This is a genomic window from Flavobacterium sp. LK-23 (assembly GCF_058135255.1).
Window position 1 is genome coordinate 1 of the sequence record NZ_JBYUVT010000003.1, and the last position, 115,343, is coordinate 115,343.

Consider the following 115,343-nt stretch of genomic DNA (forward strand, 5'->3'; position numbering starts at 1 on the left):
AATGAGCCCGATACAATATCGAGCTCATTATTATAAAACTTAATTATTAATTTGTCTAAACTTTTGGGTGCAGTCTATAATTGAACAGCCTTTTCTATTTTTAATTTAAGCATACGTCTTATCAATCTGGCTCAAAATAGTTGGATCCTGAATTTCATTGTCTTTCGCAAACAATAAAACTTTAGACATAACCTCAGCCGATTTCGGATCGTCGTCTGCAAATGGAAGGAATAAACGTCCTCTATGTTGCGAATGAATTGGCAATATCGATAAATATTTACCCGGAACCTGATGTACAATCGCGCTTCCTAAATGTACGCTGTATTCGGCCAATTGTCCTTTTATGATGGCATGATTTCCAGTAATTTCAACATTTTTAATTTTAAATAAACGCAATGTTTCTCTTAACAATACTGCTCTCATTTCGATAGAAGAATGACTCGCTTCTGGATCAACTCCGCCAACATGGGCAACGCTTACCACTAAATCAATGTCGCGCATGACTTCTGAGAAAATCCTCGGATTAATATCCTCAAAAGCAATGTTTTTATAATCTTTTAAAGAATGGAATTCGATAGTTTCTAAAGTCGGACTTTCTACATCTGCTGGCGAAAACCAATCTGCCATTGCATACATTTTTACCTGATAGCCTTCTTTATGGAAAACTTTCTGCAATCCTTCCTCATAATCCACTTTCCAGCCTCTTGTTTTCAATAAAGCCAAAGTTTGATTCGGCTGTACTTGATGCCCAGCATAACGTCTTGAAACCGATTTTTCTTTCAGTTCATCTGGCGTTGGAATATATAATTCTCTGAAAATCTGTTTAAATGGCTGTTGCAATTTATTGTCGAAACAATATTTCTGATAATCTACCCAAACATTATTTTTATGCAAATCGAAACAGTGTGCTATTCTGAAAGTCTGTTTTTCATTCAACGAAATCATTTCTCCTAAACCGGTCACTAAACTTCCATCAACATAAAAACCAATTTGATTGTCATTAGAAATAAAAACCAATTTCTCGAGATGTTTCGAAATAATTGGGTGCTCAAAAAGGTTTTGCATTTCTGTGAATAAAAACTCGTCTCCGCGAATCATACTTTCTTCCAAACCTTTTCTCGAACGTGTCCATTGCTCGCGCATGGTTTTTCTATAATTCGTTAGTTCTAGAATACCTTTGTCTTTTTTATATTTCGGCGGAATCGATTTTAATTCTTTTCCTGCTTTATATGTAACCAAATCGGCTTTTCCTTCATTATTGATTACCAAACTTATCGTTACATCATCTAAAACCACTTCGGTTTCTTTTGATAATATATTCTGAACTTGCTTGGTTTCCATTGCCCAAGTCAAACGAACTGGATCTGGGTAACCCGCATTTCTAGCTAAGTTTTCCAATGCCACACGAATCGCCAAAGCTTCGCTCGCCTGTTTCATCGAACCAAATTCTTTACTTTCTTTTTTAAACTGCTGCAAATATTCGTAACGCGCCAAAATATCTTTTTCTGGACTTGCTTTACTTAGAGGCACCAATCCGTAAACACGCAAATAATCTTGATCACGTTTGTCTTTTACTTTGGCTGTAGCTTCCCTGATTTTCAAATCGCCTGTAATCGTGTCTGCATATAAACGCGCACGACGGTGGCCGTTTCCGTCTGTTACATATTTAGCCGATTCGTACAGCATTTCCCATTTTGCTTTTCCAAGTTTTTTGTAAGCCGATGTAAACCAATCTTTATCTACTGCTCCATCTTTAAAATCTTGCAAATCTAAAGTCGAAAATCTCGCCGCTTCACTTTCTAATTCCGAATTTGTAGCACTGTAAGATGCTGTTTTGGTATGCGCATGAAACCACCAGATTCCTTCGTCTAGACCATTCCAATCTAAATAACTGCTGATAAACTTTTGCCATTGTGGCGCATAAATTGCAGTCTGAATCAATCTTTCTTCAGAGATTTTAGCTTTTTTAATTAAAGCATTAAAACTTTCTTGCGTATCTGTTTCTAACGGATAACATCTTTTCAACAAGAAGCTAAATAATTTCTGTTTCGTTAAATCGGTGTAACTCCATGAGTAAATATACCCCTTATATAAACTTGCTTTGCCAAGCGCTGTAATCAATTCGACCAAACGGTTGGCCCCAAAAATCTTCTGGAAACTCTGTACCAAATGCGTTACCGAAGTATTAGAATCTCCTCTTTTAACCTCAATATCCAAAAATGTTTCTCGAATTTTATCTACCATCGAAACTAGGAACGGAAATCTAACCAATAAGTCTTCGCTTCCTTGATTTCTGTAATTTCTATTTCCGCCTGTTAAAAATGAAATTCTTTCTGGTTCCAAAATACCTTCGTACAATTCACCTTCGGTAATTAACTTTTGTTCAAATGCAGCACTATATAACTGAACAAAAGGTTTGCAGTGCGAAATATTTTTTTCCAGTCCGTTTAACTGTCTCCATCTGTACAGATTCCATATCTTAATTTCTTGTTCTGTAGTTACATTTCTTAAGTCGATTCTGTTTAGATAAACATCAAAAAAGTTCTGGCTTTGCCAACCGTTTCCGTTGTTGTTATTGTAATAATATTCATTTTTACCTGGCACGTATTCAAACTCTTTTACAGATTCTGGAAGATCTGCATACAAAGCGCTACTAACGTCAATTAAGAAATCTACTTTTTCTTCAAAAGCATATTTTATTTGCAACGCATTCAAAATATTCAGAATCGCATTGTCCCAATCGTAACCTCTTTTGTTTGGGTGTGGCAGTAATTCTTTATAATAAAAAACATGCTTTTCTAGAAAATCTCTCCAGATTTTTCGATCGCAATTGCTTACAAACGTTAGCAAAAACAAATCTCGTTCTATTAAACCTGAATTTTTAAACCATTCTTCCCAAACTTCATACAACGGATAATTGGTTGCTGCCAATTCTGAATTCTTATCTTCATTTATATTTTTTAATGGTCTAAAAGAATTCCCCAATAAAACAGTCGATTTGCTGTTATCGTAGTTTTCAATTTCGTATTCGTAATTTCTGTTTTCTTCAAACAATTTATAAAGCTTCGCAATTTCGTCTTTAATATGCGACATCGATTTGGAGAAACCGTACTGATGTTCTTTTACCGCTTTTGCATACACCGAATCTGCTTTTGGTTTTGGCAATTCGTAAACTGAAATTTCATTTGGCGTAAAAAATCCGTAACCGTTTTCTGCGCTTAAAAGATCTTGCTTTTTTGAAGGTTCTAACTGCTCAATAAATTTGGTTTCCTTCTCGGTAATTTTTGGTCTTTGCAGATAATCTTTTACCCAATCATTAACCTTATCCGTTAGTTTATTATTTTTCTGAAGCTGAAGCATTACGTCCAACATAGACATACGCTGTTCTAAATCGCCTTTTTCTACGGTCTGATCAACAAAATTGACTACTTTCTGATCTTCTTGTTTGATAAGAATTGCTGTTAGATTCTTTTTTAAATTAGAATTTTTACGTTTAAATAATTCCTGAAAAACAGCCAATTCGTCTTCAGTTAAACTCAAATCTTTTAAAACATTAACCGCCGAAGCCACAAGAGATTCTCCTCTGTCTTTTAAAATTCGCAAAGCAAAATTTCTTTGAAAATCAGTTGGTTCAGTTTTGGTTGGATTGTTTTGATTGCTGTAATACGAATAGCTGTAAAAACTTCCCAATAAATTTCTAGTCAGTTTCTCTCTTAAATTGATCGAGAAGCCTTCAAAATGTTGCAAAACCGCTTCTAATCTTTCGGTATTATCGCCCACCAAATTAATCGCTGCGGCATAAAGCGTATCTCTTTCGAATTTTACATTTAACCACGAAAATACTTTTCCTTCAAAAGTTTTTTCTTTTTCGGTAATGCTTTGTGCAAGATTGTAAACTTTATCAAAGAAGTTCGGATAATCTGTATTTTCGATATAAAACTTCGATTTTGTATTGGCTTCCAACAAAGCATTCATTCTCGAAACTGCAAAGGCTAAAACCTGCAGATTTTCATCTTCTAATGCTTTAAAATAAAGAGGCATTTCGATATAAGGATCGTTGGTTTCTCCCGCAAATTTTAATGCCAGCGATTTCTTTTCGACCGAACCTTTTTCTAATAATTCGTGCAGATACGGAACTGTTTTCTCGACATCTAAAACACCTTGAACCCAAAGCGCCATATAGACTTCGTTATTATTTTTGCTTTTTATGCCAGTCGCAATCGTTTCTGGTTTTGAAAAATAACCCGAAGCCAACTCAATAATATTTCGAACTGTAGTTTCTTTTTCAGAATCCCAACCCAAACCTGTCCAGGTATCAATCGCTCTTACAACCGATGAAAAACGAGTCAGTTTATTATCAATTAACACTTTAATCATGTATTGCAAAGCGCCAATACTTGTTTCGTCCAAAGCTTCCAGAATCGTCTGGCGCAAACCTTCCTGACGCTGCGCTGCAAGAAGCAGTTTTTCTACCAACTCCCAGTTTTCCTGCTTTTCGCTATTTAAAAGGGCTTTGATGATATTTCTAGACACTTTTCCGTGCGAATCTTTATTGAAAATAATGTCTTCAAATAATTGAAAAAGTCCTTCTTTACCAGAATCCAATGCAGCAGACCAAACCATGAATTTAGTAATGGTATTTGAAATCTCGGTATCGTAACGAATTTCATCTTCAATATTCAAATCATAATAAAAAGTAGTGCTGTCCTGATAATTGTATTTGTAAGGTCCGTTTAGCAAAGAACGCAGAAAATTAATCTGACTTACCAGCAAATAACTTTTATGATTTGGTGCTCTAAATGCTCTTCGCGTATAACCCGTCTGATACATTTTTTGAGGCAATCTGCTCCAAGCATCTTTGACGTATGCGGCATTTTCTTCGCCAAAAAAGTAAAGCAAAAGATCGTAGTAATTTTGATCTTCCCAAATATCCTCTTTTACCAAAGTCGCAAACTTTTCGGCTTCTGTAGAACCCAGCGAAATATAATTGCTGTAATAATTGTCCTGAAGTTTTACGAGTTCTAGGCCAAACTCCGCCACTTCTTTTTTTAGTTTTGTTTTAGAAAATAATTTAGTAACCAGATTACTGTTTACAATTTCTTCCAATTCTTTTTTAAATCTCTTAATTGGATTTTCGATTACTTTACTTTTTAATAAATCTTCAATTGTCATATTGTTTATTTTAGATTTCTGATTTTAGATTACTTCACTTTGTCTTCCTGAGCGAAGTCGAAGGATTTCTCCAAACAATTTTGGAATTTTGGGTTTATTTTTTTTTGAATTTGGAATTCGCTTTTGGAATTTGGGATTTACTTTTTGGAATTTAACTACCAATAGCTTCCCGCCAAGAACGTAAGCCTGATAAAAGTGATGGATTTGTTTTGAGATAAATCGATTTCCTCGGTTAACGTTTCTAGCTGATCGTCTCCGTAGAAAATAGCATACAAACCGTCTTCGAAAGCTACAATGGCATTTTCCTGCGCTTTGGCCAAATCTACTTGATTGTGATTGTACAGCGCGCCAAAACCTACTTTTCCAGTATCGGTAAGAATGGGTAAATAATTTTCTTTAGGAAGATGGATTTTGTCTTCGTCTTCAAACTCAAATGAAGCAGAACGGAACAATTGTACCTGATGATCAACAATCGATTCTATGAGTTTTTGTGTACTAATGATAGGATTTTCAATATCCAGAGCGATACTTTTTTCCTGAAGTAGCGGATGTTTTTTTCCTAATTGTTTAACTGAGATGCTTATATTCATCTTTATCGGCTTTTATTTTGAAAGGGTAATGTAAGAATTTTAGAGTGATTTGGCCTTAAAATAATGTCTTTTAAATGTTAAAAAATCTAGGTATTAAAAGTACTATTTGATTGCAAAAAAATACCCTCCCAATTGGTATTGGCAGGGTTTGAGTTTTTATTCGGATAATTTACGATTGCTTACACAAGCCTTCTGAATCTGCTTCTCTGAAAATGGCGATAACGTTTCTGCCAGATTTCGGCTGGTTCTTAAACAGCTTAGTATTTTTTGCCTTAAATTGATATCGTCGCCAAACTCTGTATGCATTAAAAGCTCGAAGATTTCCTGCAAATACATGGGCTGTTCTTTGTAATCTCCCTCAAACAATTCGTCTGAAAGGAAATTAATTACGGATGGCACTACATCACGATGTGTTGGTTTTTGATTTTCTTTTGACATTTTCGAAAATATTTAAACGCACGAAGCCCTCATCTTCGGTTGTGTCAAAACACTACAAGGAGTGGAATTAGGGCTATCACTAGCTCCAGCAACGTGAATGAGGGCTCGTTATGTTAACTTAAAATTTAAGTTTCGGATTTCTCCCTGTATAGTATTTTGACTTTACAAAGATATATTTTTATTTTAAAAAGAAAGAAAAAACTTACTTAAAATACTTTAAATTATAATACTAAACATATATTGGAAAAACAAAGATAGATATATGAGGATAATTGTTCACTTTTAATGAATTTAAATATTAAAAACCATATTTCTTCTCTCTCTTTTTGAATGCCTCTTTTCCACCTTCAACAATTTCTGCAATATGTTCACGAATCCCCATTGATTTTAATAAATCTGTATCGCCATTTTTAGGAAATGTGTCCTCTAACGCTCCATTAATATAATCAAAATGATAATCACTTGTACTTTCGTTTCCTGTATCGTTTTGTCCTTTTTGATTTGCAACAATTATGTTTTCAGCATCTGCATTAACAACAATATTGGGATTATGAGTAACTAAAATAATTTGCCTTTCTCTCTTTTTCTCTTTTAAAAATTCAACCAATTCATGAGAAACTGAACGGTTATCAAGATTATCTTCAGGTTGATCAATTAAAATCGGACCATCATCTTTACTTAGTTTTATAATCAATTTAAGCAGGACAAAGCTCGCTTTTCCCGTGGACATTTTATGAATATCATCTCCTTGCGATTTTACATCCCAATGATCGAAAAAGAAGTCTGTAAATATTTTTTCGCAAGCATCTTTTTGTGAATTTCCCCCTTTTGTTACTAGTAGATTATTTTCAATTTTTTCAAACATCACCCTCAGTGCTTTTTCAATTTCTGTAAAATCTACTTCAGCAAGTGCAGATTTTGGATTGTCATTCGCATACTGATATAAATAACTAAAACCTTGATTATTAAAACTCCTACCATTAAAAATTTCATCTGCTAACTCTCTAAACTTAGGAAAATTATACTTTATAACTGGTAAGATTTCAATTTTATCCGTTTTATTCTGAATATTTGAAATACGAGGTTTTAGATCTTCAATTATAGCTTCATATAGTTTCAAATTGGCAGCAAAATCATTAAATATTTTTTCTCTTTGAGAAACAATAGCAATTTTCGTAGTTTCTATTTCTTTTAAAAATTGCTCAATAGCTGCAAGTTTAGATTCATCCTCTGCAATACTTTTTTGAAGCGCTGCTACTTGCTTCTGATCTTCCAATTTATTATTAAAAGATTGCAAACTAATATCAACACTCTTTTTAGCTACATTCACTAATATTGTTTCCTCAGCAAACGTTGAGCCTAAAACAAACTTATTATCCTCATCTTTAATAAATTCCTTTGAAATTTGATTTATATTTATCAATGCATCATCGATAAATTGTAATTTACTTGAATATTCATTCTTAATAGTTTCATTTTGCAAAGAATCTAAAAGTAATTTCTTTTTACTTACAAATTCATTGAAGAAACGTGCTATATCAGATCGAAAAATATCTAATTTTTCAAAATCTGTATTAATTTCATTCTCTTTTATATTTAATAAGCTCAACTTTTCATTAAGATCTTTATATTGAATTTGCTCTTCAGCTGTAAAGTCTTTATTTAGTTGTGCGATCTTTTGCTTATTAAATTCTATTCCTTCTTTTAATGCCTTTGTATCTCCTTTAGTTTGTAAATCATCTTCTTTTTTCTTTAAGTCATTTTTTAAATTGAAATAATAATCTATATCCTGACTTCTTTTTTCGTCATTTCTCTGAGCATGGGCTACAAAATCATCATATTTAGCTTTATAATCAGGATCTTCTAGTATTAAATCTCGAATTAATTTTTTTAAAGTAGCACCATTTTTTCTACTCTTGTCTACAAGGTTTGCAAGATGATTTTGAGGAATATATTTTATACTTGGTAAAATACTAGAATTTACTGCACGATCTTTTAATGTCTGACTGCTTCTTGAAAATAAATCTATATTAAAATTATAATCAGTATCAATATAATCTTTTGAAACAAAACTTAAATCATATAAATCTTTTTCCTTATAATCTTCTATGTCTGTATATTTCAAAACTTTATCAGATACATTAGAATATAGAGTTCTTGCAATTTCATACAATAAAATAGATTTACCAGAAGATTTACCCCCAATTATGACATTAAGATTTTTGTTAAAATAAATTGGCTCTTCAGTAAATCTTTTATTCGAAGATTTAAAAGTTATCTTTTCAATCATCAAATTATCTAATTTTTCAGATTCGGGTTGTTCTTTTTGAATTCTAACTCTTTCTTCTGGTTCATAGGTTATTTGTTTTAAACCTTCAAAAGTTGGATTAGCTTTTATCCAAAGGTTTTGTTTTACGATATAATCTGTAATCTTATGATTGTCAGAGCAAATTATCATTGGTAATCTAAATCCTAAATTGGGAAATACCTTGTCATTATAACTTATTTGATCAGTTTCTTTCCCTAATTCAAAAATATCAATGAATCCCTTCACCAAACCAACTTTTTGAGCTATCTTATCTGGTAATGAATTTGTTATATTCTCAAAAGTATTAGCTTTACTTCCTGCATGCACTGTAACTAAACCACCTTGTTCATGAATTAGCTTAGAAGTCTCCTTAAAGTCACATTGAATATTGGCATCACCTCCAATAGCTAGTATATCAGTTTGAGTTATATTACATGCTGACTGCAACTTTATCCATATGTCTGTTAACTCTTGTTTACTCAATTTTTCTGAAAAAATTCCTATATAATGAATTGACTCACTTCCTCCTAATTCAGCTCTAAATTCTATTCCTGGTAAAACGGTTATATTTTTTGCCTTTCCAATTTTTTGCAACTCACATATTCTTTCTACATCTATTAAATGATGATCTGTTATTGCAACAACAGAAATATTGTTACTTTCTAGAATATTAATAATCTGGTCATTTGTTATCGACTTATCCTTATAGTCATATGAAGATGGAGTATGAAAATGTAAATCCCATTTTCTCCATTCTGAACCTCTGTTAATCATAATTATCTTAGTTTATGTTGGTTAGTTAGCTTTATCTTCTGTTTTTAAAATCTAGCATCAAAAATGCATAAAATTTCATAAGATATTTTACGGTTTTCCATAAATATAAAAATTGAATATTTCTCAAATATATATAAACAAAAAGCCCTCAAACCAAGTACAAACACCTGATTTAAAAGGGAACAAATAATCTTTAGAATTAATATCTAAATCCCAAAAAAGCTTTTAGAATTTCGAGTCGTTTCCTCCGCTACTTTAGCTAAATTAATTCCTTTAAACTGAGCAATTGTTCCGGCAACATACGGCAGAAAAGCAGGTTCGCAACGACGTTCATGGTATTTCTTAAGGAGGCTGTTCGGGACATTTTTAGGAAGCATAAACGGCGCATCGGTTTCAATCATCATTCGGTCGAGCGGTACGTACTGAATGACTTCTTTTAAATGGCTGAAACGCTTGGCATCTGAAATCGCTCCCGTAAAACCCAGATAAAATCCGTTATCGAGATAGGTTTTGGCTTCTTGCAACGTTCCCGTAAAACAATGCACAACGGCTTTTGGCAATTGCGGTAAATAGTCTTTGGTAATATTCATAAAAGAACTAAAAGCGCTTCTTTCGTGCAAAAACAAAGGTTTCTGTACTTCAATCGCCAATTCTAATTGGGCTTTGTAACATTCTTCCTGTTTGTTTCGGGGCGAAAAGTCACGATCAAAATCGAGTCCGCATTCACCAACCGAAACTACGTGTTTCAGTTCTAATAATTTCATGAGTTTCGAAATACTCTGCGCATCAAAACTCTTCGCATCATGCGGGTGTATTCCTGCCGTTGCATACAGCACGCCCGGATATTGCCTCGCAATCTTCGCAGATTCTTCACTATTTCGTACACTGGTGCCTGTGAGTATCATTTGCAATACATCGGCGTCGAGCGCGTCTTGTACGACATCGTCTATGTCGTTTTGGAATTGTTTGTTGGTCAAATTAATTCCGATATCTATGTAATTCATTTTTTTTAAAGTTGCTAAGGTTCTGAGAGGCTAAGATTCTAAGTTTTTTTCTCTCTGTTGCCTTAAATTATTTTTTATTTTTTGCCACTAAGGCACTAGGACGCTAAGTTTTTTGTTTTTAATCTCGCAAAGTCGCGGAGTCGCAAAGTTTTTATTTTAGCCACAGATTATTAAGATTAAAAGGATTATTTTAAAATCTGCTGAATCTGCGTGAAAAAATCTTTGCGAACTTTGCGGTTAAAATCACCACAAAGCGTTAGACGCACTGCCGTGCGCCTATACACTGAAAACTGCGACCGCGACTGAATACTAAAAATCAATCCTCACGACTTCCATCATCTGCCATTCTAACCAATTTTGGTGTAAACTTCGCTACAACATCCACTAAATCCTGTTGCGCTTCCATTACCTGATTGATATCTTTATACGCCATTGGAGCTTCGTCAAGACCTGCACCGATAAGCGTAACACCATGATCTCTCAGGATCGATTTCATTTCGGTTTGTGTGATGTTTTTTATGGCTTGGGTTCTGCTCATTTGTCTTCCTGCTCCATGCGAAGCCGAATTAATGGCGTTCTCCTCGCCTTTTCCTCTCACCAAAAATCCCGGTGCGGTCATACTTCCCGGAATTATTCCCATAACGCCTTTTCCGGCTGGAGTTGCTCCTTTTCTATGTACAATCACTTCTTCGCCGTTCCAGATTTCTTTCCAGGCAAAATTATGGTGGTTTTCGACTTTGGCTAAAATCGTCGCACCTAGAGCGCGTTCCATTTTGTTATGGATAATCTCATGACAAGCCGAAGCGTAATCTCCCGCCAAATTCATCGCCAGCCAATATTCCTGACCTAACTGTGAGTTCATATCTAAATACGCCAAGTTTTTTGCCACTTCTGGAAGTTTACATTCGTCTTTGGCGATTTTAGTATAATGTCCCGCAATGGTTGCTCCCATTCCGCGTGAACCAGAATGCGTTAACAAAGCGACATATTTTCCTTTTGGGATATTCAAAACCGCATCGTCTTGCGCAAATTCCATGATTCCGAATTCCACAAAGTGATTTCCACCACCTGAAGATCCTAATTGCGACCAGGCTTTATCTTTCAAGTTCTTCACAAACGGATTCATATTAAATGTATCATTCTCCAAAACCGCATGATCTGATTTGTACTGACCGTGAAATCCGTGACCTGCTCCAAAAATCGAATTTGCAATTAATTCTTTTTTGAATTTGGCTTCGTTTTCAAAGTAAAAATCTTCGGGAATATCATAAACCGACAACGCCATTCTACATCCAATATCAACCCCAACACCATACGGAATAATGGCATTTTTTGTGGCTAAAACTCCGCCAATCGGTAATCCGTAACCTTGGTGCGCGTCTGGCATTAAAGCTCCGGCAACCGTAACAGGCAGTTTCATGGCAACTTCCATTTGTTTTCTGGCTCCATCTTCGATATGATCTAATCCGTAAGCCGAATACGCATTCGGATTTTCGTTTAACGCAATGAAATCTTCTGGTTTTTCATTCGATTTTTCGATTAAAGCAACAGCCAGTTTGCTGAAGATTTTATCGTCGATATAATTCTCCGGAGTTTCTAAGACGTTTTTGAAATTTGTAATCATTTCGTCTCTTGTAAATCCGTTTCTTTTGCTGTTTATTTTTAAGGCAATTCCAATTATTTTTCCTTCTGGGAATCCTAATTCTAATATATCTGTACCGTTTATTTGTGTTTTCATTTTTCTTTCTATTTTGATAGTACAAAGGTTAAATACTACTGCGCAGTTATTTTGCGTAGTTTTATTATTTCTCGCAAAGGCGCAGAGGCGCTAAGATTTTTCTTTTTTAAGCCACAGATTATGAGGATAAAAAGGATTTTTTTTCATTTCAACTTAAGGAGAAATCACACTAGAAACTCCGCACAGTACGTCGCCAATCTTTGTCAAATCCCGCGTGTGATTTCTCCCTTCGGTCGAAATGACAAACTGTGTGGTTACAGTAACCTCAAAGATTTTTGTCCGCTCCCGATAGCTATCGGGATTGCAGATTCTGCAGATTTTTTAGTAATCCTTTTAATCCTCATAATCTGTGGCTTAAAAAAACTTTGCGCCTTCGCGCCTTTGCAAGATTAAATTTTCCAATCTTTGCGGAGACGCACAGCAGTGCGCCTCTACAAACCTTTATTACTTTGTCACTTTGCAACTTTGCAACTTAATCCACCAATAATTGTGTAACAACCGCAGGATTCATCGCCCATTTTGCTGTATAAACCTCATCGGCAATTTCGTTTTCGGTGATTGTTAAGCCTTGGGCTTCCGCTTTAAGCTGTAACAAACTACCAATATTCAATTTGCTGTTTAGTTTTGACAACAATGCCTGAACGCCTTTGAAATCCAATCCGCCAACAACCTGACCTCCGAATGTCATCTCTAACCAAACGATTTCTCTTTTGGCTACATCCAACACTCCAAAAACCAAACCTTTGACAACATTTTGCGTCACACGAACCTGATGATCTACACACGACGGATCGTATGCTACACCAGTTTTCTCCGAAATTTTCATCGGGTGTTTGCTGTTCATCCAACCTACGATTAAATTTGGCGAAATACTTCCATTGCTGTACGCGTTGCAAGTAAAAGTTACAAATTTTGCTTTGGCTTTCGCCAATTCGTCGATATTGATGTTGATATATTCGGCAGTTCCAATTTTATTTGGAATGCTTCGGATATCACCACTATGCTGACAACCTGTAGTAGTCAATCGGCTGAAAGAACAAATATCGGCTTTATCTTCATAAGCGATATGACAGCTTAAATCCATATCTAAATGCTGTGCAGGCAAATCTTTACCCCATTGCATAAACAATCGCACTTCGTTTCCTTCAATTGGGAAACGTGTTCCCATTAAAGCAACTGGCAAATCTTGAACTGTTTCGCTTCGATCTCCTATAGAAACCGGAATATTAAACAATTGCGGATCGATATACATTGTTTTATTAGTATTCGCCACTTTTGCAAATCGTTTTTTCATGGCCAAAAGACACAATTCTTCGATCTGATTTTTCATCGCTTCCAACTGAAAATCTTCGTACAATTTCAATAAACCGTTTGGTTCAATTCGTTTGTTGGTTCCACCCAAAGGTTTCACACTTCTCTGCATGTTTTTATCAAAATAATTTTGAGCATACATGTTTAATGTAAACACCAATCGAGCTGGAACTTTATCGATGATTTCTTCAAAATGAGCAATCGTTTCTTCTGCTCCAAACCATAGCATGTTCGAGAATAACGAACGTGCAAACAATCCTGGACGCTGTTTTAATAAGGCAAAAGTCTTATCGGCATCAAATTTCAATCTTGACGAATCTACTTTGCTCTGCCAAACATCGTACACTTGGTTGTAGAATACATCCATTAAAAAGTTCAATTTCTCAAACCCTTTTCTTTTGCTGTATTCTGCCAAACGCAACGCTCGGATAAAACGAACCCACATTCCTCTTTTTGGATGCATGGTTTCGCACATAGCTTCAACATCCATGTTCATATTGTTCAACCAATTTGCCACCATTAAACACTCTTTTCGGGAATATTTTAGTTTCAAATCTTTTTGAGATGCAATTCTTGCCTGAACGCTTGTATCTAAAGCATTATGGAAATGATGTGCATTTTTTGATGTTCTTTTGATAATCGTTTTTGGTTCGATAATTTGAAGCATTCCTGTGTTTTTATACCACAAGTATCGCAAGATATCGGTTGGCGTTTTCAAAAACTGAGACGCTTCGTCTTCTTTACCATTTTCGATCAAAAGATCAATCACCAGCATTAAAGTTTCCTTCATTGCTACTTCTGTTTTTGGTAAAGGCAAATACTGCATCGCCATTTTTAAACTATCTACCTGAGTAGCGTCTAAAGCGGTTTTAGATTGCAATAACGATATATAGAAATCATTTAAATCTTTTTCTGACCACAATTCCAACATTTTCAATTTGCTTCCTTGTCCGATATTTTCCAGTTTTCCAAATTCAAACGGAGTTCCGCAGAATGGACAACCGTTGTATCTTTCTAATGGAAAAGTATTATCTGGGATAATATGACCGCATTGTAAAGTTGTTCCGTTTTTAGTTTTAAAAACGTTTCCGAAATACGTGATAATATGATCTACAACAGATTCGCCTGTTGGAATATTCCATTCTTTTACTAATGGTGTCCAGTTTTTATCTGTTCCTAAAACTTCTCTCAAAACTTCTAAAACCTCGATTTTATAGTTCGGACTCACATTGTTTAAAGCGTGAAGCAAAGTTTCAGAAAATGTAAATCCAAGTTTAGAAACATTGGCTAACAAAACTGAAGTTGTTCCTGATAAATTTTTAACATCATTCGTAATCATTTCTGATGGAATGAAAATGGCATTTTGACGTAAACTGATTTTTAATAATTCTTTTGTTTTCATTTTTTTTAATTTTTAAAATTTAGATAATGGTGTTTCTGAGTTCTACCTAAAAGATTTTTGAAGTAAGAAACACTTGACCTGAAATTTGACGATAATTGATTAACTGAGTTTATCTGGTGGGTTTCCCCGAGAAGTAAGTTAATCTTGACCCTCATTTTTTATTAATGATGATTTTAAAACTTTGTTCGGATTCGAACCGAAAGTAGCCGTGTTCTGAAGTAAGTTTCAATTGACCATTAATTGTGGAGCAGGTGGGATTCGAACCCACGACCCGGACATTAAAAGTGTACGAAGTAAGTTTTGATTGACCTTTAATTGATAATTTCAAAACTACCTGCTCTAACCGCTGAGCTACTGCCCCAATTATGATTATAAAATAAAAAGGTAATGGTGTAAGTGGTACATTGGAAAGTGTTTTCGAAGTAACTTAAACTTGACCTATTTTATTCTTTTTTTATTTCTATGAACGTTTGTTTTTTATTTCCTGAACAAAGATTTCAAAACTAGTGCGCAGTTATTTTGCGCAGTGAAATTTTTGTTTTCATTTTTTAGAAATACTATTTGTTTTATTTCTTGAGCAAAGATTTCAAAACTACTACGCAATTATTTTGCGCAGTAAAAAAAGAATTTTAAATTTGAGTAAATATTAATTTGAAAAAAGCGCCTAAGTCCCAGAGGGACGAAATATTTATAGCTCTTTGATGATGCCTAAAAAGAGCCCCAGCGGGGCGACATATTTTTTAATAAAGCCCAACTTAAGTGTGGCTCCGCTGGAGCTTTATGATTGGGTCTTATACATTAGCTATAAATATTTAGCTCCTCTGGAGCTAAATAAATCCACTTACGATTATGAATTTAGAAAAAATTTATTCTGATTTACTCTCTAATATTGGCTTTTCAGCAAATGAAATTCAGCAAAAATGGTTGGATTTAGAAAAGGCATATTCCAAAAAATCAAGGCATTATCATAATCTCACGCATTTAAAAGAAATGATTGCCAGTTTTGAAACCTATCGTGATCAACTTCAAAATCCAGATGAAATATTATTTTCAATCTTTTATCATGATTTTGTGTATTCGGCTTCCAAAAAAGACAACGAACTCAAAAGTGCCGAATATACTTTGGCAATTTTACCTGAAAATGTCAGTCTGAATAAAGAATTGGTTTTTGATGCGATTTGTGCAACACAACAACATCAGCAAAATGAAATACAAGACATTAACTGGTTAATCGATTTTGATTTAAAAATCCTCGCTAAAGATTGGTATGATTATAAAATCTATTTCGAACAAATTAGAAAAGAATACCGCATCTATCCTGATTTTATATACAAACCCGGACGTGCCAAAGCGTTGAAGCATTTTCTGGAGAATAAGTTTATTTTTCAGACCGAGGATTTTAGGAGTTTGTATGAGGAGAAAGCGAGAGCTAATATTGAAAAAGAGATTTCAATATTAACATAAAGTATATCTGTAGAGACGCACTGCAGTGCGTCTACGCAACGAATATCCACAATACGTTAGACGCACTGCGGTGCGTCTCTACAATACAAACCGAAAAAACAAGCATTCTTATGTCACAAAACAAAAACGCCCTAATCCGATACAAAACAATTGATAAATGCCTACAGAATAAATACAGACAATGGACACTCGAAGATTTAATCGAAGAATGTTCTGAAGCTTTATTTGAATATGAAGGACGACAAAACCCAATCAGCAAGCGAACCATTCAGATGGATATTCAATTGATGCGAAGTGAGAAATTGGGTTACAATGCGCCAATCGTGGTTTACGATAAAAAGTATTATAAATATGAAGACGAAGATTTTTCGATAACCGATATTCCGCTGACGGAAACCGATATGAATGTTTTGACCGAAACGGTTTCGATGCTAAAACAGTTTAAAGATTTCTCTTTATTTAATGATGTTTCGGATATTCTACAGCGATTGGAAGATAAAATCTATTCCGAAAAATCACATACCAAACCTGTAATTTACCTGGATAAAAATGAGAAGTTAAAAGGACTGCATTATCTAGACGAAATATATCAGGCGATTATCAAGAAAATGGTGCTGATTATTACGTATAAATCTTTTAAATCTGCAGAAGAAACAAAATTCCATTTTCATCCTTTTATATTAAAAGAGTTTAACAATCGCTGGTTTTTAATCGGAAAGAAAAAAGCCTCACAGCCGATTACCAATTTGGCTTTGGACAGAATCATTTCTATTGATTACGATTTTAATCTTACTTATTTAGAGGAAGATTTTGACGCTGACATTTATTACAAAGATGTCATTGGTGTAACAGTAAATTCGGGATTGAATGCAAGACGAATTGAATTATGGGTCGATGCTTCGAATGCGCCTTATGTACTCACAAAACCTTTGCATACGTCTCAGCGATTAATTAAGGAAAATGAAGACGGGAGTGTTATTATACATATATATGTAATACCCAACTATGAAATGGAAAGGCTTCTTTTGGGTTTTGGAAGCTGTCTGGAAATTTTAAGACCTGAAAGTCTGAGAAATCGTATGAAAAAGACCCTTCAGGAGGCAATTTCGCGTTACGATTCTGAAAAACCAACTGAAATAAATGCATGATTTTTTACAGAATACAGAAATAAATGCTTTTTAAAAATTAAAAAAAGATTTTTACCGCATTAAAAATGTTAAAATCTAAAAAAAGAATAGTATATTTCACTTAAAATAAACCACCAAAACCCTCTAAATCAGGGATATTTTATAACTAACCAAAAAATTATTAAAAAATTATATGCATGCATAGTATTTTTTAATTATATTTGAAATCGATATAGTTACCTATGAAAGACAAAACGATAGATTATATTTTAAGAGCGACATGGCAAGCTGTTTCAAGAATGTATAATGAAGAAGCGGCTAAATATGATGCAACAATGGCGACAGGATTTGCTCTTTTAAGTATGGACAAGGAAGAAGGAACTCCATCAACGGCTCTGGGCCCTAGAATGGGTATGGAAGCCACCAGCTTAACAAGAACTTTAAAATCTATGGAAGAAAAAGGTTTGATTGTTCGCAAGAAAAACCCAAGCGACGGAAGAGGTGTTTTAATCTATCTGACCGATTTTGGGAAAGAAAAGAGAGATTTATCTAAAAATACAGTTCTGAAGTTTAATGAAATGGTAAGAAAACATGTTTCAGAAGAAAAGCTGAATCATTTTATCGAGGTTTCTGAAATTATAAATGAACTGATTCACGATAAAAACATATTTAATCAAATAGAAAACACAGAAAAAGAATAATATTCTTTTCCTCCTACAAACAAATAATAACAATATGAAACGCACAATTAAAAAAGTTGCTGTAATTGGATCCGGAATTATGGGTTCAGGTATAGCTTGTCATTTTGCTAACATTGGTGTCGAAGTTTTACTTCTGGACATTGTACCGCGTGAACTGACCGAAGCTGAAGCTAAAAAAGGATTAACACTTGAAAGTAAAGCCGTTCGCAACCGTGTGGTAAACGAACATTTGGCGAATTCATTAAAATCAAAACCATCTCCTATTTACAGTCAGAAATTCGCAAACCGAATCACGACTGGAAACACGACAGATGATATGGCAAAAATTGCCAATGTTGACTGGATTATTGAGGTTGTTGTAGAGCGTTTAGACATTAAGAAATTAGTTTTTGAACAAATCGAGAAATTCCGTAAACCGGGAACTTTAGTTACTTCTAACACTTCTGGTATTCCAATTCATTTTATGAGTGAAGGAAGAAGCGAAGATTTCCAACAGCACTTCTGCGGAACTCACTTTTTTAACCCTGCGCGTTACTTAAAATTATTTGAAATTATTCCTGGTCCAAAAACTTCTACTGAAGTATTGGATTTCTTAAACGAATACGGATCTAAATTCTTAGGAAAAACATCTGTTGTTGCTAAAGATACTCCGGCGTTTATTGGAAACAGAATTGGTATTTACGGAATCCAGAGCTTATTCCATTTAGTTAAAGAAATGGGATTAACAATTGAAGAAGTTGATAAATTGACTGGCCCTGTAATTGGTCGTCCAAAATCGGCTACTTTCCGTACGGTTGACGTTGTTGGTTTGGATACTTTGGTACACGTTGCCAATGGTATTTACGAAAACTGCCCTAACGACGAGCAACACGAATTGTTCAAACTTCCTGATTTCATCAACAAAATGATGGAAAATAATTGGTTAGGAAGTAAAACTGGACAAGGTTTTTATAAAAAAGTAGATAAAGATATCCTTTCTTTAGATTTAGATACATTAGAATACCGCGCTGCAAAAAAAGCAAATTTTGCTACGCTTGAACTAACAAAAACTATCGATAAACCTATTAATCGTTTTAAAGTTTTAGTAAAAGGAACAGACAAAGCTGGAGAATTCTACCGTAAGAGTTTCGCTGGAATGTTTGCGTATGTATCAAACAGAGTTCCTGAAATCTCAGACGAATTATATAAAATTGACGATGCCATGAAAGCTGGTTTTGGATGGGAAAATGGTCCATTCGAAATCTGGGATGCTATTGGTGTTGCGAAAGGAATTGAAATTATGAAAGCGGAAGGTTTAGAGCCTGCTGCATGGGTTAATGAAATGTTAGCTTCTGGAAGCGAAAGTTTCTACTCTGTAAAAGAAGGAGCGACTTATTTCTATAACATTCCAACAAAATCACAAGTAAAAGTTCCTGGACAAGATTCATTCATTATTCTAAACAACATCCGCGAAAGCAAAAAAGTTTGGAGCAATAGCGGTGCAATCATTCAGGATTTAGGAGACGGAATCTTAAACTTAGAATTCCAATCTAAAATGAATACAATTGGTGGCGATGTTCTACAAGCTATCAATAAAGCAATCGACTTATCTGAAAAAGAATATCAAGGTTTAGTTATTGGAAACCAAGCAGCGAATTTCTCTGTTGGAGCTAATATCGGAATGATTTTCATGATGGCAGTTGAGCAGGAATACGACGAATTGAACATGGCAATTAAATTGTTCCAAGACACCATGATGCGTGTTCGTTACTCTTCTATTCCAGTTGTAGTAGCGCCTCATGGAATGACTTTTGGTGGCGGATGCGAAATGAGTTTACACGCTGATAAAGTGGTTGCTGCTGCAGAAACCTACATGGGATTAGTTGAATTTGGTGTTGGAGTTATCCCTGGTGGTGGTGGTTCTAAAGAAATGACTTTAAGAGCTTCTGATTTATTCCGCAAAAACGATGTGGAATTGAATGTTCTTCAAGAGTATTTCTTAACTATCGCAATGGCTAAAGTTTCGACTTCTGGATACGAAGCTTTTGACACTGGACTTTTACAACAAGGAAAAGATATCATTGTAGTAAATAAAGATCGTCAGATTGCCGAAGCTAAAAAACATGCACTGTTAATGGCTGAAGCCGGTTATACACAACCTATAAGAAGAACTGATGTGAAAGTATTAGGAAAACAAGCTCTTGGAATGTTCTTAGTTGGAACAGATCAAATGGAAGCTGGAAAATACATTTCTGAGCACGACAAGAAAATCGCTAACAAATTGGCTTACGTAATGGCTGGTGGTGATTTATCTGAAGCAACTTTAGTATCTGAACAATATTTATTAGATATCGAACGTGAAGCTTTCTTATCTCTTTGTACTGAACGTAAGACTTTAGAGAGAATCCAGTACATGTTGACTAAAGGAAAACCACTTCGTAATTAGTATTTGAGTATTAAGATTTGAGTATTAAGTATTAAGATTAAAAAGAATTATGCATCAATTTGAAAAGTTGAAAATCTGGCAAAAAGCTATGGATATAGTAGAAAACGTATACAAAGTTTGTGCAGAATTACCGTCAGATGAAAAATTTAACTTAATAAGTCAAATAAAAAGATGTGCAGTATCTATTCCTTCAAATATAGCGGAAGGCTCTGGAAGAAATTCTAACAATGAGTTTGCGCATTTTTTAGGAATTGCAAATGGTTCAACTTATGAATTAATTACTCAATTAATGATTTCAAAACGTTTGAAATTAATAGCTGAAGAAAAAATATCAACTATAATAAATGAATTAGTAGAAGTCAGCAACATGAATTTTGCGCTTCAAAGATCTCTAAAAAAATAATAACTATATCGATTGGCAGTCTTAATACTTAATACACCAATCTTAATACATTTTATAAATGAAAACAGCATATATAGTAAAAGCATATAGAACAGCAGTTGGAAAAGCTCCAAAAGGTGTTTTTAGATTTAAAAGACCTGATGAATTAGCTGCAGAAACCATTCAGTTTATGATGGACGAACTGCCTAATTTTGATAAAAAACGTATCGACGACGTTATGGTAGGAAATGCCATGCCGGAAGCAGAACAAGGTCTTAACGTTGGACGTTTGATTTCTTTAATGGGATTAAAAGTGGAAGACGTTCCTGGTGTAACTGTAAATCGTTACTGCGCTTCTGGATTAGAAACTATCGGAATGGCAACTGCTAAAATCCAATCAGGAATGGCAGATTGTATCATTGCGGGTGGTGCTGAAAGTATGAGTTATATTCCGATGGGAGGTTATAAACCAACTCCGGATTATAAAGTTGCTGCTGCAGGTCACGAAGATTACTACTGGGGAATGGGTTTAACTGCTGAAGCGGTTGCCAACCAATATAAAATTTCAAGAGAAGATCAGGATGAGTTTGCTTACAACTCTCACATGAAAGCATTAAAAGCACAAGCAGAAGGAAAATTCGACAAACAAATCGTTCCTATTACTGTTGAGCAGACTTTCATCAATGAAAATGGTAAAAAAGAAACAAAATCATACGTTGTAAACAAAGACGAAGGTCCAAGAGCAGGAACTTCTAAAGAAGCTTTAGCAGGTTTAAAACCGGTTTTTGCTGCTGACGGAAGTGTAACCGCCGGTAACTCTTCTCAAATGAGCGACGGCGCTGCATTCGTTTTAATCATGAGCGAAGAAATGGTAAAAGAATTAAACCTTGAGCCAATTGCACGTTTGGTAAACTTTGCTTCTTCTGGTGTTGAACCAAGAATTATGGGTATCGGTCCTGTAAAAGCAATTCCAAAAGCGTTGAAACAAGCAGGATTAACATTAAACGATATTGAGTTAATTGAATTAAACGAGGCTTTTGCTTCACAAGCTTTAGCGGTAACTCGCGAGTTAAACATTAACCCAGAAATCGTAAACGTAAATGGTGGAGCAATCGCTTTAGGTCACCCGCTGGGATGTACTGGTGCTAAACTTTCTGTTCAGTTATTTGATGAGATGAAACGCAGAGGTAATAAGTACGGAATCGTGAGTATGTGTGTGGGAACTGGGCAAGGAAGTGCTGGGGTTTACGAGGTATTATAAGAAAGTATCATTAAGAGTAAGGTATACGTTCAGTTTGTCATTTCGAGGAACGAGAAATCGCAATAGTAATTCGACAAAGTAACCATCTAGTTTGTAATTCCGAGGAACGAGGACACGAGCGATAGCGAACTGGCGAAGCAATCTCCGCGACAATTTTCTGCAAAGTTTGTCAATCGTTGTAGAGCTACTTGCGGAGATTTCTCCTTCGTCGAAATGACAAGATTGAGCAAAAACAAAATATAAAAAAACATAATCATGGCAGATACAATCGAAAAAAACGTGACTCGTGGTGGTCAATTCCTAGTTAAAGAAACAAAATGCGAGGACATCTTCACACCAGAAGATTTCTCGGAAGAGCAGTTAATGATGCGTGACTCTGTAAAAGAGTTTGTAGACAAAGAATTATGGGCGCATAAAGATCGTTTTGAGAAAAAAGATTACGCTTATACAGAATCTTCTATGCGTAAAGCGGGCGAACTAGGACTTCTTGGAGTTGCAGTTCCTGAAGAATACGGCGGATTAGGAATGGGATTTGTTTCTACAATGTTAGTTTGTGACTACATTTCTGGCGCTACAGGTTCTTTCTCAACTGCTTTTGGTGCGCACACCGGAATTGGAACTATGCCAATTACACTTTATGGATCTGAAGAACAAAAGAAAAAATACGTTCCGAAATTGGCTACTGGAGAATGGTTTGGAGCTTATTGCTTAACTGAACCAGGAGCAGGATCTGATGCTAACTCAGGAAAAACAAAAGCTGTTTTATCTGAAGACGGAACTCATTATTTAATCACAGGACAAAAAATGTGGATTTCGAATGCAGGTTTCTGCAGCGTTTTCATCGTTTTTGCTCGTATTGGAGACGATAAAAATATTACAGGTTTCATCGTAGAAAACGATCCTTCAAACGGAATTTCTATGAATGAAGAAGAGCATAAATTAGGAATCCGTGCTTCATCTACTCGTCAGGTTTTCTTCAACGAAACAAAAGTTCCAGTTGAAAACATGTTATCTGAAAGAGGAAACGGTTTCAAAATTGCAATGAACGCGTTAAACGTTGGTCGTATTAAACTAGCTGCAGCTTGTTTAGATGCGCAAAGAAGAGTTACTTCTGGAGCTGTAAAATATGCTAACGAAAGAATTCAGTTCAATACTTCTATTTCATCATTTGGAGCTATCCGTTCTAAATTAGCTGAAATGGCAACGAATGCTTACGCTGGAGAAAGTGCTTCTTACCGTGCTGCAAAAGATATTGAAGACAGAATTGCTGCTCGTGAAGCGGAAGGAACTTCTCACCAAGAAGCAGAATTAAAAGGTGTTGAAGAATATGCTATCGAGTGTTCAATCTTGAAAGTAGCAGTTTCTGAAGACGTTCAATCTTGTTCTGATGAAGGTATCCAAATTTTTGGTGGAATGGGATTCTCTGAAGACACTCCAATGGAAAGTGCTTGGAGAGATGCTCGTATCGCTCGTATCTATGAAGGAACAAACGAAATCAACAGAATGCTTTCTGTAGGTATGTTGATCAAAAAAGCAATGAAAGGACACGTTGATTTACTTGGACCAGCAATGAAAGTTCAGGAAGAATTAATGGGAATCCCATCTTTTGATACGCCTGATTTCTCTGAATTATTTGCAGAAGAAAAAGTAATCGTAGCTAACTTGAAAAAAGTTTTCTTAATGGTTGCTGGTAGCGCTGTTCAAAAATATGGCCCTGAATTAGATGCTCACCAACAATTATTAATGGCAGCTTCTGATATCTTAATCGAAATCTACATGGCTGAAAGTACAATTTTGAGAACTGAAAAATTAGCAAAAGCTCAAGGCGAAGATAAAGTTCAGGAGCAAATCGCTATGGCAAAATTATACTTATACAAAGCTGTAGATATCGTAAACTTAAGAGGAAAAGAAGGAATTGCTTCTTTCGCTGAAGGTGATGAGCAACGTATGATGTTAATGGGACTTAAACGTTTCACTAAATACACTAACCTGCCAAACGTTGTGGCATTGAGAGAAAAAATTGCAGCAAAATTAGTAGCAGAAGATACTTACTGCTTCTAATATCAAGATAGTTTTTAGCTTTTAATTTGTTTAAGCCCGCGCAAGTCCGAAACTGCGCGGGCTTATTTTTTTGCTATTTATAGTGAAAGACATCACTTACAAGACGCAATATTTTTGCAGAAATTTGCAAAATATTCGTTAAAATTAACTTTCTAGAGCATTTACGATGTTAAATATTAAATGTATTGCAGTATATTTAACATTCTAAAAACTATAAAAAAACAAAATAATGAAACAAATTACTCTAATTGCATCCTTTTTGCTGTGTTTTGGTATTACAACCACTTTTGCACAGAAAAACAAAAAAATGGATATCATTGCCTACTATACTGGCGATTCTAAACTCATTGACCAATATGAGGTCAGCAAATTAAACCAGATTATCTTTAGTTTTTGCCATCTAAAAGATGGGAAATTGAGCGTTGATTCAGCTAAAGACTCTATCACTATCAAACATTTGGTTTCGCTTAAAGCAAAAAATCCGCAACTTAAAATTATCTTATCTCTTGGCGGCTGGGGAGGCTGTGAGCCATGCTCGGAAGCATTTTCAACTGCTGAAGGACGCTTAAAATTTGCAAAATCTGTAAAAGAAGTAAGCGATTATTTTAAAGTTGACGGTTTAGATTTAGATTGGGAATATCCATCAATTGAAGGACTTCCTGGACATTTATACCAAGCAGCCGATAAACCTAATTTTACTGAATTGATTAAAATATTACGTTCTACTTTGGGTAAAAAATATGAATTGAGTTTTGCTGCTGGAGGTTTCCAAAAATGTTTAGATGAGTCTATCGACTGGAAAGCTGTTGCTCCTTATGTAAACCGCATTAATATTATGAGTTACGATTTAGTAAACGGATATTCAAAAGTTACAGGTCATCACACACCATTATACAGCACAAATCCAAAAGAAGAATCTACAGATAGAGCTGTTGAGTTTTTACTAAAAGCAGGCGTTCCTGCTGAAAAATTAGTTATTGGAGGTGCATTTTATACCAGACAATGGAAAAATGTAGAAAATATCAACAACGGATTATACCAAGCTGGAGAGCACTTTCAAGGTGTTGATTTTAAAAACTACGCTACAACTTACACAGAGGCTAATGGCTGGAAATATTTTTATGATGAAAAAGCTCAAGCACCATATTGGTACAATGCTTCAACTAAAACTTTTGCAACATCAGATGATTTAAAATCTATAAAAGCAAAAGCGGAATACGCAAAAGCAAAAAAATTAGGCGGAATTATGTTTTGGGAACTTACTTTGGATAGTTTCCGCGACGGAATGGTAAATGAGATTTACAAAGTTAAAACTGAAAAATAAAAAAAAACGGGAATCAAATTGATTCCCGTTTTTTTTATAGACGAATATTTTACATCATTTTAGTCTTATTTTTATCCATTTCGCCAATAAATGGGATAGCTTCCAGAATTTCGCTTCTAATTATAGTTTGAAGATAAACCTCAAGCTGAATAAACTTAGCTGCATTTATTGAACCAATTGCTTTTTTCGCCTGATTATAAGTTTTAGAATAAAGCTTCTCATAATCAACATGATTTTTTAAAGTAGCTTTTGCCAATTCATCCGCTTTTGCATCAGTTAAAGTTTCATAATTCGCCGCATAATCATTTAGCAATTGAAACTTTGTCTGCCCTAAAGCTTTTCGGGAGATTTCATAATCGTCGTACACTTTAGTAAAAGCTGTTGCCTGCGCATCAGATAAATTCATGTACTGTTTTACCAATTCAGCTTTAGATTTTCCATAAACACTTTGTACTACCTCTAAATCTTCTTTATAAGAAGATTGCGCATAAGATGAAAATGAGGCTATCGCCATGATAAGAATAAGACTTAATTTTTTCATAGTTTCAATTTTAAATTTGTTTTTAAAAATATATGCATACTCAAATATACTGATTTTAAACACATTAAACGACCAACAGGTTTTAAAAAAATGAATATTGGTAAACCGCTGAAAGAGCATAATAATTTAGTCCGTTATTGGTATAGGCTCCAATATGATATTGAAATCTAACCGACTGTCCTTTTGCAATTGGAGTAGAAAAAGTTCCGCCCACCCGCCAATTATCAATCTGGCTATCATCTGAAACTCCATCAGCAATAGTTCTACCTCCAAAAAACCAAGTCGTATTAAAACCAACCCACATTTGGTTTTTAAAATAATAGCTTGCATGCGCCTGAAGGCTATAGGTTGGTTTTTGCTCTAATTTTTTCCCTATATAATCATTATTATCCGTATAAAACCACACCCCGCCATAGGCCTCAGCATAAACGTGAGCAAACCTTTTCGATACCCCTATTTCGGGCTTAAAAGCCCAACGGTTTGTTCCAATGTTTACTTGCTTATCGCCATAATACCTTCCTGTTGGAATTGAAGTAACCAAACTGACTCCAAGAATTGTTTTTTGCTCAAAACTTCTGAATTCAGATTTATCAAGTGCAGGAGAACCTAGCAAATTAATTCCAAAACGCACTTTCATATCTGCAAAACCAGTTCTTGAGCCAGTAACCAGCTGATCACTGATTACAGCAGATCCATCCATAAAAGTAAAAGGCAGCCCTACTTGTATACGAGCCAGTTTATCTGCCACCCCAAAAGTTTTGATATAATTTACTGCCATATTGTGGCTTTTAAGTGTAAAATCTTTTATGGGTAGAGAAGGATCTGTCAGCACATTTCCATTCATAAAAACATACCCCGCCGCAATTACGTTTAGACCTTTAGGAACATTAGCATAAGCTCTGGGTTCCAAATCCTGACCAAATACGCTGAACACACCAAAAAAGAAAAACAAAACCGAAAACTGCCACTTTACTAACCATAAAAAGATTCTTACCATATATTCAGACGAATTTGTGACAAGTTTAGTATTGAATTACATCATTGTTTCTCTGCTGTTTTTGGAGCATATATTACTCCATCATAACTAATTGGACCTCTATTATTGCTGCTTACAGAAAGTGTTGTGTTTCCGTTATAAAAGATAGAAAACGTCAAATCATATACATCATTAGCACCTCTTACTGTTGCTTTTAGAATAGTATTATTTTTTTTATTTTCGACTTTAATGTTCTCAGGCTTTCCTTTAAATTTTACTCCGCCATCACCATTATATCCAACATTATAACCGCGTCCGAAGAAAGGAAGATCGCAAGTTGCGTTATCGGCCTTAAACTTTAAAAAATAAGTATTATAGTCCAATTGAAGTAATCGACCACCTTGAGGCGTTGCTTTTTGAGCTTCGAAAACAAAATTTTGAGCATCTATAAGCGCTTTAATTTCGTTTTGTTTCTTTAATTCCCTTTCTTGCTTGAGTTCTTTTTTTGTCTTTTCTTGTGCAGAAGCTGAAAAATTGAAAACAATCAGGAACAGGAAGACACATAATCTAGTTTCCATAAGACTATTTTTTAGTAAAACGCATCATTGCAATATCTCCAGAAATGAAATTCAAAGTTTTACCATCATCTATAATATCGTAAGAAGTTATTTTCTGAAGCGTACTCAAATAAGTTTGCTCACCTTGCGATCCATCCAAACACATCATTTTCGTTACTGCCATTGGCTGAGTAAAATCAATTTTGTTGCCATCAACAATCAATTTCCCTGTGTATGAATTACAGCTTGCGTTACCAGAAACCTGATTTGTTTTGGTATCAAATTGTATGGTTGGTTTTTTATTTGGGTATAATCCTTCAAAAGTAATTCGTGGTCCAGAAATATAATTCAATTCCCAAGTTCCATCAAGCTTAGAAACTGCATCCGTTTTTGCGCATTTGCAAGAAATTAAAAACGAACTAATAAAAACGAGAGTAAAAATCTTTTTCATCATAACATTAAGGATTAAATGTGAGCGAATTAGATAAATGGTTTTCAGAAATTATTCGTTAAAAACTTACACGAATTTAAACAATATTTTTGGGTTTTAACTCAATCAACATCAAATTATAACGTATAGTTTGACTTTTTTTTAACTTTTAGAGTCAATCAATTCCGTTATTTTATGTTAAATTTACTTAATCTTTAATTAAAATGCCCGTAGATATGAAAAAACTAATTGTTTCTTTCGCTATAATTACTGCCTTAATCATTGGCTGTAAAACAAATAACAAATCAAATGATGCTAAAAATCTAACTGTTGCATTAGAGCCAAAAAGCAACAGTAAAGTTGCCGGAACTGCTACTTTTGTTGAAAAAAATGGTAAAGTAACTTTTACAGCAAAAATAACAGGATTAGAACCTGGAGTGCACGCCATCCATATTCATGAAAAAGCAGATTGTAGTTCTGCCGACGGAAGTTCTGCTGGAGGACACTGGAATCCAACTTTTAAAAAACATGGGAAATGGGGAGTTGCAGAATATCATAAAGGTGATATTGGAAACTTTACTGCTGATGCAAAAGGGAACGGATCTATTACTTTAACAACTGACGAATGGTGTATTGGATGTGGAGACAGTAATAAAGATGTTCTAGGAAAAGGCTTAATCGTACACGCAGGAACAGATGATTTTACCACTCAGCCAACTGGAAATGCAGGAGGAAGAGTTGCTTGTGCAGGAATCATTAAATAAGAAAAATTTGAATAACCGCTATTTTTAACAAAATCTAGCGGTTATTTAATTTTAAAATGAATCCTAAAACAATAAAAAGACATAGCTTTGCATCAGCAAAATTAAGTCCATGATTAACCCATCAGCACCAGGCTGGATCGATAAGTTTTTTAGTGAACAGAAGTTTTCAGAAGCAATTCCTTTTGAAACTGTGGATTCGTTTTACTATAAAGTGAGAGAAACAGGGTTTATTTACGGACATATTATTGCCATAGATTCTCAAGTTCCAATTCCGATAAAGGGCTGGTTTAAAACCGAAATTTCAAAAGTTGCCTTACTTAACACACTCTATCATGTTTTTTGTTTAGAGAAAAGAAATTCGGAACCTATACATTTTATTGCTGAAGTTTTAAAGTTTTACAAGCAAATGAATCCAGAAGGATTTAATTTGTTTAAAATTTTATTGCCAAAAGACACTCCTTCTCTATCTCTGGAAAACATTATTGATCAGAGGGTTCAGACGAATGACAGCATCATTAGCAAAAACTTCTCGCATTTGGTGACAAACGCTTTATTGTTTATTGATGTTCTGGCCTTTAGACAATATTTAGAGCATGGAGAAATTCCTGAAAAATATTTAAAAAGAATTGAAGAAACGGTTCTTGGAATTGTTGGTTTGGCTTTAAAAACCAAAACAGTAAAATCTCAGCACGACGATCTTTTAATTAAACTTTTTGAAGCTTCTATACGCTATTCAAAATTTTCAAAAGTGACAGTTGAGACTTTGGAGACTTTAAATCTAGAATACTTTAAAAATAGACTTGAACAATACTATTTAATCGATATGGCCGGAATGGCTTTATGGAGTGATGGAGTTGTAGAAAATGAAGAATCGTATTTCCTATATTCTTTAGGTTCAACAATGGGAGTTCCTGATGATTTTGTAACGCAAAGCATGGATACAACCAATACTTTTATTACAACTCACAAAAAGAAAATTCCATACTTTAATTATTCGAATCCTGTTAAACATTTTTATGACCAAATGACGCACAGTGTAGTCAAATTAATCATACGAAACAAAAACAGATTGATTAAGGAAATTGTACAGAGCAAGGAATTGATGGTACTACTCGCCTATTCTACAACAAGAGATTTGGATGCGAAGGAAAAGAAAAAGGTAAAAAAACAGCTTTTGGACATTTGTAAAACCATTCCGTCATTAACCATATTTTTACTTCCTGGCGGAAGTTTACTTCTTCCAATTCTAATTAAGTTTATCCCAACAATGCTTCCGTCTGCATTTAATGAGAATTTAGACGAAAACGAATAAAAAAAATCGCCCCTTTTGAGGGCGATTTCTATTTGTATCTATTAAAGATCTAATTGGTAAACTTCGTCAAGCTCGTCATTTGAAGCGATATTTACATCTAAATCAGTTACAAAACCAGAATTTAATCCGTAAACCCACCCATGAAGCATTAAGTCTTGGCCATTTTTCCAAGCATTTTGCACAATGGATGTTTTTGCTAAGTTGTAAACTTGTTCTTTAGTATTGATTTCAACAAAAGCATTAAAACGCTCTGTTTCATCTTCAATAGAGTTTAAGTATTTATCATGTAAACGATATTCATCTTTAATGTGACGAAGCCAGTTATCAATAATTCCAACAGACTGATGTCCCATTGCAGCTTTTACACCACCGCATCCGTAATGTCCACATACGATAACGTGCTTTACTTTCAGAACGTTTACAGCATAATCCAGAACACTAAGCATATTCATATCAGAGTGCACTACCATATTGGCAATATTACGGTGAACAAAAACTTCACCTGGTTTAGCACCAACAATTTCGTTCGCAGGAACACGGCTATCAGAACATCCAATCCATAATAATGGCGGTTGTTGTCCTTTTGCCAAATCAGCAAAATAATTAGGATCTTTTGCCAATGAAGTTTCAACCCACTTCTTATTGTTTTCTAATAACTGCTCATAAAATTTTCTCATTTTTTTATTTTTTGTGTGGTAATTTCTAATTCTACGAATGTCTCAAAAAAGAACTTGAATGTAAAGTTACCTAAAATTTGACATTTCTACGGCTTTAAAAATACCATTTTTTAATTATTCTTCTCTAACAACTTCTTTTTTAACCACTTCCCTTTTTGCCACATCATAGTAATGTTCTATCGTAACATGATTATGGTTTTCGGGTGTATTTTCTAATTCGTAAGCTTCTTTAAATCCTTTAAGCTTCACTTTAATGTTTTCATCTATTGCGCGGGTTTCTTTAAATTCACGAATTAAATCTAAAACATCATGCGAAATATACTCCGTATCATGCGCATTAATAATTACTTTAGAATTTTCTGGAATTTCTGCCAATGTTTGTTTGATTGCCGCTTTATTCAAGAATGAAACTTCCTGAGCCAAATCTATATGAATAATATCGCCATCTTCATATTCTTCTTTCTTGAAAACATAGGCTCTTTTCAGATTTCCTCTCAACACAAAAATGATACTGATCACAATTCCCAGCGCAACACCTTTTAGCAAATCTGTCGCAACGACAAAGACCAAAGTTGCAATAAAAGGGACAAACTGGTATTTCCCCTTTTTCCAGAAATGCATAAAGGTTGCTGGTTTTGCTAGTTTATATCCAACCAAAATCAAAACTGTTGCCAATGTCGCCAAAGGAATTTTGTTTAAAATTGCGGGTATAGACAATACGCTTATTAATAAAAGAACGCCATGAATTATGGCAGACAATTTAGATTTTGCTCCTGCATTATTGTTGGCAGAAGATCTTACTACTACAGAAGTCATTGGTAGACCTCCCAAAAGAGAACTTACAACATTACCTATGCCTTGCGCTCTTAGCTCTACATTGGTATTGGTGTAACGTTTTTGCACATCCATTCTGTCTGTAGCTTCAATACATAAAAGCGTTTCAATAGAAGCGACTATGGCAATCGTAATAGCAACTACCCAAACTTGCGGATTTGTAACAGCGGTGAAGTCTGGTGTAATTATAATTGATTTAAAGTCATCAAAAGATTTTGGAACTGGCAAAGAAACCAAATGTTCTTTTGCAATTGCCAAAGTGCTTCCTGTAGATATAAATATTTCGTTTAAAACAACTCCAGCAATAACTGCGATCAAAGCTCCAGGAACTAGTTTTATTCTTTTTAAGAAAGGAATCTTATCCCAAGCTAACAAAATCACCAATGAAACTGCAGAAACTACCACAGCTCCTAAATGAATATGATTTAAAACATCAAATAGAAATGAAAAAGAATTACTTCCATCATTTTGAATAAATGCCTGATCTCCTTCAAAATCCGCATCGTAACCAAAAGCGTGAGGTATTTGTTTTAAAATAATAATAATTCCGATACCCGCTAGCATTCCCTCAATTACGTTTGTCGGAAAATAATTCGATATACTTCCAGCCTTTAAAAATCCTAATGCTAATTGAATTAATCCAGCAATAAAAACAGACATTAAAAATACATTGAAAGCTCCTAAATCGGTAATTGCGGTTAAAATGATAGCCGTTAACCCAGCAGCTGGACCTGATACGCTAATATGTGACTGGCTTAGATATCCTACAATGATACCACCCACAACACCTGCGATAATTCCAGAAAATAATGGTGCTCCAGAAGCCATTGCAATACCTAAACACAATGGAAGAGCCACCAAGAAAACCACTAAACCTGAAGCAAAATCAGATTTAAGGTTGGCAAAAAGATTGATTTTTTTTGTCATAATATAATACTAAAAAAATTATTCATTAAAGATTTACCCCATCTCGATAGAAATGCGGCTAAAGTTCGAAATAATCGGAAGTATTATGCTACGTTAGGTGGTGGAGCAAAGATGCTCGGAGATATGTTGTCTAGTTTGACAATATTTTCAGAAATGATTGTTTTTTTCTCGATGCAAACCGGAATCAAAACTTCATGCTCAAGAATAGTGGGATGCATAACGTTTTTAAGTTCCTTATGCACTTCTTCCTCAGAGATACTAAAAGATATAGCCGTATTATTCCCTTTCTTAATCGCCTGAACAATTGTCGGGGTCGATAAGAAGGCAATAAATATGAATAATAATATGCGGGCTATAAATTTCATCAGAACAAAAATAGCGTTAAACAAATAAAATCAAAGAAAATTCATAGAAATTTAACACAAACAAAAAAGCAGAATGCAATTTTTATTCCATTCTGCTTTTAATTATTTAAAAAACAATTATTTACAAAGTTTCTTCTAACCAAGCATTCATCATCCAAATCGTTTTTTCCTGCTCAGCAATGAAGTCACTCATCATAGAATTGGTTCCTTCGTCATTAATTTCGTCAGATTTGTTCAATATTTCTCTCTCGATTTTTAATAAATCTGATAAAGAATGAACAATTAATTGAACCGCTTTTTCATCATTAGAAATATTCTTTCCAACTGTCAATTTATTGTTTTTAATATAATCCTCAAAAGTATGAAGAGGAGTTCCTCCAATGGTCAAAACTCTTTCTGCAATCATATCTATTTTCAATTGTGCATCTGTATATAACTCTTCAAATTTTACATGCAAATCAAAGAAACGCTTTCCGCGAATGTTCCAGTGAATTCCTCTCAAATTTTGATAGTACACTTGAAAATTTGACAATAGCACATTCAATTCTTTTACTAATAATTCTGATTCTTTTACTGGTAATCCTAAAATATTCGTCTTCATAATCTATTTTTTTACACTAATTTACTACAAATTTACTAAAATAAACATAAATAAAAATTATATTTTCCTATTTTTGCATCACAAATTACTATCAACATGACTATAACTCAATTGCAATATGTGTTAGCGGTGGCTGAGCATAAAAATTTCACTCTTGCTGCTGAAAAATGCTTCGTAACACAGCCAACTTTAAGTATGCAAATACAAAAAATCGAAGAAGAACTTAATATTTTAATTTTCGATAGAAGTAAAAAACCAATTCAGCTGACTGATATAGGACAGAAAATTGTAAATCAAGCTAAAAATATCGTAAACGAAGCTGATCGTATAAAAGATATTGTAGAACAGCAGAAAGGTTTTATTGGCGGAGAATTTCGTTTAGGTATTATTCCAACAATTATGCCTACGCTTTTGCCAATGTTTTTGAATAATTTCATTAAGAAATATCCAAAAGTAAAACTCCTAATAGAAGAATTAAACACAGAGGAAATTATTCTAAAATTAAAAAACGGACACTTAGATGCTGCTATTGCCGCAACACCGCTGGAAGATGAAAAAATCAAAGAAATTGTTTTATACTTTGAGCCATTTGTAGCCTACATTCCAGAGCATCACGCAAGTTTCCAGAAAGAAGAAATTGAAGTTTCTGACTTAAACCTAAATGAAATTCTTTTATTGCAAGACGGACATTGTTTTAGGGATGGTATTTTAAATTTATGCAAAAATGTCTCAGACGCTGACCAAAACAATTTCCAGATTCAAAGCGGTAGTTTTGAAACCTTAATTAAATTGGCAGACGAAGGCCTTGGTACAACGTTACTTCCGTACTTGCACACTCTAGACTTAAAAGAATCCGACAAACTGAAGCTCCGTAATTTTAAGGAGCCAAAACCTGCTCGAGAGGTAAGTTTGATCTACCCAAAGAGCGAATTAAAAATGCAAATCATTGACGCATTAAGATCTACAATTGCTGGTGTAGTAAAAGGCGCAATAGTTTTTCAGAATGTTCAAATCATTAGTCCATTACAAAAGAAAGCGTAATAAAAAAGGAGCCAATTTGGCTCCTTTCTTTTATACTTTAATTAGTTGTAGACTTTGTTTTAATTCTGGTTTTCCAACAACGAAATTAAGCAACCACTCTTGCAATTGTTCCATTTCGTAAGGTAACAGTGTTTTGATAGCTTTTTCTAACTCTTTGCAGAAAAGTATCGGATCGAAACTAACTCTTTCAAGTATTGATTTCGTGTAATCAAACATCATTTTTGACATAATAAAATAAGATTTTCGGGGGTTATCTATTTTTTTAAACTCGAGCCAAATTTAAACAAATAACTAACATAATTTCTACTTTTAACTTATTTTTTTAAAAACTTTAGCAACGAATACGTTTTCTTAAAACATATAAATCAATGTAGAATTATTCTAAATAACTCATTTAAACGTTTTTAAAGGCTCTAAACATTTCTCTTTTCCCTGGAGGTCCTGCCAATTTTTCTACAGTAAATCCAACTTCAATCATGCTTCTTTTAACAACTCCTCTGGCTGCGTAAGTTACAAGAACGCCGTTTGGTTTTAAACTGTTGTACATTTTCTGAAAAATTTCAGTACTCCAAAGTTCTGGCTGCACTCGGTAACCAAAGGCGTCAAAATAAATCAAATCAAAAATTTCAAAATCGTTTATTTCGTGAAAAAATTGTTTTCTTTTGGTTAAGGAGAACTGATCGCAAATTTCTATTTTTTCATCCCATTCCGATTTATGCATTTTTTCAAAAATGTTATAAAATTCCGACGCTTCTAATTCTTCCGCATAATTCATTTCCAAAATCTCGTCTGCATCTACTGGATATGCTTCTACTCCGACATAGTCAATAGCCTGCTTCTTTCTAACAGATTCTAAAAAAGTTATAAAAGCATTCAAACCAGTCCCAAAACCTATTTCTAATATGCTTATCGGATTTTCAAATAACGAAAGACCATTTTTAATAAAAACGTGCTTCGCTTCCTGAATGGCACCATGTTTAGAATGATAGCATTCATCCCATTCTGGTAAACGAATTGTAGTTGAGCCATCTAGCGTTTTAATTATTTCTCTTTTCACTTTTTTTAGAATTTTACAATAGCTTTTTATTGGTTTTCAAGCCATTTTAATAATCAAATTTAATCAAAACTAATGCGTAAAGCCTTAAAAAACCATACTTTTTTCATAAAATCTTTATAAAAATCAATTAAATATTTGAGTTTATTATAGGATAAATAAATCTCAGTCAAAACCATCAAATAATGAATTTTCGCTAAGCATTTTACATATTTTTACGTAATTTTGCATTCAATAAATTCCATTTTAAATGATATCGTCACTTTAGATTTCTGATAGTGAAGAGTATCTCACAAAAAACTTACATAACTATGAGTACAACTCAAACAAGCAAAATTGAAATCATTAAAGCTACTTCTACAAAAATCAATGAAGTAGATTTTGACAACTTAAGTTTTGGTGCTGTATTTACAGACCATTTATTCGAATGCGATTTTAAAAACGGACAGTGGCAAAATCCTGTCATTAAGCCTTATGCTCCAATTTTAATGGATCCATCTTCAAAAGTCTTCCATTATGGACAAGCAATTTTCGAAGGAATGAAAGCTTATAAAGATGACAATAATGATGTTTGGTTGTTTAGACCAGATGAAAACTTTAACCGTTTTAATAAATCGGCTGTAAGAATGGCAATGCCAGAAGTTCCGGAAGCTATTTTTATGGATGGTTTAAATGAATTATTGAAATTAGACAAAGACTGGATTCAAAGAGGAAACGGAGCTAGTATGTACATTCGTCCGTTTATGATTGCTACAGGTCCTGGAGTTATCGCAAATCCTTCTGACGAATATAAATTTATGATTTTACTTTCTCCTGCAAAAGCATATTATGGAGGTGAAGTAAAAGTAATCATTGCCGAGCATTTCAGTAGAGCTGCAAATGGTGGTATTGGTGCTGCAAAAGCTGCCGGAAACTATGCTGCTCAATTTTACCCAACTAACTTGGCAAACAAAGACGGTTTCCAACAAGTTATCTGGACTGATGATGCAACGCACACAAAATTAGAAGAAGCGGGAACAATGAACGTTTTCTTCAGAATCAACGATACTTTATTGACAGCTCCAACAAGCGAAAGAATTTTAGATGGTGTTACCAGAAAAAGTTTGATTGCAATGGCTGAAAAAGAAGGTCTAAAAGTTGACGTTCGTCCAGTAATTGTTTCAGAATTGGTTGAAGCGGCTAAAAACGGATCTCTAAAAGAAATCTTTGGAGCAGGAACTGCTGCAGTTATTAGCGTTATCAAAGGATTCTCTTATAAAGATGAATATTTTGAAATGGCTCCAATCGAGAATTCTTATGCTTCTTTCTTAAAAGAAAAATTAACAAGTCTTCAAAACAAACTTTCTGAAGATACTTTTGGATGGACAGTTAAGGTTCAATAATCCAAAACCATATAAAAAAGAAACCCGATAAATTTAGTTTTATCGGGTTTTTCATTTTTCTTTATTTTTAAATTTTGTCTTAGAGATAAGACTAAACTCAAATAACGTAAAACTTTGCGAACTTTGCGTTCTTATCAGAACCGCAGAAAAAAAACTTAGCGTTCTTTGCGTTTGATTCTCTTTACAACAATTTAGAAAAATCAGGTTTAAAATAATTAGGACCTTTCATCACTTTTCCGTCTTCGCGATAAATGGGTTTTCCATCTTCGCCCAATTTACTCATATTACTGCGTTGGATTTCATCAAAAACGGCTTCAATTTTATCTTGAAGTCCGTGCTCGATAATTGTTCCGCACAAAATATACATCATATCTCCAAGTGCATCTGCAATTTCAACCAAATCATTATTTTGAACCGCCTCGTAATACTCTTCATTTTCTTCCTTCATTAAATTATAACGAAGTAGTTTTTTCTCTGCTCCTACATCGGCAATTGGAGTTGCGCTGTGGCCAATTTTAAAAGCAGTGTGAAATTCGGTTACGGCGTCAAGTTGTTTTTTCATATAGTCGTTTTCTTTTTTTTTTGCTAATTTAAGTCAGTTTCTTATAAATCTGAAAATTTATTGAATGAAATGAAAAGGCAATTTAGCAGCAAATCGTTTACAAATCTTTAAATTTGCCAAAAATTTTTATAACTATGTTTAGTCAAGGTCAAATACAATTTGGAATATGTTTTTTTATCGTTTTTGTAATCATTATGATATTTGCTTATCGAAAAGATTTAAAATTACACAAAGTCTTTTATAAAGGAAATTACAAAGTACTCCTTGCCTTTCTGCTTTTCATTGTCCTTTTGTTCGTAATTAAAATCTTTTTGAAACGATAAATTATTCTGGTTGCCATAAAATAAAACCTAATCATTATGGGTTATTAGTAAGACTCATGATAAATTTATAACTTTACCGAAACCAAACAGCCTACCATGAAAATTCTAAAGTATTTATTTCTTTTTGCACTTTTAAGCTTTGTTGCTCTTACTGTTTTTGTTGCTACTCAAAAAGGAGATTTTTCTGTAGAAAGAAGTAAAGTCATCAATTCTCCTCGTACAACGGTTTATAACTACCTAAATGACTTTAGAAATTACGAAGATTTTGAATCATGGTCGGTTGAAGATCCTTCTATAAAAATGACATACGCTAATAAAACTAGCGGAAATGGTGCAACATTTTATTGGGATGGTGCTGATGGAAAAGGAAATTCTATTATTCTTAAAACAAAAGATGGCGAAAGCATTGACCAAAAAATGCAATTTGACGGTACAGAAGCCGATATAAATTGGACTTTGAAAGATACTTTGAACGGTAAAACAAAAGTTACCTGGAAAGGAAAAGGAACAATGAGCTTTCTGTTTAAAATTTATACCGCATTACATGGAGGTTCAGACAGAGTTATCGGAACTATCTACGAAAAAAGTTTGGCTAATATTGACAAAAATTTAGATTACGAAACCAAAACTTACGCCGTTACAGTAGACGGAGTGGTTAAGAAAACAGAAACGCCTTATATAAAACAGACTTTTACTAGCGAAATTGCCAAAGTAAATAAAAATGCTAGGATTGTAATTCCGAAGCTTATTCAATTTAGTGAAACAAATGGTTTAGCAGCAAGCGGAAAACCATTCATTATTTATCATACCTACGACACTAAAACAGGTTTGGCAAAGATTTCAATCTGTTTACCTATTAATAAAGAAATTTCAACTAGTTCAGGAAGTGATATTTTAGCAGGAAAATTAAATGGTTTTGATGCTGTAAAAACAACTCTTAACGGAGATTACTCTCATAGAAACGAAGCAATTGCAAAAACAACGGCTTACATTAACAACCAAAAAATTATTCCAGATTTAAGCTGGTCTCATCTTGAAATCTTAACGTTGAGTAAATTGGATGTAAAAGCTTCTTCAAAATTGGTGACTGAAATTTATTTGCCAATAAAACCAAAAGTAGTTCCTGTTACTGCTGAGCCGACTTATACTCCAGAAAGCACTAGCGAAACTACAAGCGAGCCACATACAGAACAACCACGTACAGAGCCTGTAAAACGCAAGCCAGCAGCACCAACTCCTGCTCCAGCGCAAACACCTGTACAAGAAGAAGACTCAGAATTTTAAATAATTTCAAAGGCGCATTAAACCTTTTACATTAAATTCTGTCTAACTTCTATTAAAGAAAGTTTACAAAACAAAAAGTTTGATAGACGAGAAAGAATTTATAAAAGAATTATTAAATCCCGAAACGCAAAATACTGCGTTTCAAAAACTCTTGTCTGATTATCAGAGACCTTTGTATTCTCATATTCGAAACATTGTTTTGAATCATGATGATGCCGACGATGTTTTACAGAACACTTTTGTAAAAGTCTTTCAAAATCTTAAAAACTTTAAAGGAGAAAGTAAACTTTTTTCCTGGATGTATCGCATTGCTACCAATGAAGCTTTGACTTTTTTATCGCAAAAAGCAAAATTAAGCGGAATTTCATCTGAAGATCTGCAGAATAAAACGATCGATAATTTAAAAGCAGATCTTTATTTTGATGGAGATGAAATTCAAATCAAACTTCAAAAAGCAATTGTAACTCTTCCAGAAAAACAACAATTAGTTTTCAAAATGAAATATTTTGAGGAATTGAAGTATGAAGAAATCGCAGAAATCTTAGGGACATCTGTTGGAGCTCTAAAAGCATCTTATCATCACGCAGTAAAAAAAATTGAATTATATGTTACATCAAATTAAACCTTTTGTAACAAAAACTATCTTATAAGTATCATGAAAACATTTAAATTAGAAAACGAACCCAAAATAAAATCTGGTTTTAAAACCCCGGACAATTATTTTGATAATTTTTCAGAGAAGGTTTTACAGCAATTAGACAAAAAAGAAGTTAAAGTAATTCCTTTTTACAAACGCAATAAAACCATTTCGCTAGCGGCCGCAGCAGTAATTGGTTTTGCATTATTAATACCGATCGTAAATAATTACAAAGCTAACTCAAACGAACTTGACGAAGCTACTTTAGAAACTTATTTATCTTATCACTCCAATATCAGCCAATACGATTTAATTCAAACCTTAGACGACAGTGATATAGAAAAATTAGGCAACGATGTCACTTTAGAAGACGAAACACTGGAAGATATTCTAGCTACAAGTCCGAACTTAGAACACTTAATTTCAGAACAAAATTAAATCAAACTTAACTCAACAACTTAGCTTAACAATGAAAATAAAAAACATTTTACCACTCCTGCTATTTCTGATAAGTTTTTCAATTTTTGCCCAAAGCGGAAAAATTGATGAAAAGCGAGAAAAAATTAAAGCTTTTAAAGTGTCATTTTTAACAACCGAATTGGAATTAACTTCCACTGAAGCAGAAAAATTCTGGCCTATTTATAATGCTTACGACGATAAGCAATATGAATTAAAGTATTTAAAAATGAAGACTTATCTGAAACAACTAAAAGATGATAATCTTAAAAATCTTTCAGATAAAGAAGCGGCAACATTATTATCTCAAATCGAAAGTACTGATAAAGAAATATATCAGCTTCGTGAAAAATATATGAGCAGTCTGAAAAAAGTACTTCCTGCAAAGAAGATACTTTTACTTAAAAAATCGGAAGACGATTTTAATCGAAAACTATTGCAGCAATATCGAGATAAAGGCAATAAAGACTAGACTTAAAGAAACAACAGCGATAAGAACCCTATATAATAATACTTACTTTATTATTTAGGGTTCTTATTTTTTTATTTAAAATTCAATCGAACTACCTTATTATGTCCCGCTGCGATTGCAGTATTTCTGTTTACAAAACGAATGGTGAAGAATTTGGTATCTGTAGAAAGCTGCATCCAGTTTTCTCCTCCATTTTGAGAATATTGTATTCCTTCTGAGCCTACACAAACAATTTCTCTTCCATTGCCTCCTGGAACATATTGTATACATGACGCATAACCAAATCCCATATTCTGACCAATTAATTGCCAAGTCTTCCCGCCATCTTTTGTAAAAGCCTTATTATTGGCTTTATTATTAGGAAGATCATAATCTCCTCCTGCAATAAAACCTTGTTTAGAATCGTAGAAATCGGCAGTAAAAATTCCTGTCATTTGCTTTCCTTGTACAATAGGGGTTTCTACAACTTTCCATGTTTTTGCTTTATCTGGAGAATAAAAAACACGTGCCTTTTTTCCACCCGAAACTAACCATGTATCATTTCCTTTGATAACAATATTGGTATTACTGGCTGCAAAAGCTGCTTCTCCAGTGCTATTTGTTGGTAATTTATCCGAAAGCAGTTTCGTCCAAGTTTCTCCGCCGTCGCGAGTAACAATAATTGAGAACGTATCCTCTGTTGGATCACCAATTGCAATTCCTTCCTTATCGTTCCAAAACTGCATGCTATCGTAAAATACTTTCGGATTAATTTCTTTATAAACCAATTTAACTTTGCGGTCTTTTTTTGAAACTGAATAAAGAAGTGCCGGATTTGCAACACTTAGCAAAAAAATATCTTTTGAAGTTTGTGCAATACTTCTAAATTCTAATTTAAGTGTATCACGATAAATATGTTCTTCAAATTTTTCTTTTTTATCCAAATCATAATAACCAAAACGAGAATTATCTGCTCCGTACCAAACTTTATTTTTATCAATAAGAATTGCTCTAATACTTATTCTGTCTTTAAACAATGTATCTATCGTCATTGATGTAAATCCACCGTTATATGCAATTTCAGTTTTAAAATTAAATGTTGTAAAAGACATCAATAAAATAAAGATACCGCAAAATAAAGCAAGTTTTCTCATAGGAAATTTAAAATTTGGTTAACGCTAAAATACGATTATTTATAAAATATCAAAATCATTCTATATTCTTTTCTGGCACAGTAATTGTTTTCTTACTAATAAATTTTAACAAGTAAAATATGAAAAACATATTATCTATAGCTTTTTTTATACTATTAATAAATTCCCTTAATGCACAAAAAGTAAATGTTTATGCTAAAAACTCTTATGTAGAAGACAATTTAGACCTAAATGCCGTTTCGATAATATTTTCTCAATCTGTAGACGCGGCAGATTTTGAAACAAGACTAAATTATCCTGATGAAAGAATCTCAAACTTAGATTTAAATCATGATGGAAAAGTTGACTATTTAAGAATTTCAGAAAAAATTCAAAACAATATTAAAATCATCATCATTCAATCAGAAATACAACCCAACATATTCGAAGATGTGGCTACCATTAATATTATAATGAATTCTAGAAATACAGGATACACTAACGATGCCGGAATTCGACCAAAAGATATTATTGTTCCATTTATATTTACAGTTTTGGACGTATTTCTCCACAGACGATAATAAAAAAATGTTGATAATCAACAAACTAAACCCATAATTATATTGAATAAATTTTATGGCACAGTAATTGGATATCTCAGAATATTAATCTTCAATATGATTTTATCATGAAAGCGAAAATACTTTTACTAGCCCTATTTGCATTAGGAATTAGTTCTTGCCAAGCCCAAGCTGGAGCTACTGTTTATGCAAAAAACTCAGATATAAGCGATAACTTAGATTTAAGAGCTGTTGCTTCGATGTTTGGAGAATCAGCTAACCTTCAAGATTTTGAAAGACGTTTAAATGATCCTAAATATCAAATATCAAACTTAGACCTTAATGGCGATAACGAAGTAGATTACCTTCGCGTTATTGAGAGTGTAGAGAACAGAACACACGTTGTTATTATTCAAGCCGTTTTAGATCGTGATGTTTATCAAGACATTGCAACTATCGATGTGGAGAGAGACAATTACAACAAAGTAAGTGTTCAGATTGTAGGAAACACTTATTTATACGGAGCAAATTATATTTATGAGCCCGTTTATAGTGTAGTTCCTGTTATTTACACTTCGTTTTGGGTAACCAATTACAGACCTTATTATTCAACTTGGTACTGGGGTTATTATCCAACATACTATACTGCATGGACACCTTATCCTGTTTACAGATACAGAAACAACGTAAATGTATGTATCAATGTACACAATACCTACAATTATGTAAATGTGAGAAGAAGCTACAGAGCTCCTGCAATTTATGAAACAAGACGTACTTATGGTTACGAAAGAATGCGTCCTAATTATAGTTTTGCCGAAAGACATGCTAACACAACAAACCGATACGAATTAGATCAAAGACGTGTTGTAAGTAGAGAAACTAACAGAAATACGTACACTACAAACAGAAATTACAGTGGCAGAACAACATCTAACAATGGAGTTTCTAACAGAACATATGCTGATAACAGAAGCACTACAAATAGACCTTCTGTAGACAGAAGCAATAACGGTAATGGAAACAGCAACAGAGGCTATAATTCTACAGGCAGAAGCACTGAAAATGTAAATACTCAAAGAAGCGCAACTCGTGATTATTCTAATAGTACGAATAATACTCCAAGAGCTGAAAGCACTCCGAGGGCACAAAATTCTCAGAGAGTAGATTACGGTAGCAACAATTCTTCTAGTGCATCAAGAGGTAGCTCAAGCCGTGAAGCATCTGCTCCAAGAGCTGAAAGAAGTTCAAGAAGTTACTCAGAAAATCAATCTAGCAGTTCAAATAGAGATTATTCAGCTAGACCACAACAAAGTCAGCGTTCAGAATCTCCTAGAATGAGCCAGGAATCTTCTAGAGTAAGCCAAGAATCTAGAGGCGGACAAAGCCAAAGAGAAAGCGGCTCGAATTCTAGAGGAAACGGAAGACGAGGTTAATTTTCCAAATAAATAATATTCAAAAACAGAAGCACAATTTTACGATTGTGCTTTTTTTTATCTTTTTAATTTTAAATGCCTCTAATTTGTTTTAAAACAGTAAATTTGCAACCGTCTTTTTATAAAATTAACATGAGCGCATCGCATAAAAACTTACACAGTAAGTTGTCTATTGGGGGTTTATTAATTACTTTAGGGATTATTTATGGAGATATTGGAACCTCTCCATTGTATGTAATGAAGGCTATATTAGGCGATCACACGATAAATGCTGATATTGTTCTAGGCGGTATCTCTTGTGTGTTCTGGACCTTAACATTACAAACTACAATTAAATATGTACTTATTACTTTAAGTGCAGACAACCACGGTGAAGGAGGAATTTTTGCCCTATATGCATTAGTCAAAAAAACAAAAATTCAATGGCTCATAGTACCCGCCATTATTGGAGGTAGCGCCCTGCTCGCTGACGGAATTATAACTCCGCCTATTTCGATTTCATCTGCTGTAGAAGGAATTAGAGCGTTCTACCCGACGATGGAAACACAAACCATTGTGTATATCGTAATTACAATTTTATTCGTTTTATTCACCATTCAGCAGTTCGGAACTAAATTGGTTGGTAAATTCTTTGCCCCAATGATGCTGATCTGGTTTGCTATGCTGGGTACGTTAGGAACCATTCAGGTTCTGAATTATCCAGAGGTAATTAAAGCGATTAATCCTTACTACGCTTATCATTTATTATCGATACATCCTGATGGTTTCTTTGTTCTTGGTTTCGTATTCTTATGTACAACTGGAGCCGAGGCTTTGTATTCTGACATGGGACACTGCGGAAGAAAAAACATCAGAATCAGCTGGATGTTTGTAAAAACGACTTTAGTTTTAAACTATTTCGGACAAGCAGCTTATTTGATTCACCATGAAGGAAGCACATTACAGCAATTAGGAGGTGAAAACGGAAATCCGTTTTACTTGATTATGCCACATTGGTTTTTACCATTCGGAATTGTAGTTGCAACTCTTGCAGCTGTAATTGCATCTCAGGCCCTTATCTCTGGCTCGTTTACTTTGATTAACGAAGCAATGCGTCTGAACTTCTGGCCAAAAGTAAAAATCAAATATCCTACAGAGGTAAAAGGACAATTATATATTCCGTCAATCAACTGGTTATTGTTTTTTGGCTGTGTTGGAATCGTTTTACATTTTGAGAAATCAGGAAATATGGAACATGCTTATGGTCTTGCGATCATTTTGTGCATGATCATGACTACCATATTATTGAATTACTACTTAATCATGAAACGTGTAAAACTGTACTTCATGGTACCGTTGATTACGATTTACTTATTGATTGAATTCAGTTTCCTTTTCGCTAATATTACCAAATTTGCAGAAGGTGGTTATGTAACCTTAATCATTGCAAGTATGCTGATTTCTGTAATGACAATCTGGTATTTGGCTAAGAAAATCAACAAAAACTATACAAAAGTCGTTAAGGTCGATGATTACAAACAAGTTTTGGTAGAGTTAAGTCAAGATTTGTCTATTCCGAAATATGCTACGCATTTGGTTTATATGACGAACGCGAATCGTGTGGATGAACTAGAAGAAAAAATCATTTATTCTATTCTTCAAAAACGTCCAAAAAGAGCCGATATTTATTGGTTTGTTCACGTGAATATTTTGACTGAACCCTATAAAACGCAATATAAAGTAACCGAAATTGCTAAAGATGACATCTACAGAATTGATTTCAACTTAGGTTTTAGAGAACCTACTAAGATCAATTTAATGTTTAGAGAAGTTATCAAAGACATGGTAAAACGTGGCGAAGTAGATATTACCAGCCGTTACGAATCTTTAAACAAAAACAATATTATTGGAGACTTTAAATTTGTATTGTCTGAGAAATTCTTATCAAACGACAATGATTTAAGATGGCATGAAAACATTATCATGAATTCTTACTTCTTCATTAAAAAACTGAGTTTGTCTGAAGAAAGAGCTTTCGGTCTGGACAGCAGCTCTGTTAAGATAGAGAAATTCCCAATGGTGCTTCATGCTCCAGAAAATATTGGATTAACGCGTATTATTTCAAAAGAATAAAAAGCTTAACAATAATTTCAAAAAACACTCTAAACTAGAGTGTTTTTTTCATTTAGTGAAAGTCTAAAGTAAGATTCAGTATTAAAAATTTAACTTTCAATCAATTAATAGTACCTTTGCAACTCAAAATATAGAAATGAGATTACACAGAAATTTAGTTTATACTACCATTGACTCTTTAAATGCAATTTTCAACGAAGGAGAATATGCTGATAAAGTGGTAGCAAGAGCATTAAAAAAAGACAAACGTTGGGGAAGTTCTGACAGGAAGTTTGTTGCTGAAACCATATACGAAATTGTTCGCTGGAAACGATTATACGCTGAAATTGCCGAAGTAAAAGAACCTTACGACAGAGACAATCTATGGAGAATGTTTGCGGTTTGGGCTGTTTTACGCGGTTATCCAATTCCAGATTGGAGACAATTGGAAGGAACTCCTGAAAGAAAGATAAAAGGCCGTTTTGACGAATTATCTAAGACTAGAGCTATCAAAGAATCTATTCCGGATTGGATGGATGAATTGGGCGTAAAAGAACTTGGAGAAAAAGCTTGGGCAAAAGAAATTGCAGCGCAAAATCAGCCTGCGAAAGTTATTCTTAGAACGAATACTTTAAAAGGTACAAAAGAAAACCTTAGAAATACTTTAATGGATTTAAATATTGAAACAGAATATTTAAAAGACCAGCCAGAAGCTCTTGTTTTAAAAGAAAGAGCCAATGTATTTTTGACAGATGCTTTTAAGCAAGGACTTTTTGAAGTTCAGGATGCTAACTCTCAATTAGTTGCAGGATTTTTGGATGTAAAACCAGGAATGCGTGTAGTTGATACTTGTGCTGGGGCTGGTGGAAAAACATTGCACATGGCTTCTTTAATGGAAAATAAAGGGCAATTGATTGCAATGGACTTGTACGAAAGTAAATTAAAGCAATTGAAATTAAGAGCAAAAAGAAATGGCGCTTTTAATATCGAATACCGCATTATTGACAGTACAAAAGTGATCAAAAAATTACACGAAAAAGCAGATCGTGTTTTAATTGACGCACCTTGTAGCGGATTAGGAGTTTTGAAAAGAAACCCAGATTCAAAATGGAAATTACAACCTGAGTTTATTGATAATATCCGTAAAGTTCAGAGTGAAGTTTTAGAAAGCTATTCTAAAATTGTAAAACCAGGCGGAAAATTAGTTTACGCAACTTGTTCTGTTTTACCATCAGAAAATCAAGAACAAGTAGAGAAGTTCTTAAAAACAGAAATTGGACAACAGTTTACATTTATTGAAGACCGTAAAATGTTAGCATCAGAATCTGGTTTTGATGGGTTTTACATGGCACTTTTGGAAAGAAAAAAATAAAAAGTTAAATTCCAATATTTTAAATTCCAAATTCCAATTTGTTTTGGAATAACTCAATACTAAAAATTCCAAATTCCAACTTTTACGATTGGAATTTGGAATTTTTTATTTTTTTCCAATTCTATATAGTTTTGTCATTTCCGACATTTTTTTGCGGTTACGATATGTTTATTTAAAGTCTCTCAAGTCTTGTATGTCATTCCGAGGAACGAGGAATCTCCGCAAGTAGCTTCGCTCCAGTAGGCAAATCTTTGTGGAGTTTCTAGCGAAGATTTCTCCCTTCGGTCGAAATGACAATATTGCGAAAACTTGAAATTTATTTTTGCTTACCAACTCGCAACTCCACCAGTCAACTTTGTCAAAGTTTGGAATTTAGAATTTGGAATTTCAATCCTGCAAGGTTGGCTTACGAAGTAACTTCCCATTTTCGTTTTCTTTAAATTTTGAAACGAAAACTATTTCTTTTGGTTTTTCATATTTCCCTAAAACATCAAAAAAGTCAGGTTCAAACTCTTGTTTTTCTCCTTCGATAACCAAAACTAGTTTTTCTCCTAAATTGGTGTCCGGAAGTCCAGTCACAAAAAACCTGCTGTTTATTTTTCCGATCAATTTCGCTTCAATCTGTTCTGGAATCAGCTTCACTCCTCCACTATTGATTACGTTGTCAATTCTGCCTAAAAATTTAAACTGCTGTTCATTCAACAATTCAACCAAATCATTAGTCACAATTGGTTCATCAGAAATCGTCGCAACATTAATTACCAAACATTGGCGATCGTCTTGTGATATTTTCACATTTGGAAGAATCGAAAAAACAGAATCACCTAAACGTTTCGCTGCAATATGCGTAATAGTTTCAGTCATTCCGTATGTTTCATAGATTTCTGTTTTAAGTGGCAACAATTTCTCCTCTAAAGCCGAATCTAATTTTGCTCCTCCAATAATTAACTTACGAACTTTAGATAGTCCAGCAATAGAATTTTGAACTTGAAGCGGAACCATTGCTACAAAATCATAAGTCGTTGTATTTAATTCTAGCGGATGAAGACTTGGCGAAACAACATCCAATTCTAAACCTAAAATTAAACTTCTTACCAGCATCATTTTCCCAGCAATAAACTGCGTTGGAAGGCACAATAAAGCTTTATCTCCTGGTTTTAAATCGAAGAAATCTCCCGTTGCAAGCGCTGACTGTATCATGGCTTGTTTTTTCAGCCTAACTAATTTTGGCAGGCCAGTTGTTCCAGAAGTAGTCATTTCGATATAATCTTTTTTATCAAACCAGTCTAAAAAGAATTCTCCGATTGACTGCTCGTACGAATCGCCTTCTTTGATAAAACTATAAGCGACCTGGCACAGATCTTTTGCATTTAAATGATATCCATTTAATCTAAAATAATTGTGAACGTTATTTTGAGTTAAGTTTTGCATATTCTTAAGCTTTTAATTCGACATGTTTAATATTTCCCGTTAGCTTTTCTTTCCAATTTGTCCATCCGTATTTTTTACTAAAAATAAAAAGCAGAATAGGATAAATAACCACAACTGGCAGAATAACATCGATTCCCGCCGAAGGTTCTGAAAGATCTTTAAATATAGAATTCGTCTGAAAAACAGTCCAATCTGATGTCACTAACAAAGCTCCCACAAGATTGTTTGCTGCATGGAATCCCAGTGCCAGCTCCATTCCTTCATCCATTAAAGTTATCACTCCTAAAAACAATCCAGTTCCTATGTAGTAAATCATTATAATATTTCCCATTTTCCCAACTTCTGGATTAGTCCAGTGCATTGAACCGAATATAACAGAAGTCATCAGGAGCGGAAACCATCTGTTCTGCGCTAAATTGGCAAATCCTTGCATTAAATATCCTCTAAAAACATATTCTTCTGTAGTTGTTTGAATCGGAATTAAAATGCACCCTAAAATTACTAATATTAAAAAAGGAATCAATTTAAATTGCAATACAAATTGTTCTGGCGCTCTTAAATAGACAAACAAAAAACTAAGCAGTGAAAAAAATGTCCATACAAAAAAAGAAAACCAAATTCGTTTCCAATCTACTTTAGATCTAGAAGTGGTAACTGATAATAAGGTTTGATGATGAATAAATTTTACAACAAAATAAATTCCTGCAAACGCAAAAACAAACGAAATCATAACCAGAAAAAGTGTCGTATTTGATTCGAACATGTTCATGACACCCTCATTAGTAGTTGGAAAAGCGATGTGCTCGGTAAATGTTTTATAAAATACAGCCGCTGTAATTGGAAGTTGACCAACAAAAGACGCTGAAATAATAAAAACAGATCCTAAAAGATATTTCCAAAATTTATTTTCAGGTTTAATCCCTTGCTCTAAAAACATAAATTTAAAATTTTAAAAAATGAGAATTCAAATTCGATAAGTTAATCTTACTTTTGATATTGCTAAAATACCCCTTTTTTATTGTAAGAATATTTGAAACGTTTAAATATAACAAAATGATACAAATTTACCATAATCCGAGATGCGGAAAATCAAGAAACTGCCTAGCTTTTATCGAAAAAACGAACCAAGATTTTGAAATCATTCCTTATCTAACAGAAACTCCCACTTTCGAACAGCTTAAAACATTATTAGTACAGTTAAATCTTGAACCAATCCAGCTCATCAGAACCAAAGAAAAAATCTGGATTGAAAATTTTAAAGGCAAGACCTTGAGCAATGATGAGATCATTAGTGCAATGGTAGAAAATCCTATTTTAATTGAGCGTCCAATTGTTGTAAAAGACGGAAAAGCTATAATTGGCCGTGACCCAGAATTGGTCGCTTCTTTTTTAGATTGATTCTAAAATATCCTATTAACATTTTTTTGTGATTTCTCTCTTTAAACCAAAAACTACATTTGCCGTCTAAAGGAATAAAGAAAACCAGAAAATGAAAAAAATCAAATTTGCAGTATTACTTGTATTCTTGTTTACAAGTTTTTACAATTACTCTCAACAAGGAAGCCCAGGCGGCAAGAATAAAGTAAAAGTCACCGGGAAAGTTTTCGAGAAAGTAAGCAAACAGCCCTTAGAATATGCTACTATTTCGATTACTGCTCCAAACGATACAAAAGTTGTCGCTGGAGGCATCACAAATCCAAAAGGAGAGTTTGAGGTTGCTGTTGCACCTGGAACTTACGATATTAAGGTTGAATTTATTTCGTTTAAATCAACTGAAATTAAGGGAAAAAGTATTCAGGATGACACCAATTTAGGCATAGTAAACCTATCTGAAGATGCGGCGCAGTTAAATGAGGTTGTTGTTCGTGCTGAAAAATCGACAGTTGAAATTAAACTAGACAAGAAAGTTTACAATGTTGGTCAAGATATGATTGTAAAAGGCGGAAGTGTGAGCGATGTTTTAGACAATGTTCCATCTGTTTCTGTTGATACAGAAGGAAATGTAAGTTTAAGAGGAAGTGACAATATTCGCATTTTAATTGACGGAAGACCTTCGCAGGCTATAAACATGGCAGAAGCTTTAAGACAACTGCCTGCAGATGCAATTGATAAAGTAGAAGTTATTACCAATCCATCGGCACGTTATGATGCAGAAGGTGGTTCTGGAATTATCAATATTATTCTTAAAAAAGGTAAAAATCAAGGCTTCAACGGAACTTTTATTGCTTCAACAGGTTTACCAGAAACTTACGGTTTAAGTGCTAATTTGAACTATAAAACAGAAAAGTTAAACTATTTCACCACTGCTGGTTACAATTACAGAACTACAGAAGGTGCCGGACAAACAAATTCTGAATATTTAAATCCAGATGGCACAACAAAAAGTTTCTTAGACGAAGACCGCGATACACAACGTATTAGAAAAGGTTTTAACGGAAGAGCTGGTGTAGAATGGACCATAACTCCATCAACATTTTGGACGAATGCTATCAATTACCAAAAAAATTCTGGTGACGATAGAGATTTGATCAACTATTACAACTATGATGCTGCTCATAATTTTACAGGAACAACCTATCGTTTAAATAATGCCGATACTGGAAGTGAAAACTTTGAGTATACTTCAAACTTAATTAAAAATTTCAACGATAAAGGACATAAACTTACAGCAGATCTTTCTATTTCTAGAAATACAGATGATAGCCAAAGTACTATTGAAGATTCTCCTAGATTTGACACTACTTTAAACGATCAAATCCAGAAACAAGTTCTTTTTCAAACAGACTACGTATTGCCTTTAGGAAAAGGCGGTCAATTTGAAGCGGGTTATAAAGGAAGTTTTGGAGATCTAAATAACGTGTACTATGTAAAAGACGATACTGGTGCAGTAAATCCTAATTTATCAAATACATTAGAGTATAAAGAAAACATCAATGCACTTTATACGCAATATGGTTTCAAAGTAAATAAATTCTCTTATTTATTTGGCTTACGATGGGAAGACACGAATATCCAAGTTAACTTATTAGACAACAGCGATTTCAATACTAAAAAATACAACAACTTATTTCCAAGTGCTTTTGTTAGTTACGAAATCTCAGATCAGAGCAATTTCTCAGCTAGCTACAGTAAACGTTTAACTAGACCTAGAGGTCGTTTCATGAATCCTGCTGTAAACTATGCAAGTAACATTAATATCTTTCAAGGAAATCCAGACTTGGATCCATCTTTAACAGACAAATATGATATTGGCTACATTAAAAAATGGGATAAAGTAACTTTTAATACGTCTGCCTATTTTGAAGACACAAAAGACGTTTTCAGCTTTGTACGATCTCCTACAGGTGATGAAGTTAATGGAATCCCAGTTATCAAAAGCCAGCCTATTAACTTAGGAAAAGAACAAAAATTTGGTTTCGAATTTACATTTAATTACACTCCATACAAATGGTGGAAACTAAACAGTAACTTCAACTTTTTTAACGTAAAAACAACTGGAGAACACAGTTATACAGACACACAAGGAAACGAGATTGTTCAAAATTTAGACAATCAGGCTAATTCTTGGTTTGCAAGAGTAAACTCTAAAGTAACGTTACCATACAAAATTGACTGGCAGTTAACAGCAATGTACAACGGAGAGCAAAAAACAGCTCAAGGTAAAAACTTAGGTCAATTCGGAATGAATACCGCTTTCAGTAAAGATGTTATGAAAGATAAAGGAACTATTGCATTCAATATTAGCGATGTTTTCAATTCAAGAAAAATGAGATCTTACACGTACTTAGACAATGTAAATTCATATAGCGAATTCCAATTCCGTAAACGTCAGTTCAATTTATCATTCACTTACCGTTTTAACAAACCAAAAAGCGAAAGAGATAAAAACGCACAACCAAGAAACGATGGTGGCGGAGAAGGTGGCGGAGAGTTTCCGGGCTAACATCTGTTAAATTCCAAATTGGATAAAAAATAACAATATAAAAATTCCAAATTCCAATTATAATTAGGATTTGGAATTTTTTATTTTAAGCCTACTTCTTAGCTGTCTAACTTTGTCAAAGTTCTAAACGCAAAGTATAGAAATTTGGAATTCAGTCAAATAGATAGCAAACAGGAGAAATAAATCTCCATAAGAAACTCCTCAAAAAAGCCCAATCTTTGTCGAGCTACTTGCTAAGATTTCTCCCTTTGATCGAAATGACAAAAATGGGCAAACTAGATTTAGCTTAAAACTTTGGCAAAGTTCTAAACGCAAAGTATTGGAATTTGGAATTTCTCCCAAGGCTTCGGGATTGGAATTTCCTTTTTTTTTGCACAAAAAAAAAGAACCCTAGTGGGTTCTTTTCTTATGACATCAATCTAATATTTAATAGATTGTTCTTCTTGTCTTTTTCTGGCTCTTTTTTCTTTAATCATTTCCCAGCTTGCTCCCGTAACCCAATAAGATACGAAACCAACTAAGAAAAACATTAACCAAAACCCTATAGTTAGTATGGTTAAGAAAAGTAAAAAGCCTAAGTACTGTGAAAATTCAAACATGTTTTCCGGAATTTTTGAATGTTACGACAAATGTAGGGTATATATTTTTTCTCAGCAATAAAATCTAAATCAATTTTCGTTAAATAACATTTATACGTATATTTATACTCATTTTAAATAAGCTTTTTTTGAACTAGAAATCCTTTTAAATAAAGAGCTCAAACAAATTATAATAATTTTCAGAAGCTAATTCCTGCTGTCCGCTATATTCCCGATAAACAAAAATTACGGCTAAAAAGCCTTGTTTTTCTAAATCGGGAGATGCCGCTTCCATCAGGGCTAAAAGACTCATTTTCAAAAGAAACTTTTCATTTCACATTTAGATATTTCACATTTTACAGATAACATTTTTACAAACAACATAATGAAATACAGAATAGAAAAAGACACCATGGGCGAAGTTCAAGTCCCAGCCGATAAATATTGGGGTGCACAAACAGAACGTTCCAGAAACAATTTCAAAATCGGACCTGCGGCATCTATGCCAAAAGAAATCATTGAAGGTTTTGCTTACTTAAAAAAAGCAGCCGCTTATGCCAATTACGATTTAGGCGTTTTACCAATCGAAAAAAGAGATGCTATCGCTGCTGTTTGCGATGAAATTCTGGAAGGCAAACTAGACGATCAGTTTCCATTAGTAATTTGGCAAACAGGTTCGGGAACGCAAAGCAATATGAATGTGAACGAAGTAATTGCAAATCGCGCTCAAGTTCTTAAAGGTTTTGAAATTGGCGAAGGCGAACAATTCATTAAAGCCAATGACGACGTGAACAAATCACAATCATCAAACGATACTTTCCCAACCGGAATGCACATTGCGGCTTATAAAATGGTGGTCGAAACTACCATTCCTGGTGTAGAAAAACTTCACGCTACATTAGCAAAAAAAGCAGCTGAATACAAAGACGTAGTCAAAATCGGGCGTACACACTTAATGGATGCAACGCCATTAACTTTAGGTCAAGAAATTTCGGGTTATGCTGCTCAATTAGCCTTCGGATTAAAAGCATTAAAAAACACTTTAGCGCATTTATCTGAAATTGCGCTTGGAGGAACAGCCGTTGGAACCGGATTAAACACACCAAAAGGTTATGACGTAAAAGTAGCCGAGTATATTGCCCAATTTACTAATCATCCTTTTATAACGGCTGAAAACAAGTTTGAAGCACTTGCTGCACACGATGCTATTGTAGAAACACACGGAGCTTTAAAACAACTAGCCGTCTCTTTAAATAAAATTGCTAACGATGTGAGAATGCTCGCTTCTGGTCCGCGTTCTGGAATTGGTGAAATTCATATTCCTGAAAATGAGCCAGGCTCTTCTATCATGCCAGGAAAAGTAAACCCAACGCAATGCGAAGCTTTAACCATGGTTTGCGCTCAAGTTATTGGAAATGATATGGCAATTGCCGTTGGAGGCATGCAAGGTCATTATGAATTGAATGTTTTCAAACCTGTAATGGCAGCCAACTTTTTACAATCGGCACAATTATTAGGAGATGCTTGTGTTTCTTTTGACGAACATTGCGCACAAGGAATCGAACCTAATCACAAGAGAATAAAAGAATTGGTAGATAATTCATTAATGCTAGTTACCGCTTTAAATACTAAAATCGGATATTACAAAGCTGCTGAAATAGCCCAAACCGCACACAAAAACGGAACTACTCTTAAAGAAGAAGCTGTTCGTTTAGGTTATGTAACTCCAGAAGATTTTGATGCTTGGGTAAAACCTGAGGAGATGGTTTAATTTCAAGTTATGAGTTATGAGTTATGAGTTATGAGTTATGAGTTATGAGTTATGAGTTATGAGTTATGAGTTATGAGTTATGAGTTAACTTACTAAATCATAATTTCCCTAAAGCAAAAAGGTAAAAACATACTGTTTTTACCTTTTTTACATTTAACAATGAGCAAAACTCACAACTCATAACTCTTAACTCTTAACTTATTTCCCGTCTACATAATCCTGCAAATAACTAAATCTCTCCGTCAATTTTCCGTTTTCTGTGATTTTGGCGCGTTTTAAGATTCCGTCTTTATCTCCGTTGAAGAAAGCTGGAATTACATGTTCCATAAACTGTTCTCCAAAACCTTCGCTCGCATCTTTAGGGATTTCGCATGGTAAATTATCGACCGCCATTACCGCAACTGCAGCAGGATGAAAAAAATCTACTTCACGATCTTCCAATGGAAAATATCCGTACAAGGGTTCTTCAATTGTGGATGAGCGAATTGTACAAGCAATTGGTCCATTAACATCGCAAGAAATATCAGCTACAACTTTCAATTTGCAGTCGCTTGCATTCAGCATTTCTTTTGTTAAAATCATTGGCGCATTACTAGCATAAAAATGTCCAGCAAAATAAATATCAGAAACCTTCGTGAATCTTTCAAAATCAGATTCGTATTCCTCTGGATGATTCACAAAATCTGTAAAATCTAAAACCTGACCGTCTTTTCTTTTGTTATATTCCAAAACATCCAACTGTACATAAACTGCTTGAGCGTATTTTTTAGTCAAATAATTATCAATCGTAATTTCTTTCACTTTTATGGCATCCAAAATTTCTTTTGCTCCGCTCCCCACCTTTCCTGTTCCAGTAACTACAAATTTAAGAGCTGGCATTGTGATGCGTTTTAAATGCTTAATCAAATCTTCTTTTCCTGAAAGCGTCTCTGCTTTAGGTAGTTTGAATAATTCGAATTTAATTCCGAAAGCACGAATTCCGTTATAAACGCCAACCATTCCAGCGTATCTTCCAAAACCAATTAAACGACGATCATGTTCGTCTACAATTGTTTCGTGATCGTATAAATCGATATTTTTTTCTAAAATTGCCTGAAGTAATTTTCTGTTATGAGGCTGTTTTTTAATCGTATGAGAAAAAAAGAAATAGGCTTTATTAGGAATCAGGTCTGCTACAGGAACTTCTTTTACACCAAATAATACATCGCAGTCAGATACATCATCGGCAACGGTAATTCCCATATTTTTATAATCATCATCAGAAAATATTCTTATATCAGAACTCTCCACTTTTACAGAAGCATCGTGATAAAGCTGTTTTAACCTTGTCAATTCATTTGGAGAAAAAACGACTCTTCTATCTGGCGGATTTTTTCTCTCTTTTATGATTCCAAATTTCATTTAAACTGATTTTTTAATATTAAATAATATAACTTTTTACAATGTATTTGTTTCAAATATAACAAATTTAGTTAAAATTTTGTTTCTAAAATTCAATTTAAAATGTTTCAAAACCGTTAAAAGCTGAAAAACAATCGACTAAAATTTACTTTTCTTAAAACTATGTTAAAAAACACAAATTAAAGCCTCAGAACTAAGAATACAACAAAATTGAATTCGATATATTTGTTTTTAAAGAACGATGCAAATGATTTTCCTTAAAAAGACAAAGATACCACAATTACTTTTTTCCATACTTGTTTTAAGTTCATGTGGTCAAAACAAAAATACAACAACAGATACTACTCAAACAGTCGAAGATACTTTACCTAAAATGAAACCGTTAGGTCCAGAACCGAAAGTTTCTCAAGCATATAAAAATTCGGTTGTAGGCAGAATAAATCACTTTTACAATAAAAATTGGCCCAATAATAACATGAACGGGAGCTTCTTGGTTGCCAAAAACGGACAGATTTTATTTGAAAGATATAATGGTTTTGCCAATAAAAATGAAGGAACCAAAATAACGCCCGAAACACCTGTACAAATTGCTTCGGTAAGTAAAGTTTTGACGGCTACAGCAGTTTTAAAATTGGTTAATGCGGGTAAAATTGAATTGGACCAAAAGGTAAATACGATCTTAAAAACTTTTCCATACGAAGAGTGTACCATAAGAATGTTACTAGATCATCGTACCGGAATGCGCAACTATGCTTATTTCACAGATCGTGATAAATCGATTTGGGACCGACATAATCAATTAACCAATAAAGATATTCTGGATATTTTAGCAACAAAAGATATTGGTTTAGAATCTAGAACAGGAACTCGTTTTAGCTACTGTAATACTAACTATGCAATGTTGGCGCTTATTATCGAAAAAATTACTGGTTTAAGTTATAAAGAAGCAATGTCTGAAATGATTTTTAAGCCACTAGGAATGAAAAACACCTACGTTTTTGATGATGATAAAGACAGAAAAAAAATTGTTCCATCGTATAAAGGCAACGGCGTAGAAATTGGTTTTGATTATCTAGATAATGTTTACGGCGACAAAAACATTTTCTCTACCGCTAGAGATCTTTTAAAATTTGATAGAGCCAGACAATCACCAGATTTCTTAAAACCTGAATTGTTGAAACAAGTTTATACAGGCTACAGTAACGAACGCAAAGGAACTAAAAATTATGGTCTTGGAATTAGAATGATTAACTGGGAAACAGGTCAGAATTTTTATTTCCATAATGGCTGGTGGCACGGAAACACCTCATCTTACATTACTTTGATGAACGAAGGAGTAACGATTATTGCGTTATCAAATAAGATGACCAGAAACACTTATGCAGTTCGTAAACTAGCCCCAGTCTTTGGAGATTACCCTTTTAATTTTAAAGACGAAGAATAACAAAATTTTTCTGAAATTTTTAGCAGAAAGTAATTTCAAATACTCTAAATTTGCAGACTTATTTTTGGGGTCGACTGGTTTTGACAGCGAGTCGAATTGAACAGTAAGCACGTCGAGCATTGAGACCTTGCTCGTAAATATAAGATCTCGAACTTTTACACGGCGAAAATAATTACGCTTTAGCTGCATAATCCGAATCATAGTAAGATTGCGCCACGTCTCTACAAGGTAGAGAAGCTGGATTCTCCTGGAAAGCCTTGGTTTGTGGCGTTCCGTTCAGGGGAACCGTAAAAATAAACCTAGATTTCCATGAGCTTCGGGTGGATTTCGAAAATTAAGAAGATAAGTGTTGGGTGGTTGTTTCTGGCCTAGCTCAACATCGAAAATTCAATCAGGAAATAAACGTGTAGAAAGCTCTTTAGTTGCTCGTTTGGACCCGGGTTCGATTCCCGGCGACTCCACAAAAAAGCCTGTAAACTCTTTGTTTACAGGCTTTTTTTATATATAATTTTTAATTAGACAAAGTTTTACATAGTTGTATTCGACTTCAATAGTTTTGTTCAAGTAATCAAAACAACATGCTAATTAGTAAGAAGATTATTGTATCTCAAAACCCTTACTAAAATTACATCGAAAAGATATAACCTAACTAACTACTTTCTATATATACATTAACTTCTAACGAACGTGTTTAAATTTATTTTTTTTCTTATCTAAATCACTTTGTATTGCACCGCGGTCTATTTTATTATCAAGCTTTAATTGGGCTACCTCAATTTTCTTCTTTAAGAATTCTGCTAACTTTTTATTCTCTGATCCATTAAAATCATAATAATATCTAAATTTTACTATTGTAGAATATTTTAGTACTCCCATATCCATTGTCTCAATAATCTCGTCTGCATACTTAAAAATATTTTCATCATCTATATCTAGAAGTAAGAAATACAAAACAAATAGTTTGTACTGATTCTCCTTGCTATTTTTTTTAAGTTCAACAATTTTATCAATTACCAATTTTTCAATATTATATTGCGCTATACTATCAGTCATATTCAATTGTGTAATAAATGGCAAAATTTGCCCAAGAAGCACTAATATTTGCTTTGCGGAAATTACATCTTCCTCTTTCTTCTCTTTTGCACTTACCTTTTCAATTTTTTCCATTGTCTCAACAAGATAAAAACCAAAATTTATATAGGTCTCCAATAAAAATTCTAGAGTTTCAGAAAGTAAATCATAGCTATTAATACCTTCCATTGTTTTAAATATTCGAGCTAAAATTGAAATGTATCTTTCATAAATTTCAGGGTTTAAATTTTTAACGTCGAATATTCTTTTTACAGAAATATCTTCATTAATACTTCTGAAACTAGCCTCGTCCCTCAACAAATCCTTTTCGTCCGTGGTAAGTGGCTCAACAACATTTAACGACTTAACAATGTTTTCAAGATTTATATCGTTTTTATCAGTGACCTTTGACAAAAGTATTAAATCCGGACTTCCAAGATCGTTATAGTATTTATTACGAGAATAGAAATAAGTTCGAGTTTTTTCAAGTATAAGTTTTAGAAAATCATCATCATCATTGATAATACCACTATAAATTTCGAATTCATTTTTAAAAGAAAGGTAAACGGAATCATCTAGTAATTTATTTCTAAATTCCATATTTTTTGACATGAAAAATGCAATAAAATACTCAAAAATTCCATTTAAACGAAATGAAATCATTTCATTATCTTCTCGAATCTTTAAAACACCTGATTTTATCAAATAATCAAGAATTTCCTGTGCATCAGCTTTTATCCTAAAATCTTTTTCAAGCAATTTTTCAAGAAATACTAATAGTTCCGAATATTTCTTAGAATATTTATTCTCACTATTTTCCGTCAAAAGAAATTCAGCAATACTCCCACATAAAGATTTAATTTGTGAAAATGAAATTTTACTTTTTGTAAGTGCTTTATGTTTTTTCTCTAATATTTCGTCAACGCAAGAATCAAGTAAATTGAATATATTTTTCGAAATATCAAACTTTGTTTTTTTATGAACTAATAATATAAGAGATATTGTCCAATAATTGAGAGGAAGCTCAATTTGCTTACAGAATTGTATAATTTTTTCGATTAACTTATCACTATTTTCTTTTACATCAACATTTGTTTTTTCTATATAATTACGAACATCTTTTCTTGAAATATCATGAATATAAAGCTTAGATAATTCTCGATGATCAATCTTTACATCTCCGAAAATTTTTGATGTTAAATAATCACAACTAACGACAATATTTATTTGTTTATTCTGTTCTAAAAACTTTATTAAAATCTCAGAATTTTCATGTTGAGCTTCGAAATTATCTAGAAATAATCGAAAATCTTTACTTTCAATTACTTTTTGAGTAGTCGCTTTACTAAAACCATAATATCTGCGTACTTCTTCTGCTATATTTAATTCTTTGCCTGAATTTATAAAATTACTAAAATCAATATAAAAAGGAATTATACCATTTCTCCAGTAATTTTTTAAATGATCAATTTGTATGTATTTTAAAAGTGATGTTTTACCAGATTTATCATGTCCATAAATTAAATAATCTCCATCATTTAATAATAATTGCTTAAAATTAAAGTTATTTTCTTTTGATTGTGATTTTTCTTGTATCTCTTCTTTTGCAGTTAACTTAAGATTTGGTTCATTAAATAATTCTAAGAATAAATAATCATTAGTATTATCAATTTCATTATTTACTAATAAATCTTTTGCCAAAAGTAATTCTGAAACAATTTTAGCACTAATTTTCTCCCTATTTGCATTTTGTTCAACCTTTTGCTCACCACTTGGAATTGTAATTATAACATTATCAACATTAATAAAATCATCTGCTTCCTCAACAAAATGATATTTGTCAATTACTGATGTACTGTGTTCATTGATATCAATCTTTACAACTGAAAAACCTAACGTAAACTTATCATTTGCAAGAGAAGCCTGTGAAACTAAAGCACAAATACCATTTTTATGTTTATAATGGGTAGATACCTCTGATTCATGAATATGACCGGAAAACATAATATTACAATGTTTGTAAACATTCTTTTGCAATATAAGCTGGCTAAATTCTTTGAACCAATGAATAGGATGGTGCAATAAGAAGAATTTCCAACTGCAATTTTTAGTCTTCCTAAGAGCTTCATCCAATAAAAAATAGGGAAACAACAAATTTCCATTTGAAAAATCATCTACACTTCTCCAGGCTGAATTAATTGATATTATTCCTATCTTATTCCCCTCTATTTCTCTAATAAATACTGAATATAATTCATTAATATCGTTTGATTCATTTTGGAAATAATAATTCCTAATAAAGGAATTATAATTTGCTGAAGTCTTTATACTATTACGATAATCCTCTCCATTATTTTTCAATAGATTATAAAGATCATCGTCAGATTTAATATTGTTTTTGTAAAACTCTTCCAATGCAGGTGATTTTCCTCCTCTATCCATATCATGATTCCCTGGGCATATCAAAATATTTTCAGGTGATAAATTTAAGGCATGACAAATTTTATCTAAAAAAAGTGTTCGTGCGAAAGTAAAATCTTCTGCATTTGAACCATTAAAAACGAGATCGCCTGTAAAAAAAACCAAATCAATTCTAGTCTCCAATTTTTGAAGACGTGTACATAACTTTTCAATTAATCTTTCTTGATTTAATTTCTCATAAGATTTAGAATTATAATGTAAATCCGTTATATGTAGTATATTCATTAATTTTTGATATTAGTTAAATTTCTTGAGATTTAAAAATATTAATAATAAAACAATCAAAAACAAGTACTTATACCTGTTTTTAATTACTTCCGTCCGTAAAATATTCTCCTTGCTAGCTTTTCTCAAATACTCTTGAATTAAGGCCAACTCAAATTCTACTTAAAATAACGAAAACAACTAAAGATCTTTGACTTTAAAACAATACTAAAAAAAACTTATCCCCAATCTATAACCCATATAAAAAAGATAATTTCTGCCAAGCAAAAAATTTACCTGATAAAAATTATCAAAACATAAACACAATATTTTTAAATTTTTTCTTTCTTGTATCGTATAAATAATCAAAGAAGAAAGCATACTGATTAAAGCAATTATTGCAAAAAGAAGTTTAGTTTCTCCTGTTTTTTCCAAGTATAAATCCGAGGAAATAAATAACCGCACATATTCATTATTTCTATAGAAATATCCTTTCTTTTATTCTCATAATTTCTGGATATAGTGCCCAAAAGTTTGCCTGACCGTATACAAAAAAATCGCAACTTATGAGTAACAGACTCACGACAAGTATATTTACATTGTCGTAAAAAAAAGCAAAAAGAAAAAGCAAATGACTAAATAAATATAGAATAAGTCCCCTCTAAAGATAATATTCAAGAGAAATACAATTTTGCAATAAATAATAAACTATTTTATTAATAGGTATAATATCTGACAAAAAGAATATTTTACACGATATTTTTTTATCTTTGAAATTCACTATTTTTAATCGAAATGGCTTTATCTTTGGGCATTCAGAAAATCAAGACTCATTTATGGAACAGAAAATTCATCAAGGAAGAAATGTAAAACGATTCAGAGAAATGCTTGGTATCAAACAAGAAGCATTGGCATATGATTTGGGAGAAGATTGGAACCAAAAGAAAATTTCTATGTTGGAGCAGAAAGATGTTATTGAAGATTCTCTTCTTAAACAAATCTCGAATTCTTTGAAAATTCCTGTTGAAGCTTTTCAAAATTTTGATGAGGAACAAGCTATTAATATTATTTCTAATACTTTTGGAGATAATGCTTGTGTTGGAAATCCTAACTCTACATTCAACTTCAATCCTTTCGAAGAGTTAAAAAAACTTCACGAAGAAAAAATTGCTTTGTACGAGCGTATGCTGAAAGAGAAAGATGAAATGATGTCAAAGCTTGAAAAGCTAATCAATAAATAAATCAACCACAATAAAGTATATTAAAATAAGCCTTTTCTAAAATTTATAGAAAAGGCTCTTTCGTTTCAAATCAAAAATTTGGTCACAAAAATGTATATTTCATAAACGACAAATACGGCTTCCCTACAAAGAATACCGCATTCATCAAACTAATTCAAAATTAAAAAAATTATAAACTTGCTTTTACTTCACCACAAGTTAGCATGTTTTTTGGGTAGTACGGATTTTTGATTTCCTTACTATCACTTGTCCAAACTGCACCTGTCATTGGGCAAATTTGTAAATATAATGTCTCATCAGCAGGTTTAAATTTTGGAGCCTGATCCCAATATTTTACCGAGAGTGTTTCAAAAATCTTACGCTGTTTGTTGATGTTTTTTGTTGTCGTTAATGCCGTTGCCAATTCGATAATTTCTTTTCTCGAAGTCGTAGCCGCATTCATGTTTTCTAAATTTAACTTTTTAAACTTGAAGTTTTTTAAGGCACTTTTTAAAGCTTCTGCATTTTTAACAACCGCTAAACTGTCTGATGTTAAAAAGTTATTTTTTAAAGCCAAATAACTTTTTGTGATTTCTTTTTTCTCTGCTTCACGCTTCGCAACCAAATCGGGAGTTACTTCTTCTTTTGATGTAAGTTGCGCCTGAGCTAAAAAGCTACAGAAAATAAATGCTATAACTAATAAATTTTTCATGATGTAGGTTTATCTAGTTTTGTAATGATTTTATCGATGTCAATCAAAATGCTTTCATAATGATCTTTATTGATTCCTGTTACTGAAGTTTTTAATTTTTCAATATCCGTTTTCAATTTTAAAAGATGCTGTTTTGCGTATAATTTCACATCACTTCGCTGTGCTGCATTTGCTGCTTTTCCAGGTTCTAATTCTTTCGGCAATAAAAGCATGCCTAATTTTTCGATGTAACCGCGCTGAAAACCTCTTCTGTAAAAATCTTGTTTTTCGTCTCCGCTAAATTTAACCCAAACCGTTTGTTGCACATCGTTCAAAAATTCTGGAACTGTATAAGCTCCTTCCGACTGCATTGATTTGAGGTTAATATTGTAAAGCATTCCTGAACTCAACAGCATATTTAAAACTTGATTCTGCTGATCAGAGATTTGATCTTCTCTCTTTAAAGCAATCAAATCATCAATTTCCTGCGGATACATCCAAAGTGGAGAAACAAACAATTGTCTTCCCAAATAATCTATCGCTGCCTTTACTTTTGCTTTAGGAACTGGTTTGTAAACTACTCCTTTTTCATCGACTGTTCGTTTTGTAACGTAATTGTTTCCGATATTTTTCAGAACATGATACAAATACAATCCGTATTGTCTTACTACCGCTTTATGCATGTCTGCTAAATTATCATACGGATCGTTGGGCTGATAGGTCCACTCGATAAGATGAGGCACAACGCGCTTCAGGTTTTTAATTCCGTAATCGCTGGCAAGTACCGCATCGTCTCCCAGATCTTCTGATTGACTACGCGGATCTTCATCTTTTCCTTCTCCACCAAACCATAATTTCGGGTTCGCCGTTAAACTATCAGTGGTTAATTTGGCCAATAATTTCTCTTCTTCAAACTCATCTTTCGTGTTTGGATAATATTTATATCCCCATTCAACAGCCCATTTATCATAACTCCCAATACGCGGATAAAGACCTATTGGACTAATATTATCTTCTGGCTGTGCTACGTAATTAAAACGGGCATAATCCATAATAGAAACCGTATGTCCATTTGCTTCTACCCATTTTTTATCACGAAGTTTTTCAACCGGAGTTGCACTGCTCGCTCCCATATTATGACGTAAGCCAATGGTGTGTCCGATTTCGTGAGAAGAGACAAAACGGATTAATTGCCCCATTAATTCGTCATCTAAATGCATTTTTCTTGCTCTTGGATCTAAAGGTCCGGCCTGAATCATGTACCATCGCTGCACCAATTTCATTACATTATGATACCAGCCAACATGGCTTTCCATAATTTCACCACTTCTTGGATCACTAATTCTTGGCCCGTAAGCATTTGGTGTTTCGGAAGCTAAATATCGCACTACAGAATATCTTGCATCTTCCAAACTCATGGTTTTATCGTCTTCTGGCCATTCTTTACCTACAATCGCATTCTTAAAACCTGCTGCTTCAAAAGCTTTTTGCCAATCGTTGATACCCGCAATTAAATAAGGCCTCCATTTTTTTGGCGTTGCCGGATCGATATAATAAACAATCTGTTTTTTTGGTTCCACCAATTCGCCTCTCAAGTATTTTTTAATATCCTTGTCTTTTGGTTCTAAACGATAGCGCTGTACAATAAATTTCTTTTGAGCACGCTGTTCATCATCATCAAACAAAACATATTTATTGGCAAAATAACCCACTCTTTCATCGAAGAAACGTTTGCGCATTGGCGTTTTCGGAAGTAATACAATCGAAGTATTCAATCGTAATGTTATGCTTCCGCTGCTTGATGTAGAACTTGTATACGTTTTTGTTGTTTTGGTTTCAATATTAATTGGATATGCATCAATGCTTTCAACAAAAGATTTGTCATCGGCAAGAGATGTTAATTTTTTCTCTGTTTTGTCCTGACTTCCGATAGAGAACATCGCATTATCTTTCTTGAAAACATCTGTTACTTCTATAACCACATCTTTGGTGTCTGGATTGGTTGTTTTTATTGGAAACGCAGCCACAATCGGATTTTCATTGCTTCCTTCTAATGCTTTTGCCAGCATAGAATCTGAAGAACGAACATCTTGTCTGTATTGCAGCGATCTTAAATAAACCGTATTATTGGAACCTTTTTCAAAATAAATAGTCTGCTCGTTCGCTTTTTCTCCGCCAAAATTTCCAAAACCTTCAGGTGTTGAAAGATATCTCGTTACAACCAGCATGTATCGATTAAATAAACTATCTGGAATTTGAAAGTAATATTTAGTATCAACTTGGCTAACTGTAAAAAGACCTGATTTGTTTTTAGCTTTATCGGTAATTATTTTATTGTAAGCCTGCATACCTTTTGGCTGTGTGCTGGTACTATCGGCTTTCTTTTCGGGAGTCTGAGCAAAACCATGCTGCCAACACGACAGCATGATTAGAGATATAATTAACTTTTTCATCTAAATTAAAATGGGACTTTTTCGTCTGTGTTTAATGTCAGTTTCGGGTTTTTCTGCAAAACCGATAAGGGAAACGGGATAATATACAATCTTGAGTTTGGCTGTAACGTATATGTTTTTTGAGGAACGGTTTTGTTTACCAAAGGAAATACTCTTGTAATGGTTTTAGCAAATTCGGTTTCTGTATTTAATCTTTTCAAATCAAAGAAACGATTAAAGCCTAAAAGCAATTCTTTTCTTCTTTCATTAATAACAAGTTCCATTGTTTCTTTTCTTGTAGCAGGAACTTCTAAGTTTACTGTTCCCGATAAAATACGTTTTGCTCTCAATGTATTTAAAACCGTAACGGCTTCATTAAATTTATTATCTCTGGCATAACATTCTGCCAAAATTAAATATACTTCTGTCGTTTTCATACCTACAGTAGGATAGAAAAATCTGGTGTATTGTGTTGCCCAATATGCTGTATTTGAACCCTGATCTAAATTGGTTGCGCTTGTAGAATTAAAAAATAAATTGAAACGGGCATCGTTGGTACCAAATAGAGTTCTCAATTCCGGACTGATGACATAAAGCTGACCAAAGTTCATTTCATTATAACCTGTCATGTACATATAGCTCAATACTTCTATATTATTGGCTGCCGGTACCGCAACTGCAGTTGGTCCTCCTTGTTTGCTGTAGGCAACCATATCAAAAATTTGGTTGTTGTAGCTTAACGATTTTTCTGCGGCGGCTTGAGCTTGTGCAATTTCTCTTTTAAACAAATGCACTTTAGCTTTAAAGGCATAAGCAAAAGCTAAAGACGGATGATAAACATCAAGCGGTTTTTCCTGAAGATAAGGCAACGCTTGTTCAATATCCTTTTGAATAAAATCATAAACCTGCGCCACGGTAGATTTTGAAGGCTGTGCTTCTAAATCAAATTTATCCATAATACAGATTCCACCATCTGTTGCTGCAGTATTTGGATCGTAGCCTTTTGCGTAAGTGTTTACTAATAAAAAGTGATCGTAGGCTCTGTAAATCTGAGCTTCGGCTTTTGCTAATTGTTTTGTATTTGCATCGCCTTTACTATTGTCTACTAATGAAATAATGGTATTCCATCTGTTGATATAATTATAAGCCTGATTATAAAAGCTTGACCCACTTAATAACGAAACTCTGTCTACGCTTTCATCAAAAGTAAAATTAAGAATATCAATGTTTGGCGTTCTTCCGATTACGTTGGCTTCTCTCATCCATTGATCATCAGATAAATATTGAAAGTTATTGATTGGATAACCGCGCCCCGGAAGTGAAACCATTTCGTGAAACTGATCGGCTGTTTCGACTACTAAAGATCCTTTTGGTGTTATGTCTGTATATTCTTCGCAAGATGTTACTGAAAACATCATTACGGACAGAATTGAAATATATAAATGTTTCATAATTTAAAGAGTAAGATTAAAGCCAAACAAATATGTTTTTGGCAATGGTAAATTACGTGTAGCTGAATTGGCAGAATAAACCTCAGGATCAATATGGTTTCCTGCTGCACTCCAATACCAGATATTATTCATCTGAAAAGTAAACCTAGCCGATGAAATATTCATTTTACCAGCAAAAGCTTTTGGTAAATTATAAGCTAATGAAATGTTTCTAAGTTTGATGTAATCGCCATCTACAACATTTACATCTGAATTTCTCCATAAACTGCTCATTGTTACGGCATAATTTCTAACACTTTCATCATAATCGACATACAAACGTGTATTTCCATTTGGATTTGCATCTGTATAACGATCTGCAATACCCGAAAGGTTTACAGCATCAGAACCTGTATCCAGAACTTCTTTTCGCATTACATTTCCGCCTGAGAAAACAAATAAGAAATTCAAATCAAATTGTTTATATGAAAATCGCTGCGATAACGAACCGGAGTAAGTTGGCGTCAAACTTCCCATATTAACCAAAGCTTTTGGGGAGTTAACTGTTTTAATAGAACTTGATACAGGAACACCATTTGCATCAAAAGTGACTGCTGGATTTCCGTTTTCATCTAAAACATAAGGATATCCATTAACCGTTCCGCCATATTGGTAAGCGTACAAACTATTGTAAGTTTCTCCTATTAAGAAATAATTTAAAGGCGAACTAACATAAGAAGCTGCTGACGATTCGGCTCTTGTAATTTTGTCAACTGTTGTTCTGTTAAAAGCTAAAATCACATTAGAACCAATACGGAAACTTCCGTTATTGTACCAATCTGAACCAACACTGAACTCAATTCCTTTGTTTAATAAAGCTCCTGCATTAATTCTTCTGTTTAATGCCCCAACAGTTGGATCTAAATCGGTCGTAGCCAATAAATCACTGCTATATTTACGATAGATATCAATACTACCGTTTAATTTTGCTCTAAACAAACTGTAATCTACCCCTAAATTGGTACTTTGTGTTTTTTCCCATCTTAACATTGGGTTGGGCTGTCCGCTAATATTAGTGTATTGCAATGACTGATATAAATTATCATTTCTTCTCGTAGCGGTTACGTAAGGAGTTGTACTTTGATCAATATTTCCGTTAACACCATAAGTTGCTCTCACTTTAAGCGCCGTAACCCATTTTATTTCTTTCATGAATTCTTCATTACTCGCATTCCATCCAAAACCTGTTGACCACAAAGGGCGGTTTTTATATTTTGGATCAACTCCAAATAAATCTGCTCGGTCTACTCGATAACTTCCTGTTATGTTATATTTTGATAAGAAAGTGTAACCCAAACTGCTAAAAACCGAAAAGTAACGGTGAAGAATCTCAGTTTGTGTTCGTGACAATGCAGATAAAGTTCGGTTGTTTCCGTACATATAACTTGGCGTTCCAGTCTGGCTTAATGCAAGATTATTGATTACAGCCGAAGAAAGCGTTACAGGATCGTAACCATATCGTAACTGTTCAATCGTTCTTGGAAGAAAAGTTTCTCGCATTTCAAAACCAGCCAGTGCGTTAATAGAATGTTTTCCTTCACTGAAATCCTGAGTATAATCTAATTGGTTTCTAAAAGAATAATTAGTTGACTGGTTGCTTATTTGTTTGTATCTGCCTCCAGTAGAAAAACCTTCTAAATAAGTATACGCATTAGTTGCAGGATTATAAGCTGTTAAAGCATTAATGGCGTAACGCATTTTATATGAGTTAACATCATAAAACTGTTCGTTATCATTTCTTCTAACTTCGTATTGAAATTGCGTACTAAGGCTTAAACCTCTCCATAATTTCGCTTTAAGATTTCCAAATGCTCTTAAGCTTAATGATTTTTCTTTTAAAATTCCTTCCTGAAGTGCATCCAGAACATTAAAAGTCATAGGTTTAAATCCGCTTAAAGCGGCCAATTTTTCTGCAGCAGCAGGATTAATAACACCACTGGAAGTAAACCCGTCTTTAATTCCAACAAAAGGTGATACTACTAAATTACCATTATCGTCTGTAATGCGTTCGTATCTTTTTTGGATATCATAATTATTGAAATCATTATCTGTAACATTATCATTACTGTACGTTCCATTAATTCCAAATGTAGCATTTAACCAGTTGTTTACCTGAAAACTGCTTTTAGCATACAAATTAAATGATCTGCTGTCATTGAATTTTATACGATTTTTTGCCTCGTCATAATTCAATGACACGTATGTATTTTGTCTGCTTGTACTTCCAGAAAACGACACATTGTAACGCTGTCTAAATTCATTCTGCCACACATTATCGCGGTAATCTTTGGCATAATCATTCTTTCTCCACTGGGCAATAGTACTTTCGTAATCTGCACTATTGATTTTTCCTTCTTCTAAATTTCTGTTCAGCTGATAAAGCGGACTGTAATATTTCATACTGCTATTCCCAATATCTCCATAATTGCTGAACATGGTAGCTGTATCTGCAAATCTGCCTCTTTCTCTGTTATAAACTGCCTGTTCAAAATCGATTAAATCGCTTGTTGAAGCGTAGTTCATATCTCTTAAATTGGGCTTGGTTGAAACAAAGAAATCCGAGTTGATGTTTACTTTTAATTTACCGTTTCCTTTTTTAGTAACGATAACGATAATTCCGTTTGCCGCTCTAGAGCCATAAATAGAAGCCGCCGCCGCATCTTTAAGAACATTTATACTTTCAACATCGTACGGATTAATATCTTCCAGAGTCAATTCAGTCGGAAGACCATCCACTACTAAAAGCGGACTGAATCCAACTTCTGATACCGAAAAAGTTCCCATACCTCTTAATATAGGTGTATCTGCACCGCCTCCTGTTGGATTTTTTTGAAATACTAAACCTGCCACACGACCTTCTAGCGCACTTGCTAAATCAGTATTGATATTTTCATTTAAAGTTTTCTCGCTTACTGTTGAAATAGAACCGGTTGAATGGCTTCTTTCTAAAGTCTGATACCCTGTAATTACCACTTCTTTCATTGCGGCAACTTTGTCTTCCACAATAAGATTTAACTGTGTTCTTCCGCCAATGCCAAAAGTTTTTTTCTCGATCGTTAATCCTGTACATTCAATAATGCCATCCGCAGGAACACCGTCAAAAGAAAAACCTCCATCAAAATCAGTAATGCTGACTCTGTTGGTTCCAGAAAGAGAAACCGTTACTCCCGGAAAAGGTTCGTTTTTATTGTTTAGTACTTTTCCGCGAATGTTGATTAATTCGTTTCCCAAGCTCTCCCCTTTTTCTTTTGCAGCAGTTACTACAATGGTCTGATTGGTAATATTGTATTTTAAATTTTGAGTTTTAAAAATTTGATTTAAAGTTTCATTCAAACTCGCATTCTTAACATTAATACTTACAGGTTTAGAATCTTTCAGCATTTTTTGAGTGTATAAAACTTCATGATTAGCCTGTTTGGCTACTTCTTTTAAAACTGTTTCAAGCGATGCTCCTTTAAAATTAATGGTAATGTTTTGGGCTTGTCCAGTAAAACTGCACAACACTATAAAAACAGTGCATAGCGCCCATAAATGGGGAGAAAAATGAACTTTGGGAATCTTTTTTTTAAGTTTTTTGTAAGGTTTTTTTGGTTGTAAATTTAATTTCATACATTTACATTGGTTATAGTTAAACAATAGTGGACAACTTATATTGGCTATAAACTTTTTAAACAACCAGAAGCATCGCAACTGCCTCTGGTTTTTTAGTTTATAGACTCAATATAATCGGTTAAATAAGATCTTATGGATACACAATAATCGTTTTTCCTTCAACCTTAAATTTTATATTACTAAGCTCAAGTACTTTTAATACCTCAGACAAATTTTTATTTCTAAATGTACCTCCGTTAAATCTCACATCCGAGACATCGCCACGATATTCAACTTTAATTCCGTACCAGCGCTCCAACTGTTTCATTACTGATTTTAAATCGGCATTATCAAATTTGAATCGGCCGTTTTTCCAAGCAATTGCAGCTTCGGTGTCGACTTCTTTAACGGCAATCTTACTAGAACTTTCAGATATATTGGCTTGTTGGCCTGGCTTTAAAATCGCTTTCTGGTTTTTAGAAGAAACGGCAACACTACCTTCTAACAATGTAGTTTTTATTACAGATTCATTATTGTAAGCATGGACATTAAAATGTGTCCCTAAAACTTCGATTGTTTGGTTAGCTGATTTTACTAAGAAAGGCTTGCTTTTATTTTTAGCAACCTCAAAATAAGCTTCTCCTTCTAATTCAACAATTCTTTGATCACCATTAAACTGAGTGGGATATTTGATAGATGAAACAGCATTCAAGAATACTTTTGTTCCATCTGCCAAAACAATATTATATTGTCCGCCCGTTGGAGTCGAAAGTGTATTAAATGAATTTGCATCTTCTTCTGAAGCATCAGCATTTGGGTTTATTACATAAGTAATCACTCCATTGGCATCCATTTTAATGGTTACCTCATCTTGATCTTCTTTAGCAATAATATCTTTTGAAGAAATATCAGAAAGTACAATCTGCTTTCCGTTAGAAAGGGTTAAAATCCCTTTGTTTCCACCTGGTGCAATTTCTTTTGGTTTTTCGACAACCTGAATATTTTCTTGTTCTACTCGCAATTCCGATTTTGTAAAATAGAATATTCCAGCGCCAAATAATAACGCAATAGATGCGGCGGCGGCAACACGCGGCCAAAGATTAATCACTTTTGGTTGCTTTACTAAAGGAAGTCTCGATTTCAAATGTTCGTAACTATCTGCTAGTTCGTATTCGCTAAGCTGTTTAGTATTATTTGCCGCTTTATGCAAATACCACGCATCAAGTTTGTCTTTATCTTCACCAGATAAAGTGCCATTTTGATGTCTTTTAAGCAGTTCTAAAAATTCAGTTTCATTCATAATTACAACACGAAATTTTGTCTTGTTTTATAATAAGACAGTTAGAAAGGGGTTTTGTCATAGATGAAAATCAAAAAAATATTAATTTATCATTAATAAATTCGTAGAAACGTTAGTTTCTCTTTATTAATGAGGCTTTTATGGATAGTTTTTATTTGAAAATTTAACAAAAAGAACAAGAAAAATTTACCACACAAAAACATTCAACGCCGATTTTAGCTTTCCGCGAAGAATTTTTAGCGAATTATAAACTTGCTGTTTAGCCGTTTTATCTGTTATGTTCAATTGAAGTGCAATTTCGTCGTATGACAGTTCTTCTACTTTTCTTAAAAGAAAAACTTCACGCATTTTTTCTGGAAGCAAAGCAATTTCGCTTTCAATAATAGCTTCCAATTCTTTTTCTCGGAGTTTAGAATCTGCAAAAACATAATCATTTTCAATAAAGTTCGAAAAAGAATCTGCGTAACGAGAAACCACTTTTTCGTGAGCAATATGATTCAAGATTCTGTTTTTGGTTGCTTTGTATAAATAAGAAGATAATGATCCTGCGATTTCCAACTCCCTACGTTTGTTCCAGATAAACAGGAAAACTTCCTGAACAACATCATTGGCTTCATCATGATTTCCAGTCATTTTGTAGGCATGATTTACTAAAAGCCTAGAATATCTTTCGAAAATTTCTGTATAGGCCAATTGATCATCATCCTTAAGGAGATTTAATAAGATATGATCAGCATATTTGCTATAAACAGACATTAATTAATAAAAAGTGAGGATCAAAAACGCAATATTAAACAATTTTAATGTTAAAAGCCAAAAGATTATTAAGTTAAAAAAAGCGCAAAGGATTTCGTAAACATTTTTGAATAAAATTCAATATGATTAATCTTAATAATATTGAACAGCAGTATTATAGTTGAAAAAAGTACTCGTATTTTCAAACTTTTGCTTTTTTATGGTTAAATTTAATAGTAAATGAAAATTTGACAATACTATAAAAAAATTATATAAAACAGTTAGCAGATTAAGACAGTAATTTTAGAATAATCTAAAAATAGAGATAATTATTATTCATCCTTTAAAACCGATTATTATGAGATATGAAAATTACGCATCTGAAGAATTTGAAATGAATTCTTATGAGGAACAACTACTACTAAATTATGACGACTTTTTAGACGGTGACTACAATAATAGACTGACAGCTTCTAATCACTACAATCTAGAGCTTGGAGAACTGGAAGATAATCTTGAATATGATTTCGATTCAGAGTATGATGAAAATGACTGGGAAGAAGAAGAGTTAAATGATATTGACGGAGAATACGATAAGAATGAAGAAAAGCCAGGGAGTTTTGAAATGTTAAGCTAAAAATACTACTATGAAAAGTTGGTTTCTACTTTTAACCTCGGTTTTCTTTTTCTCATGTCAGCAAAAGGAAAACAAAAAACCTGCTGCTGAAGTACCGACGCCCGTTGTTCAACAAGAAAAAAAACAGGAAAATGAACAAGTGGGCGACACTATTGCTATGAATTTTAAGAATGAAGAAAATGTGTTTTCAGTAGAAGGCCATTTAGATTCTCTACATTCAAAAGTTTATGTCCAATTTAAAAATGAAGATTTGGGAGAATTAAACGCTCAAATTGTTCCAGATGCAGGAAAAGGAAACATTCGTTTTAATCAAATTATTTTTCCGGATAAAACATCAGACGGCCCTTTTGGAATGGACATGAAAATGCCGCTTCAACAAAAAGGAACTCATATTTTAATCATTGGACATTCTCTAATGGCAGACAATCCATATTATGGTAATTTTAAAGTGCAGTTAGCGATTCAAAAAGAATAAGGCGCTATAAAATTACGCTTTCATTCTCCTTTTATTTCTTGCCCAATAAGTAAGATATACAATTCCTAGAATTAGCACCAAGATATCAAATCTGATGATTTGCGGTATACGGTTGATTTGATCATTATAATAAGTTCCTCCTAAAAGAGCTCCTAAACCGATTCCGAGTTCCATTGAAATATACATCGTTGCAACCGCTTTTCCTCTATGTTCAGGATTACTCATATCTATAGTCCATGCACTAATTGCTGGTGACAAAATACCCGTGCCGACTCCGTAAATTCCGGCTCCGATTAATAACATATTGATATCTCTTCCTGCACTTATTACAAAAAGAGCAATCGAAGTGATGATTAATCCAGCCATGATCACTTTTGGACGGCCATGCCTATCGGAAACTTTTCCTGCACCAAAACGAACCATAACTGAAGCTACCGTAAAAGCAGTAAAAAATATCCCCTTATTTGTTGCTCCCAAATGCTCACTCCAATCTGGAATTAAGGTTAAAATAAGTCCGAAAGCGGTGTAAGAAAGAAAAGTGATAATTCCTGCTGGAAATACATTTCTATCTACAATATCATTTTTGCCTATAACGAACATTGATCGGTTCAATTTTTCTTTTGTCGCAAGAGTTTCTTTCATGTTCAAAACAATAATAATGGAAAAGAAAGCCAAAAACGACGAAGTATAAAACATGACATTGATTCCGTACAAATTCACAATCATACTCCCGAGCGCTGGTCCTAACGCCCCGCCAATACTAAAACATAATCCGTGCATTCCGAGTGCTTCTCCCCATCTATGTTGCGGAATAATATCTGCCACATAAGCCGAAGTTGAAGTAGGTTTAAATCCTGTTGAAAAACCATGTACCAGACGCAAAAGCAAAAATCCTGAAACCGAACTCAAAATGGGATACAGAAATCCGCAGATCACACATACCGAAGAGCCTATTGCCATAACTGGAACACGTCCCCATTTATCGGTAAGTTTACCGCTGAAAGGCCTCGAAATTGCTGCCGTCAAGGTAAACAACGAAATAATAAGTCCTTTATATTCTGCTCCTCCCAAACTGCTTAAGTAATTGGGAAGCTCCGGTATCATCATATTAAAACTTGATGAAAATAATAGAGAACTCAAACAAAGCAAAATGAATTGTAAGGTATAAATTGATTTTTCGTTTTGTGACATTATTGATTTTTTGTATAACTAAAAAGGCAGATAGGTAATTATGATTCTTTAAAATAATTCCAGCTGATTGTTTGGGTTTATAGGTTTCTTTTTTGGAGGTTTCGCATCGCCAAAAACGGTTCTTCCACCATATTTGTGCGATTCTTCTCTTTCTCTTTGAACAAGAGCATCAAAATTGGAATTTGGCGTAAAACTTTCTTCTGCTTTTCTTGAAATTTCAGATAGTTTCTGAATAGCGCTCAATTTATCACTATTCCCGATTTTAGCCCGATTAATGGCTCTTTGCAACGTGTCTATTGTTTCATCGTAGATTTTAACGGGAACAGGAAACGGATGTCCATCCTTTCCGCCATGAGCAAAAGAAAAACGGGCTGGATCATCAAATCGTGTTGGAGTTCCGTAGATTATTTCGCTTACCAAAGCCAACGACTGCAAAGCTCTTGGTCCCATTCCTTTTAAAAGCAGTAACTCTTCAAAATCTTCGGGCTTGTTTTCGTGAGTAGCCCAAAGCATAGCGCCCAGTCTTTTCATATTCACATCTTCCATTCTCACGTCGTGATGTGCGGGCATAGAAAGATGCTGCATTTCTTTTATAATTTTAACTGGCGATTCTTTTACCAATTCTAAAATACCTTCACGCGATTTTGTGGCTGCATTGGCTGTAAGATTTAAAATCGCACCTTGATTTTCGCCATAAATAAAAGTGTGCGGTTCGTTTATAAAAGACTTTAAATCTTGCGAATGCCAATGGTATCTTCTGGCTGTTCTAGAATCAGGATTCATTCCCTGCTGAATTACAGCCCATTGCCCTTTATTATCGACAATAAAATTATGCTGATACAATTGAAATCCGTCCTGAATGGCGGTATTGTCTACTTTTGCGGTAAGTCGGCTACAGCTGGCAAGATTAACTCCGTCGAGGCCTGTTTTTTCGCCAACAAATAAAAGTTCCTGCGGCGTTGCCATCGAATGTTTTCCTTTGCCTCCGCAGATATAAATTCCGAGTTCTTTGGAGTGCGGATTCACCGATTTTTTTAATGCTCCAAGCACCGAGGTTGTAATTCCAGACGAATGCCAATCCATTCCCATTACGGCTCCAAAACTCTGAAACCAAAACGGATTGCTCAATTTACTTATAACTTCGGCAGTCGAAAATTCCATGGCGATAGTTTCCACAATCGCAAAACCAAGTTTAGACATTCGCTCAGCAAGCCATAATGGAACATGTCCATAATGTAAAGGAAGATCTGCAGTGCCTGAACGTTTCATTTGCTAAAATTATAATCCTGCAAAAATACTTTATTTAATTGTGAATTATAAATTGTGAATTGTTAATTAAGGTGTGAAATGTTAATTGTGAAATGTGAAAAAAGTACAAAGTGAGAATCACAAAGTGAAAAATAAAAAAACTACTTAAGTAACACTTCTAACTTCTAACTTCTCACAATTAACAATTAACTAATTTCAATATCTTCTACAGGTTCTTCAATGGGTTCTGAATTATCATCCAGCCAAGCAACAAAGAGTTTGTAGCCTATTGAAAACACAATGGGTCCAACAAACAATCCGATAAAGCCCGACATGATAAATCCGCCAATTACACCTAGAAAAATAACAAGCATAGGCACAAGAGCGCCTTTTCCTAGTAATAATGGTTTTAGAACATTATCTGATAATCCGCTGATAATGAAAAACACCGTCCAAAAAATAGCATAACCAGAATCTCCTGTTGAGAAAAGATAAATAATAACGCCAATATTAATTATAATAGGGCCAATCTGTAAAATTGAAAATATCAGACAGATCAACGTCAAAATTCCAGCGTATGGAATATCGGCCCAAAACAATCCAATTGCCTGAATAATGGTCTGAATAACAGCAACTCCCAAAATACCTTTAACCACTTGATAAATAGTTGAAACCGAAATGGTCATAATTTCTTCAGCCTCACTTCCTGCAATTTTTCTAAGGAATTTCATAAAGAAAGTTTTACCACCTGGCGATACTAATAAAACACCCGCAATAATAACCGAAAGGATAAATTGCAGAAATGCTGCACCAGAACTTAAAATACTTGCCATGATCTTAGACGACAATTCCCTTATCTGATCTTGATACTTCACAACGCTTTGTTCCAAATCTGTTGATAAAGAAAGTAAAAATTCGTAGAGCGGTTTACCAATTATCGGCCACTCTTTTATAGAAGCTCCTGGCGGAGTAATTTTTAATGTTCCTGCCTCAAAACTGTTTTTCAGTTCTAAGAAATTTCCCGTTGCCGCTTTCAGGAAATAAATTAGAGGCACCACCATTATGGCAATAAGCAAAATAGTAATAACAACCGATGCCAGTGCTTTACGTCCTTTTAATATTCGCTGCAGCGAATTAAATAAAGGATAAAACACAACCGAAAGTATTACCGCCCAAAGAATAGGCATAAAAAAAGGCAGCAACAATTTAAGACAAAATCCCACAAGGAGAAAAATAAAAAATAACTGCAAAATAGTATCAAAAAGTTCTTTCTTTTTATTCGAATTGGTTGTTTTCATGGTTATTGTTTTTAATGGTGAATGGTAATTGTGAGTTGTGAGTTGTTATTGAAAATGAATTCTCTTCTCTAAATCTTTACTTTAATCCTAGTTCTTACTTCTTTCATCTATATTCTATATTCTATATTCTTTACTCTTTATTCTTCCCCGTCTTATTAACAGCAAAATTGGCATCTGAAACCAGTCTTCCAATTAAGATTACAGGATACAGAACACCTGTAAGCACTTCAATCTGAACAAGCGAACGAGCCAAAGGATGCAGAGGAACGATTTCGCCAAAACCCGTTGATGTGATACAGACATAACTGAAATACATAAAACTAGCCAGATCGCTATTGCTTGCAAATTTCGATTCAGTAATTTGAAAAGCGCCTTCAATATGCTGGAAAAGAAACAAATAAAGCGTAGACCAAAAGTGAACCAAAAGCATATAAACGACTATTGACCCTACAATGCGATAAGTAGTTACGGGACCAGGTTCTAAAACTTTTATTAAAACCAAAGTAATGAGAAGCAACATGATGGCAACAGAAAGAATGAGATCGGCAAATAGTATTAAAATATTATGTTCAAAATAATTAATCCATTGCGTTATAATAAATAAAAAGGGAATTATGGAAATGAGAAAAGCTTGTTTTTTATGTTTGGATAAAGCTATAATTCCAGCAAAAAGAAATAACATCCAAAAGATATTGACCGCCACCATAAAACGCGTATAACCGCCAAAAAACGGAATGACAATAAAGTGCATGATAAACAGAAGTATCAGCATACCACTCAGCCCGCTTTCTTGTGTCCAAAAGCGATATAAAAAACGATTTTTTTTTGCTATCATAATATAAATTCCAAATATTAAATTCCAAAGCCTAAGGACAAATTCCAAAAACTAAATTCCAAATTCCAATCTCCAAGCCTACGGACAAATTCTATATTCTATAATCTATAATCTATAATCTTGCTTCCTCACCCTCAAATCGGTATCGGCTCTACTTCTACTCTTCCAATTGGTCTTCGCCAAAGTTTGAAAAGAAGAATAATAAAAATGGGCAGAAAACAAACTGCCGACATGACGAGATAAATATCTTTGTAAGCCAATAACATAGAAGTTTGAGAGGTTTGATTGGAAAGATTTTTCTCGGCTTTTTTCTGCGCTTCGGCATCTGATAATCCCATAAATAAAAATTGTCTTTTTGAGTTTTCCAGCTGCTGTTCGGCTTGTTTATTTATCGGACTCAACTGCTGACTCAGACCTGTTTTATGCTGTACATTCATGTTCGAAATAAAAGTTCCTAAAACAGCGCCTCCAAGTAAAGAAGCAAAAACAGCCTGTGCTATAATTCCAGTCATCATGCGCGATGTACTCAAAAAAGGAGGAATTCCTTCTGAAATGTAAAGTAGCGAAACCGGAAAAATAAATCCCATTCCTAATCCTTTAAAAATTAAGGGCAGATAAAAATCAGAAGCATCTATTCCAGGATAGAACCTAAAAAAAAGCGTAATATGATAGATTCCGTAACAGGCAAAACCAATTACCCAAATCGTAGCCAAATAAATGCGTTTGTATAAAAGATAAGTCGAAAGCGGAATCGAAATGCATAATCCGATTAATAACGAAAGATGTGTTACCGCTCCCAAAACAGGATCAAATCCTAAAATATTAGTCATATAGCCTGTTACGACACTTCCAGTTCCGTTTATTATTCCGATATAAAACATCAAAAAGGCACCAGCGATGACATTTTTAAATTTATAAACATCCGGATTAATTAATGGTTCTGCTGTAAAACGAACATGAAGCAGATAGATTCCCGCCACAATAAATAAAACTGCAAAAGCCAAAGTTATTTTAGGATCGCTAAACCAATTTCTGGTCTGCCCTTCGGCACATAAAAAAAGAATAATCGCAAAAAACAAAATCAGGATGATCCAACCTCGCCAATCAAATTGGAATTTGGTTTTCATGGGCGCCACATCGGCTTTATAAAAATACCAAGCCAAAAGAATGCAAATCAAAAAATTGACATTCAGGAAATAAATTCCAAACGTCCAGTTATGAAAACTCACAAAATGCGCTCCCAAATATTGATACAAATGCTGGCTTCCTTTCTGTATAAACTGGAAAATTCCGTACATCAAAGCCATATTTAAAGCAGGATTATATTTTAATAAAATAGGCACCATCGAAGCAAATATTCCGATGACTGAAACCATTGCTAAAAGAGAACGGCATAAAACAAACCAAGCTATTGTGGGTGCAAACAATGAAGCAGTATTGAAGATTAAGGATAAAAATGAAACCGATAAAATCATGGTTCTAACCTTGATTTGCTTCCCTAATTTTAAACCTAAAGGCAGAAAAGCCAACATGACAAAAATCGGAACGTAAACCGCATAACTAAAAGCAGTCGTAGAAGGTCCGAAATGTCCTAATATCTGCGAATTATCATAAGTCGTAACATTGAGTCCGTTAAAAAAAGGAATCGTCAGGATATACAATCCTGTCAGTGTAAAAACGCTTCCTTTTTTTCCTGCAAACATCTCTTATTTTTTTACATCAACTGTTACATTCATTCCGGGTCTAACTTCCTGTAGCTCTTTTGTCGGAGTTTCAAATTCAATTTTAACTGGGATTCGCTGGGTGATTTTGACAAAATTTCCAGTCGAATTATCGGGTTCTACCATTGAGAATTTAGCTCCAGTCGCGGGAGAAAAACCAGCCACTTTTCCCTTAAATTCTTTTCCGTCCAAGGCATCAATCGTGATGGTTACTTCTTGTCCCTGTTTTATTTTCTCTATCTGAGTTTCCTTAAAATTGGCCGTAATCCATAATTTTTCATTCAATACAATTGTCGCAATGGTTTGATTGGCATTGATTAATTCGCCAATAGACAAATTTCGTTCTCCCACAAAACCACTGGTTGGAGCCATAATAACAGTATATGACAATTGAAGTTTTGCCGCATCAAGATCTGCTTTCTTTCTAGCGACAGTTGCTGTGGCGGCTTCAAGATTAATTGAACTTTGTTTAGTAATCGAGCTGCTGGCATCCAAACCTTTTTTACCTGCTTTTACATACGCTTCTTCTGATTTTAATTTGGAAATAACTTGATCGTACTGATTTCGCGTTACGGCCGAATCGGCATACATATTTTTGAACCGCTGATAATCTTTTTGCGCTTTTTCTAAACTCGCCAAATCTCCCGCCAACCTTTCTTTTCCCGAAGCTTGATTGGAAATCGAAGTTGTAATGTTTTGCTGCAGCGAATGCAGATTTCCTTTGGCTATAGCCAAATCCGCTTCGGCTTGTTTGACTTTAATGACATATTCAGAATCGTCTAAAACAACCAATGTATCTCCTTTCTGCACTTTCTGATTGGCTTCAAATCGTATTTCTTTTATATGTCCAGTCGCTCTTGCCACTACATTATTGATGTAAGATTCAACCTGAGCATTATTGGTGGTTTCATAAGAACTAAAATCAAAGAACAAACTTAAAATCCACAATCCGCCCGCAATCAAAAAAACAAATGACAATACCGTAAGAATTGTGTTTCTTCTTTTTTCATTTTTCTGAACTGCTCCGTTTTGTGTATCTGCTTCGCTCATAACAAGATGTATTAAAGTTTGCCCATTGCATATTGAAGTGAATAATATTGAATGATTAAATCTAAATTGGCGTTTACAAGTGAAATTCTAGAATTGTTTAATTGCAATTCTGCATCTACAATCTCGCTGATTAAAGCAAAATCGTTGTCATAACGGCTTTTCACAATTTTATAATTGCTCATAGACAACTCTACATCTTTTTTATAGGTTTTGATATTTTCTTTGCTTTCCGCATATCTCACATAAGCATTTTTAACTTCGGTCGTAATCTGGTCTTTGGTAACTTCTAGGGCTATATTACTTTTATCGATTTCCAGTTTATCGCCGCTAATGCGATGTTTCAGATTATAGAAACTCGAAATATCCCAATTCAAAGAAAGTCCAGCCGCCCAGTAATTGAGAATATTGACATAATTGGGCCACTGCGCTGGATATTCGGTATTGAGAATAACATTTGCATTTACGTTTGGCTTAAATCCGCTTTTGGTCAGGCTTAATGTCGATTCCGAAAGTTTGATTCTTATTCCTGCACGCTTTATTTCTTCTCTATTCTGAAAAGCTTCTTCCAAACTTTGCTGCAGATTCATATTTTCGGTCGGAATCATGCTTTCTGTCACTTCTGGTTTCAGAATCGTATGGGTTGGAAAACCGATTAAAATATCCAAATAATTGCTAATCAGCTCAATTGTATTAGTGCTTCTAAAAACCGAAACCTTAAAATTAGACTGCTGCAATTCGGTTCTCAAAAGGTCGCTCGTAAGATTCTGACCATTTTTCACACGCGATTTTAATTGATTTATTCGAATATCGGTATTGATAATATTCTGTTTCGTAACCTCGATCTGACGGTATAATTTTTCGAGTGTAAAATATTGTTCGGTAATCGCATTCTTGACATCGGCTTCTGTCATTTTCACCGCAGATTCCTGCATTTCACTAATTAATTCCTGCTGATTAATTCTAGTGTTAATGGCATTTCCAGCGTAAATTGGGAGTGAAGAAACAATATTAGCAAAACCTTGATGATCGTAATAATCTACGGTAACATTTCTGGCATAAAATCCTTCATAGATTTTAGGATCGCCAATATAATTGTATCCGCCATTTAAGCTTATTCTTGGCGCTTTTGCAATTTTGGCCTGACTGACATTTTCATTCGCAATAGCGAGATCTGCATTGGCCAATTTTAACTGACGGTTGTTTTTAATGCCTAATAAAATGGCTTCATCGAGTCTTATTTTTTTAGCAGACGCCAGACTGATCGTATCCTGCTGCGCAAAACTTACGTTGAGGCTGCAGCTCAATAAAAAAAGAGCTAAATGCTTTAAACGAAAAACTTTAAACCGCCAATAGCTCATGAGATGATATGGATTTAATTTTGCATTTTGGGGAAATTTGCAATCAACATTAGCAGAACTTTCGAGAGAATTAAATTTTAGCTAGGCGGAAAAATTACGATGGTTAATTTGGATTCTGCTATTCCAACATTATGATTTTCGTATAAATTTAAACAATTCTTATTCAATACTTTATAGTATAAATACTCAAAATTGTTTCATTTTATAAAATGGAACAATTTTGAGAAATTCCGTGCATATTTAAAAACAAAAAAAATTGCAACAATCAAATGAGATTATTGCAATTTTACAAATAAATCAAAATGTAGTTATCGGCGTATAATTTATATTATTCTGCTTTTGCGGCGTCCAGTAAGATTGCCAATTGAATACAGGGCGAATCCGATCGGTTGCTCCAAGCGTGATTGGTTCCGCGCTGAATTACAATATCTCCCGCTTGCAGTAAAGTCTCTTCTTCATCTACAATCAAATAAATTTCACCCGAAATAATGATAATGTAATCTAAAGTATCAGTCTGATGCATTAACGGATGCGGCTGGCCTTCGAGAGCAACAATTCCCAAATCTTTGTCGGGCGGAATCTGTACATAACGAAAATAACTTCCGTTTTTAGGCGTATTTGGAAAAGCGGTGTTTTCAATAACTTTTTCTTCAAATTTTGCTGGCGTTGAATCTGTCGACCAGATATCTGAAATAATTAATCCTGGAAAATGTTCCGATACGTTCGAAACGATTTCATCTTGCTCTATAATCGATTTTCCGTCTCGTAAACCTGTTACAATTCTTCTTGGTATTGCTCTCATTTAATTTATCTTCATTATTAATTTTCTGCCATTACACAGGTGTACCTACAGGACACAACGTAAAACACAACCATTTTTTTCTACCGACGAGATATTCCTACGGAATATTTAGCAATTTAAAAACCTAACAGGTTTTGAAAACCTGTTAGGTTTACTACTAACTAATCTAACTTAAACCATTCGTTTACTTCTCTTGCGATGGTATCTTTAATTTCCGGATTTTCAAATTCATTTGAAACCGGATTATATTCATAATCTTTTTTCCATTTTTTATTATTCAGAGCTACTTTTTCAATTGCATCGCAGATATAAAAAAGCTCTTCATTGCTCATAATCGGATGCAGTGACAAACGCACCCAACCCGGCTTATTGGTCTGATTTCGCTGCAATAATTCATTGGTAATTTCTGCCGATTTCTTATCGTTGATATTGAACAGATAATGCGCATAAGTACTCGCACATGACCAGCCGCCACGCACCTGAATTCCGAAACGGTCATTTAAAAGTCTAACAATCAAATTATAATGAATGTCTTCGATCACAAAAGAAACACAACCAATTCGTTCTGTAGTTAAATCTCCTAAAATAGATAAACCTTCTATTTTTTGAAGTCTTGAAAAACAAAGATCAAGCAATTCTTTTTCTCTTTCTTTGATTTTCTCTACTCGCATCTGCTCTTTCAATTCTAAAGCCAATGCTGTTCTGATTACCTGTAGAAAACCCGGAGTTCCGCCATCTTCTCTAACTTCTATCACATCACTGTAACAATATTTGCCCAACGGATTAGTCCATTTTACATTTCCTCCGCCAGGATTATCTGGAAAATCAGATTGGTATAATTTTTCATTGAAAACCAAAATACCGCAAGTTCCAGGTCCTCCTAAAAATTTATGCGGTGAAAAGAAAATCGCGTCCAATTGTTCTTCTGGATCTTTTGGATGCATATCGATTTGGACGTAAGGTGCCGAAGCTGCAAAATCCACAAAACAAAGTCCGCCGTTTTGGTGCATGATTTTGGCTAATTCGTGATAAGGCGTAATAATTCCCGTAACATTCGAACAAGCCGTAAACGAACCTATTTTTAAACTTCTGTCTGCATATTTTTTAATTGCTTCAGCAAGAACATTTGGGTCGACTAAATTGTTCTCATCAGGCGGAAGAATAACTACCTCAGCATTGGTTTCATACCACGAAACTTGATTAGAATGATGTTCCATGTGCGTAATAAAAACCACAGGTCTATCTTCTTCCGATTTTGTTCGAAGTGCCATAATGCGTTGCAGTTTTGATAAAGCTGCTGTCATACCGCTTCCTGTCGTTACCAAAACATCCGAATCATTGGCATTAACCGATTTTTTAATAATATCCCTTGCATGCTGATAGGCATAAGTAGAGGTTTTTCCTGTCTGACTTGAAAGTGAATGCGTATTGGCAATCATTGGACCAATTTTATTGAGCATTATATCTTCGATCGGATGGTATAATCTTCCGCTGGCAACCCAGTCTGCGTACACTAAATTTTGTTCTCCGTAAACCGATTCGAAAGTATGATCAATTCCTACTGTATTTTCTCTAAATTTAGAAAAGTAACATTCAGGCTCTGTTGGTTTTGTTGTTGGCTCAATCGCATTCATTTCCTTATCATTTTAAATTAACTAATATGTATTCTTTCTCAATTTTTGTCATTTCGAGGAATGACAAGATTGCGTGTTCTTTATTAAATTTTATTTTCTAAAAGCGTTTTTAGTGTAGCTTGTAATTCTTCTCCGTGCAGGTTTTTCGCAACGATTATTCCTTTAGAATCCACTAAATAATTTCCTGGAATAGCTCTTACACCATATAATTTAGCAACAGCACTGTTCCAGAAAAGCAAATCAGAAACGTGTGTCCAGGTTAAATTATCATCTTGAATTCCTTTAACCCAGTTTTCTTTCTTTTTATCTAGAGAAATCCCTACAATGTTGAATCCTTTATCATGAAATTCTTTGTAAGCTGCTACAATATTTGGGTTCTCTCTTCGGCATGGTCCGCACCATGAAGCCCAAAAATCAACTAGAGTATACCCGCCTTTTAAATTATCATAAAGTCGAACTGGCTTTCCGTCAGGATCATTGGCTGTAAAATCAGGGGCTTTTTTACCTACCGCTAATCCATCTAAAACAATAGCCAGTTCTTTTAATTCTTTTACGTAAGTGGTATTTTGAAGACTTTTATCCAACAAAGCAATATTTTGTGTAATCTGCTCTGGCGTTAATCTATAAGACCAATTTCTGTACAACACATAAGCTGAAACAATAGATTTTGGCTGTTCGGTTATGAATTTGCTGATTTCTACATCTTTGCTCTTTTTATAGATTTCGAACAAATCTTGAGAAGCCGAACCTTCAACTACAGAAGCGGTATAATATTTCTTCGGACTCAGTTTTACTGTAATTGGGTCTTTTTCAAGAAAAACATACAAGGGCGAACTTTCTGTATTGACGCTCAATCCATATAATTCTGGTGTTTTTACTTTTGTTTTAAAACTAAAATTTCCATCTTTTACTTTTGCCGAATCAATTGTAGTAAACATTTTATTGTGAAACTTTTGCAGGTAAACATATTGCGCCACTGTATCGACAACAGTCCCTTTTAATTGTAAATTATTTTCCTGCGCTTGAGTTTGAAAAGCTCCAAAAAGCAAAGCAAAACCTAATAGTATTTTTTTCATTTTATTTTTAGTTTTAAGATTAGACAAAAGAATTTCAGGCCAATGAAAAAAATCATTAGCGTTATTGTTGTTTATAAAAGAAATTGGAGAGAAACTAGTCTTTAAGCCTTCAGAAAAAAGCAAAACTGTTTTCTTCAAAAATGGAATTCAAGAGTTCATAACTAGCGTACAAAATGTATTCTGCTTTCATAATAAAGATTTTAAATTGGATGATCTTAAACAGATTTACGGAGAAATCTTTCTTATCTACCCGCACACAGCGGAAGGATTTAGCACCTTATTCGGCAACAGGTTGCTAAGACTTCAATGGGCCTATTCCCTCAGTCTTTCTGGATAAGTATCATTATATAAATTTTCTGTGATACAAATATATATTAATTCTACCGAATTAGTCAAGTTTAAAATGCTTTTTTTTACTTTTTTTATTAAAAAGATCATTTAGTACAATTTAAAATTTTAAAAATCAACACATTAAAACAAAATATACTTTTTGGCAAATGCTTTTTTTATAAAATAAATTCATACGTTTTACTTTTCAAAAAAAGAAAACACAGTTTCATTCTGCACAAAAGACATGTAAATATTTATTATTTTCAAGATTTGAAAAAGCTTCTTTTAGCCCATTTTCAAGGTTTGAAGTAATTAATCTCAAAACCTGTTTTAAGTCGTCAAAATTATTTGGTTTTACAAAATAGCAGACTGCTCCAAGATTGGCAGCCGTATCCATATCATTTCTGTACGAAGAAGTAGAAATCATAATTACAGGAATATCTTTATAACGTTCTTCCGATTTTAATTGCTTCAGACATTCCCAGCCGTTCATAACTGGCATATTTAAATCTAGAAAAACAATTTCTGGAATCTTCTCCTGATTTTTCAGCGTATTTATCACACCGCTACCATTTTCTGAACAATAGCAAACAATACTTTCATCTATTTCTGCCAATGCTTCGCAAAACATTTCTGCATCATCCTGATCGTCATCAGCCAATAAAATCATCTTTTCTTGCATATTTAAATGTGTTTTACTTTTTGCTCAATTGGCAATGTTATAATAAAAATGGCTCCTTTATTAGCAATTCCTGTGGCCGTAATACTTCCGCCGTGACGTTCGGCTATTTTTTTACAAAGCGACAAACCTAACCCCGTTCCTTCATAACGATCCTTAGAATTTAAACGTGTAAAAGTTTCAAAAATTCGTCTTGTTTGATCAAGATCAAAACCAATTCCGTTATCTTCTACTGTAATAATCGCAATTCTGTTGCCTTCTTCAATTTGTTCTGTTGCTGTAATACGTATTTCTGGCGGAGTATCTTCTTTAGCAAATTTAATAGAATTATTAATAAGATTATAAAACAGCTGATACAACAATACAGAAGCGCCTTCTATAACGGGAAGTTCTTCAAAATAAATGGTGCCATTTGTATTTTGAAGCGCAATTTCAAGATCGGTTTCTATATTTTTAATAACTTCATTTAAATCGACTATTGTTGTTTTTTGCGAATCGGCATTCATTTTCGAATAGGCTAATACACCATCAATCATATTAAACATTCGATCTGCCGCGACATGAATTCTTTCAATATATTTTGATGAAGATTCATCAAACTGTCCTGACATATGATCTTCTAGACGGCTTAAAAAAGTTTTTATCTTCCGAACCGGTTCTTTTAAATCATGCGAAGCAACATGCGCAAACTGCTGTAAATCGTCGTTAGATCTTTGCAGTTCTTTAGTACGATCTTTTACCAAAATCTCAAGTTTTTCAGTAATCGACTTTTGTTCGTGAATATCTGTACAGGTACCAAACCAATTGGTAATGATGCCTTCTTTATCTCTAATAGGAAGCGCTTTACTTAAAAACCAGCGGTATTCTCCCGTATGGGCATTTTTTAAGCGAAATTCAGTCTGATAAGGAACTCCGGCATGAACACTTTCGTACCACATTTTTGACACTAGATAAACATCGTCTGCATGTAATTTTGAAATCCAGCTTGGATCTCCAAATTCATCTTCTATGTAACCCGTGTATTCGTACCAGCGGCTATTGTAATAATCAACAAAACCTTCTGAATTGGCAGTCCAAATAATTTGAGGAACCAAATCTGCAAGCTGTCTAAATCGTTCTCCACTTTCTGCAATAACATTTTGAAGTTCTTTCTGCGAAGTAATATCGCTCGATGCTCCAAACCATTCAATAATCTTTTCTTGATCGTCTAATATCGGGACCACTCTAGAGAAAACCCATCTAACAGAATCGTCTTTATTTATAACCCTATGCTCCATTTCAAAAATGGATTTTTCTACTATCGATTTAGAAATAAGATGTACAGCCATCTGCAAATCGCTAGCATGAATAAATTTATCCAACCAATTGACACCACGTTCTCTTTGATTGGCCAAACGTCCGTCTCCTTCCAGATCTTGCATAATCATCCAATCGGCATCCATTCGATAAACCAAATCGGATGATGCGTTGACTAAAGCACGGAAGCGGCTTTCACTCTCTTCCATTTTTTGACGCGCCACAACTTGTTGCGTAACCTCAACTGCTACTTGTATCATTCCAGTTATCTCTCCATCTTCAATTAACGGACGATAAGCCAAATTATAATAATAGTCTTTTAATTCGCCTGTACGATTGTGCGGCACCAAAACTTCACTTTGATCAAAAGGAATTCCTTCATTATAAACCTTTAAAACTTGCTCCCAAACATATTGCCCTTCGAGTTCTGGCAAAACATCAATCAGTCGCATGCCGATAATTTCTGCGCCGCGACCAATCATTTGCAGCATATGCCTATTGATCTGCTCAATAATAAGATCATCTCCTTTAAGGACTAAAGTCGGAGCTGGCGTTTGATGAATCATTTTGCGAAAACGATTCTCACTTTGCTGCAATTTTTCTTGTGCTTGCTTGCTTTCTGTAATATCTCGTGTTGTTCCAGCAACAAACTCTACTTCTCCATTTTCATTAAAAACGGGAACAAAAATATAATCGTAAATTCTTCTTCCCAGTTCTGCGTGCGGAAAAGAAACTGTTCCTCGAACTGGTTTTTTCGTAGCTACTACAGTATCTATTTCTTCTTCATGCATTTCGGCATGCCAGTCCTCATAACCATTTTCAATTAATCTGCGTCCAATGGAGTCTTCTGCAGACTTGCCCCACATCGTCAATAAAGCTTTGTTGGCGTAAGTAAATTTATAATCGAGACTAAATACGTAAACTAGATCAGGAGTTCCGTTTAGTATAGAATTGTATAGCCTTTTTTGTTTTTCTGCATCAAGCAATGCATTATGAAGCGCTGTTTCGGCATGTTTCTTTTTTGTGATATCTTCCATGGTTACCACCAAAACATCGTCTTGTTTTACAGCAGTAAATCTGAAACATTGTTTGTTGGCTTCTTCTCCATACCATTGCTCAAAATTGGCTGTAACTCCAGTTTCTGCCGTCTCAATCAACTGTTCTAAAATATTGGTTTTATTAATTTTAGAAAAAACTTTACTGAATGGTTTTTCTTTGTATTCTTTATCATCAATCCAGTTGATGATATAAGTATTAAACAATAATATTGAAAAATCTTCTATTTTGCCTTTATTATCGTACAAAGACTTTAAAACTGCTATTCCATTTGGCGCAGAATTAAAGACGGTTTGAAAAAGGTCTAAATTATTTATTAGCTCCATTATCGTACTAAATAAAGGTAATTTCTAAAGTTGCTCAATAGTCAAAAAGGCATTTAAAAGATTATATTCTTTCTCAAATATAGAGAAAAACGTTTTTACTTTTAACATTTGTTGAATTCTTTTATCTGATTCTAAAATCAAAAAAGCTGAATCATTAAGATTCAGCTTTCTACTATTTTTTTGCCGAATAATTATTTCTTAATCGTATCGGCTTTAACTGTTACTGTTGTATCCATATTAATTGTATCTACTTCCGGTCCAACGGTATCAATCGTGTTTTGAATAGAATCATTCTCGGATGAATCTATTGTAGTGCTTTCGTTCTTTTTACAAGAAAATGCTAGTCCCATAAGAAGAATTAAGAAAGCAAGTTTCATTTTTATTTGCCTTTTCATAATCCTATATTTTTAAATAAATATTTTCTTCTTTAATATTATAAAAATACTCCTTTTCGACTTTACGTTTTTTACACAATTTCATTAACTTTTTATATAAAAACTTTTCATTTTCAAACAATTTGATATAAGTATAAAAAAGAGCAGAAAATTTCTGCTCTTTCTTTATTCTTTAGTCTGTCTTTGTTGCTTCATTTTCAGCAATATCTCTATTTAAATTATTTTTATGCCTAAGTTCTTCATAATCGGCATCATCTCCCCAATCTCCCGTATTTTGCTGGTGCACAGGGCTATCTGCTTCGTTTAGGTGTTCCTGCTTATTTTCATCATTCGGAAAATACATCTGATATCCTAAAATAGGATCCCAATTGGTTTCTTGCGTACGATCAATTCCATCTTGGAATAAATCGTTTTTTTCATCTCGTGTATCCATTTCTAATTCTTTTTATACCATCAAAAACTGAAAGTATGATTATTACTTTGTTTTCATAGACTCGTAAAATTGAAAAAAATAGCTCGAAAATTTGTTACATGATTTTGGAGAAAATTTATATGATTCTATTTAACAGCTCATTAAAATTTTAGAAAATATGATGTTTCAAATTGTAAATAAAAAATCTGCAAAAATTATGCCCATAGGTTTTTAAAATCATTATTACACTTACCAATTGTCTAATAATTCGATTGCAAGTTTTGCAACAACTTGTTCATCGCTATTTAAAAATGATTTAATTTCATTTCGTGCTTTTTCTCCTTTAATCATTGCTAATGCCTGTAGGTATGTTCTCGAATTTAGATCGCTTTCTTTTCTGGTTTCTTCGCAAACTTGAATAAGTAAATCAACAGAATCAACATCTTTTAATCTTCCTAATCCCAATGCAGCATCATATCTAACGGAAAAATCGGATTGTTTATTCATTAAAATTTTTCTAAAAAATTCTGCATGCCTTTCTAAAGGAAAACTTGCTAAATATTCTATTGCCCCTCTTTCCCAATCGGAATCTTTGGTATTATTTTTATATATTTTCTCAAATATAATTTGCTGATCATTAATCCTATTTTCAACAAATAAATTTACCAAAGCTACTGTTCTGTATTTTTCATCATTTATTAAACTTGGTAAAAGGTCAATTAATTTTTGACTTTTATTTCCTTTCAATGCATCTGCACTCCAATATCTTATCGTTCTGTTTTTGTGTTTTAAAAAGTCTAACAAAATAGTTGTACTTTCCACATCATTTCTACTTTTTAACGCACTAACTAATTGTTCAATTATTTTTTCGTTATTGCACTCTTTTAAAGCATTTTGGATATTGGGCAATAATTCCTCAGAATAAAGAATTTTATTTCGCTGAACTAAAAAGTAATAATCATTTGAAATCTTTTTTGATGTCAGTAATTCTAACCAATATTTTACATTTTCAATTTTTTTCGATTCAAGAAAACAATTTAATAAATCATCTGGAACAGTCTCTTTTTGATTTATTAATGATTTTAAATACTCATTGTCGCTACTTGTCGGACTATTTGCTAAAGCTTGTAAAGTAATTTTTCTTGTATTATCATTATCTAAAAATGGCTTAACAGTCTCTAGCAAATTCCCTATTTGAAGTTCTTTTACCGTATAAATTGCATATCCTTTAATGTTTATATCCCAATTTTTAACAGCATCTAAAACAATTTTCTCCGTTTCAGTATTATTTCCAGTTTTTGATAAAATCTGAATCGCTAAAATTCTAGCTTTTATATTGTCACTATTATATCTTTGATAAGCTGTTTCTTGTAAATTATTTTTATCTAGTTTTAAAAATAATGGAAGCATATGAGCATCTCCAAAATTTTCATTTTCTACTAAAAAATCAAACAATTCAGTAGTATGCTTTGTTTTTAAATTAAGAAGTGCCATTCCACACCAAATCAAATTTCCTTTATCCTTTTCTGTTTTTAGTTTATTTAACAATTGTCCTTCTCTTGCTAGATCATTGGAAGCGCCAATTATTAAATAGGAAAATAAACGTTGAAAAGAGTTTTCTGAATTCAACATTTTATCAATGTTGTCAATATATAAATCGTCATTTTTGAAATCGCTTAAAGGAAAATTCACCAAAGTTTCGCCCTTCAAACCAGAACTTAATTGTGTAATATCGCTTTGCGGAGTTAAAAGATTTGAATATTTCGAAAATAAATCATTTAGTTGGTCTTCATTAAACGTCTCGTTCAAAGACATTTTAAAATCAGCTTTAAAGTTTATTACATACTGACATTGAGCCTTTGTGAAAAAAGTTAAAAGAACAATTGTAATGATTAATTTTATTTTCATTTCTATTTTTTTATCATTTCGAATAAGACATTTTTTTACCTCTTTTGCAAATCAACAAAACGTTTTTTTTTAATACTTAAAAATATCTTCTAGCGAATATAAGAATATTTATACAACAATTTCTTTAACTTAATTGGAAGGACATTCAATCTTATTGCGTTTTTTTGATTTCAAAAAATTTTAAAAATAATAATTACCTTTAAAATTCTATAAAATTGATTTATGACTGAGATTTTCAAAATGTTTAAAATTACAACTGCCGAATCTGAAAAAATCATGCAATCGGTAAACGAACCTCATGCCCATGATTTTGAAGAACTTATTATTGGAAATAAAGGTCAGCTGGAACATTTTATAGATTTTAAATCCAAATTAATAGAAGCGCCTTTTATCAGTTTTGTTACTCAAGGAAAAATTCATCGTGCAAAACCTCTTGTAAAAGATGGTAATTGTGATATGTGGGTCTTGCGATTCAAAAGTGAATTTATTGCCGAAACCACTTTTAGCCTTTATGCTTCCTTTCATGACAAGGCAAATATTAGTTTGCAGAGCAATCAGTGTTTTGAAAAACTGGATACGATCTGCAAAATTATTTTTGATGAATACCAACAAGAAGCTCCTGATCTTGCCGTTATCAAACAATTATTGAGCGCACTTTTTACCATTATCGAATCAGAAAGACGCAAATTGAATTTGAATAATGATGAATCGAAAAAAATTCAAAGTTCTACGTTTAAAAACTTTCTTAGATTATTAGAAGAGCATTATAAAGAATCGAAAGACGTTAATTTCTATGCAGAAAAACTCTTTATGACTTCGCGCAACTTAAATAATATCTGCCAGAATATTCTACAGCAAAGTGTTTCGGAAATTATTGAAACCCGAAAATTAACTGAAGCCAAAAACTTATTGATGGCCACCGATAAAAACATTGCCGAAATAGGTTACGAACTCGGATTTAATGAAAAAACCTATTTTACACACGCTTTTAAACGAAAAGCAGGAATGACTCCAACCGAATTTCGAGAAGAAATGAAGAAACTTCTTTCTTAAAAACACAACCTTTCTTCCGAAAATCGTTACCTCTTTGGTTATAATTAAATGCAACTTTGTATCACAAATAAAAGATACTTTTTAAGCAATTAATTATAAAAAATGAATCGTAAAGATTTTCTAAAAACCATGGCAATTTTACCTATCGGAGCTGCAGCAATGAAACTCAGCTCACTCAAAACGGCCGTAGATACTTTTGGCCCAACAGAACGAATGCCAATTCTTTTTCTTGGACACGGAAATCCGATGAATGCATTGGCAGATAATAATTTCACGCAAGGTTTTCAGCAAGTAGCCAAAACATTGCCAAAGCCAAGAGCCATACTTTGTATTTCGGCACATTGGGAAACCAAAGGAACTTTTGTAACCGCAATGCAAAAACCGCCCACCATTCATGATTTTGGAGGTTTTCCGCAGGCACTTTTCGACGTACAATATCCTGCGCCTGGAAGTCCAGAATTGGCTTTGGAAACACAAAAACTGATTACTTCGGCTTCAGTCGGTTTAGACAATAACTGGGGGTTGGACCATGGATGCTGGACGGTTGTAAAATTTCTTTATCCAAATGCTGATATTCCAGTTATCGAAATGAGCATTGATTATACGCAACCTGCTTCTTATCATTATGAATTAGGAAAAGAATTGGCTGCTTTACGCCGAAAAGGTGTTCTTATTGTCGGAAGCGGAAATACGGTTCACAACTTACGTCTAGCGGCATGGGACAAAATGATGGTTCCCGGTTATGCTTTTGAATGGGCTCATATTGCAAATGAAAAAATGAAAAGCATGATTTTGGACAATGACCATAAATCGCTTATTCAGTTTGATAAACAGGGAAGAGAATTTGAATTGGCGGTTCCAACACCCGAACATTATCTTCCGTTATTGTACATTTTATCGCTTCAAGAAAAAGACGAAAAAGCAACTGTTTTTAATGATGAACTTGTTGCAGGATCACTCAATATGATGTCTGTAAAAATAGACAAAGCATGAGTATAAAAAAGCCTTTTTGGATGGCATTTGCTGTCCTTATTACCCTATCAATTTTCAGTTTTACAATTATGAATTCAATCAAAGAAAAAACTAAACTGCATTATTTAATTAGAGAACCAAAAATAAAAACGGCAAATCCGCCTTTAGTGATTTTGCTTCATGGCGTTGGCGGAAACGAACAAAATTTGTTTTCGTTTGCTCCCGAATTGCCAGATAACTTTGTCGTAGTTTCTGCGCGCGGCCCGCTAACTTTCGGTCCAAATAGTTTCGCTTGGTTTCAGGTGGATTTTTCTACTGGAAAACCTCAAATAAATGCTGAACAGGCAGAAAATTCAAGATTAATGCTGATTGATTTTATTACCGATTTAAAATCTGAAATTAACTTTAATCCAGATGAAGTTTATTTAATGGGATTTAGCCAAGGCGGAATTATGAGTTACAGCGTTGCGCTTACTGCTCCAGAAAAAGTAAAAGGAATTGCTGTAATGAGCGGAAGGCTTTTACCCGAAATAAAACCGTTTATGGCAGATGAAAAACGTCTTGAAAATCTTAAAATCTTCATTTCTCACGGAAAACAAGATGCCGTTTTAAATTATCAATATGCCGTCGACGCTTCTGATTTTCTAAAAACAAAAAACTTAAACCCAAATTTTCATTCGTACGAAGAAGGTCATACCCTAAATAAACAGATGTTTGATGATGTCAATCTTTGGTTAAAGAAGAATAGCCTGTAAACGTAATATTCACAGGCTTTTTTTATTATATTTTTAAAAAGACTAATATTGCTTTCAAAAACAAATCAAAACTTATATTTCTTTTCTAAAAATGATTCTAAAAATTGGTTATTCATTATTCTTCTTACTTTTAAATTTTGTACTTTACCTAAAACTAAACAATAAAAACATTAGCAAAAACTATTTAGGTTTGATTCCATTTGGATTGATACTTGTTGCTTCTAATTTCTATTTCGAAGTTCTACCAAACCAACTGTTTTACTTTTTAATCATTTTTTCTTGTAGCATTTTTATAATGAAATACTTGTCGAGATCTGTCAATGTTTTAAAAAGTAGTGAATTAACAAATGAAGAAAAAGTAGTGGCTTTCAAAGAAATGCTATTTAATAAAATTTTCCCCATAATGATTACTATTTTTCAAATCGTTACCATTTGGTCCGATAAAACTTTTTAATGTAATTTATGATGGATTTACACAAAAAAGGGAAGATAATTTCGATATCTTCCCTTTTTTCTATTCAAAATTGCAATTAAAAAGTAACTAATTTCACTCCCAATGTAAACCATCTAGAAGGCAGCGGCACCGCTCCTACTTCATAATACGTTGCATTGAAGATATTTTGTCCATCTAAGAAAATGGTGAATTTATTGATTGATTGGCTAACTCTAAAATCATTTACCCAGTAAGAAGGTCCTGTAATCCTTTCGTTAAAACGAGTTGCAAACATTACAGACAGATTTTTAAACTGATAATCTATCGTGTTGGTAATTTGATGCTTTAATGAAGAAATGGAATATTTTGAATACGTTTCTGTACGCGCAGTTTTAAATTCAGAATCTAAATAGGTGTATCCTAAAAGGATGTTCAATCTAGAATCTTTAGAGAAATCGAATCTATAAGTTCCACGCAAATTGATACCATTGGTGTTTAAATCTCCAGTGTTTTGGCTTTGCCATGGCTGCGTGGTAAGATTACGCATCCAGTCGATATAGTTGTCAATTTTTCTGTAGAAATAATTCGCATTAAAGCTCAAAGCTCTCTTATTGTATTTAAATCCGATTTCGCTCTGAAACGCGTTTTCTGAATCTAATTCTGGATTTCCGATATTTCCCGTCTGTTTCAAGTATAAATCGGTAAATGAAGGAATTCTTTGACTTGTTCCCACATTTCCAATAATTTTAAACGCATCTGTAATGGCATAACTTGCATCGATTCCTGGATAAATCTGCCATTTGTAATCTGAATTATAGTTTAAATATGTTCCGATATTTACATCTAGTTTTTCAGTAAAACTCGTTCTGTATTCAGCATACAATCCAACATTTTCGCGATCGTGATCTCCAATGTTTGAAGAGCGAATGTTTTCGTTTCTAAATTCAGCTCCAAAACCAATTTCTCCTTTAGATAATTTAACGGTAGAGTTCAATTCTCCCGCAATAGAATTGGTATAATGCTGACTTCTTCCAACAGCCAAATTTGAGTTTCCTAAGTAACGGTAATCATCATAATTGTATCTGTACGTTACTCTCGGCATAATTTTCCAACTCTCCGTAATTTGATGATTGGACTGAATGTTGGCAAACGTAGTCTGAACAATTTCTGTTGAGTTTTTATCTCCAGGTGCTGCGTAAAATCCGTTTGCACCAAATCCGTTATTGATATAACCTGCAGAACTTAAAATTTCGTTCTTATCATTAATCTGAACATTTCCCTGATAGAAAATTTTGTTGTTTTCGAATGCGGTATTGTAGCGGTAACCATTGCTTTTATCATGCGAAGCAAAAAGTAAATGTTGCTGTTTTTCTTTACCTAAAACAGCTCCAGCCTGAATTCCTGTTCCGTAAAAAGTATCGCCTGTATCTTGCGTATCTTTTTCGAAATTAGAACCTGCATAAGTGCTTACCATAAAACCAGAATCGGTTGGCTTTTTAGTAATAATATTGATTGCTCCAGTTAAACTGTTAATTCCGTAAATTCTCGCAGCTGGTCCGCGAACTACTTCAATTCTTTCAATTGCTTCAACCGGAAGAGGAAGATTCAACATATTATGGGCAGTTTGCGAGTCGATTACTTTTGCTCCGTTTAATAAAACAACAGTTTGCTCAAAACTTCCACCGTCAACACTAATGTCGGCTTGAGTTCCAAATGGTCCTCTTTGTCTGATGTCTACTCCGTTGGCATATTGCAATACTTCTTGCAATGTTCTTCCTGGCAATTTTTTAATGGTTTCGCTCGAGATAACATATACATTTCTATTTTGTTTAGAAATTGGTATATTAAAACGGCCTTCATTAATAATAACTTCATCCATTTGGTTGATGGAATCGTTCTTTGTCTGTGCGTAAAAATTGGTACAAATTACTGTAAAGACAGCAAAATAGATCTTTTTCATTTTGGTTTACTATTTTTTTGGCAAAAGTAGTTTCTTACCGTACCAATAAAGCATACCAGTTTTATAATAATAACTAGTCCGGATGATATTATGTTCTATTTTGCTACAATCTAAGCAAATGTGAGAGATATTACTTATAAATCAAATATTTAGCTCGCATTTTTTTAAATGCTGCCACACCTTCTTTCCAGCTATTTCTGATTTCTTCTTCCGAAATTCCGGCTTCAATCTGCTGTTGCAATTTTTCATTTCCTGCACGAATAGCAAATTTTCTTTTGTCGAAAAACTTAGATTTATCAGCAGTGGTCTGATATGCTTTAATAAGCCATTTTATTTCTAATCTGTTTATTTTTGGAATTGCAGATAAATCTTCTCCGTTGCATTCCACTCCATTATACAAAGGATCTTTATCACCAAAATTTGGTTTTGGAGTAAAAGCGAAATCACTTTTTGGAAGATCTGGCGAACCATAAATTTGAAACTGTTTTTCAGTTCCACGTCCCATGCTCACATTGGTTCCTTCAAAAAGACATAAACTCACGTATAAATTAATCGCCTGATCGTTTGGTAAATTTGGCGAAGGCCTAACTGGAAGACTGTAAGAGCTTTTTCTAGTATAATTCAAACACGGAATTACGGTCAATTTACATTGAATTCCATCTTTCAGCCACTTTTGTCCGTTGATCATTTTTGCTTCTTCGCCCAAAGTCATTCCGTGCAATAAAGGCGTTGGATGCATTCCGATACCGCTTTTAAAAGCAATGTCCAAAACCGGACCGTCGACAATCGCGATATTCGGATTGGGACGATCCAGTACAATCAGTGGAACATTGTTCTCAGCGCAGGCTTCCATAATGCGGTGCATGGTAGAAACATACGTGTATAATCGCGTTCCAACATCCTGCAAATCAAAAATCATAATATCGATTCCTTTTAATTGCTCTGGTGTCGGTTTATTGTTTTTTCCGTATAATGAAGTAATGGATAACCCTGTTTTAGAATCTATTTCGTCCGATACATGTTCGCCCGCATCTGCCGTTCCTCTAAAACCGTGTTCTGGCGCAAAAATGGTTTTGATTTTTACTTTTTGTTCTACTAAAAAATCGACTAAGTGTTTTTCTTTATTGATAATTCCCGTTTGATTGGTAACGATTCCTACGGTTTTGCCTTTCAATAAAGGCAAGTATTTTTCAGAATTCTCAGCACCGGTTTTTATCTGCTGCGCAAAAGAAACGGCTGAAATTAGTATGCAGATTATTATATTTTTCATGGTAATTACTTTTTATATTTTTTCTGCCACGAATTCACGAATTATTATTTATAATCTATGTGTATAAAAAACATCCACCGAATTACACCAATTTGAAATAATTCGTGAATCAAGCGACAGCGAACAAGCAAAACAATTGGCTAAAAATCATTTTAATCCTTTTAATCTGTGGCAAAATTTTTCTCACAGATTGAGAAAATTAATTCGTGAATTCGTGGCTAAAAAAAATCATTTATTAATTTGCCTCCAGATTTTAGCACTAAAATCGTCTTTGTACATCAATCGGTTTGTTCTCGTTGGGTTAACTCGATTCGTAAGAATGATTAAAAATCTATTAGTTTTTCTATTCATAAAGAAAAAAGTACCTGTAAAACCCGTATGTCCAAAATCATCTTTTGTAAAAAACTCGTCTGGTTTTCTTTTATCAAAACCTAAACCTCTGTAAATTCCTTCTTTCGCAAGCGGAGAATCTGTAAACTCTTTTACGGCATTTGCTTTTAGAATCTGTTTGCCTTTATAATTTCCGTTGTTCATCAGCATTTTGCAGATTACGGCAATTGATTCTGCGTTGGCAAATAAACCTGCATTTCCAGAAACACCTCCAAAAATTGCCACCGCTTCATCATGCACATAACCTTTAATAGTATCTTTTCTGAAGAAATTATCCACTTCAGTCGGCATTACGTTTTCGATCGAAGTCCATTTTAACGGATTATATCCAATTTTTGAAATGCCTAATTCGGTATAAATTTCATTTGTGAACTGATCGAGTTTTTTTCCCGTTTTGGTTTCTATCATTTGTTTCACCAAAAGCAAATTTAAATCGCTGTACAGATATTTCCCTCTCGGATTTGTATTGGCCTTCGCAATCCTTTCATAAACCGATGAATAAAATTCTGGATTCAGCCACATGTTTTTATAAATCTGAACCCAATTTTCTTTTGGCTCAAAAACCAAATATTTTGAATTGTAAACAATGTTTTTATTTACATACATATTATCAAAAGGCTCAACATATTGCTCTGATTTTTGATTGCTCAAAAAAGGCGAATTATCTGGTGTAGAAAGCAATGCTTGATAAAAAGTAATACTTGGTGTTAATCCAGAAGTATGTGTTAACAACTCAAAAAGCGTTAAATCGGAAATTGCTGTATTTTTATAAAACGGAACAATTTCGCCCACTTGATCTGTCAGTTTAATTTTTCCATCTCCAACCAAACGCATCGTTACCAATGTCGCTCCTAAAACTTTAGACATTGAAGCCAAATCAAAAACGTCATCTGATTTTACTAATTGCTTTTTGGAATAATCGTGATAACCGTAGTTTTTGGAAATTAAATTAAAATCTCCAGTACCCACGATAATTTGTGCTCCTGGAAAAAAACCTTTTTTAAGAGCATTCTGCATCATCGAATCAATATAGGCTTCATTTTCATTATTGTCGCCATCAATATTTATTTTATTAGGAGAATGAAAACTCATTCCTAAAAAAACAAAAGAAATAATAATGATACTAAATATTATCTTTTTCATGATTTACGGATTAATTTTTAAGTCCTGCCCTGCCATTAAAGGCTCATTATTGGTTCCTGTAATTTGAATTCTAACTGCTTTTACAGGCTGTTTCGGATAAATTGATGCGTTTCCGTAATCAAAATTATCGCCTTTGATAAAATCAGTTCCATTGTATGAAAACTCTACAAAACCGTTATTTATTATAAATCTCGGATGATGTGGAATTCCAGTTAATACATCTATTTTAGAAGAGATTACAGGATTAGTAAAGGTATACAAAATCCAATCGCCGTCTTTACACGCAACATCGGTACGCAAGTACGATTCTTCATTATAATCTTGCAGATTCGAAATTGGAAACTTCGGATTTTCTGCCATCGAAGAAGTCACTTTCACTTCTGGTTCTTGATAAGGCGAGCAATTGAATTTTACATTTGCAGCAGATTTTTTCTCTTCTTTATTTTCAACCGTAAAATCTAATTTATAGGTATTTTTTTCGTTGTAATTTTCAATTAGAAATCTCAAACGAGGTTTTGATTTTAAAGCTTTTTCGTCTGCGTAAGTCTGAACTAATTTATCATTTTCAAAAAGCGAAACATTTTTGATTGTTCCGATTGCTCCGTCATCCGTTGGATTAAAAGTCAGATACCAAATGCCTTTTTTATCTACGTGCTCTGAAATATTTTCTGAAATAGTCAGAACTTCTGCTTTTGAAGTATTCCAAGTAGCAATAGGCAATTTCTCCACTTTTACCGCTGGACTTGCCGACATTTCATTGAAAAAAACTTTAAACATATACTGCTCATAATCTTTAGTCTGAATTGGTTCAGTATACAAAGGTGATTGTCTTGTTGGTTCATTTCCATCTTTATCAAATCGTACAACGGCACCTTCATAAGGTGGAGTTACGCTAATTGTTCCGTTTTTATAAATGGCTGTGGGAGGAAAATCTCTAAATGCAATTCCCATATTAGCTAATCTTTTTAAATGGCTATTGGTTAATCTTCCATAAAAATCGTCCCAGTTTTTATCTTCTTTTTTAGACCATCCAATTTCAGACAACGCGCTGATTCTCGGATAACTTTGGTATTCCATAATTCTTGCCGGACGATCCAAATATTCGCTCCATAAAGCGCCTTGAACTCCAATGATATTTTTTTGTTCTTCGGGAGTTAAGTCAGCATCAGGAATTGGTTCAAACGAATACGCTCTTTTGGTATCGGTAATCGCTGCCCAACGATGGCCGCGTTCTGTTTCTGATTGCGCCATATCGTAATACGTAAACTGTCCCGGCATCATGATGGTTTTATATCCTTTTTTTGCCGATTCAATTCCGTAACTAATTCCCTGCCAAGCAGAAATAAGCGTATTTGGATTGATTTCTCCGCCTTTCAGAATTTCATTCCATCCATCCGTTTTTTTATGGTATTTATCTACAATCGTTTGAACCCTTTTAAAGAAATAATTCTGAAGCTGAAAACTGTCTGTAAATCCTTCTTTCGCCATTAAAGCTTGACATTTTGGACAATGTTCCCAATTGGCACGATTCACTTCGTCTCCCGCAATATGAATGTATTCAAAAGGAAATAGTCCAGAAACTTCTTTGATTATCGAATCCAGAAGATCATAATTTTCTTCGCGCCCTACACACCAAACATTTTTTACTTCGCCCTGAACACTTTTAAGTTCCTGCGTTATCGCACAACCCACTTCTGGATATGAAGCCGTTACCGCACGCGAATGCCCTGGAATTTCGATTTCTGGCATTACCGAAATACCGCGATCTGCAGCATAAGCTACGACTTCTTTAATATCTTCTTGTGTATAAAAACCTCCGTAACGTTTGTCTCCAGAACCATAAGATGGCAGCAAAACTTCGCCAGGGCCTCTCCAAGCACCTTTTAAAGTTAAATCTGGCAATGATTTAATTTCGATTCTCCAGCCGTTATCGTCAGTTAAATGCCAGTGAAAAACATTCATTTTATGAGCAGCCAACCAGTCGATATAATTTTTTACGGTTTGTTTATCGAAAAATTGTCTTGAACAATCGAGCATCATTCCGCGCCAATCAAAACGAGGATAATCTTCTATTTTTACAAACGGAAGAGTTCCTTTTTTGACTTCTTTTGCAGAGCAAATTTGCAGTAAAGTCTGAAATCCGTTTAAAACGCCTTTATCCGTTTTTCCTTTTATGAAAATTCCGTTTTGGTTTATTTCTAATTGATAACCTTCGTTTGGAAGATTCAGTTTCTTATCTACTAAAAATGAAATAGTATTTTTTCCGTGTTTTTTTCCAATCGAAACAATTGGGGCAATTCCTGTATTTTTTGAAAAACCAGCTGTGATATAATCGGCGCTATTTTTTAGTTTTTTGTCTACAACCATTTTTAATGGCGAAGGAAAAACAAACTGTCCCGCACTTTGCTGAACTGATACAGGTTTTGGAATTAGGTCTAATTTTTGGGCTTGTACAAAACTAAGCGAACTTAGAAATAGGGCTAATAGAAGAATACTTTTTCTCATTTCTTTTTATATTTTATTTTGTTGAAAATTCAATCGGACTGCTTTCTGTCTGGGTCTGACTTAAAGCCGTGAGCGCATAAACGTAGTTTTCCAAATCTGGGTTTGGCACTTCTAGTTTTAGAGCCGTTGTCACATAATAAATATTCTGAGGATTTGAGAAATCGGTAATTTTTCCTTTTGGAAATCTGTAGATTACATATTTTTTGTCATTTAAAGCCGCTTTCCAAGTTAAAACTGCTTTATCGCCTTTTTTAACAATTACTGCATTTGTTGGCGGTTCTGGTTTTAATCTCGTAATTCTATTCGCTTCTGGCGTTAAAGCGATGTATTTGTATTCTTTTTGAAGAAGAGGCTTTCTAAGTGTATCTCCCTTTTTTAGGAAAGTAGAAGCAGTAAAATGCATCGAACCCTCAATTTGAGGCATTTTACGAATCATTTCAATCTGTTTTACAATTTGATCTGGACTTCTCCATTCTGGTTCTTTAGCAGTAGTTGAAATTTTGTAATCGCCATGACCCACATAAACATTTGCTCCATATTTATGTTCTGCCCACCATTTTGCCAAAACTTCAAAATTGGCTCTGTCAAAACCAATGTGCCAATAGATTTGAGGTGTTACATAATCGATCCAGTTTTCTTTTTGCCATTTTAAGATATTCGCATACAAATCATCATAATTGGTTGCTCCTGCTTTTGTATTAGAACCTTGTGAATCTTTGGCTATATTTCTCCAAACTCCAAATGGCGAAATTCCGAATTCGACTTCTGGTTTATTAGCGATAATGGTATCTCTAATTTGTTTGATGATTAAATCGACATTGTCTCTTCTCCAATCGTCTTTGTCTTTAAACTGGCGCGGTTCTTTGGCAAATGCTTTTTCATCTGGAAACTCCTGCCCTTCAATTTTATACGGATAAAAATAATCATCCATATGCACGGCCTGAATATCATATTTACGAACAATTTCGCCCACAACAGAAGCCACAAAATCTCTGGTTTCTTTTAAACCCGGATTAAAATATCTCGTTTTTCCGTACGTCAGGAAAAGGTCTGGTCTTTTAAAATATAAATGATTTTTTGAAAGCACATCTCTTACCGTATCTTTTTGAACACGATACGGATTAAGCCACACATGAACGTTCATTCCGCGTTTTCCTGCTTCGTCAATCATCATCTGCAACGGATCAAAACCTGGCGCAACGCCTTGCGTTCCTGTTATCCAATGCGATGCTGGTTCTTTTGTCGATTTATAAAATGCATCAGCAGTAGGACGGATTTGAAATATTACCGTATTCATATTATAAGAACGTAGATTATCCAAAATGGCAATCATTTCGTTCTTCATTTCTTTATCTGATAAACCAGGTTTAGACGGCCAGTCGATATTTTCTACTGTAGAAATCCAAGCGGCTCGCATTTCTCTTTTTGGAGATTGCTGACTGAAAATTTTGGTCTGAATCAGCAATACCAAAATCATAATTTTTAGGCTTTTCATAAATTATTATTTTAGGTAGTTAGTATAATATTGTTTGTAGAAAATTTTAACCGCAAAGAACGCAGTGGTTTACGCTATGTTCGCAAGGTTTTATTTTCTTTTTTTTAAATCTCGTAAAGGCGCAGAGGCGCAAAGTTTTTTCTTTTTAAGCTTTTTTATTCTTTGTCGGTTATTTTCTCTCGCAGATTTAGCAGATTCAATAGATTTAATTTTTGACAAAAAAATCTTTTTAATCCTTTAATCTGTGGCAAAAAAATACCTAACAGGTTTTGAAAACCTGTTAGGATAACCAACCAAAATTTATGCATTACAAATTATCGGTAGTTCGCAATGCACTTAACGTTACTTTGTTTTTATGTTTTCGTTGAAGAAATCATGAAAAAACAGCAGCTGATATTTTAAAGAATTCTCCCAGTATTTAAGATTATGTTCGCCTGGGCGTTCGATATAATCGTGATTTATTTTTAGATCCAACATTTTTGCATGCAGTTCTCTGTTTACTTTCATAAAGAAATCATCAACTCCGCAATCAATAATCAGTTTTAGTTTATTGTCTTTTACCAAGTCCAGCATATTGGTCACGGTATTCTGATTCCAGTTTTCTGGGAATTCTGTAATTGGGCCTAATCGTTTTTTGATATCCCAATTTTCAGGAAACGGACGAAAATCTACCCCTCCGCTCATACTTCCTGCGGCACCAAATACATCTTGATGTTTGAATGACAAATACAAAGCGCCATGTCCGCCCATACTTAAACCTGAAATGGCTCTTGCTTTACGGTCTGCAATTGTTCTGTACTGTTTATCAATAAACGGAACCAGTTCTTTTACCACGTAAGTTTCATATTTAAAACTCGGATCGATCGGACTGTCAAAATACCAGCTTGAATAATTTCCATCTACTCCAACCACTATAAAACCATATTGATCTACTTGTTTTCCTAGTTCTTTAAAATCTTTCGCCCAAGAACCATAATTTCCGCTATAGCCATGAAGCAAGTAAACCACAGGAAATGCTTTTTTGCTCTTTTTATAATTCTCTGGAACCACAACACAAGTTTTAATGTTCTTCTGCATCGAAGGGCTAAAAACCTGTAAAGTATCAACCTTTGCTGCTCTGGCCGTAAAAATTAGAAATGCGAACAAAAAGGTGTAAATTGTTTTTTTCATAATTGATGTTTTTATAAAATAATATTTTTGAAAAGTACTGGGAAAATACAAAAAATTATTTCAAACAATCTTTTAAAATAGTTACGGGATGCATGGCTTTTCTGCTCGTTCCGTCAAAAATCTGATGGCGGCAACTGGTTCCTGCGGCTGCAATTTCTGTAGATGGTTCTGTTGCCCTGATTTTCGGAAACAAAGTATCTTCACCCATCTTCATACTGATTTCGTAATGTTCTTTTTCATATCCAAATGAACCCGCCATTCCGCAACAGCCAGAATTATAAATCGTAACCGTATTATTTTTTGGAATATTCAGCATCGCAAAAGAAGCTTCAACTGAGCTCAATGATTTTTGATGACAATGCCCATGAATTTTAATATTTTTCTCTTTTTCAGAAAATTGATCTGCGTGAATTTTTCCGTTGCCAATTTCTCTTTTAAAAAACTCTTCGACTGTAAAGGTATTTTTAGCTAATTTCTCCGCACTTTCCTTATCTGCAGCCAATCGGATATATTCGTCTCTGAAAGTCAATATTGCCGAAGGTTCAAGACCTATTAAAGGTGTGTTTTGAGAAATTATATTTTTAAATGTGTTGATATTTTTATTGGCAATTTCCTGCGCTTCTTCCAGAAAACCTTTTGAAATAAAAGCTCTTCCGCTTTCTTCATGATCAATTATAATTACGTTGTAACCTAATTTGGTTAATAATTCAAAAGCATCGATTCCGACTGAAACATCATAGTAATTGGTAAATTCATCACAGAAAAGATAAACACTACCATTTTCAAAAGAACTGTTTATGTTACTTTTTTTGTTCTTTTCATACCATTTTCTAAAGGTCTTTGGAGCCAATAAAGGCACTTGTCTTTCAGGCGCAATTCCCATACGTTTTTTAACGAATGAAAGATTAGAAGCCCAATTGGTAACAGATGGCGCAATGCTTCCCAATTCATTCAATTTTGAATTGAAAGCAAAGATTTTATTTCGAAAAGAAAATCCGTTTGCTTTTTGGTATTGATATAAAAATTCTGCTTTTAAAGTTGCCACATCAACATTGCTCGGACATTCGCTGGCACAGGCTTTACAGCTTACGCACAATTCAAAAACCTTATACAATTCTTCGTGATCAAATTTATTTTCTTTTTCAGAATTCGTCAGATATTCTCTTAATGCATTGGCACGTGCACGCGTTGTATCTTTTTCGTTTCTCGTGGCACGATAACTCGGACATAAAGTTCCACCTGCCGATGGCATTTTACGGCAATCGCCTGAACCATTGCATTTTTCAGCAGCTCGCAAAACTCCTAAACTATCCGAGAAATCCTGAATCGTTTTTATCTCCGGTTCTATCCTTCCCGCTTCAAAACGAAGGTTTTCATCCATTTTAGAAGCATTTACAATTTTCCCAACATTCAAAATCGTATTGGGATCAAATGCTTTTTTTACTCGTTTTAGCAGTTCGTAGTTTTTATCGCCAATCATAAACGGCAGAAACTCCCCTCTTAAGATTCCGTCGCCATGTTCACCGCTTAACGAACCTCTATATTTTTTTACCAGATGCGCTACTTCGGTAGATAAATTTCGGAATTGATGCAATCCTTCTTTTGTCTTCAAATTTATCTTCGGACGCAAATGCAGCTCTCCCGCTCCAGCATGCGCATAATAAATCGCACTTTGTCCGTGTCTTTCCATCATCGCTGCAAAATCGGCAATATAATTGGGAAGATCGCTCAACTCAACCGCCGTATCTTCAATAGAATCGGCAGCTTTGTCGTCACCTACAATACTTCCTAAAAGTCCGAGACCTGCTTTTCTTACCTCGTTTACTTTGTCAATATCGGTTCCATAAATTTTTGGCAAAGCATATCCGAAACCATTAATTTGAAGATCTTTAATCAAAGCATCGGCCTGCATTTCGGCATCTTCCATACTAATGTGCGATCCAACTTCGAGCATAATCACTGCTTTTGGTTCGCCAACAATAAAAAATCGGTTTTTAGCCTGTTCTCTATTGGTTTTGGTACAATCTAAAATTGTATCATCCATCATTTCGCAAGTGTACAAATGATGTTTCATTGCGGTCACAACAGCTTCTAAACTTTCTTGAATGGTATGAAAATGCGCCACAACCATAATATTGTTTACTGGAGGCAAATCGTCTACTTTCAGAGTAATTTCTGTTGTAAAGGCCAAAGTTCCTTCACTTCCGCAAAGGAGTTTTCCTAAATTGATGGTATCTTCTGTTCCCGAAAAAAGTTTCGATTTCAGTAAAATATCAATTGCATAACCGGTATTTCGTCTGTGAATTTCTGGCTTTGGAAATTCTTTTAGGATTTCTTCCTGATTTTCTTTGTTCGAAAGTTCTTCGTAAATCGTTTTATAAATTTTATTTTCTAAAGAATCTCCTTTTGTTTTCTCAATAAATTCTTCAGAAGTTAAATCTTTAAATACCGCTGTAGTTCCGTCACTTAAAACGGCTTTTATTTCTACAATTTTATCTCGGGTAACGCCATAACGAATTGAAGTTGTTCCCGATGAATTATTTCCGACCATTCCGCCAATCATACATCTATTAGTTGTGGATGTTGTTGGTGAAAAAAATAATCCGTGTGGTTTTAGATATAAATTCAGTTCATCACGAATTACTCCGGGCTGAACCGTTATGGTTTTCTTTTTAGGATCAAAAGAAACAATTTTATTAAAATGTTTCGAAACATCGACAATGATTCCGCTTCCGACAGTTTGACCTGCAAGTGAAGTTCCAGCTGTTCTTGGCGTTATAGAAATTTTATTTTTGGAAGCAAACCGAATAATATTTACAATATCATTTTCTGATTTTGGAATGGCCACGGCAAGAGGCATAATTCGATAAGCAGAGGCATCTGTGGCGTATATTTTTTTATGAAGGTCATCATAAAAAAGAGTTCCTTCTAGTGAAGTTTCTAATTCTTGTAGTTGGAGAGAATCGGACATTTAATTGGTTCTGTTGCTTTTGGTTCTTTAATAGATGTTTTATTCCTGCACTTCGCTAAAAAAGCTATTCGCAAAAACAATACATTCTAAATTTTATTAGAATTCAATATTTATTAAAATTCCTATTTAAAAGCCTGAACTTCTTTTAAATACATCCGAGAAATGGCAAGCATAGAAAGGAATGTTTTTCATAAATATATCTGACTAATAAAAATTAGTTTTAACAAATATAGATACAAAAAGCATACAACTACATTATTTTGCGTTTTTTAACATAATAAAATTAAAATAACGCAACAAAACGCAAAAATTATATTAGATAAGTTTAAAGTTATAAGATAAAAACTCCAGATTTTCTATATTCATCTAGTTTTTCATCCTCTGGATCTAATTCTGTTACAATAGTATCCAACTGGGTAAGATCGCAAACACCATGTGGCATTTTGGTATTTAATTTATTGGAAGCAAACATCGAAACCACTCTATCAGAAGCTTCTATCATTGCTTTTTTGACAATTGAGATTTCGTAACCTACTTCTGTAAGTCCCTGTTTGATATTAATACTGCTAGCACCAATGAAACAAATATCGGCTTTTATTTTAGAAACCACCTGAATCACATCCATACCTATTGTTACCATTGCGTTTTTTTGCATTTTCCCACCAATAAAAATCAAATCAATATTAGGATGCTGAGACAACTGCATGGCAATTGGTAAACTATAAGTATATATGGTAGCTTTCAAATCGGCCGGAATTAACTTTGCAAAAACCAAATTAGTACTTCCTCCACTCATTATAATAACCTGATCATCATGAAGAAGAGACAATGCTTTTGTCACGATTTGCTTTTTCTGTTCTTCTGCCGTTATGGCAATATCAAATACATTTGCAGGTTTTTCTTTAACTTGAACAGCACCGCCGTATACTTTCTCTAACTGCTTTTTACTGTCCAATTCGTTCAAATCTCTTCTTATGGTATCTTCAGACAAATCGAGAGCCAAAGCTAAATCTGTTGTAACAACTTTTTGGTCTTCAATAAGTTTAGTCATTATGTATTTATGTCTCTCGGCTTTCAGCATTTTTTTTATAAAAGTTAAAATTCATCACAAATATATCAAATATTTCATTCCATATCAGAAAACAGCCTAAAAACTGCAAAATCATGCATTAGTAAGATTTTAAAAACAAAATCAATAATTATTTTTTATCAAAACTTGCGTTATTTTGCGTTTTTTAAATTATTTTTAGAAAAAAAATCCAAAATAACGCATTTATATGCAATAAATAAATATATTTGCTCAACAACAACCATAAAAAACCAGATTAATCATGAAAAAGTTACTCTTTATTTCAGTGTTGTTTTTGTGCATTCAAGCAGCATTTGGACAAGCAAAAACAGTTACTGGAACAGTAAAAAGCAAAACAGACGGAATTCCAATTCCAGGAGTCAGCGTTATTATTCAAGGAACAAATAATGGCACAACCACTGACTTTGATGGAAACTACAGCATTTCTGTAGCACCGGGACGAACTCTAAGCTTTAGTTATATGGGTTATGAAACTCAATCAATTAAAGTGGAAAGCCAGCAGAAAATAAATGTTGGTCTTATAGAAAGCACTTCGAAACTAGACGAAGTTGTTGTTGTAGGTTTTGCTTCTCAGAAAAAAACGAATTTAACAGGAGCTGTTGCCAATATTGATGTTGCTAAAACAATTGGAAGCAGACCTTTAACTGATGTTAGTAGAGCTTTACAAGGTACTACTCCGGGTGTAAACATTAATTTTAACTCAGGAAATATTAACCGTGCCGCAAAAATCAACATTCGTGGAGCGGGTACAATTAATGGTTCAGACGATCCTTTAATATTAGTTGACGGTGTTCCTACCGACTTATCATTGATTAACCCAAATGATATCGCAACGATGTCTGTACTTAAAGATGCTGCTTCTGCATCTATTTATGGTGCTCGTGCTGCGTTTGGTGTTGTTCTTATTACTACAAAAAGCGGAAAAACAGGCGAAGGAAAAGTGAGATTTTCGTATTCAGCAAATACTGCTTTTGTAAATCCGATTTCTACACTTAAATTCTTAGATCCAACAGAAGAAATTCCAGGATTGATCGCTGCAGGAACAAGAACTGATGGTTCTACTCCAGAGATTTTTGGTCAGAACTACAGCATTTTATTAGACGGAATTAAAAACTGGAAAGCAAAATATGCAAACAACCGTACCAGTAATGAAATGGTTTATGGAGAAGATTGGGAAATAAAAAATGGTGTTCCTTATTTTTACAGAGTTTGGGATGCAAATAAAGAATTGTATGCCAGTAATGCGTTACAAACAACGCACAATGTTTCTGCTCAAGGAAATTTAGGTGATAAAAGTTCATTCTTTGCTTCGTTCGGATTGACCAACCAAGATGGTATGTTAAGAGTAAATCAGGAAAAAAGACAAAGAATCAACATCAACTTAGGTTTTACAACAAAATTAGCAGATTGGCTTACTGGAGATTTCAAAGTAATGACAATCAACAGTTCTTACGATCAGCCTTTTAACTATTATGGAGGTTCTGGAACCGATGACACAGGCTACGGAGGTTACTTTGGTTATGCGCTTCGTTGGGGGCAATATTTCCCAAATTTTGGAACTTACAGAGGATACAATTTCCGTACAGCTGGAGGATATTTATCTAATGCTTCTAGAAACGAAAACAACAAACGCAATACAAGGTTAAGCGCTAGATTTACAGCAGATATTACAAAAGATTTAAACCTTATCACTGAAATTAGCAGTGTAAACGATTACTACAACAGAAAACAAAATGGTGGTAAATTCTTAGCATGGGACAGCTGGTCTGCAATGCCATACGATGCTACTACAATTCAGACTGCTACTCCTGCAACTCTTGAAACAGGAAATGATTTCGTTGGACAATCCAAACAAGAGTCAACTACAAATGTGGTAAACATTTATGGTAACTATAAAAAACAATTTGACAAGCATAATTTCAAATTCTTAGCTGGTTTCAACTCAGAATGGCAAAATTTATCGCGCAACTACGCAAGAAGAAATACGCTTTTGGACAAATCTAAACCAGAATTTAACCTTGCAGTGGGAGAACAATTTGTTTCTGGAGCTGCAAACACAGATTTAAACCCAACGGTAACAGAATACTCCATTGCAGGTTTCTTTGGACGTGTGAATTATGATTACAACGGAATTTATTTAGTTGAATTAAATGCTCGTTATGATGGTTCATCAAGATTCCCAACTAACGAACAATGGGGATTCTTTCCTTCTGCTTCTGTAGGATACAAAATTGTGAACGAGAAATTTATGGAAGGAACTCGCGGATGGTTAAACGATCTTAAATTGCGTGGTTCTATCGGATCAATCGGTAATCAAAACGTTGGAAACAATGCTTTCTTATCGATCATGACAGCTAAAAATCCTTCTTGGGTAAATAGTGGTGCTACTCTTCCTCCTTCTACAAATTTACCAACTAACGTAGATCCTGCATTAACTTGGGAAAAAGTAATGACAAAAGATGTGGGTATCGATGTTAAAATATTTGATATGCTTGGTGCTTCTTTTGACTGGTACCAGCGTGATACAAAAGGAATGCTTGCTCCAGGCATAACACTTCCTGGTTCATTTGGGCAGACTTCTGCTCAGACTAACTCTGGAAACATGAGAACTCAAGGTTGGGAGCTTTCATTAAACTTTAATAAAAATTTAAGCGAAACGGCTTCTGTTTTTGTTGATCTTGCTTTATCTGATTCTAAATCGGTTATTACAAAATGGAATAACACTTCTAAACTATTAGCTTTAGTTACTCCAGATACAAAACCTTATTATGATGGTTACGAAATTGGCCAAATCTGGGGATTAACAAGTGACAGACTTTTACAGGCTGATGACGTAATTACGAATAATGGAAAAACGGTAAATGGCGTTGACTACTCTAAAACAATGGGTGGAAACTTTAAATATGGAGCTGGAGACGTTCACTACGTAGATATAGACGGTGACGGAGCTATTACTCGTGGAGCTGGTACTGCTGACGATCATGGAGATTTGAAAAAAATTGGTAACTCTACTCCTCGTTACAGATACGGTATTACATTAGGTGGTAAATTCCGCGGATTTGATATTTCTACTTTCTTCCAAGGAGTTGGAAAACGTGATTACTGGGCTGCTTCAGATGCTGTATTGCCTTTCTTCCGTGCGCCTCAGCAAATGTATGCCAACCAAGCAGATTACTGGACTCCAGAAAACACAGATGCTTACTTTCCAAATCCATACTATGGTAACGAAGCAAATACTTTTGGGTCAGGTACTCAAGGTCAGAACAACTTTGTTACTTCGACAAGATATTTGTTAGACATGTCTTATTTCCGTTTAAAAAACTTTACTATCGGATATAATTTGCCAGTAGCTCTTGTGAAAAAAGCAGGATTAGAAAAAGTAAGATTATATACTTCTGGTGAAAATATTGCGACTTGGGCAGACAAACGTCTTCCTGTAGATCCTGAAATCGACGAAACAGAAGTTTTCTGGGGAAGAGCTTATCCTTACACAAAAACATGGTCAGTTGGTGTTGATATCTCTTTCTAATCTCTAACTATTCAAAACTCTTACAATGAAAAAATATAATATAAAATCTAAGTTTCTGCTAATGTTTGCAACTGCTTTACTTGCAGGAAGCGCAGTTAGCTGTTCAGATTATCTTACTGATGATCCTGCAGATAAATTTACAAACGATAACTTTTGGCAGTCAGAAGATAACGTAAAAACCTTTTCATGGCTTAATTATGATACTTTTTATGGTTATGGAAATGGAACTACAATCGGACTTTCTTTCTTTTACTATCATGGAAGTGATTACAGAGTAGATGATAACTTGTCTGCCTTTACTTTCTATCAAATGCCAGTTACAGCTGCAACTACGAATCTTTATTCTTGGAATGAATATTACACGCTAATCCGTCGTTGCAACTTGATGCTGGAAAAAGTACCAACAGTAAGTATGTCTACGGAGAAAAAGAACCACTACATTGGAGTTGCTAAATTTTTTAGAGCTTATACGTATTTCCGTTTAGTGCAAAAATTTGGTGATGTACCGTATACTGATCAATATTTAGCACAAGGTGACGCAGAAGTTTATGCGCCTGCAAAACCAAGAGCCGAAATTATGGACAAAGTAATTGCAGAATTACAAGAAGCAGCAGACTTGATGTTGGTTAGCGATGATAAAAACGTTACAGCAAATAAATACACTGCTTACGCAGCTTTAAGCAATGCTTGTCTTTATGAAGGAACGTACAGAAAATATCATTTAGGACAAGATGGAAGCGCTTACTTAAACAAAGCAAAAGCAGCTTCATTAATGATCATGAACAATCCAAGCTACAAATTGAATGCAGATTGGAAAGGACTTTACAATTCAGTTGAATTACTTGGAAATACTGAAGTGATATTGGCAAAACGTTACTTAACAAACGTATTAATGCACTCTCTTCAAAACTATACGAATACTTCAACCATTCAGTACGGTTTAACAAAATGGGCAGCTGATAGCTACGTAACAACAAACGGATTGCCTATTCAGCAAGCTGGAAACAGCCAATATACTGGTGACGATACGGCTGCTAAAACATTTGCTAACAGAGATCCTCGTTTTGCAAAAACAGTAAATCCAGCTAACTACGGTTACAAAGGAAAACCTTTTGGTACTACAGCTTTGGTTTCTATGTCAGGATATGTATTTGAATTGTACAACAACCCTGCTACAACTGGTCCAGATGTAACTACTGGAGGACGTAACTACACAGACGCTCCATTATTTACTCTAAGCGAAGTATATTTAAATTATGCTGAGGCTTGCGCTGAGTTAGGAACAGCAACCAACAGCGATCTTGATTTATCAATCAATAAAGTTCGTGCACGTGCAGGAATTGCTCCTCTAACAACAGATGGAACAAATGCTTCTGCAAATGGTGTTCAAATTAATGACCCAAGAAGAACTTCTTCTTTAGAGCAATTAACTGGTGTTGTAAATCCGTTAATCTGGGAAGTTCGTCGTGAACGTCAAATCGAATTCATGAGCTGGACTACTTTAAGACAAGCTGATATTTACCGTTGGAAAAAAGGAGATTACCTAGACACTAGCAAAAACCCTGACGTGAACTTAGGAGCTAGAATTGGAACTCCAGTTGGATCGCAAACTGTTGTTGACGGAAATGGATATGTGAAAATATACCCAGCAAGCACAAGAACTTTCGAACCTAAGCATTATTTAATGAACATTCCAACAAATGACATTGATTTGTACAAAGCGCAAGGTGTCGATTTAAAACAAAATCCAGGCTGGTAATTCGGTAAAACTGAAAAACCGCATCTAATACAACTGCCTCCGACGTGAGACTTTTCGGAGGCAGTATTTTAAAACACTCTTTTTAAACAC

86 protein-coding genes, 1 tRNA gene, 1 other RNA gene and 1 riboswitch are annotated in these 115,343 nt (G+C 33.9%); of the genes, 33 read left to right on the top strand and 55 right to left on the bottom strand.

Annotated features, from left to right (window positions below; genetic code table 11):
* Positions 1–105: 105 nt before the first annotated feature.
* From AC3Y25_RS05695 to AC3Y25_RS05730, 8 genes are all read right to left on the bottom strand, one after another.
* Positions 106–5,172, bottom strand: coding sequence for a DUF4132 domain-containing protein (locus AC3Y25_RS05695; RefSeq protein WP_489902049.1), 5,067 nt, complete (start codon positions 5,170–5,172; stop codon positions 106–108).
* Positions 5,173–5,327: 155 nt separating this feature from the next.
* A complete protein-coding gene (locus AC3Y25_RS05700) occupies positions 5,328–5,762 on the bottom strand; it encodes a hypothetical protein (protein ID WP_489902050.1) in 435 nt (144 codons plus the stop codon).
* Positions 5,763–5,918: 156 nt separating this feature from the next.
* Complete coding sequence (locus tag AC3Y25_RS05705) at positions 5,919–6,200, bottom strand: hypothetical protein (RefSeq protein WP_202003532.1); 282 nt, start codon at positions 6,198–6,200, stop codon at positions 5,919–5,921.
* 298 nt (positions 6,201–6,498) lie between these two features.
* Positions 6,499–9,282, bottom strand: a complete 2,784-nt coding sequence (locus tag AC3Y25_RS05710) for a TrlF family AAA-like ATPase (protein WP_489902051.1) — start codon at positions 9,280–9,282, stop codon at positions 6,499–6,501.
* A 206-nt stretch (positions 9,283–9,488) separates the two neighbouring features.
* Positions 9,489–10,286, bottom strand: a complete 798-nt coding sequence (locus AC3Y25_RS05715; protein ID WP_489902052.1) for a TatD family hydrolase — start codon at positions 10,284–10,286, stop codon at positions 9,489–9,491.
* Between the two features lie 316 nt (positions 10,287–10,602).
* Complete coding sequence (locus AC3Y25_RS05720) at positions 10,603–12,024, bottom strand: RtcB family protein (protein WP_489902053.1); 1,422 nt, start codon at positions 12,022–12,024, stop codon at positions 10,603–10,605.
* Between the two features lie 472 nt (positions 12,025–12,496).
* The gene (locus AC3Y25_RS05725; protein WP_489902054.1) at positions 12,497–14,737 is read right to left on the bottom strand and encodes a hypothetical protein; all 2,241 of its coding nucleotides are present in this window, start codon (positions 14,735–14,737) and stop codon (positions 12,497–12,499) included.
* 243 nt (positions 14,738–14,980) lie between these two features.
* Positions 14,981–15,098 (bottom strand) — tRNA-OTHER (locus AC3Y25_RS05730).
* A gap of 488 nt (positions 15,099–15,586) precedes the next feature.
* Between AC3Y25_RS05730 and AC3Y25_RS05735 the strand changes: the two genes are divergently transcribed.
* The 8 genes from AC3Y25_RS05735 (at position 15,587) to AC3Y25_RS05770 (ending at position 25,482) form a co-directional block, all read left to right on the top strand.
* Positions 15,587–16,201, top strand: a complete 615-nt coding sequence (locus AC3Y25_RS05735; RefSeq protein WP_489902055.1) for an HD domain-containing protein — start codon at positions 15,587–15,589, stop codon at positions 16,199–16,201.
* Positions 16,202–16,311: 110 nt separating this feature from the next.
* The gene (locus AC3Y25_RS05740) at positions 16,312–17,349 is read left to right on the top strand and encodes a helix-turn-helix transcriptional regulator (protein WP_489902056.1); all 1,038 of its coding nucleotides are present in this window, start codon (positions 16,312–16,314) and stop codon (positions 17,347–17,349) included.
* Positions 17,350–17,570: 221 nt separating this feature from the next.
* Complete coding sequence (locus tag AC3Y25_RS05745; protein ID WP_489902057.1) at positions 17,571–18,029, top strand: MarR family winged helix-turn-helix transcriptional regulator; 459 nt, start codon at positions 17,571–17,573, stop codon at positions 18,027–18,029.
* A gap of 34 nt (positions 18,030–18,063) precedes the next feature.
* Positions 18,064–20,454: a 3-hydroxyacyl-CoA dehydrogenase/enoyl-CoA hydratase family protein gene (locus AC3Y25_RS05750; protein WP_489902058.1), complete on the top strand. Its 2,391-nt coding sequence runs from the start codon at positions 18,064–18,066 to the stop codon at positions 20,452–20,454.
* A gap of 49 nt (positions 20,455–20,503) precedes the next feature.
* Positions 20,504–20,857 carry a four helix bundle protein gene (locus tag AC3Y25_RS05755; protein ID WP_308853113.1) on the top strand — a complete coding sequence of 118 codons (354 nt, stop codon included), beginning with the start codon at positions 20,504–20,506 and terminating at the stop codon, positions 20,855–20,857.
* A 58-nt stretch (positions 20,858–20,915) separates the two neighbouring features.
* Positions 20,916–22,097, top strand: a complete 1,182-nt coding sequence (locus tag AC3Y25_RS05760) for a thiolase family protein (RefSeq protein WP_198856475.1) — start codon at positions 20,916–20,918, stop codon at positions 22,095–22,097.
* Between the two features lie 255 nt (positions 22,098–22,352).
* Positions 22,353–24,158, top strand: a complete 1,806-nt coding sequence (locus tag AC3Y25_RS05765) for an acyl-CoA dehydrogenase FadE (protein ID WP_489902059.1) — start codon at positions 22,353–22,355, stop codon at positions 24,156–24,158.
* A gap of 229 nt (positions 24,159–24,387) precedes the next feature.
* Positions 24,388–25,482, top strand: coding sequence for a glycoside hydrolase family 18 protein (locus tag AC3Y25_RS05770; protein ID WP_489902060.1), 1,095 nt, complete (start codon positions 24,388–24,390; stop codon positions 25,480–25,482).
* A 49-nt stretch (positions 25,483–25,531) separates the two neighbouring features.
* Here AC3Y25_RS05770 and AC3Y25_RS05775 read toward each other — a convergent pair whose 3' ends face one another.
* From AC3Y25_RS05775 to AC3Y25_RS05790, 4 genes are all read right to left on the bottom strand, one after another.
* A complete protein-coding gene (locus AC3Y25_RS05775) occupies positions 25,532–26,023 on the bottom strand; it encodes a hypothetical protein (protein WP_489902061.1) in 492 nt (163 codons plus the stop codon).
* A gap of 82 nt (positions 26,024–26,105) precedes the next feature.
* The gene (locus AC3Y25_RS05780) at positions 26,106–27,020 is read right to left on the bottom strand and encodes a transporter (protein ID WP_489902062.1); all 915 of its coding nucleotides are present in this window, start codon (positions 27,018–27,020) and stop codon (positions 26,106–26,108) included.
* A 41-nt stretch (positions 27,021–27,061) separates the two neighbouring features.
* Positions 27,062–27,577: a DUF4251 domain-containing protein gene (locus AC3Y25_RS05785; RefSeq protein WP_489902063.1), complete on the bottom strand. Its 516-nt coding sequence runs from the start codon at positions 27,575–27,577 to the stop codon at positions 27,062–27,064.
* A gap of 4 nt (positions 27,578–27,581) precedes the next feature.
* The gene (locus AC3Y25_RS05790) at positions 27,582–28,010 is read right to left on the bottom strand and encodes an META domain-containing protein (protein ID WP_489902064.1); all 429 of its coding nucleotides are present in this window, start codon (positions 28,008–28,010) and stop codon (positions 27,582–27,584) included.
* Between the two features lie 212 nt (positions 28,011–28,222).
* Here AC3Y25_RS05790 and AC3Y25_RS05795 point away from each other — a divergent pair, with 212 nt between their 5' ends.
* Both AC3Y25_RS05795 and AC3Y25_RS05800 read left to right on the top strand, forming a co-directional pair.
* Complete coding sequence (locus AC3Y25_RS05795) at positions 28,223–28,750, top strand: superoxide dismutase family protein (protein WP_489902065.1); 528 nt, start codon at positions 28,223–28,225, stop codon at positions 28,748–28,750.
* Between the two features lie 109 nt (positions 28,751–28,859).
* Complete coding sequence (locus tag AC3Y25_RS05800) at positions 28,860–30,062, top strand: LETM1-related biofilm-associated protein (RefSeq protein WP_320492174.1); 1,203 nt, start codon at positions 28,860–28,862, stop codon at positions 30,060–30,062.
* A 41-nt stretch (positions 30,063–30,103) separates the two neighbouring features.
* Here AC3Y25_RS05800 and can read toward each other — a convergent pair whose 3' ends face one another.
* The 3 genes from can to AC3Y25_RS05815 all read right to left on the bottom strand — a co-directional run bounded on the left by can (position 30,104) and on the right by AC3Y25_RS05815 (position 33,466).
* Positions 30,104–30,739: a carbonate dehydratase gene (gene can / locus AC3Y25_RS05805; protein WP_250836898.1), complete on the bottom strand. Its 636-nt coding sequence runs from the start codon at positions 30,737–30,739 to the stop codon at positions 30,104–30,106.
* Positions 30,740–30,853: 114 nt separating this feature from the next.
* Complete coding sequence (locus AC3Y25_RS05810) at positions 30,854–32,500, bottom strand: SulP family inorganic anion transporter (RefSeq protein ID WP_489902066.1); 1,647 nt, start codon at positions 32,498–32,500, stop codon at positions 30,854–30,856.
* Positions 32,501–32,986: 486 nt separating this feature from the next.
* Positions 32,987–33,466, bottom strand: a complete 480-nt coding sequence (locus AC3Y25_RS05815; RefSeq protein WP_095928924.1) for a Dps family protein — start codon at positions 33,464–33,466, stop codon at positions 32,987–32,989.
* 96 nt (positions 33,467–33,562) lie between these two features.
* Between AC3Y25_RS05815 and AC3Y25_RS05820 the strand changes: the two genes are divergently transcribed.
* Positions 33,563–34,507 (top strand): LysR substrate-binding domain-containing protein, encoded by a 945-nt coding sequence (locus tag AC3Y25_RS05820; RefSeq protein WP_379796506.1) that lies wholly within the window; start codon positions 33,563–33,565, stop codon positions 34,505–34,507.
* A gap of 30 nt (positions 34,508–34,537) precedes the next feature.
* Here AC3Y25_RS05820 and AC3Y25_RS05825 read toward each other — a convergent pair whose 3' ends face one another.
* Together AC3Y25_RS05825 and mnmC2 are read right to left on the bottom strand one after the other, a co-directional pair.
* Entirely contained in the window at positions 34,538–34,735 is a 198-nt protein-coding gene (locus AC3Y25_RS05825; protein WP_095928926.1) for a hypothetical protein, read from the bottom strand.
* A 166-nt stretch (positions 34,736–34,901) separates the two neighbouring features.
* On the bottom strand, positions 34,902–35,564 hold the full coding sequence (mnmC2, locus tag AC3Y25_RS05830) for a tRNA (5-methylaminomethyl-2-thiouridine)(34)-methyltransferase MnmC2 (protein WP_489902067.1): 663 nt from the start codon (positions 35,562–35,564) through the stop codon (positions 34,902–34,904).
* Between the two features lie 308 nt (positions 35,565–35,872).
* On the opposite strand from mnmC2, the gene AC3Y25_RS05835 reads away from it, so the two are divergent.
* On the top strand, positions 35,873–36,943 hold the full coding sequence (locus AC3Y25_RS05835; protein ID WP_250836901.1) for a branched-chain amino acid aminotransferase: 1,071 nt from the start codon (positions 35,873–35,875) through the stop codon (positions 36,941–36,943).
* Between the two features lie 181 nt (positions 36,944–37,124).
* On the opposite strand, the gene AC3Y25_RS05840 is transcribed toward AC3Y25_RS05835, so the two are convergent.
* Positions 37,125–37,505, bottom strand: coding sequence for a pyrophosphohydrolase domain-containing protein (locus tag AC3Y25_RS05840; protein ID WP_057116704.1), 381 nt, complete (start codon positions 37,503–37,505; stop codon positions 37,125–37,127).
* Positions 37,506–37,924: 419 nt separating this feature from the next.
* Between AC3Y25_RS05840 and AC3Y25_RS05845 the strand changes: the two genes are divergently transcribed.
* From AC3Y25_RS05845 to AC3Y25_RS05860, 4 genes are all read left to right on the top strand, one after another.
* Positions 37,925–39,112 carry an SRPBCC family protein gene (locus AC3Y25_RS05845; protein WP_489902068.1) on the top strand — a complete coding sequence of 396 codons (1,188 nt, stop codon included), beginning with the start codon at positions 37,925–37,927 and terminating at the stop codon, positions 39,110–39,112.
* Between the two features lie 79 nt (positions 39,113–39,191).
* Positions 39,192–39,734 carry an RNA polymerase sigma factor gene (locus AC3Y25_RS05850; RefSeq protein ID WP_427874743.1) on the top strand — a complete coding sequence of 181 codons (543 nt, stop codon included), beginning with the start codon at positions 39,192–39,194 and terminating at the stop codon, positions 39,732–39,734.
* 33 nt (positions 39,735–39,767) lie between these two features.
* Positions 39,768–40,187 carry a hypothetical protein gene (locus tag AC3Y25_RS05855; RefSeq protein ID WP_489902069.1) on the top strand — a complete coding sequence of 140 codons (420 nt, stop codon included), beginning with the start codon at positions 39,768–39,770 and terminating at the stop codon, positions 40,185–40,187.
* Between the two features lie 31 nt (positions 40,188–40,218).
* A complete protein-coding gene (locus AC3Y25_RS05860; protein ID WP_489902070.1) occupies positions 40,219–40,677 on the top strand; it encodes a sensor of ECF-type sigma factor in 459 nt (152 codons plus the stop codon).
* A gap of 71 nt (positions 40,678–40,748) precedes the next feature.
* Here the strand turns inward: AC3Y25_RS05860 and AC3Y25_RS05865 are convergent, their stop codons facing one another.
* On the bottom strand, positions 40,749–41,810 hold the full coding sequence (locus AC3Y25_RS05865) for a WD40/YVTN/BNR-like repeat-containing protein (RefSeq protein ID WP_489902071.1): 1,062 nt from the start codon (positions 41,808–41,810) through the stop codon (positions 40,749–40,751).
* A 119-nt stretch (positions 41,811–41,929) separates the two neighbouring features.
* On the opposite strand from AC3Y25_RS05865, the gene AC3Y25_RS05870 reads away from it, so the two are divergent.
* From AC3Y25_RS05870 to AC3Y25_RS05885, 4 genes are all read left to right on the top strand, one after another.
* Positions 41,930–42,370, top strand: a complete 441-nt coding sequence (locus AC3Y25_RS05870) for a hypothetical protein (RefSeq protein WP_489902072.1) — start codon at positions 41,930–41,932, stop codon at positions 42,368–42,370.
* Positions 42,371–42,477: 107 nt separating this feature from the next.
* Positions 42,478–43,785: a hypothetical protein gene (locus AC3Y25_RS05875; protein ID WP_489902073.1), complete on the top strand. Its 1,308-nt coding sequence runs from the start codon at positions 42,478–42,480 to the stop codon at positions 43,783–43,785.
* A gap of 132 nt (positions 43,786–43,917) precedes the next feature.
* Positions 43,918–45,897, top strand: a complete 1,980-nt coding sequence (locus tag AC3Y25_RS05880; RefSeq protein WP_095928937.1) for a KUP/HAK/KT family potassium transporter — start codon at positions 43,918–43,920, stop codon at positions 45,895–45,897.
* A gap of 136 nt (positions 45,898–46,033) precedes the next feature.
* Complete coding sequence (locus AC3Y25_RS05885) at positions 46,034–47,248, top strand: RsmB/NOP family class I SAM-dependent RNA methyltransferase (RefSeq protein WP_095928938.1); 1,215 nt, start codon at positions 46,034–46,036, stop codon at positions 47,246–47,248.
* A gap of 387 nt (positions 47,249–47,635) precedes the next feature.
* Here AC3Y25_RS05885 and AC3Y25_RS05890 read toward each other — a convergent pair whose 3' ends face one another.
* Together AC3Y25_RS05890 and AC3Y25_RS05895 are read right to left on the bottom strand one after the other, a co-directional pair.
* A complete protein-coding gene (locus AC3Y25_RS05890) occupies positions 47,636–48,679 on the bottom strand; it encodes an AMP-binding protein (protein WP_489902074.1) in 1,044 nt (347 codons plus the stop codon).
* A gap of 4 nt (positions 48,680–48,683) precedes the next feature.
* A complete protein-coding gene (locus tag AC3Y25_RS05895) occupies positions 48,684–49,616 on the bottom strand; it encodes a CPBP family intramembrane glutamic endopeptidase (RefSeq protein WP_489902075.1) in 933 nt (310 codons plus the stop codon).
* Positions 49,617–49,732: 116 nt separating this feature from the next.
* On the opposite strand from AC3Y25_RS05895, the gene arsC reads away from it, so the two are divergent.
* Both arsC and AC3Y25_RS05905 read left to right on the top strand, forming a co-directional pair.
* Positions 49,733–50,077: an arsenate reductase (glutaredoxin) gene (arsC, locus tag AC3Y25_RS05900; protein ID WP_489902076.1), complete on the top strand. Its 345-nt coding sequence runs from the start codon at positions 49,733–49,735 to the stop codon at positions 50,075–50,077.
* Between the two features lie 91 nt (positions 50,078–50,168).
* Positions 50,169–52,622 carry a TonB-dependent receptor gene (locus tag AC3Y25_RS05905; RefSeq protein ID WP_489902077.1) on the top strand — a complete coding sequence of 818 codons (2,454 nt, stop codon included), beginning with the start codon at positions 50,169–50,171 and terminating at the stop codon, positions 52,620–52,622.
* Positions 52,623–53,041: 419 nt separating this feature from the next.
* On the opposite strand, the gene AC3Y25_RS05910 is transcribed toward AC3Y25_RS05905, so the two are convergent.
* Together AC3Y25_RS05910 and AC3Y25_RS05915 are read right to left on the bottom strand one after the other, a co-directional pair.
* On the bottom strand, positions 53,042–53,221 hold the full coding sequence (locus AC3Y25_RS05910) for a hypothetical protein (RefSeq protein ID WP_095928943.1): 180 nt from the start codon (positions 53,219–53,221) through the stop codon (positions 53,042–53,044).
* Between the two features lie 145 nt (positions 53,222–53,366).
* Positions 53,367–53,513: a hypothetical protein gene (locus AC3Y25_RS05915; protein WP_489902078.1), complete on the bottom strand. Its 147-nt coding sequence runs from the start codon at positions 53,511–53,513 to the stop codon at positions 53,367–53,369.
* A gap of 72 nt (positions 53,514–53,585) precedes the next feature.
* Here AC3Y25_RS05915 and fumC point away from each other — a divergent pair, with 72 nt between their 5' ends.
* A complete protein-coding gene (gene fumC / locus AC3Y25_RS05920; protein WP_320492180.1) occupies positions 53,586–54,971 on the top strand; it encodes a class II fumarate hydratase in 1,386 nt (461 codons plus the stop codon).
* Between the two features lie 198 nt (positions 54,972–55,169).
* Here fumC and AC3Y25_RS05925 read toward each other — a convergent pair whose 3' ends face one another.
* The gene (locus AC3Y25_RS05925) at positions 55,170–56,372 is read right to left on the bottom strand and encodes an NAD(P)-dependent oxidoreductase (protein ID WP_320492181.1); all 1,203 of its coding nucleotides are present in this window, start codon (positions 56,370–56,372) and stop codon (positions 55,170–55,172) included.
* Positions 56,373–56,613: 241 nt separating this feature from the next.
* Between AC3Y25_RS05925 and AC3Y25_RS05930 the strand changes: the two genes are divergently transcribed.
* Complete coding sequence (locus AC3Y25_RS05930; RefSeq protein ID WP_489902079.1) at positions 56,614–57,816, top strand: serine hydrolase domain-containing protein; 1,203 nt, start codon at positions 56,614–56,616, stop codon at positions 57,814–57,816.
* A 66-nt stretch (positions 57,817–57,882) separates the two neighbouring features.
* Positions 57,883–58,280: a transfer-messenger RNA gene (gene ssrA / locus AC3Y25_RS05935) on the top strand.
* A 214-nt stretch (positions 58,281–58,494) separates the two neighbouring features.
* On the opposite strand, the gene AC3Y25_RS05940 is transcribed toward ssrA, so the two are convergent.
* Positions 58,495–61,593, bottom strand: a complete 3,099-nt coding sequence (locus AC3Y25_RS05940; protein WP_489902080.1) for a metallophosphoesterase — start codon at positions 61,591–61,593, stop codon at positions 58,495–58,497.
* 815 nt (positions 61,594–62,408) lie between these two features.
* Here AC3Y25_RS05940 and AC3Y25_RS05945 point away from each other — a divergent pair.
* Positions 62,409–62,813 (top strand): helix-turn-helix domain-containing protein, encoded by a 405-nt coding sequence (locus AC3Y25_RS05945; RefSeq protein WP_489902081.1) that lies wholly within the window; start codon positions 62,409–62,411, stop codon positions 62,811–62,813.
* 169 nt (positions 62,814–62,982) lie between these two features.
* Here AC3Y25_RS05945 and AC3Y25_RS05950 read toward each other — a convergent pair whose 3' ends face one another.
* The 6 genes from AC3Y25_RS05950 to AC3Y25_RS05975 form a co-directional block, all read right to left on the bottom strand.
* Complete coding sequence (locus tag AC3Y25_RS05950) at positions 62,983–63,504, bottom strand: DUF3347 domain-containing protein (protein WP_489902082.1); 522 nt, start codon at positions 63,502–63,504, stop codon at positions 62,983–62,985.
* Positions 63,501–65,936, bottom strand: a complete 2,436-nt coding sequence (locus AC3Y25_RS05955) for a zinc-dependent metalloprotease (RefSeq protein WP_250836919.1) — start codon at positions 65,934–65,936, stop codon at positions 63,501–63,503. The genes AC3Y25_RS05950 and AC3Y25_RS05955 overlap by 4 nt, the downstream gene beginning before the upstream one ends.
* Before the next feature lie 5 nt (positions 65,937–65,941).
* On the bottom strand, positions 65,942–67,366 hold the full coding sequence (locus AC3Y25_RS05960; protein ID WP_379796553.1) for a RagB/SusD family nutrient uptake outer membrane protein: 1,425 nt from the start codon (positions 67,364–67,366) through the stop codon (positions 65,942–65,944).
* A 3-nt stretch (positions 67,367–67,369) separates the two neighbouring features.
* Entirely contained in the window at positions 67,370–71,014 is a 3,645-nt protein-coding gene (locus tag AC3Y25_RS05965) for a SusC/RagA family TonB-linked outer membrane protein (protein ID WP_489902083.1), read from the bottom strand.
* Positions 71,015–71,147: 133 nt separating this feature from the next.
* Positions 71,148–72,296 (bottom strand): FecR family protein, encoded by a 1,149-nt coding sequence (locus tag AC3Y25_RS05970; protein ID WP_489902084.1) that lies wholly within the window; start codon positions 72,294–72,296, stop codon positions 71,148–71,150.
* A 186-nt stretch (positions 72,297–72,482) separates the two neighbouring features.
* Positions 72,483–73,052, bottom strand: a complete 570-nt coding sequence (locus AC3Y25_RS05975) for an RNA polymerase sigma factor (protein WP_489902085.1) — start codon at positions 73,050–73,052, stop codon at positions 72,483–72,485.
* Between the two features lie 337 nt (positions 73,053–73,389).
* Here AC3Y25_RS05975 and AC3Y25_RS05980 point away from each other — a divergent pair, with 337 nt between their 5' ends.
* Positions 73,390–73,668 (top strand): hypothetical protein, encoded by a 279-nt coding sequence (locus AC3Y25_RS05980; protein ID WP_489902086.1) that lies wholly within the window; start codon positions 73,390–73,392, stop codon positions 73,666–73,668.
* A gap of 10 nt (positions 73,669–73,678) precedes the next feature.
* Positions 73,679–74,143, top strand: a complete 465-nt coding sequence (locus tag AC3Y25_RS05985) for a hypothetical protein (protein ID WP_489902087.1) — start codon at positions 73,679–73,681, stop codon at positions 74,141–74,143.
* Positions 74,144–74,155: 12 nt separating this feature from the next.
* Here the strand turns inward: AC3Y25_RS05985 and AC3Y25_RS05990 are convergent, their stop codons facing one another.
* From AC3Y25_RS05990 to AC3Y25_RS06060, 15 genes are all read right to left on the bottom strand, one after another.
* Positions 74,156–75,334 carry an MFS transporter gene (locus AC3Y25_RS05990; RefSeq protein ID WP_489902088.1) on the bottom strand — a complete coding sequence of 393 codons (1,179 nt, stop codon included), beginning with the start codon at positions 75,332–75,334 and terminating at the stop codon, positions 74,156–74,158.
* A gap of 48 nt (positions 75,335–75,382) precedes the next feature.
* Complete coding sequence (locus AC3Y25_RS05995; RefSeq protein WP_489902089.1) at positions 75,383–76,603, bottom strand: DUF763 domain-containing protein; 1,221 nt, start codon at positions 76,601–76,603, stop codon at positions 75,383–75,385.
* Between the two features lie 185 nt (positions 76,604–76,788).
* The gene (locus AC3Y25_RS06000) at positions 76,789–77,880 is read right to left on the bottom strand and encodes an AI-2E family transporter (RefSeq protein WP_095928970.1); all 1,092 of its coding nucleotides are present in this window, start codon (positions 77,878–77,880) and stop codon (positions 76,789–76,791) included.
* 130 nt (positions 77,881–78,010) lie between these two features.
* Entirely contained in the window at positions 78,011–78,715 is a 705-nt protein-coding gene (locus AC3Y25_RS06005) for an ion channel (RefSeq protein WP_489902090.1), read from the bottom strand.
* A 134-nt stretch (positions 78,716–78,849) separates the two neighbouring features.
* Positions 78,850–80,418: an efflux MFS transporter permease gene (locus AC3Y25_RS06010; protein WP_489902091.1), complete on the bottom strand. Its 1,569-nt coding sequence runs from the start codon at positions 80,416–80,418 to the stop codon at positions 78,850–78,852.
* Between the two features lie 3 nt (positions 80,419–80,421).
* Positions 80,422–81,486, bottom strand: coding sequence for an HlyD family secretion protein (locus AC3Y25_RS06015; protein WP_489902092.1), 1,065 nt, complete (start codon positions 81,484–81,486; stop codon positions 80,422–80,424).
* Positions 81,487–81,497: 11 nt separating this feature from the next.
* The gene (locus AC3Y25_RS06020) at positions 81,498–82,844 is read right to left on the bottom strand and encodes a TolC family protein (RefSeq protein WP_489902093.1); all 1,347 of its coding nucleotides are present in this window, start codon (positions 82,842–82,844) and stop codon (positions 81,498–81,500) included.
* 328 nt (positions 82,845–83,172) lie between these two features.
* Positions 83,173–83,646 carry a cupin domain-containing protein gene (locus AC3Y25_RS06025; RefSeq protein ID WP_489902094.1) on the bottom strand — a complete coding sequence of 158 codons (474 nt, stop codon included), beginning with the start codon at positions 83,644–83,646 and terminating at the stop codon, positions 83,173–83,175.
* 161 nt (positions 83,647–83,807) lie between these two features.
* On the bottom strand, positions 83,808–85,280 hold the full coding sequence (locus tag AC3Y25_RS06030) for an aminotransferase class V-fold PLP-dependent enzyme (protein WP_489902095.1): 1,473 nt from the start codon (positions 85,278–85,280) through the stop codon (positions 83,808–83,810).
* Between the two features lie 83 nt (positions 85,281–85,363).
* Positions 85,364–86,356 (bottom strand): redoxin domain-containing protein, encoded by a 993-nt coding sequence (locus tag AC3Y25_RS06035; RefSeq protein WP_489902096.1) that lies wholly within the window; start codon positions 86,354–86,356, stop codon positions 85,364–85,366.
* A gap of 239 nt (positions 86,357–86,595) precedes the next feature.
* Positions 86,596–86,696: riboswitch (SAM riboswitch) on the bottom strand.
* A 216-nt stretch (positions 86,697–86,912) separates the two neighbouring features.
* Positions 86,913–87,368, bottom strand: coding sequence for a response regulator (locus AC3Y25_RS06040; RefSeq protein ID WP_489902097.1), 456 nt, complete (start codon positions 87,366–87,368; stop codon positions 86,913–86,915).
* Between the two features lie 2 nt (positions 87,369–87,370).
* Complete coding sequence (locus tag AC3Y25_RS06045) at positions 87,371–90,043, bottom strand: PAS domain-containing sensor histidine kinase (protein ID WP_489902098.1); 2,673 nt, start codon at positions 90,041–90,043, stop codon at positions 87,371–87,373.
* A gap of 191 nt (positions 90,044–90,234) precedes the next feature.
* The gene (locus AC3Y25_RS06050; RefSeq protein ID WP_489902099.1) at positions 90,235–90,438 is read right to left on the bottom strand and encodes a hypothetical protein; all 204 of its coding nucleotides are present in this window, start codon (positions 90,436–90,438) and stop codon (positions 90,235–90,237) included.
* Between the two features lie 172 nt (positions 90,439–90,610).
* Positions 90,611–90,871, bottom strand: a complete 261-nt coding sequence (locus AC3Y25_RS06055) for a hypothetical protein (protein ID WP_489902100.1) — start codon at positions 90,869–90,871, stop codon at positions 90,611–90,613.
* Positions 90,872–91,099: 228 nt separating this feature from the next.
* Complete coding sequence (locus AC3Y25_RS06060; protein WP_489902101.1) at positions 91,100–92,482, bottom strand: HEAT repeat domain-containing protein; 1,383 nt, start codon at positions 92,480–92,482, stop codon at positions 91,100–91,102.
* A 498-nt stretch (positions 92,483–92,980) separates the two neighbouring features.
* Between AC3Y25_RS06060 and AC3Y25_RS06065 the strand changes: the two genes are divergently transcribed.
* The 3 genes from AC3Y25_RS06065 to AC3Y25_RS06075 all read left to right on the top strand — a co-directional run bounded on the left by AC3Y25_RS06065 (position 92,981) and on the right by AC3Y25_RS06075 (position 95,538).
* Positions 92,981–93,811, top strand: a complete 831-nt coding sequence (locus AC3Y25_RS06065; RefSeq protein ID WP_489902102.1) for a helix-turn-helix domain-containing protein — start codon at positions 92,981–92,983, stop codon at positions 93,809–93,811.
* A gap of 159 nt (positions 93,812–93,970) precedes the next feature.
* A complete protein-coding gene (gene ygiD / locus AC3Y25_RS06070) occupies positions 93,971–94,804 on the top strand; it encodes a 4,5-DOPA-extradiol-dioxygenase (RefSeq protein ID WP_489902312.1) in 834 nt (277 codons plus the stop codon).
* Positions 94,801–95,538 carry an alpha/beta hydrolase gene (locus AC3Y25_RS06075; protein ID WP_489902103.1) on the top strand — a complete coding sequence of 246 codons (738 nt, stop codon included), beginning with the start codon at positions 94,801–94,803 and terminating at the stop codon, positions 95,536–95,538. Before ygiD ends, AC3Y25_RS06075 begins: the two co-directional genes overlap by 4 nt.
* Before the next feature lie 530 nt (positions 95,539–96,068).
* Here AC3Y25_RS06075 and AC3Y25_RS06080 read toward each other — a convergent pair.
* The 9 genes from AC3Y25_RS06080 to AC3Y25_RS06120 form a co-directional block, all read right to left on the bottom strand.
* Positions 96,069–97,931, bottom strand: coding sequence for a TonB-dependent receptor plug domain-containing protein (locus tag AC3Y25_RS06080; RefSeq protein WP_489902104.1), 1,863 nt, complete (start codon positions 97,929–97,931; stop codon positions 96,069–96,071).
* A 130-nt stretch (positions 97,932–98,061) separates the two neighbouring features.
* Positions 98,062–99,201 carry an exo-beta-N-acetylmuramidase NamZ family protein gene (locus AC3Y25_RS06085; protein ID WP_489902105.1) on the bottom strand — a complete coding sequence of 380 codons (1,140 nt, stop codon included), beginning with the start codon at positions 99,199–99,201 and terminating at the stop codon, positions 98,062–98,064.
* Positions 99,202–99,429: 228 nt separating this feature from the next.
* Positions 99,430–100,734, bottom strand: a complete 1,305-nt coding sequence (locus AC3Y25_RS06090; protein ID WP_489902106.1) for a serine hydrolase domain-containing protein — start codon at positions 100,732–100,734, stop codon at positions 99,430–99,432.
* Positions 100,735–100,737: 3 nt separating this feature from the next.
* Positions 100,738–103,239, bottom strand: coding sequence for a beta-N-acetylhexosaminidase (locus AC3Y25_RS06095; protein ID WP_489902107.1), 2,502 nt, complete (start codon positions 103,237–103,239; stop codon positions 100,738–100,740).
* A 13-nt stretch (positions 103,240–103,252) separates the two neighbouring features.
* On the bottom strand, positions 103,253–104,734 hold the full coding sequence (locus AC3Y25_RS06100) for a glycoside hydrolase family 10-like protein (protein WP_489902108.1): 1,482 nt from the start codon (positions 104,732–104,734) through the stop codon (positions 103,253–103,255).
* A gap of 90 nt (positions 104,735–104,824) precedes the next feature.
* Positions 104,825–104,953, bottom strand: a complete 129-nt coding sequence (locus AC3Y25_RS06105) for a hypothetical protein (RefSeq protein ID WP_489902109.1) — start codon at positions 104,951–104,953, stop codon at positions 104,825–104,827.
* A 123-nt stretch (positions 104,954–105,076) separates the two neighbouring features.
* Positions 105,077–105,904 (bottom strand): alpha/beta hydrolase, encoded by an 828-nt coding sequence (locus AC3Y25_RS06110; RefSeq protein ID WP_489902110.1) that lies wholly within the window; start codon positions 105,902–105,904, stop codon positions 105,077–105,079.
* A 55-nt stretch (positions 105,905–105,959) separates the two neighbouring features.
* Positions 105,960–108,875: an FAD-binding and (Fe-S)-binding domain-containing protein gene (locus AC3Y25_RS06115; RefSeq protein ID WP_489902111.1), complete on the bottom strand. Its 2,916-nt coding sequence runs from the start codon at positions 108,873–108,875 to the stop codon at positions 105,960–105,962.
* A gap of 331 nt (positions 108,876–109,206) precedes the next feature.
* Entirely contained in the window at positions 109,207–109,956 is a 750-nt protein-coding gene (locus tag AC3Y25_RS06120) for a DeoR/GlpR family DNA-binding transcription regulator (protein WP_250836953.1), read from the bottom strand.
* A 250-nt stretch (positions 109,957–110,206) separates the two neighbouring features.
* On the opposite strand from AC3Y25_RS06120, the gene AC3Y25_RS06125 reads away from it, so the two are divergent.
* Positions 110,207–113,494, top strand: a complete 3,288-nt coding sequence (locus tag AC3Y25_RS06125) for a SusC/RagA family TonB-linked outer membrane protein (protein ID WP_489902112.1) — start codon at positions 110,207–110,209, stop codon at positions 113,492–113,494.
* 25 nt (positions 113,495–113,519) lie between these two features.
* Positions 113,520–115,253, top strand: a complete 1,734-nt coding sequence (locus AC3Y25_RS06130) for a RagB/SusD family nutrient uptake outer membrane protein (protein ID WP_489902113.1) — start codon at positions 113,520–113,522, stop codon at positions 115,251–115,253.
* The last annotated feature ends 90 nt before the right edge of the window (positions 115,254–115,343 follow it).

Bases quoted from the DNA above. Each gene is read 5' to 3' on its own strand.
- AC3Y25_RS05745 (WP_489902057.1), top strand. From the start codon at position 17,571: ATGAAAGACAAAACGATAGATTATATTTTAAGAGCGACATGGCAAGCT.
- AC3Y25_RS06035 (WP_489902096.1), bottom strand. From the start codon at position 86,356: ATGAAAAAAATACTATTAGGTTTTGCTTTGCTTTTTGGAGCTTTTCAA.
- AC3Y25_RS05965 (WP_489902083.1), bottom strand. From the start codon at position 71,014: ATGAAATTAAATTTACAACCAAAAAAACCTTACAAAAAACTTAAAAAA.
- AC3Y25_RS05915 (WP_489902078.1), bottom strand. From the start codon at position 53,513: ATGAGTCTTTTAGCCCTGATGGAAGCGGCATCTCCCGATTTAGAAAAA.
- AC3Y25_RS06100 (WP_489902108.1), bottom strand. From the start codon at position 104,734: ATGAAAAGCCTAAAAATTATGATTTTGGTATTGCTGATTCAGACCAAA.
- can (WP_250836898.1), bottom strand. From the start codon at position 30,739: ATGAGAAAATTTTATGAGCAGTTATTAGAAAACAATAAGAAGTGGGTT.
- AC3Y25_RS05815 (WP_095928924.1), bottom strand. From the start codon at position 33,466: ATGAAGACGAATATTTTAGGATTACCAGTAAAAGAATCAGAATTATTA.
- AC3Y25_RS05950 (WP_489902082.1), bottom strand. From the start codon at position 63,504: ATGAAAAATTTATTAGTTATAGCATTTATTTTCTGTAGCTTTTTAGCT.
- AC3Y25_RS05885 (WP_095928938.1), top strand. From the start codon at position 46,034: ATGAGATTACACAGAAATTTAGTTTATACTACCATTGACTCTTTAAAT.
- AC3Y25_RS06125 (WP_489902112.1), top strand. From the start codon at position 110,207: ATGAAAAAGTTACTCTTTATTTCAGTGTTGTTTTTGTGCATTCAAGCA.
- arsC (WP_489902076.1), top strand. From the start codon at position 49,733: ATGATACAAATTTACCATAATCCGAGATGCGGAAAATCAAGAAACTGC.
- AC3Y25_RS05700 (WP_489902050.1), bottom strand. From the start codon at position 5,762: ATGAATATAAGCATCTCAGTTAAACAATTAGGAAAAAAACATCCGCTA.
- AC3Y25_RS05775 (WP_489902061.1), bottom strand. From the start codon at position 26,023: ATGAAAAAATTAAGTCTTATTCTTATCATGGCGATAGCCTCATTTTCA.
- AC3Y25_RS05735 (WP_489902055.1), top strand. From the start codon at position 15,587: ATGAATTTAGAAAAAATTTATTCTGATTTACTCTCTAATATTGGCTTT.
- AC3Y25_RS05750 (WP_489902058.1), top strand. From the start codon at position 18,064: ATGAAACGCACAATTAAAAAAGTTGCTGTAATTGGATCCGGAATTATG.
- AC3Y25_RS05740 (WP_489902056.1), top strand. From the start codon at position 16,312: ATGTCACAAAACAAAAACGCCCTAATCCGATACAAAACAATTGATAAA.
- AC3Y25_RS05995 (WP_489902089.1), bottom strand. From the start codon at position 76,603: ATGAAACGTTCAGGCACTGCAGATCTTCCTTTACATTATGGACATGTT.
- AC3Y25_RS05960 (WP_379796553.1), bottom strand. From the start codon at position 67,366: ATGAAACATTTATATATTTCAATTCTGTCCGTAATGATGTTTTCAGTA.
- AC3Y25_RS06025 (WP_489902094.1), bottom strand. From the start codon at position 83,646: ATGAGAGCAATACCAAGAAGAATTGTAACAGGTTTACGAGACGGAAAA.
- AC3Y25_RS05785 (WP_489902063.1), bottom strand. From the start codon at position 27,577: ATGGAAACTAGATTATGTGTCTTCCTGTTCCTGATTGTTTTCAATTTT.
- AC3Y25_RS05770 (WP_489902060.1), top strand. From the start codon at position 24,388: ATGAAACAAATTACTCTAATTGCATCCTTTTTGCTGTGTTTTGGTATT.
- AC3Y25_RS05715 (WP_489902052.1), bottom strand. From the start codon at position 10,286: ATGAATTACATAGATATCGGAATTAATTTGACCAACAAACAATTCCAA.
- AC3Y25_RS05870 (WP_489902072.1), top strand. From the start codon at position 41,930: ATGAAAAACATATTATCTATAGCTTTTTTTATACTATTAATAAATTCC.
- AC3Y25_RS05725 (WP_489902054.1), bottom strand. From the start codon at position 14,737: ATGAAAACAAAAGAATTATTAAAAATCAGTTTACGTCAAAATGCCATT.
- AC3Y25_RS05695 (WP_489902049.1), bottom strand. From the start codon at position 5,172: ATGACAATTGAAGATTTATTAAAAAGTAAAGTAATCGAAAATCCAATT.
- AC3Y25_RS06120 (WP_250836953.1), bottom strand. From the start codon at position 109,956: ATGCTGAAAGCCGAGAGACATAAATACATAATGACTAAACTTATTGAA.
- AC3Y25_RS05970 (WP_489902084.1), bottom strand. From the start codon at position 72,296: ATGAATGAAACTGAATTTTTAGAACTGCTTAAAAGACATCAAAATGGC.
- AC3Y25_RS06020 (WP_489902093.1), bottom strand. From the start codon at position 82,844: ATGAGCTATTGGCGGTTTAAAGTTTTTCGTTTAAAGCATTTAGCTCTT.
- AC3Y25_RS06040 (WP_489902097.1), bottom strand. From the start codon at position 87,368: ATGCAAGAAAAGATGATTTTATTGGCTGATGACGATCAGGATGATGCA.
- AC3Y25_RS06065 (WP_489902102.1), top strand. From the start codon at position 92,981: ATGACTGAGATTTTCAAAATGTTTAAAATTACAACTGCCGAATCTGAA.
- AC3Y25_RS06130 (WP_489902113.1), top strand. From the start codon at position 113,520: ATGAAAAAATATAATATAAAATCTAAGTTTCTGCTAATGTTTGCAACT.
- AC3Y25_RS06015 (WP_489902092.1), bottom strand. From the start codon at position 81,486: ATGAGCGAAGCAGATACACAAAACGGAGCAGTTCAGAAAAATGAAAAA.
- AC3Y25_RS05895 (WP_489902075.1), bottom strand. From the start codon at position 49,616: ATGTTTTTAGAGCAAGGGATTAAACCTGAAAATAAATTTTGGAAATAT.
- AC3Y25_RS06000 (WP_095928970.1), bottom strand. From the start codon at position 77,880: ATGAAAACAACCAATTCGAATAAAAAGAAAGAACTTTTTGATACTATT.
- AC3Y25_RS05825 (WP_095928926.1), bottom strand. From the start codon at position 34,735: ATGTCAAAAATGATGTTTGATTACACGAAATCAATACTTGAAAGAGTT.
- AC3Y25_RS05765 (WP_489902059.1), top strand. From the start codon at position 22,353: ATGGCAGATACAATCGAAAAAAACGTGACTCGTGGTGGTCAATTCCTA.
- AC3Y25_RS06090 (WP_489902106.1), bottom strand. From the start codon at position 100,734: ATGAAAAAGATAATATTTAGTATCATTATTATTTCTTTTGTTTTTTTA.
- AC3Y25_RS05760 (WP_198856475.1), top strand. From the start codon at position 20,916: ATGAAAACAGCATATATAGTAAAAGCATATAGAACAGCAGTTGGAAAA.
- ygiD (WP_489902312.1), top strand. From the start codon at position 93,971: ATGAAACTCAGCTCACTCAAAACGGCCGTAGATACTTTTGGCCCAACA.
- AC3Y25_RS06060 (WP_489902101.1), bottom strand. From the start codon at position 92,482: ATGTTGAATTCAGAAAACTCTTTTCAACGTTTATTTTCCTATTTAATA.
- AC3Y25_RS05975 (WP_489902085.1), bottom strand. From the start codon at position 73,052: ATGTCTGTTTATAGCAAATATGCTGATCATATCTTATTAAATCTCCTT.
- AC3Y25_RS05890 (WP_489902074.1), bottom strand. From the start codon at position 48,679: ATGCAAAACTTAACTCAAAATAACGTTCACAATTATTTTAGATTAAAT.
- AC3Y25_RS05800 (WP_320492174.1), top strand. From the start codon at position 28,860: ATGATTAACCCATCAGCACCAGGCTGGATCGATAAGTTTTTTAGTGAA.
- AC3Y25_RS05795 (WP_489902065.1), top strand. From the start codon at position 28,223: ATGAAAAAACTAATTGTTTCTTTCGCTATAATTACTGCCTTAATCATT.
- AC3Y25_RS06110 (WP_489902110.1), bottom strand. From the start codon at position 105,904: ATGAAAAAAACAATTTACACCTTTTTGTTCGCATTTCTAATTTTTACG.
- AC3Y25_RS06045 (WP_489902098.1), bottom strand. From the start codon at position 90,043: ATGGAGCTAATAAATAATTTAGACCTTTTTCAAACCGTCTTTAATTCT.
- AC3Y25_RS05790 (WP_489902064.1), bottom strand. From the start codon at position 28,010: ATGATGAAAAAGATTTTTACTCTCGTTTTTATTAGTTCGTTTTTAATT.
- AC3Y25_RS06080 (WP_489902104.1), bottom strand. From the start codon at position 97,931: ATGAAAAAGATCTATTTTGCTGTCTTTACAGTAATTTGTACCAATTTT.
- AC3Y25_RS05955 (WP_250836919.1), bottom strand. From the start codon at position 65,936: ATGAAAAAGTTAATTATATCTCTAATCATGCTGTCGTGTTGGCAGCAT.
- AC3Y25_RS05880 (WP_095928937.1), top strand. From the start codon at position 43,918: ATGAGCGCATCGCATAAAAACTTACACAGTAAGTTGTCTATTGGGGGT.
- AC3Y25_RS05945 (WP_489902081.1), top strand. From the start codon at position 62,409: ATGGAACAGAAAATTCATCAAGGAAGAAATGTAAAACGATTCAGAGAA.
- AC3Y25_RS06075 (WP_489902103.1), top strand. From the start codon at position 94,801: ATGAGTATAAAAAAGCCTTTTTGGATGGCATTTGCTGTCCTTATTACC.
- AC3Y25_RS05820 (WP_379796506.1), top strand. From the start codon at position 33,563: ATGACTATAACTCAATTGCAATATGTGTTAGCGGTGGCTGAGCATAAA.
- AC3Y25_RS05910 (WP_095928943.1), bottom strand. From the start codon at position 53,221: ATGTTTGAATTTTCACAGTACTTAGGCTTTTTACTTTTCTTAACCATA.
- fumC (WP_320492180.1), top strand. From the start codon at position 53,586: ATGAAATACAGAATAGAAAAAGACACCATGGGCGAAGTTCAAGTCCCA.
- AC3Y25_RS05925 (WP_320492181.1), bottom strand. From the start codon at position 56,372: ATGAAATTTGGAATCATAAAAGAGAGAAAAAATCCGCCAGATAGAAGA.
- AC3Y25_RS05835 (WP_250836901.1), top strand. From the start codon at position 35,873: ATGAGTACAACTCAAACAAGCAAAATTGAAATCATTAAAGCTACTTCT.
- AC3Y25_RS05865 (WP_489902071.1), bottom strand. From the start codon at position 41,810: ATGAGAAAACTTGCTTTATTTTGCGGTATCTTTATTTTATTGATGTCT.
- AC3Y25_RS06030 (WP_489902095.1), bottom strand. From the start codon at position 85,280: ATGAATGCGATTGAGCCAACAACAAAACCAACAGAGCCTGAATGTTAC.
- AC3Y25_RS06010 (WP_489902091.1), bottom strand. From the start codon at position 80,418: ATGTTTGCAGGAAAAAAAGGAAGCGTTTTTACACTGACAGGATTGTAT.
- AC3Y25_RS05940 (WP_489902080.1), bottom strand. From the start codon at position 61,593: ATGAATATACTACATATAACGGATTTACATTATAATTCTAAATCTTAT.
- AC3Y25_RS05990 (WP_489902088.1), bottom strand. From the start codon at position 75,334: ATGTCACAAAACGAAAAATCAATTTATACCTTACAATTCATTTTGCTT.
- AC3Y25_RS06085 (WP_489902105.1), bottom strand. From the start codon at position 99,201: ATGAAAAATATAATAATCTGCATACTAATTTCAGCCGTTTCTTTTGCG.
- AC3Y25_RS05840 (WP_057116704.1), bottom strand. From the start codon at position 37,505: ATGAAAAAACAACTTGACGCCGTAACCGAATTTCACACTGCTTTTAAA.
- AC3Y25_RS05875 (WP_489902073.1), top strand. From the start codon at position 42,478: ATGAAAGCGAAAATACTTTTACTAGCCCTATTTGCATTAGGAATTAGT.
- AC3Y25_RS06115 (WP_489902111.1), bottom strand. From the start codon at position 108,875: ATGTCCGATTCTCTCCAACTACAAGAATTAGAAACTTCACTAGAAGGA.
- AC3Y25_RS05755 (WP_308853113.1), top strand. From the start codon at position 20,504: ATGCATCAATTTGAAAAGTTGAAAATCTGGCAAAAAGCTATGGATATA.
- AC3Y25_RS05710 (WP_489902051.1), bottom strand. From the start codon at position 9,282: ATGATTAACAGAGGTTCAGAATGGAGAAAATGGGATTTACATTTTCAT.
- AC3Y25_RS05905 (WP_489902077.1), top strand. From the start codon at position 50,169: ATGAAAAAAATCAAATTTGCAGTATTACTTGTATTCTTGTTTACAAGT.
- AC3Y25_RS06005 (WP_489902090.1), bottom strand. From the start codon at position 78,715: ATGATAGCAAAAAAAAATCGTTTTTTATATCGCTTTTGGACACAAGAA.
- AC3Y25_RS05980 (WP_489902086.1), top strand. From the start codon at position 73,390: ATGAGATATGAAAATTACGCATCTGAAGAATTTGAAATGAATTCTTAT.
- AC3Y25_RS06050 (WP_489902099.1), bottom strand. From the start codon at position 90,438: ATGAAAAGGCAAATAAAAATGAAACTTGCTTTCTTAATTCTTCTTATG.
- AC3Y25_RS05810 (WP_489902066.1), bottom strand. From the start codon at position 32,500: ATGACAAAAAAAATCAATCTTTTTGCCAACCTTAAATCTGATTTTGCT.
- AC3Y25_RS06055 (WP_489902100.1), bottom strand. From the start codon at position 90,871: ATGGATACACGAGATGAAAAAAACGATTTATTCCAAGATGGAATTGAT.
- AC3Y25_RS05855 (WP_489902069.1), top strand. From the start codon at position 39,768: ATGAAAACATTTAAATTAGAAAACGAACCCAAAATAAAATCTGGTTTT.
- AC3Y25_RS05985 (WP_489902087.1), top strand. From the start codon at position 73,679: ATGAAAAGTTGGTTTCTACTTTTAACCTCGGTTTTCTTTTTCTCATGT.
- AC3Y25_RS06095 (WP_489902107.1), bottom strand. From the start codon at position 103,239: ATGAGAAAAAGTATTCTTCTATTAGCCCTATTTCTAAGTTCGCTTAGT.
- AC3Y25_RS05930 (WP_489902079.1), top strand. From the start codon at position 56,614: ATGCAAATGATTTTCCTTAAAAAGACAAAGATACCACAATTACTTTTT.
- AC3Y25_RS05860 (WP_489902070.1), top strand. From the start codon at position 40,219: ATGAAAATAAAAAACATTTTACCACTCCTGCTATTTCTGATAAGTTTT.
- AC3Y25_RS05845 (WP_489902068.1), top strand. From the start codon at position 37,925: ATGAAAATTCTAAAGTATTTATTTCTTTTTGCACTTTTAAGCTTTGTT.
- AC3Y25_RS05720 (WP_489902053.1), bottom strand. From the start codon at position 12,024: ATGAAAACACAAATAAACGGTACAGATATATTAGAATTAGGATTCCCA.
- AC3Y25_RS05705 (WP_202003532.1), bottom strand. From the start codon at position 6,200: ATGTCAAAAGAAAATCAAAAACCAACACATCGTGATGTAGTGCCATCC.
- AC3Y25_RS05780 (WP_489902062.1), bottom strand. From the start codon at position 27,020: ATGGTAAGAATCTTTTTATGGTTAGTAAAGTGGCAGTTTTCGGTTTTG.